The sequence below is a fragment of the Flavobacterium sp. YO12 genome (genome assembly GCF_004119495.1).
GTDB lineage: Bacteria > Bacteroidota > Bacteroidia > Flavobacteriales > Flavobacteriaceae > Flavobacterium.
This window is the reverse complement of sequence record NZ_NRQU01000011.1, coordinates 1-90,011: the sequence shown is the minus strand read 5'-3', so window position 1 is coordinate 90,011 and position 90,011 is coordinate 1. Positions and strand designations below refer to the sequence as shown.

88 protein-coding genes and 3 pseudogenes are annotated in these 90,011 nt (G+C 32.2%); 41 read left to right on the top strand and 50 right to left on the bottom strand.

The genetic code is table 11. From position 1 onward, the window contains the following. Together BOW55_RS05625 and BOW55_RS05620 are read right to left on the bottom strand one after the other, a co-directional pair. Positions 1 to 644, bottom strand: a 644-nt coding sequence (locus BOW55_RS05625; protein ID WP_164975003.1) for a hypothetical protein, incomplete at its 3' end; no start/stop codon positions are given. Between the two features lie 140 nt (positions 645 to 784). Then, positions 785 to 961, bottom strand: a complete 177-nt coding sequence (locus BOW55_RS05620; RefSeq protein WP_089053528.1) for a twin-arginine translocase TatA/TatE family subunit — start codon at positions 959 to 961, stop codon at positions 785 to 787. A gap of 209 nt (positions 962 to 1,170) precedes the next feature. On the opposite strand from BOW55_RS05620, the gene BOW55_RS05615 reads away from it, so the two are divergent. From BOW55_RS05615 to BOW55_RS05580, 8 genes are all read left to right on the top strand, one after another. After that, positions 1,171 to 1,671, top strand: a complete 501-nt coding sequence (locus BOW55_RS05615; RefSeq protein WP_129023340.1) for a peptidase — start codon at positions 1,171 to 1,173, stop codon at positions 1,669 to 1,671. Between the two features lie 12 nt (positions 1,672 to 1,683). Further along, positions 1,684 to 3,168 (top strand): GH3 auxin-responsive promoter family protein, encoded by a 1,485-nt coding sequence (locus BOW55_RS05610; protein WP_129023339.1) that lies wholly within the window; start codon positions 1,684 to 1,686, stop codon positions 3,166 to 3,168. A gap of 18 nt (positions 3,169 to 3,186) precedes the next feature. Beyond that, on the top strand, positions 3,187 to 3,540 hold the full coding sequence (locus BOW55_RS05605; RefSeq protein ID WP_129023338.1) for a DUF2185 domain-containing protein: 354 nt from the start codon (positions 3,187 to 3,189) through the stop codon (positions 3,538 to 3,540). Positions 3,541 to 3,642: 102 nt separating this feature from the next. Next, complete coding sequence (locus tag BOW55_RS05600; protein WP_129023337.1) at positions 3,643 to 5,322, top strand: hypothetical protein; 1,680 nt, start codon at positions 3,643 to 3,645, stop codon at positions 5,320 to 5,322. A gap of 9 nt (positions 5,323 to 5,331) precedes the next feature. Beyond that, entirely contained in the window at positions 5,332 to 6,318 is a 987-nt protein-coding gene (locus BOW55_RS05595; RefSeq protein ID WP_129023336.1) for a hypothetical protein, read from the top strand. A 7-nt stretch (positions 6,319 to 6,325) separates the two neighbouring features. Beyond that, a complete protein-coding gene (locus BOW55_RS05590) occupies positions 6,326 to 7,630 on the top strand; it encodes an MATE family efflux transporter (RefSeq protein ID WP_129023335.1) in 1,305 nt (434 codons plus the stop codon). A 337-nt stretch (positions 7,631 to 7,967) separates the two neighbouring features. Further along, positions 7,968 to 8,060, top strand: a complete 93-nt coding sequence (locus BOW55_RS21655) for a hypothetical protein (RefSeq protein ID WP_371414510.1) — start codon at positions 7,968 to 7,970, stop codon at positions 8,058 to 8,060. A gap of 683 nt (positions 8,061 to 8,743) precedes the next feature. Next, the gene (locus BOW55_RS05580; protein ID WP_241686486.1) at positions 8,744 to 9,982 is read left to right on the top strand and encodes an O-antigen ligase; all 1,239 of its coding nucleotides are present in this window, start codon (positions 8,744 to 8,746) and stop codon (positions 9,980 to 9,982) included. Here BOW55_RS05580 and BOW55_RS05575 read toward each other — a convergent pair. Beyond that, the gene (locus BOW55_RS05575; RefSeq protein WP_129023332.1) at positions 9,951 to 11,027 is read right to left on the bottom strand and encodes a glycosyltransferase; all 1,077 of its coding nucleotides are present in this window, start codon (positions 11,025 to 11,027) and stop codon (positions 9,951 to 9,953) included. The genes BOW55_RS05580 and BOW55_RS05575 overlap by 32 nt on opposite strands. A gap of 172 nt (positions 11,028 to 11,199) precedes the next feature. Here BOW55_RS05575 and BOW55_RS05570 point away from each other — a divergent pair, with 172 nt between their 5' ends. The 4 genes from BOW55_RS05570 to BOW55_RS05560 all read left to right on the top strand — a co-directional run bounded on the left by BOW55_RS05570 (position 11,200) and on the right by BOW55_RS05560 (position 14,383). After that, positions 11,200 to 12,183, top strand: coding sequence for a UDP-glucuronic acid decarboxylase family protein (locus BOW55_RS05570; RefSeq protein ID WP_089053537.1), 984 nt, complete (start codon positions 11,200 to 11,202; stop codon positions 12,181 to 12,183). A 63-nt stretch (positions 12,184 to 12,246) separates the two neighbouring features. Continuing rightward, complete coding sequence (locus BOW55_RS21260; RefSeq protein WP_241686485.1) at positions 12,247 to 12,966, top strand: nucleoside-diphosphate sugar epimerase/dehydratase; 720 nt, start codon at positions 12,247 to 12,249, stop codon at positions 12,964 to 12,966. Between the two features lie 128 nt (positions 12,967 to 13,094). Then, the gene (locus BOW55_RS21255) at positions 13,095 to 13,616 is read left to right on the top strand and encodes a sugar transferase (protein ID WP_241686484.1); all 522 of its coding nucleotides are present in this window, start codon (positions 13,095 to 13,097) and stop codon (positions 13,614 to 13,616) included. Continuing rightward, on the top strand, positions 13,616 to 14,383 hold the full coding sequence (locus BOW55_RS05560; protein ID WP_129023331.1) for a glycosyltransferase family 2 protein: 768 nt from the start codon (positions 13,616 to 13,618) through the stop codon (positions 14,381 to 14,383). The genes BOW55_RS21255 and BOW55_RS05560 overlap by 1 nt, the downstream gene beginning before the upstream one ends. A 264-nt stretch (positions 14,384 to 14,647) precedes the next feature. On the opposite strand, the gene BOW55_RS05555 is transcribed toward BOW55_RS05560, so the two are convergent. Further along, positions 14,648 to 15,169 carry an ORF6N domain-containing protein gene (locus BOW55_RS05555; protein ID WP_129023330.1) on the bottom strand — a complete coding sequence of 174 codons (522 nt, stop codon included), beginning with the start codon at positions 15,167 to 15,169 and terminating at the stop codon, positions 14,648 to 14,650. A 43-nt stretch (positions 15,170 to 15,212) separates the two neighbouring features. Beyond that, positions 15,213 to 16,522, bottom strand: a pseudogene (locus BOW55_RS05550) (phenylacetate--CoA ligase family protein). A 133-nt stretch (positions 16,523 to 16,655) separates the two neighbouring features. On the opposite strand from BOW55_RS05550, the gene purD reads away from it, so the two are divergent. After that, positions 16,656 to 17,930 (top strand): phosphoribosylamine--glycine ligase, encoded by a 1,275-nt coding sequence (purD, locus tag BOW55_RS05545; RefSeq protein ID WP_129023329.1) that lies wholly within the window; start codon positions 16,656 to 16,658, stop codon positions 17,928 to 17,930. Between the two features lie 41 nt (positions 17,931 to 17,971). On the opposite strand, the gene BOW55_RS05540 is transcribed toward purD, so the two are convergent. Then, positions 17,972 to 18,202, bottom strand: coding sequence for a hypothetical protein (locus BOW55_RS05540; RefSeq protein WP_031453858.1), 231 nt, complete (start codon positions 18,200 to 18,202; stop codon positions 17,972 to 17,974). 134 nt (positions 18,203 to 18,336) lie between these two features. On the opposite strand from BOW55_RS05540, the gene BOW55_RS05535 reads away from it, so the two are divergent. Further along, complete coding sequence (locus tag BOW55_RS05535; protein ID WP_129023328.1) at positions 18,337 to 19,269, top strand: DUF6427 family protein; 933 nt, start codon at positions 18,337 to 18,339, stop codon at positions 19,267 to 19,269. Here the strand turns inward: BOW55_RS05535 and upp are convergent. Beyond that, a complete protein-coding gene (gene upp / locus BOW55_RS05530) occupies positions 19,264 to 19,917 on the bottom strand; it encodes a uracil phosphoribosyltransferase (RefSeq protein ID WP_129023327.1) in 654 nt (217 codons plus the stop codon). The two genes, BOW55_RS05535 and upp, sit on opposite strands and share 6 nt — an antisense overlap. Before the next feature lie 113 nt (positions 19,918 to 20,030). Here upp and BOW55_RS05525 point away from each other — a divergent pair, with 113 nt between their 5' ends. Together BOW55_RS05525 and BOW55_RS05520 are read left to right on the top strand one after the other, a co-directional pair. Beyond that, positions 20,031 to 20,636 carry a DUF4254 domain-containing protein gene (locus tag BOW55_RS05525; protein ID WP_129023326.1) on the top strand — a complete coding sequence of 202 codons (606 nt, stop codon included), beginning with the start codon at positions 20,031 to 20,033 and terminating at the stop codon, positions 20,634 to 20,636. A 39-nt stretch (positions 20,637 to 20,675) separates the two neighbouring features. Then, positions 20,676 to 21,683, top strand: coding sequence for a glycosyltransferase family 9 protein (locus tag BOW55_RS05520; protein ID WP_129023325.1), 1,008 nt, complete (start codon positions 20,676 to 20,678; stop codon positions 21,681 to 21,683). Here BOW55_RS05520 and BOW55_RS05515 read toward each other — a convergent pair. Beyond that, on the bottom strand, positions 21,672 to 22,085 hold the full coding sequence (locus tag BOW55_RS05515; RefSeq protein ID WP_129023324.1) for a hypothetical protein: 414 nt from the start codon (positions 22,083 to 22,085) through the stop codon (positions 21,672 to 21,674). The genes BOW55_RS05520 and BOW55_RS05515 overlap by 12 nt on opposite strands. 258 nt (positions 22,086 to 22,343) lie before the next feature. Next, positions 22,344 to 23,396: a ferredoxin--NADP reductase gene (locus BOW55_RS05510; protein WP_129023323.1), complete on the bottom strand. Its 1,053-nt coding sequence runs from the start codon at positions 23,394 to 23,396 to the stop codon at positions 22,344 to 22,346. Positions 23,397 to 23,523: 127 nt separating this feature from the next. Between BOW55_RS05510 and BOW55_RS05505 the strand changes: the two genes are divergently transcribed. From BOW55_RS05505 to BOW55_RS05415, 19 genes and pseudogenes are all read left to right on the top strand, one after another. Next, positions 23,524 to 24,984, top strand: coding sequence for a DUF5687 family protein (locus BOW55_RS05505; protein WP_129023322.1), 1,461 nt, complete (start codon positions 23,524 to 23,526; stop codon positions 24,982 to 24,984). 112 nt (positions 24,985 to 25,096) lie between these two features. Continuing rightward, a complete protein-coding gene (locus BOW55_RS05500) occupies positions 25,097 to 25,792 on the top strand; it encodes an ABC transporter ATP-binding protein (RefSeq protein ID WP_129023321.1) in 696 nt (231 codons plus the stop codon). Between the two features lie 87 nt (positions 25,793 to 25,879). Continuing rightward, positions 25,880 to 28,489, top strand: a complete 2,610-nt coding sequence (locus tag BOW55_RS05495; RefSeq protein ID WP_129023320.1) for a tetratricopeptide repeat protein — start codon at positions 25,880 to 25,882, stop codon at positions 28,487 to 28,489. Positions 28,490 to 28,491: 2 nt separating this feature from the next. Next, a complete protein-coding gene (locus BOW55_RS05490; RefSeq protein ID WP_129023319.1) occupies positions 28,492 to 28,875 on the top strand; it encodes a polymer-forming cytoskeletal protein in 384 nt (127 codons plus the stop codon). Next, positions 28,868 to 29,089 (top strand): AtpZ/AtpI family protein, encoded by a 222-nt coding sequence (locus BOW55_RS05485; RefSeq protein ID WP_129023318.1) that lies wholly within the window; start codon positions 28,868 to 28,870, stop codon positions 29,087 to 29,089. The genes BOW55_RS05490 and BOW55_RS05485 overlap by 8 nt, the downstream gene beginning before the upstream one ends. After that, positions 29,089 to 29,472, top strand: coding sequence for a hypothetical protein (locus BOW55_RS05480; protein ID WP_129023317.1), 384 nt, complete (start codon positions 29,089 to 29,091; stop codon positions 29,470 to 29,472). Before BOW55_RS05485 ends, BOW55_RS05480 begins: the two co-directional genes overlap by 1 nt. Before the next feature lie 133 nt (positions 29,473 to 29,605). Continuing rightward, positions 29,606 to 30,781: a F0F1 ATP synthase subunit A gene (atpB, locus tag BOW55_RS05475; protein WP_129023316.1), complete on the top strand. Its 1,176-nt coding sequence runs from the start codon at positions 29,606 to 29,608 to the stop codon at positions 30,779 to 30,781. Between the two features lie 40 nt (positions 30,782 to 30,821). Continuing rightward, on the top strand, positions 30,822 to 31,022 hold the full coding sequence (gene atpE, locus BOW55_RS05470; RefSeq protein WP_111422948.1) for an ATP synthase F0 subunit C: 201 nt from the start codon (positions 30,822 to 30,824) through the stop codon (positions 31,020 to 31,022). A gap of 83 nt (positions 31,023 to 31,105) precedes the next feature. Continuing rightward, positions 31,106 to 31,597, top strand: a complete 492-nt coding sequence (locus BOW55_RS05465; RefSeq protein ID WP_089053556.1) for a F0F1 ATP synthase subunit B — start codon at positions 31,106 to 31,108, stop codon at positions 31,595 to 31,597. Positions 31,598 to 31,601: 4 nt separating this feature from the next. Further along, positions 31,602 to 32,135, top strand: a complete 534-nt coding sequence (gene atpH, locus BOW55_RS05460) for an ATP synthase F1 subunit delta (protein ID WP_089053557.1) — start codon at positions 31,602 to 31,604, stop codon at positions 32,133 to 32,135. A gap of 38 nt (positions 32,136 to 32,173) precedes the next feature. Further along, positions 32,174 to 33,751 carry a F0F1 ATP synthase subunit alpha gene (gene atpA / locus BOW55_RS05455; RefSeq protein ID WP_129023315.1) on the top strand — a complete coding sequence of 526 codons (1,578 nt, stop codon included), beginning with the start codon at positions 32,174 to 32,176 and terminating at the stop codon, positions 33,749 to 33,751. 90 nt (positions 33,752 to 33,841) lie between these two features. Beyond that, entirely contained in the window at positions 33,842 to 34,702 is an 861-nt protein-coding gene (gene atpG / locus BOW55_RS05450) for an ATP synthase F1 subunit gamma (protein ID WP_129023314.1), read from the top strand. Positions 34,703 to 35,094: 392 nt separating this feature from the next. Further along, positions 35,095 to 35,541 carry a GNAT family N-acetyltransferase gene (locus BOW55_RS05445; protein ID WP_129023313.1) on the top strand — a complete coding sequence of 149 codons (447 nt, stop codon included), beginning with the start codon at positions 35,095 to 35,097 and terminating at the stop codon, positions 35,539 to 35,541. 91 nt (positions 35,542 to 35,632) lie between these two features. After that, positions 35,633 to 37,090: a lipopolysaccharide biosynthesis protein gene (locus tag BOW55_RS05440; RefSeq protein ID WP_129023312.1), complete on the top strand. Its 1,458-nt coding sequence runs from the start codon at positions 35,633 to 35,635 to the stop codon at positions 37,088 to 37,090. A gap of 31 nt (positions 37,091 to 37,121) precedes the next feature. Further along, complete coding sequence (gene dut, locus BOW55_RS05435; protein WP_129023311.1) at positions 37,122 to 37,556, top strand: dUTP diphosphatase; 435 nt, start codon at positions 37,122 to 37,124, stop codon at positions 37,554 to 37,556. Between the two features lie 161 nt (positions 37,557 to 37,717). Further along, the gene (locus BOW55_RS05430; protein WP_129023310.1) at positions 37,718 to 38,734 is read left to right on the top strand and encodes a sugar phosphate nucleotidyltransferase; all 1,017 of its coding nucleotides are present in this window, start codon (positions 37,718 to 37,720) and stop codon (positions 38,732 to 38,734) included. 51 nt (positions 38,735 to 38,785) lie between these two features. After that, on the top strand, positions 38,786 to 40,132 hold the full coding sequence (locus BOW55_RS05425; protein ID WP_129023309.1) for a lipopolysaccharide assembly protein LapB: 1,347 nt from the start codon (positions 38,786 to 38,788) through the stop codon (positions 40,130 to 40,132). A gap of 13 nt (positions 40,133 to 40,145) precedes the next feature. Beyond that, positions 40,146 to 40,925, top strand: coding sequence for a DUF4292 domain-containing protein (locus BOW55_RS05420; RefSeq protein WP_089053562.1), 780 nt, complete (start codon positions 40,146 to 40,148; stop codon positions 40,923 to 40,925). Between the two features lie 23 nt (positions 40,926 to 40,948). After that, positions 40,949 to 42,228 (top strand): annotated as a pseudogene (locus BOW55_RS05415) (murein hydrolase activator EnvC). A 185-nt stretch (positions 42,229 to 42,413) separates the two neighbouring features. Here BOW55_RS05415 and BOW55_RS05410 read toward each other — a convergent pair. Further along, positions 42,414 to 42,803: a CBS domain-containing protein gene (locus BOW55_RS05410; RefSeq protein ID WP_129023308.1), complete on the bottom strand. Its 390-nt coding sequence runs from the start codon at positions 42,801 to 42,803 to the stop codon at positions 42,414 to 42,416. 260 nt (positions 42,804 to 43,063) lie between these two features. Here BOW55_RS05410 and rbfA point away from each other — a divergent pair, with 260 nt between their 5' ends. The 4 genes and pseudogenes from rbfA (at position 43,064) to BOW55_RS21650 (ending at position 46,928) form a co-directional block, all read left to right on the top strand. Then, positions 43,064 to 43,456 (top strand): 30S ribosome-binding factor RbfA, encoded by a 393-nt coding sequence (gene rbfA, locus BOW55_RS05405; RefSeq protein WP_089053565.1) that lies wholly within the window; start codon positions 43,064 to 43,066, stop codon positions 43,454 to 43,456. Between the two features lies 1 nt (position 43,457). Continuing rightward, positions 43,458 to 44,657: an ABC transporter permease gene (locus BOW55_RS05400; protein ID WP_129023307.1), complete on the top strand. Its 1,200-nt coding sequence runs from the start codon at positions 43,458 to 43,460 to the stop codon at positions 44,655 to 44,657. A 172-nt stretch (positions 44,658 to 44,829) separates the two neighbouring features. Continuing rightward, positions 44,830 to 46,257 carry an MATE family efflux transporter gene (locus tag BOW55_RS05395; protein WP_089053567.1) on the top strand — a complete coding sequence of 476 codons (1,428 nt, stop codon included), beginning with the start codon at positions 44,830 to 44,832 and terminating at the stop codon, positions 46,255 to 46,257. Positions 46,258 to 46,320: 63 nt separating this feature from the next. Beyond that, a pseudogene (locus tag BOW55_RS21650) lies at positions 46,321 to 46,928 on the top strand (N-acetylmuramoyl-L-alanine amidase). A gap of 98 nt (positions 46,929 to 47,026) precedes the next feature. Here the strand turns inward: BOW55_RS21650 and dusB are convergent. The 35 genes from dusB to hutH form a co-directional block, all read right to left on the bottom strand. After that, positions 47,027 to 48,019, bottom strand: coding sequence for a tRNA dihydrouridine synthase DusB (dusB, locus tag BOW55_RS05385; protein WP_089058965.1), 993 nt, complete (start codon positions 48,017 to 48,019; stop codon positions 47,027 to 47,029). Between the two features lie 145 nt (positions 48,020 to 48,164). Continuing rightward, positions 48,165 to 49,460, bottom strand: a complete 1,296-nt coding sequence (locus BOW55_RS05380; RefSeq protein WP_129023306.1) for a phenylacetate--CoA ligase family protein — start codon at positions 49,458 to 49,460, stop codon at positions 48,165 to 48,167. Next, positions 49,457 to 51,124 carry a C45 family peptidase gene (locus BOW55_RS05375; protein WP_129023305.1) on the bottom strand — a complete coding sequence of 556 codons (1,668 nt, stop codon included), beginning with the start codon at positions 51,122 to 51,124 and terminating at the stop codon, positions 49,457 to 49,459. Before BOW55_RS05375 ends, BOW55_RS05380 begins: the two co-directional genes overlap by 4 nt. 6 nt (positions 51,125 to 51,130) lie before the next feature. Continuing rightward, the gene (locus BOW55_RS05370) at positions 51,131 to 52,648 is read right to left on the bottom strand and encodes an NAD(P)/FAD-dependent oxidoreductase (protein WP_129023304.1); all 1,518 of its coding nucleotides are present in this window, start codon (positions 52,646 to 52,648) and stop codon (positions 51,131 to 51,133) included. A gap of 1 nt (position 52,649) precedes the next feature. Continuing rightward, the gene (locus tag BOW55_RS05365; RefSeq protein WP_129023303.1) at positions 52,650 to 56,327 is read right to left on the bottom strand and encodes a 1-acyl-sn-glycerol-3-phosphate acyltransferase; all 3,678 of its coding nucleotides are present in this window, start codon (positions 56,325 to 56,327) and stop codon (positions 52,650 to 52,652) included. A gap of 166 nt (positions 56,328 to 56,493) precedes the next feature. Continuing rightward, positions 56,494 to 57,681, bottom strand: a complete 1,188-nt coding sequence (locus BOW55_RS05360) for a DUF2062 domain-containing protein (protein ID WP_129023302.1) — start codon at positions 57,679 to 57,681, stop codon at positions 56,494 to 56,496. A gap of 18 nt (positions 57,682 to 57,699) precedes the next feature. Further along, positions 57,700 to 58,185 (bottom strand): hypothetical protein, encoded by a 486-nt coding sequence (locus tag BOW55_RS05355; RefSeq protein WP_129023301.1) that lies wholly within the window; start codon positions 58,183 to 58,185, stop codon positions 57,700 to 57,702. A 2-nt stretch (positions 58,186 to 58,187) separates the two neighbouring features. After that, on the bottom strand, positions 58,188 to 58,559 hold the full coding sequence (locus BOW55_RS05350) for a 3-hydroxyacyl-ACP dehydratase (RefSeq protein WP_089053576.1): 372 nt from the start codon (positions 58,557 to 58,559) through the stop codon (positions 58,188 to 58,190). Between the two features lie 11 nt (positions 58,560 to 58,570). Then, entirely contained in the window at positions 58,571 to 59,188 is a 618-nt protein-coding gene (locus BOW55_RS05345; protein ID WP_129023300.1) for an outer membrane beta-barrel protein, read from the bottom strand. Continuing rightward, a complete protein-coding gene (locus BOW55_RS05340) occupies positions 59,189 to 59,788 on the bottom strand; it encodes a porin family protein (RefSeq protein ID WP_129023299.1) in 600 nt (199 codons plus the stop codon). 37 nt (positions 59,789 to 59,825) lie between these two features. Further along, positions 59,826 to 60,461 carry a hypothetical protein gene (locus BOW55_RS05335; protein WP_129023298.1) on the bottom strand — a complete coding sequence of 212 codons (636 nt, stop codon included), beginning with the start codon at positions 60,459 to 60,461 and terminating at the stop codon, positions 59,826 to 59,828. After that, positions 60,427 to 61,053, bottom strand: a complete 627-nt coding sequence (locus BOW55_RS05330; RefSeq protein ID WP_129023297.1) for an outer membrane lipoprotein carrier protein LolA — start codon at positions 61,051 to 61,053, stop codon at positions 60,427 to 60,429. The genes BOW55_RS05335 and BOW55_RS05330 overlap by 35 nt, the downstream gene beginning before the upstream one ends. A gap of 110 nt (positions 61,054 to 61,163) precedes the next feature. Beyond that, a complete protein-coding gene (locus BOW55_RS05325) occupies positions 61,164 to 61,712 on the bottom strand; it encodes a polysaccharide deacetylase family protein (RefSeq protein WP_241686487.1) in 549 nt (182 codons plus the stop codon). A gap of 232 nt (positions 61,713 to 61,944) precedes the next feature. Then, positions 61,945 to 63,006 (bottom strand): beta-ketoacyl synthase N-terminal-like domain-containing protein, encoded by a 1,062-nt coding sequence (locus BOW55_RS05320; protein WP_129023296.1) that lies wholly within the window; start codon positions 63,004 to 63,006, stop codon positions 61,945 to 61,947. 1 nt (position 63,007) lies between these two features. Next, entirely contained in the window at positions 63,008 to 64,204 is a 1,197-nt protein-coding gene (locus BOW55_RS05315; protein WP_129023295.1) for a beta-ketoacyl-[acyl-carrier-protein] synthase family protein, read from the bottom strand. A gap of 129 nt (positions 64,205 to 64,333) precedes the next feature. Then, positions 64,334 to 64,591, bottom strand: a complete 258-nt coding sequence (locus BOW55_RS05310) for a phosphopantetheine-binding protein (RefSeq protein WP_068841663.1) — start codon at positions 64,589 to 64,591, stop codon at positions 64,334 to 64,336. 2 nt (positions 64,592 to 64,593) lie between these two features. Beyond that, positions 64,594 to 65,211, bottom strand: coding sequence for a 3-oxoacyl-ACP synthase (locus tag BOW55_RS05305; protein ID WP_129023294.1), 618 nt, complete (start codon positions 65,209 to 65,211; stop codon positions 64,594 to 64,596). Positions 65,212 to 65,255: 44 nt separating this feature from the next. Beyond that, positions 65,256 to 66,071 (bottom strand): hypothetical protein, encoded by an 816-nt coding sequence (locus BOW55_RS21040; RefSeq protein WP_206733590.1) that lies wholly within the window; start codon positions 66,069 to 66,071, stop codon positions 65,256 to 65,258. Between the two features lie 15 nt (positions 66,072 to 66,086). Next, positions 66,087 to 67,226, bottom strand: coding sequence for a beta-ketoacyl synthase (locus BOW55_RS05295; protein WP_129023293.1), 1,140 nt, complete (start codon positions 67,224 to 67,226; stop codon positions 66,087 to 66,089). Positions 67,227 to 67,334: 108 nt separating this feature from the next. Next, the gene (locus BOW55_RS05290) at positions 67,335 to 67,739 is read right to left on the bottom strand and encodes a hypothetical protein (RefSeq protein WP_129023292.1); all 405 of its coding nucleotides are present in this window, start codon (positions 67,737 to 67,739) and stop codon (positions 67,335 to 67,337) included. Between the two features lie 96 nt (positions 67,740 to 67,835). Then, positions 67,836 to 68,285 carry a thioesterase family protein gene (locus BOW55_RS05285; protein ID WP_129023291.1) on the bottom strand — a complete coding sequence of 150 codons (450 nt, stop codon included), beginning with the start codon at positions 68,283 to 68,285 and terminating at the stop codon, positions 67,836 to 67,838. Next, entirely contained in the window at positions 68,260 to 69,540 is a 1,281-nt protein-coding gene (locus tag BOW55_RS05280; RefSeq protein WP_164975002.1) for an ABC transporter permease, read from the bottom strand. The genes BOW55_RS05285 and BOW55_RS05280 overlap by 26 nt, the downstream gene beginning before the upstream one ends. Further along, the gene (locus tag BOW55_RS05275; protein ID WP_089058885.1) at positions 69,530 to 70,282 is read right to left on the bottom strand and encodes an ABC transporter ATP-binding protein; all 753 of its coding nucleotides are present in this window, start codon (positions 70,280 to 70,282) and stop codon (positions 69,530 to 69,532) included. Before BOW55_RS05275 ends, BOW55_RS05280 begins: the two co-directional genes overlap by 11 nt. 6 nt (positions 70,283 to 70,288) lie before the next feature. Beyond that, on the bottom strand, positions 70,289 to 71,287 hold the full coding sequence (locus BOW55_RS05270; RefSeq protein WP_129023290.1) for a BtrH N-terminal domain-containing protein: 999 nt from the start codon (positions 71,285 to 71,287) through the stop codon (positions 70,289 to 70,291). Beyond that, positions 71,287 to 71,691, bottom strand: coding sequence for a hypothetical protein (locus tag BOW55_RS05265; protein ID WP_129023289.1), 405 nt, complete (start codon positions 71,689 to 71,691; stop codon positions 71,287 to 71,289). Before BOW55_RS05265 ends, BOW55_RS05270 begins: the two co-directional genes overlap by 1 nt. A 24-nt stretch (positions 71,692 to 71,715) precedes the next feature. After that, positions 71,716 to 72,180 (bottom strand): ABC transporter permease, encoded by a 465-nt coding sequence (locus tag BOW55_RS05260; protein ID WP_241686482.1) that lies wholly within the window; start codon positions 72,178 to 72,180, stop codon positions 71,716 to 71,718. 8 nt (positions 72,181 to 72,188) lie between these two features. Continuing rightward, a complete protein-coding gene (locus tag BOW55_RS05255) occupies positions 72,189 to 72,620 on the bottom strand; it encodes a hypothetical protein (protein WP_129023288.1) in 432 nt (143 codons plus the stop codon). Further along, entirely contained in the window at positions 72,620 to 73,753 is a 1,134-nt protein-coding gene (locus BOW55_RS05250; protein ID WP_129023287.1) for a beta-ketoacyl-ACP synthase III, read from the bottom strand. The genes BOW55_RS05255 and BOW55_RS05250 overlap by 1 nt, the downstream gene beginning before the upstream one ends. A 16-nt stretch (positions 73,754 to 73,769) precedes the next feature. Next, a complete protein-coding gene (locus BOW55_RS05245; RefSeq protein ID WP_129023286.1) occupies positions 73,770 to 74,672 on the bottom strand; it encodes a dialkylrecorsinol condensing enzyme DarA in 903 nt (300 codons plus the stop codon). 306 nt (positions 74,673 to 74,978) lie between these two features. Next, on the bottom strand, positions 74,979 to 75,857 hold the full coding sequence (locus BOW55_RS05240) for a lipid A biosynthesis acyltransferase (RefSeq protein WP_129023285.1): 879 nt from the start codon (positions 75,855 to 75,857) through the stop codon (positions 74,979 to 74,981). Beyond that, on the bottom strand, positions 75,857 to 76,111 hold the full coding sequence (locus BOW55_RS05235; RefSeq protein ID WP_089058892.1) for an acyl carrier protein: 255 nt from the start codon (positions 76,109 to 76,111) through the stop codon (positions 75,857 to 75,859). Before BOW55_RS05235 ends, BOW55_RS05240 begins: the two co-directional genes overlap by 1 nt. Then, positions 76,104 to 77,339 carry a beta-ketoacyl synthase gene (locus BOW55_RS05230; protein ID WP_129023284.1) on the bottom strand — a complete coding sequence of 412 codons (1,236 nt, stop codon included), beginning with the start codon at positions 77,337 to 77,339 and terminating at the stop codon, positions 76,104 to 76,106. Before BOW55_RS05230 ends, BOW55_RS05235 begins: the two co-directional genes overlap by 8 nt. 192 nt (positions 77,340 to 77,531) lie before the next feature. Next, positions 77,532 to 78,263 (bottom strand): 3-oxoacyl-ACP reductase FabG, encoded by a 732-nt coding sequence (gene fabG / locus BOW55_RS05225; RefSeq protein WP_129023283.1) that lies wholly within the window; start codon positions 78,261 to 78,263, stop codon positions 77,532 to 77,534. A 9-nt stretch (positions 78,264 to 78,272) separates the two neighbouring features. Continuing rightward, on the bottom strand, positions 78,273 to 79,502 hold the full coding sequence (locus BOW55_RS05220) for a WG repeat-containing protein (protein ID WP_129023282.1): 1,230 nt from the start codon (positions 79,500 to 79,502) through the stop codon (positions 78,273 to 78,275). 37 nt (positions 79,503 to 79,539) lie between these two features. Beyond that, the gene (gene hutH, locus BOW55_RS05215) at positions 79,540 to 81,060 is read right to left on the bottom strand and encodes a histidine ammonia-lyase (RefSeq protein WP_129023281.1); all 1,521 of its coding nucleotides are present in this window, start codon (positions 81,058 to 81,060) and stop codon (positions 79,540 to 79,542) included. A 101-nt stretch (positions 81,061 to 81,161) separates the two neighbouring features. On the opposite strand from hutH, the gene BOW55_RS05210 reads away from it, so the two are divergent. After that, the gene (locus BOW55_RS05210; protein WP_129023280.1) at positions 81,162 to 82,412 is read left to right on the top strand and encodes an NAD(P)/FAD-dependent oxidoreductase; all 1,251 of its coding nucleotides are present in this window, start codon (positions 81,162 to 81,164) and stop codon (positions 82,410 to 82,412) included. A 90-nt stretch (positions 82,413 to 82,502) separates the two neighbouring features. Here the strand turns inward: BOW55_RS05210 and BOW55_RS05205 are convergent, their stop codons facing one another. From BOW55_RS05205 to BOW55_RS05190, 4 genes are all read right to left on the bottom strand, one after another. After that, complete coding sequence (locus BOW55_RS05205) at positions 82,503 to 84,188, bottom strand: sodium/sugar symporter (protein ID WP_129023279.1); 1,686 nt, start codon at positions 84,186 to 84,188, stop codon at positions 82,503 to 82,505. Positions 84,189 to 84,435: 247 nt separating this feature from the next. After that, positions 84,436 to 85,479, bottom strand: coding sequence for a UDP-glucose--hexose-1-phosphate uridylyltransferase (locus BOW55_RS05200; protein ID WP_129023278.1), 1,044 nt, complete (start codon positions 85,477 to 85,479; stop codon positions 84,436 to 84,438). A gap of 16 nt (positions 85,480 to 85,495) precedes the next feature. Beyond that, a complete protein-coding gene (galK, locus tag BOW55_RS05195) occupies positions 85,496 to 86,656 on the bottom strand; it encodes a galactokinase (RefSeq protein WP_129023277.1) in 1,161 nt (386 codons plus the stop codon). A 24-nt stretch (positions 86,657 to 86,680) separates the two neighbouring features. Further along, on the bottom strand, positions 86,681 to 87,727 hold the full coding sequence (locus BOW55_RS05190; RefSeq protein ID WP_241686481.1) for an aldose epimerase family protein: 1,047 nt from the start codon (positions 87,725 to 87,727) through the stop codon (positions 86,681 to 86,683). Between the two features lie 111 nt (positions 87,728 to 87,838). On the opposite strand from BOW55_RS05190, the gene BOW55_RS05185 reads away from it, so the two are divergent. After that, positions 87,839 to 88,837: a substrate-binding domain-containing protein gene (locus BOW55_RS05185; RefSeq protein ID WP_129023275.1), complete on the top strand. Its 999-nt coding sequence runs from the start codon at positions 87,839 to 87,841 to the stop codon at positions 88,835 to 88,837. Positions 88,838 to 89,133: 296 nt separating this feature from the next. Here BOW55_RS05185 and BOW55_RS05180 read toward each other — a convergent pair whose 3' ends face one another. Continuing rightward, on the bottom strand, positions 89,134 to 89,823 hold the full coding sequence (locus BOW55_RS05180; protein ID WP_129023274.1) for an NUDIX domain-containing protein: 690 nt from the start codon (positions 89,821 to 89,823) through the stop codon (positions 89,134 to 89,136). Between the last annotated feature and the right edge of the window lie 188 nt (positions 89,824 to 90,011).

The window sequence follows — 90,011 nt, the reverse complement described above, 5'->3', positions numbered from 1 at the left end:
CAAATCTTCGGCGAAGTCTTTTTTAAGCCTTTATTTGTAAAATCCTTAATAAATCCAAATTTTATTTTATTTAAAATTTCCACTAATTTTTCGTAAGCAGAAGTATTTTTTAGAAAATGGTTAGAATTTTCTTTATCTTCCCAAAAAAGACCTGAATTTAATTTTTTTGCATTAAAAAAAAGTTTTAAAGGTTTTAGCTTTTCTTCTACGTCAAAAGGACTTTCTTTAATTAAGCAATTCTGATTAGAAATTTGATTATCAATTACTTTAACCGATTCTTTTGTGTCAAATAATTGTATGGAACCTTTGTTTATTACAACTATTAATGCGACTTGATTGCTACTATATACATTTCTATGAATCTCAGCAATTTTCTTTTTATCATAAGTTCCGTTTGAATTATCATAAAAATATACCTGAGGAACGCAAAAACGGTTGTCATCGTAATACTTAAAGTACACAGCATCCGATTCAAGGATTTCTGCAAATTCCAATGCTATGTAATGTTTTGGATGGAGATTTGAAGGAGGATTTTTTGTAAAAACAATTTCAGGAAAATCATTATCAATAGATGAATCAGAACTAAAAAAATCTAGTTCTTTTAATACATCAACTAAAAAGCCATTTTCTTGAACCTTTCCCATAATACAAAAATAAATTTTTGAAATGAGAAAATCTATAATTAGTTGTTATAATTCTTAACAAAATCCCAATTAGAACAATAAACAAAAAAATCCCAAGCTACAATTTGTAACTTGGGATTTTTTAATAAGGTTGTAAATGCTTATTTAGTTTCTTCCTCTTCTTTTTTAGGCGCTGTTTGATCATCTTTAGCAGCGTTTTTAAATTCTTTAATTCCGCTTCCTAAACCTTTCATTAATTCTGGAATTTTTTTACCTCCAAAAAGTAATATCACAATACCTACTATAACAAGGATTTCTGTAAGACCTAATCTTCCCATGATTGTATAATTAATGCCGAAGCAAATTGATTTTCAAATTCTACCGCAAAGGTATATAGAATATACGAACAACAAGGGTTTTTGGTTTAAAATATTTATTACTTACTGCGTTAAATATTTTATAAAATATTAAAATTGCTGTGTTTGCTCATTTTTGTCAGACAGCAGCAATATGATTAATTACTATATTTGCTTGTATAATTAACCAAATGACTAAGAAAAAATTCAATTTTAGAAAAAATTTGTTCATCAAAAACCGCTTGGTAATCTTGAATGAAGAAACTTTTGAAGAAATTTTTTCATTTAAACTCAACTTAATGAACGTTTTTGTAACGTTTACTTTAGGCGGTATATTTTTAATATTAGTAACCACTTTTATTATTGCTTTTACACCTTTACGCGAATTTATTCCGGGATATTCTTCATCACAATTAAAAAGAAATGCAACAGAACTTGCTATAAAATCAGATTCATTAGAGAGAGCTTTAAGGAAAAATGAAGCTTACATAAAAGGGATTCAAAAGGTGTTGAAAGGAGAATTAGAATATGCAAAATTCAATAAAGATTCTATATTAGCAGATGTTGATGAACCTTCGGACGTAAATATGAAAACAACCGAAGAAGAAATTAAGCTTAGAGAAGAAGTTGCAAAACTGGAGAAGGAGTCTGTTAATTCTAAAGCTGTTAAAAATAAAAAAGAAAAGAAGTAATACTATTAAAAAATGTCTATTAAATCAGTAGCAGCAAAATTATTTGCCAGCAAAATATATCATAAGACACAGGCTTGGGCCAATAAACCGATAGAAACTCAAAATGAAATATTTAAGAGTTTAATCAGTGATGCAAAAGAAACTGTGTTTGGAAAAGACCATCATTTTAAAAAGATAAAAACAGTTGATGATTTTCAAAAGAATGTTCCTGTTCGAGATTACGAAGATTTAAAATTGTATATCGATAGAGTAAAAGAGGGGGAAGAGAATATTCTTTGGAAAGGAAAACCAATTTATTTTGCAAAAACCTCTGGAACAACCTCAGGTGCAAAATACATTCCGCTTACAAAAGAGTCAATGCCATCTCATATAAAAGCCTCTCGAAATGCGATTTTGCATTATATCTATGAAACGGGAAATGCCGATTTTGTTGATGGAAAAATGATTTTCCTGCAGGGAAGTCCAATTTTGGTTGAAAAATACGGAATCAAATTTGGAAGATTATCAGGAATTGGAGCGCACTTTGTACCAAAATATCTGCAGAAAAACCGAATGCCCTCTTGGGAAACCAATTGTATTGAAGATTGGGATACTAAGGTAAATGCAATTGTAGACGAAACAATCAATCAAGATATGACCATAATTTCGGGAATTCCGTCTTGGGTACAAATGTATTTTGAGCGTTTAGAAGAAAAAAGCGGTGGTAAGAAAATAGGAGAGTTATTCAAAAATTTCAATTTATTTATTTACGGCGGAGTTAATTATGAGCCTTATCGTGCTAAGTTCGAAAACATGATTGGCCGCAAAGTAGACAGTATCGAATTGTTTCCAGCTTCTGAAGGATTCTTTGCTTATCAAGATTCTCAAAAACAAAAAGGAATGCTTTTGCTTTTGAATTCGGGAATTTTCTACGAATTTATTAAAGCCGATGAATTTTTTACCGAAAATCCAAAAAGTTATACAATTGGCGAAGTAGAAATGGGGATTAATTATGCCTTAATAGTTTCTACAAATGCCGGACTTTGGCGCTATAATATTGGCGATACCGTTCAGTTTACCTCTTTGTTTCCGCATCGAGTTATTGTTTCAGGACGTATCAAACATTATATTTCTGCTTTTGGAGAACACGTTATTGCCAATGAAGTCGAAAATGCGATGAAAGAAGCAACAGCAGGAACAAATATTGTAATAAACGAATTTACCGTAGCACCTCAAATTACGCCATCAAATGGATTACCGTATCATGAATGGTTTATCGAATTTGAAAATGAACCAGACAATATGGAAACTTTTGCGGAAGCAATTGACGATTCAATGCGAAAACAAAACATTTACTATGATGATTTAATTACTGGAAATGTGTTGCAAAAAGTAGTTATTACCAAAGTTTCGAAAAATGGATTTCAGGAATACATGAAATCGCAGGGGAAATTGGGCGGACAAAATAAAATTCCGAGACTGTCTAATGATAGAAAGATTGCGGATAATTTGAAGTAAGTAAATAATAGTTGTTCTATGAAAAAAAGATTAAATTTAGTAATTCTAATTTCATTTTTTGGATTTGGCAATGCTATTGGACAAATAAAAAAGCATTTTAAGGATGCGCCAAACACTACTGTTTTTACGACCACATTTGTTCTTAAAGAAAAGAAAACTATTACTTATGTTACACATGATGCTGAAGATGGTGCCTGGCAATTTTTTAGTAATGATAAGTTTGAGAGTTTTGAGAAAGTTGCGCAAATTGTTAGTTTGGAACAAATCATAAAAATTGATAAAACTTTATTAGAATTGGCTGATTTGCCTTTAGGATACATAGCTACAAGGAAAAGTCTGAAAGATAAATGGAAAATTGAAAAAGCCGAATAATAATAAGATATTAACTTTAATGGTATTTATAATTACTAATTTCGTTTAATTGAAATACCAAAATAATCTTCTTAATTGAAGATTATTTAAAATAAAAACAGCATGAAAGAAACTAAACATATATCAAGATCAAGAGCTCAGGAATCATCTGCAGCTATAGAAAAAATGTACATTACAATGCGTCACTTATTCAACCGTGGTTTTTATAAACCAATGGGAGTTTCGGGTGATAGTTTAAGAGAATCATTATTAGCTTTACGCCCAGAAATTTATGGGAATATTGCCGAAGAAAAAGTAGAATTAAACGGACTTTTGTACGTTATAGAACGTTTACCAATAGGAATCGAACAATGCAGATTCATCAATTTAACTTCAGATGAAGGTTATTCTAAATCGCATTTTCAGCCCATTGTTCCTCCAAAAAGAAGAAGAAACTGTTATAGAATCGACGAGGAACAAATGAATGTTGAAATCACGCGTGGACGTTCTGATATTTATGATATTCTAACGCATTTGACTTTTATTTTTATCGAATCGCATAAAATTAAAAATAGAGTTTTATTAGACGACGGCGGAGAGGTTTCTCGTGATTGGCTTAAATTAGAACAAGCTGTAATGCAGACTAAAAAGCTGGCGCAGATTGAAAAAGAAAAAGCGATTTCGCACGTTGCAAACATTTTAGGAAGAACTTTTGAAGAGGTTTTAGATATTTATGACGCTTTTGGTTCTGAAAATGCACCTGATCGTTTCTTGCACGTTATTTACTGGTTAGGAAAATTAGCAATCGAAGAAATTGTTGAAAACAATAAACGAACTATTACTTTCAGCCCTGTTTTACGCGAACGTTTAGGACACCATATTCACGGAGAAATTTGGGCAACAAATATCAAAGAAGTTCTAAAAGCAAATGATCTTTTAAAAAGACCAATTCACGTAATTAGTGCAAATATGCACAGTGTAATGAATTCTATTTTTGCGACGCCTTTGTTGAAAACAAAATTTAAAGGAAAAACAGATTTCTTTATTTATGAAGAATTAAGCAACTCAGGCTCAAAAGAAATTAGAGGTCATGTTGAAGAATTGGCTTTGAAAAACGGAATGATTTCACTTCCTGATACTTCGGGAACTAATATTGACGTTCAAATTTTTGATACGGCAAAAATAGACTGGTCAAAAACAGCGTTTTCTGAAGCGAAAATCGACGACGAAAAGCCGGTAATTATTGTAATGGATTATGCTTTTGGCGAGCAGGCTTATGAAACTATCGACGAACTTTTAAAACCATTTAAAAAAGAAACATTACTAAATGTAAAATCAGTTTCTATAATGGGTAAAGCCGGAATTCTTGAAGGCGGAAAAGGCGATATTATGATTCCTACAGCACATATAAATGAAGGAACGGCTGATAATTATTTCTTCGAAAATGAACTAACAGGTGCCATGTTTGAAGGAAACGATATTGCTGTTTTTGAAGGTGCAATGGTTACTGTTTTAGGAACATCTTTGCAAAACAGAGATTTATTGAAATTTTTCCACGAATCGACTTGGGGTGTAATTGGTCTTGAAATGGAAGGATCTTATTACCAAAAAGCGATACAATCTGCTTCAAAAATTAGAAAAAGTGTTCCGCACGATATAAAAGTTCGTTATGCTTATTATGCTTCAGATAATCCATTAGAAACGGGAAGTACTTTGGCTTCTGGCGGACTTGGAACAACAGGGGTAAAACCAACTTATTTAATTACTATTAAAATTTTAGAACAAATTTTCAACGTAAAATAAAAAACGTAAATGAGTACAAAAGCACCCCAAAACAACTCAGATCAGGAAATTGATATTTTTGATTTATCGAAAACAATCAGGAATTTTTTTGATAGAATAAGTGCTTCTATATTTAAATCAATTCAGTTTTTTGTTCGAAACTGGATAATTGTATTGATTTTGGTTGTTCTTGGATTTGGTTTGGGGTGGTTTTTGGATTCAAATAAAAAAACGTTTCAAAATCAGGTTATAGTAACACCTAATTTTGGCAGCGTTGATTACTTATATTCCAAAATAGACTTAATCGAGTCTAAAATTGTTTCTGGAGATACTGTTTTCTTAAAAAAGGTTGTTGGAATTTCGAATCCAAAAGCACTTAAAAAAATTGAAATTAAACCAATCGCCGACGTTTATAAATTTATTGAAGACAAAGAGCAAAACTTTGAACTCATAAAACTAATGGCTGAGGTTGGTGAAGTAAAAAAAGTTTTAGAAGATAATATAACGAGCAAAAATTACACTTTTCATACTATTTCGTTTGTATCAAATAAAGAAACAGATGACAAAGAGATAGTCGCACCATTGATGCAGTATTTAAACAGCTCAGAATATTTTAATGCACTTCAAAAAATAGGATATAAAAATCTAGAGCAGCAAATTGCTAAAAATGATACTATCATCGCTCAAATTGACGATGTTTTAAATGGTTTTTCGAGCACGGTTAAAAATGGACCAAAAAACGATAAATTGGTTTATTACAATGAGAATACACAGCTTAATGATCTAATTAAAACGAAGCAAACTTTAATAGTTGATCAAGGAAGAAACAGATTAAAGTTGGTGAACTACGATAAAGCAATAAAAGAAATTAATACTACATTAAATATAAATATTGTAAAGCTTACAAATGGCAATTTTAAAATTCTGCTTCCCGCAGTCTTTATCCTTCTTTTTATTTTTATTCACTTGTTCAAGAAGTTTTACAACAGTCAGCTTTTAAAATCTCAAATTAAATAACGATGCATTGAAAACGAACAAAATCTTTCAAAGAATTTCGCAAAATGCATTTTTAAAACAAAGTCTTAGTACTTTGTTTTTGAGGATTTTTGGAGTTGTTTTACTTTTTGGATTCACCATATTTCTAACCAAATTTTACAGTCCTAAATTAGTTGGGCAGTATGATTTTGCACGTTCTTTCCTTTTAGCCATCGGAAGCATATGTTTATTAGGTTTCGATCAATCAATTTTATATTTCAAAGGAAGATTGACGGGCACGGGAGGACTTGAACAATTGAAAAAAATATACTTTAAAATGGTTGCAATGCTGTTGGCAACTTCAATTGCAGCAATTGTTATTGTTGCCTTAATTAGTAAGGAACTAATAAACAATTACTTTTCCGATAATGAGGTATATTCTATTTTATTAAAAGGCACTGTAACGTTGTTTTTTTATGGAATTTCGACTTTAAATACAGAGATTTTTAGAGCCTTAGATAAATTGTATACGGCTGAATTGTTTAGAAATATTGTCAAATACGTTCCTTTAATTGCAGGCTCGATACTTTTATTTTATTGGAATAAAGAAACCTATTTGGTAGATGTTTTTTTGATTGGATTTGTTTTACTTTCAATCATTAGCTCAGTGTATGTTTATATTTATTTTAGAGAACTTACAGTCACAGAAAGTAACGATACTTTTTCGCATAAAGAAGTATTCTTAAAATCGTACCCAATTGCTATAAGCGGAATGGCAATGTTTCTTTTAATGAGTTTTGATATTATGTTTTTAAAGAAGTATCGAAATGACGAAACAGTAGCTTTTTATTCCTTTGGGTTTAAAGTAATGACCATCGTTTCGGTAATAATTTTAACGATTAACATTACTGTTTCAGCAAAAATTGCAGAGTTTTTTGCGAAAGATAATAAAGCAGAGCTAAAAAGAATTTTACGAAATAGTGTTCGTTTAATCTTCGGAATCACATTTCCGGTAATAGTTATAATCAGCCTGTGTTCTGAGCATGTATTGTCTTTTTTTGGGCATCAATATGTTGTTGCAAAAGAAGCTTTCTTAATTTTAATAATTGGTCAAGGAGTCTGCTCTGCGTTTGGGTCTGCGCCAGTTTATTTAAATATGACGGGAAGACAGCATATTTTTCAGATTGTTTTAATTGCGGCAGTAGTTATCAACTTTCTTTTAAACCGATTTTTAATTCCGGAGTATGGAATGGTTGGTGGAGCGATTGCATTTGTTTCAAGCTCTATTTTCTGGAATAGTGTTGTAGCTATAATTATTTATCGAAAAGATAAAATAGTGATTTTTTTACATTAAGAAATGACAATTTTTATATGAAAATACAAAAAAGCAAAGCAGCATTTTTACTCATCGCTACAGCCAATCTTGTAGTTGCAGTGGTTGCTTTTTTTATTTTGCCTCCTAAGTTTTTTTATGATGCAGCAATTATTGCATACGATAAAGGAAATGAAATAGGATATATTGGGAGTTATCCAGTTTCGATTTTGTTGTATAAAATTTCTGGACTGCGTTACTTACCCTTTCCAATCATTGCTTTAATCCAGTTTCCTGTTTTAATGTATGTTTTGTATAAAATAGGTATTCCAGATCGTTTTGAAAAACTCAATGTCAAGAACATTCTGGTTTATATGGCATTTTTAATGATTGCCATTTTTGTTTCAATGCCGTCAAAAGAGTTTATAACCTTTTTGTATCTCTCTCCAATCGTTTTTATGTGCTTAAATGAGCAAATTTCGTTGAAAAGAACAATTATATACACAGTACTTTTATTGTTGGTTTTCGGCGTATTTTTCCGTCCCTATTATCTTTTAATTCCAGTTATTGGCGGCGGGATGTATTTAGTAAGCTTAGTGAGTTTTAAAAGTAAAACGATAACAACACTGTTTTATGGATTGTTAATAGCCGTTTTTTTATCTTTTAGTCATGGTGTTTTAAAAGGGAAATACCTTTCAGAAATAAGCCGAGAAGTAGTAAACAATGAACGTATAGGTTCTGCCGATGCCAATTCTATTATTATTTCTCCCATTAAAACAGATACGTGGTATGGAGAAGCTGTTGGGATATTTTACGGATTTTTTACAGTCAATATTCCAATAAACGGTTTAAAACACCTATTATCACCACAAATAATTATATTTATAATCTGGCAGTTATTACTGTTTTACATTTTATTAGTTCGATTTGCAAAATGTTTGGCAGATAGAAAAACATATTCAAAAGAACTTTTAATACTGCTTATTATCTTTTCTTTTTTTATTGTACAAGGAGTTTTCGAGCCCGATTTAGGTACCGCTGTACGACATAAAATGGGTGTTTTTCCACTAATTTACTTTGCATTATACTATGAATCTTTCAGAAAAAAACTTCAATAAAATATTTCATGTTTTTTTATGTCTGATTGCAATTGCAATGATATTCAGAAAACCATGTTCACTGCTTATTATTCTATTTAGTGTTTTTAGTCTGATTTATGTAAAAAAACTAAAATTCAGCAAAACCGCTTTGATTTTGGTTGTTTGTATAGCTTCACCACTTTTGTTAGAATTATTGTTTTTCTGGAATAATGATTCTTTATCCAAAGGTTTAAAAGCGGTTGAAAAGAGTACCTCGCTGCTATTATTTCCAATTTTTATAATTGGTCATTATCAGCGTGTAAGATTTTTAAAATTAGCCGAGACTTATAGTATTGCAACAACAATGATGATGCTGTTTTTTTTAACTAGATTTTATGTGGTTTATCCTGACTTGGTCAATAAATATTTAAGCAGAATCGATCTTTGGGAAATGGGTTATAAATTTGCAGACAGCATAGGTATTCATGCGCCGGCTTTAAATATGCATTTGGCTTTTGTTTCTATTTGTGCATTCTATTTTGTATTTTACAGTTTTCAGAATAAAGAAAAAAGTACTTTTAAAACACTTCGAATCATTGTTTTTTTACTCTCGTTTTTCTTTGTCCTTTTAGTAAATACCAGAATGGCGCTGCTTAACGCTTTGATCGGTTTTTTGGTTGTTTTCATTTTCGAAATAAAATCAAGATTCAGCATAAAAAAAATGATCCTAACAGCAATAGCTGTTTTACTTGTATTAGGCAGTATTTTGTTCGTTTTCATACAGAAAAACCCTTATATGAAAGAGAAATACTCTAATGTAACTTTTGCTTATATGGATAAAGTAGGGAAATTAGATGAAATTGATCATCCAGAAATTTATGCTTTCAATTCATTAGCAACAAGACTTTCAATTTGGAAATCAGCTTGGGAATTATCCGTTAAAAAACTTCCTTTTGGAGTAGGAGCTTCAGATGGAAAACCTGAATTAAATAAATACTTTAAAGCAACCAATCAGCAGTTTTTAGCTAAATATGAATTTCCAACCCACAACCAGTTTTTAGATTTTTTACTGAAATTTGGAATACTTGGCCCCTTAGTCGTAGCATTTTATATTTTTGGTATTGGATATTTAGGATTTGATTTGAAAAACGCGATAGTAATTTCATTTTTCTTCCTGTTTTTTACTTCAAATTTAACTGATGATTTTTTGCTTAGATTTGATGGTATCGCCTTTAGCGGATTTTGGTTTTCGGTTTTTTCAAGTTATTGGCTGCAGCAAAAAACTATTCTTGGTATAGATCAAAAAGCTGTTTAAAGTTTTTATTTTTATCAAAAAGGTCACAACATCTAATTAATGCATTTTCTCCAAAAACAGTTCTTGTTTCTGAATCTTTTAAAACGTTAAAAAAGCTTTTTAATTCATTGATTTCACTAAAAAGAAATCCAGTTTCATTAGGAACAACAATGTCTTTATTGCCAATAATATGGGTTGCAATTACAGGTTTTTGTAACGCCATTGCTTCAAGAACTGCAATAGGCAGACCCTCCCAAAGAGAAGTCTGCAGATAAACATCAATAGAATTTAATGTTTTAAAAACTGTATTTTTATCTAAAATCCAGCCCGTGATTTGAATATTTGGTGCTGTAATCAAATGGTTTAGTTCTCCGTCACCAATCCAGATAAAATTAAAATCAGGAAATTGTAAAGCAATCTCATTAAACAATTTAGGATTTCTAGCCGCAGTTATTCTGCCCAATATACCAATGGTTAGTTTTGTGTTTTGATGAGGTAAAAAGTATTTACGAATTTCATTTATAGCAACACCGTTTCTAATAAGTTTTGAAGGACCAATATTTTTAGCAATTTCAAATTCAGTATCACCGCAGGCAACAATTGTTCCTCCAAATAGGTACTGAAAGTTTTTTTCTATAACAGAATAAAACCTTTTTGTACGATTTGAAATGTCAGTTCTTAAAAAAGCATAGCCATGTGGAGAATAAAAAAGTTTTGTTTTTTTGAATAAGAAAAAAGAAGAAAGTCGTCCTAAAACCCCCGCTTTTGAGGAATGAAGATGAATAATATCAGGATTAATTTTTTTAAGTTCTTGAGTAAGTTTGACTATAGATTTTAAGTCTTTCGCAAGAGAAATTTCCCGAACCATATCGAGGTGTACTAAGTTAATACCTTTAGAGAACTCAGCGTTAACTTTTTGAGTACTTACACCATTTCTATTACTGCTGTAAATAATAGTAGTTTCAATGTTTTCGCTTATTTTTTCATCACCAAAGTAAGCTGACAAATCTTTAAAATAAGTATAAACGCCGCCTTCTAGTGCCTCAACAATATGTACAACTTTCAAAACATTTAGAATTTAGAATCGTAAAAATAGAATAAACCTATTTAATATTGGTGTAAAAAAGCCAAATCTCTTTTTTAGTAAAAATTTCAGCAAATTTAAAAGGCCGGATATTTTATTACATTTGTGCATATTTGCAGCCATTATCAAAAACAAAAGGTTCAATAAAATCATTATGAAAAGAATACTTATTACCGGAGCAGCGGGTTTTTTAGGATCACATTTGTGCGATCGATTTATCAAAGAAGGCTATTTTGTTATAGGAATGGATAATTTGATTACTGGAGATCTTAAAAACATTGAGCATTTATTCAAATTAGAACATTTTGAATTTTACCATCACGACATTACAAAATTTGTTCATATACCAGGCGATTTAGATTATATTTTACATTTTGCATCGCCGGCAAGTCCAATAGATTATTTAAAAATTCCAATCCAGACCTTAAAAGTGGGTTCTTTAGGGACACATAATTTATTAGGATTGGCGAGAGTTAAAAAAGCTAGAATATTAATCGCTTCAACATCTGAAGTATACGGAGATCCATTAGTACATCCGCAAACAGAAGAATATTATGGAAACGTAAATACAATTGGACCAAGAGGTGTTTATGACGAAGCCAAACGTTTTCAGGAATCAATAACAATGGCATATCATACTTTTCACGGTGTTGAAACCAGAATTGTACGTATTTTTAATACTTATGGTCCAAGAATGCGATTGAATGACGGGCGTGTAATTCCTGCTTTTATTGGTCAGGCTTTGCGTGGAGAAGATTTAACGATTTTTGGAGATGGTATGCAGACTCGTTCATTTTGTTATGTGGATGATCAAGTAGAAGGTATTTTTAGATTGCTGCATTCTGATTATGTATATCCCGTAAACATTGGAAATCCAGATGAGATAACAATAAAAGATTTTGCAGAAGAAATTATAAAACTTACCGGAACAAATCAAAAAGTAGTTTATCATCCATTGCCTATAAACGATCCATTGCAGCGTCAGCCAGATACTACCAAAGCTAAAGAATTATTGGGTTGGGAAGCAAAAGTGAGCCGTTCTGAAGGAATGAAAATTACGTATGATTATTTTAGATCACTTTCTAAAGAAGAACTTTCTAAAGAAGAACACAAGGATTTCTCAGGTTATATACGATAATGGTAAACGGAATTATTTTCGAATGCAGTAAATTTTGATAAAAAAAGGATACAGGAATTATTTATGATGGCATTTCACACAGGAAGATATTCAAAATATATTAGGCCAATAAGTATTTTAATCGACCTGACAATGATCTCTGTACTCAGTTTTTTCATTTTTTTTAATGAACTGAGCCCATCAAATATTTGGATTTTAATATTTTATCAAATTATCGCTTGGGGAATAGTTGCTTTTTTTGTTAAATTTTATGATGTATATCGCTTTACAACTCCAGTTGCTATTACATCAAAAATAATCAAACAAGGAATTTTATTTCTCTTGACTGTTATTGCATTTTTTCCATTTTCTAGACAAGCGATTTTTAACGAATCAAAGATTTTTTTGTTTATAATTCTGGTTTTGGTAGTGGTTACCGTTTTTAAATTTGCTTGGTTTTTTTATTTAAAAGAGTATAGAATAATAACTGGCAACAATTATAGGAATGCTGTTATTATTGGATTTACGCCAGAGGCCATTAGTCTTAAAAATCTTTTTGAAACCAGAAAGGACTATGGATATAGATTTTTGGGATATTTTTCAGATATAAATGCAGATCAGAGTATTACTGGAAAATTAGATGCATTAAAGCCATTTGTGATCGAAAATGAAGTCGATGAAATTTACTGTTCTTTAAACGAAGTATCAAATAACAGTTTGAAAGATCTAATTGATTTTGCAGATGAAAATAATAAAACGATAAAGTTTATTCCTGATACAAAGGATGTTTTTTCAAAAATTTAAAGATAGATTACTATGATTTTTTCCAGTACTGTCATTAAAACAAACGATACTTAATGAGCCTGCAGTAAAATTCATGAAGCGTCTGTTTGATGTTTTATTTTCTCTCATAGTAATCGTTTTTTATTGTCATGGCTGATTCCATTATTGGCTATTTTAATCAAATTAGAATCAAAAGGACCTGTTTTTTCAAGCAAGGCAGACCAGGAATAGATGAGAACGAATTTGTATGTTACAAATTACGTTCTATGCACATTAATAAAACAACTGAAAAAGAAGCTTCAAAAGACGATCCTCGTGTAACAAGAATGGGGCGTTTTATGAGAAAAACAAGCATAGACGAATTGCCGCAATTTATAAATGTTCTATTCGGCGATATGTCCGTAGTTGGACCCAGACCTCATTTATGGTCTCAGAATAAAGAATACAGCAGCAAAGTAAAAAAATACATGATTCGCCATTGTGTAAAGCCCGGAATTACTGGTTTAGCACAAGTAAGTGGTTTTAGAGGCGAAATAACGATAGAAAGAGATATGATAAATCGAATAAAGTTTGATGTTTTTTATATTGAAAACTGGTCTTTAATTTTAGATTTAAAAATAATCCTTCAAACTGTTATTAATATTTTTAAAGGCGATCAAAAGGCATATTAATGAATGATTTAGTTTCTATTTTAATGCCAACGTTTAATGCTGAAAAATTCATTAAAGCCGCTATCGAATCAGTTCAAAAGCAAACTTACGAGAACTGGGAAATGATTTTGGTTGATGATGCCTCTACAGATGAAACCGTAAAAATAATTGATGATTTTGCCCAAAAAGACAGCCGAATCAAATTATTCCAACTAGAAACAAATTCAGGAAACGGTTTTGCAAGAAACAAAGCCTTAGAAAAAGCTTCAGGAAAATATATTGCATTTTTAGATGCCGATGATTTATGGCTTTCAACTAAATTAGAAAAGCAAATCCAGTTTTTAAAAGCAAATAATCTACCATTTACATTTAGCTTTTACGATTGTATTGATGACAACGGAAACAATTTAAACAGAAGAGTTCAAACTCCAATACCATTGACATATAAACAACTGTTTTTTTGCAATTACGTTGGAAATTTAACCGCTATTTACGACGCAGATTTTTTTGGAAAAATCAAATTAGAATCTTCTCAAAAAAGACAGGATTGGAGATTGTGGCTTACTATTTTAAAACAAATAAAAACAGCAGAAGCTATTCCAGAATCTTTAGCGTTTTATAGAATTAGAAAGGATTCTATTTCTTCATCGAAATTCAAATTGATCAAACATAACTTTGGTGTTTACAGGGAATTTCATGGGTATAATTTCGTTTTTTCTGTTTTGTTGATGATGAGGTTTTTATTTACTCAATTGATAATCAAACCACAATATATAAGGAAGATTTAAAATTCAACTTGAAGCCGCAAATTGCGACTTCAAGTTTCAAGGTCACAAATTGTGACCTTGAAGAATTTCGCTTAGAATTGGAGGTCGCAATTTGCGACCTCCAATTTTTCCATCTTATTCAAAATATAGCCAATGGTTTCAACCGTGGGAAACGTATTGGAGAAAGATATTGTGTCCAATGGTTGAAACCATTGGCTATATTTTTCGAAAGGTAAAATTGATTTTCGCTAACTCTTTAAGGTCACAATTTGTGACCTTAAAGAATTATTTTTTATATCCAATCTTCACTCTTTCAGATTCATTTTCTTTCTTTTCAGTCAATTCATCTAAATAAGAAAAAACCAATTCAATATTTTTATCATGATTTTCTAACTTCTTCTGGATTTGTAGAATATCAACCTTAATTTCTGTTGTATCCAAAAGCATTTGTCTCACTTTTGTGAAAATCCTCATAATTTGAATATTGGTTTGGATGGCTTTGTCACTTTTTAAAATACTTGAGAGCATTAGAATACCATGTTCAGTAAAAGCAAAAGGAGAGATTCTCGTTCCTCCCCAACTTGAGGTCACAATTTGTGACCTCAAGTTATTAAATTCATTTTGCGATAACTGAAACATAAAATCTTCTGGAAATCTTGAAATATTTCGTTTAACAGATTGTTTTAGAACTTTTGTTTCTACTCCATATAGTGAAGCTAAATGGCTATCCAGCATCACTTTTTGACCACGGATAAAATATATTTTATTAGAAATTGTTTCTTCAGAAAGTAAAGAATGATCTTCCATAAGTTTTTAATTAAAAAAAACAAATGTAAGGTTTTATTTATACTTATAAATAGGATTTAAATTGTTTTAGTTTCCCGCGATTAGTTCTTTCTAAAACAGTTTTTCTTGTAAAAGTGAAGTTTAAATTGGGTTCTAAATATGAATCAATGGCTTCTTGTATTTTTTGAATTTGTTCTGAAATCAATTCTTTTTCAGCAACATAATCAATTTCAAAAGTATCTAATTGCGTTTGTTTAATGATAAATTCTTTTACGTTTCCATCGTCTTCAATAATGCTTTTGGTTATGTAATAAAAGGTCAAACCGGGCGATTTTTTTCCGCTTGAAAGAATTGCAATATCATTTGTTCTGCCAATAAGTTTTTTAAGAATTGGTTTTTGTGGTGTGCTTTTTTCGTCTAAAATTCCAATGTCGCCAATTTCATATCTGATAAAAGGATTGGCTTTATTGAATAAAGAAGTGATCACAATTTTTCCTTCTTCCCCGTAAGGGAGAACTTTATTGTTTTGGTCTAAAATTTCTACAAAAAGTGTTTCGGCATTAATTTGCCATTCGTTTTGAGGATTTTCAAAAGCAATTAAATCCAGTTCAGAAGCGCCATATTCATTGATAATCGGAATTCCGAATTGTTTTTCTAAAAGGATTTTATCTGTCTCAAAAAGCATTTCTGAAGTAACAAAACAAGCTTTTAATGTTGGACAAATCTCTTTTAAAGTAATATTTTTTTGTTCTAGAAATTTAGCAAACAGAACAATTGAACTTGTATAGCCGTTGATGTAATCGAACTTTTTCGATTTGAATTTTTTTAAAAATTTAGTCAAAACATCATCTGATAAATCAAATACTGGGAATCGAACCCGGCGACTCAAAAAATCTTTGAAACGTTCTTTTTGATAGCCAATAAAATCCATCGGAATTCCATAAAAACGTGCTTGATACGAATGATTAAAATCAATGCTAAACCATCCAAAACGCATAATATTTGATGCCCAAGTTAAAGCGTGTGAATATTTATCTTTGGCAAAAATTAAAGGAGTTCCGCTTGATCCTGATGTTTTGTTGAGGTAAATGTTTTTTTTAGAATAGCCTTTTGAAAGTCTTTCTTGCAGCGGCTTTTGAAGATTCTGTTTATTTAAAATCGGTAAATCTTCCCAATTTTTAAAAGTTTTATCTCCAACTAATGCCGCATAAAAAGAGTTGTTTTTTAAGTGAAAATCAACAATTTCTTTCTTTTTTTTTCAAGAAATGAAGCAAATTCTTCTTCAGAAAAACAAACAATTTTGTCCAATTCGGCTTTGGCTTTCTTTATCGGAAAACCATTTAACTGAAGAGAAAGATCAAAAAGGCGAATCATTTTTCTTATAATTTTAGTCAAAAGTAATATTTAGCAATTATGAACAGTGAAGAATCAATAAGTTTTTAAGATTTAATTATTTTTTACGTGCAAAAGCAATTATTTTTGCACCACAACTAAATACAACTATACCATGACAATTTTATTATTGGGATCAGGCGGAAGAGAGCATGCTTTTGCGTGGAAAATGATTCAGAGTCCGCTTTGCGAAAAACTTTTTGTTGCACCAGGAAATGCAGGAACAGCTGCAATTGCTACAAATGTTGCAATGTCTCCAACCGATTTTGATGCTATTAAAACATTTGTACTTCAAGAAAAAGTAAGTATGGTTGTTGTAGGTCCAGAAGATCCTTTAGTAAAAGGAATTTATGATTATTTTAAAAACGACGAAAGTTTAAAACATATTCCAGTAATTGGACCATCAAAATTAGGAGCACAGTTAGAAGGAAGTAAAGAATTTGCAAAAGAATTCTTGATGAAACATAACATTCCAACTGCGGCTTACGATAGTTTTACTGCCGAAACGGTTGAAAATGGATGTGCATTCTTAGAAACTTTACAACCTCCGTACGTTTTAAAAGCAGACGGTTTAGCAGCAGGAAAAGGAGTTTTGATTATTCAAGATCTTGAAGAGGCTAAAACGGAATTAAGAAATATGCTTGTTCATTCAAAATTTGGAGCAGCAAGTTCGAAAGTTGTTATTGAAGAATTTTTGGACGGAATTGAATTAAGCTGTTTTGTTTTGACTGACGGTAAAAGCTATAAAATTCTTCCAACGGCAAAAGATTACAAACGAATTGGTGAAGGCGATACAGGACTAAATACAGGCGGAATGGGAGCAGTTTCTCCAGTTCCTTATGTTGATGCTGTTTTGATGGAAAAAATTGAAACTCGTATCGTAAAACCAACTATTGAAGGTTTCCAAAAAGACGGAATCGAATACAAAGGTTTTGTGTTCATTGGTTTAATCAATGTAAAAAACGAGCCAATCGTTATTGAATACAACGTAAGAATGGGAGATCCTGAAACTGAAGTTGTGGTTCCGAGATTAAAATCTGATTTAGTTGAATTATTCCTTTCGGTTGCGAATCAAAAATTAGACGATTTTACTTTAGAGGTTGATCCAAGAAGTGCTACGACAATTATGGTGGTTTCTGGAGGATATCCTGAAGATTTTGAAAAAGGGAAAGTAATTACTGGTTTAGAAAATATTACAGATTCTATAGTTTTTCACGCGGGAACAAAATTAGATAACGAAAATGTCGTTACTAATGGAGGACGTGTTTTGACTGTAACATCATATGGAGATGATTTCCAGCAGGCCATAAAAAAATCTTACCAAAACATAGATAAACTAAGCTTTGATAAGATGTATTTTAGAAAAGATATTGGCTTCGATTTAATTTAAAAATAAATTAACCAGCCCTTTTTAATTAAAGGGTTTGGTTTTTATTTTAAAAATGAATGAGCTGTTGTATCTTGGTTTTCTGTTCCAGCATCATCAAAAATGCGTAATTGTTTAATCCAATAAACGATTGCACATGAACAGATGATCATGAAAATCCAGTTAATAGTGTTTGCACCAAACCATGTAATTAATTCCAAACGACGTAAAAAGTCAAGAGGAGCAAACAAAATGTTAACGAATAAGTATTGAATTCCTTCGAAAAAAGCTGTCATAATTTATAAAATTATATGTTATTATTGTTTTTAACGCATTGAATTAAAATTCAAAAAAGAATCTTTTTCAACTTGTTGGTTTTTCCTTTTAAACAAGTATTATATTTACAGTCACAAAAGTATAAAATATCCTTATGATAACAAGTGTTTTTAAAAAATCTACGCCATTAAATTATTCATTGGTTGTAATTTTGATACTGGTTTTCTTTTTTATGTTTCAAATTCGAGAAACGTCTTGGATAAATTCATATTTTACGATATTCCAAAAATTGAGTTTATTGTGCTTTATTTTGGCTTCTTTTTTCATGATTAATTTCATTGTTAAAAAGAATGGACTCAGTAAAGACAATGGGTACGCGATATTTTTCTACTTATTATTTATATTGTTTTTCCCTACTATATTTAATAATCCAGATGTAATTTATGCTAATTTTTTCATCTTATTAGCACTTCGAAGATTGATTTCGCTTCAATCTCTTAAAGCATCAAAAGAAAAAATATTCGATGCTTCTTTTTGGATTTTTGTAGCTTCTTTATTTCAATTTTGGTGTGTCTTATTCCTAATTTTGGTTTTTATATCGATAGTTTTTCACGTTTCGAGAGATTATAGAAACTGGGTTTTACCTTTTATTGCACTTTTGGCAGTAGCGTTAGTGTTTACAATGATCTCCTTAATGTTCAATAATATTGATGCGGTAGATTTTTTTCAAAAACGTGCAGTAATCGATTTTAGAATAGATTATTTCAAGAACAATTATGAAAATGGAGCACTTTCAATATATGTTGCGGTTGCTTTATTCTTTGTTATTTCAATGATTACAACATTGTCAAACAGACCTCAGATTGTTCATGCCTCTTACAAAAAAGTAGTAGCATGTTTCTTTATTGCTGCTCTCGTTTTTATTGTATCGCCAGACAAAAGCAATGATTTATTGCTGTTTAGCATCGCACCGCTTACTATTATGGCAGCAAGTCATATAGAGTATGTACAGCAAAAGCTTAATAACGAAATTGTATTTTATGTACTGATTTTGTGTAGTTTATTTACCTTTTTCTCGCAATTATAATTTACTTCCAAAAGCAAGATCACCAGCATCACCAAGTCCTGGAATAATATAGTTTTTCTCATTTAGCTTTTCGTCTAATGAAGCAACCCATAAATGACAATTTTCTGGAAGCTTTTTTTCTAGGTAAGCAATTCCTTCTGGAGCCGCGATAACTACGACAATGTGAATTTCTTCTGGAGTTGCATTTTCAACCAGTTTTTCATGAACAGCAACTACTGACTGACCAGTTGCCAGCATTGGATCAAGCAGCAAAACGGTTTTATTATTGATATTTGAAACCGCTTGGTATTCAACTCTAATTTCAAATTCGTGATCATTATTAGGATGATATCTACAGGCAGAAACAAAACTGTTTTCGGCATTATCAAAATAATTTAAAAAGCCTGTATGCAGTGGTAATCCAGCTCTTAAAATCGAACATAAAACCAAATCAGCAGCTATTTCTGTTGTGTTTTTTATGCCAAGCGGTGTTTGAATTTCTACATTTTTATAAGTTAGAATTTTACTTAATTCGTACGCCATAATTTCGCCTATTCGTTCTATATTTCGTCGAAAACGCATACTGTCATTTTGAACATTTATATTTCGGATTTGACTTAAAAAATGATTTAAAATGCTGTTATTTTCAGATATATAATGAATTTTCATAGTTAAATTTTAAAATTATAAATTTGGTAAAAATACGAGAACAAAAAATTACTCGTTATTATTCGCACCATAAAAGTATAAAAAGTATCTTTGTAACTCTAACAAATAAAGACATGTTTTCAAAATTAGCATATTCTGTTTTCGAACAAAGCATCAAGGATTATCATCAGTTTGATAATGTAGATCAGCCTATAAACAATCCATATCCAAAGGATAAATTCGAACATTTATTATATCTAAAAAACTGGATTGACACTGTTCAATGGCATTTTGAAGATATTATTCGTGATCCGCAAATTGATCCAGTGGCGGCACTTACTTTAAAAAGAAGAATTGATGCATCTAATCAGGAACGTACTGATATGGTAGAATATATCGATAGTTACTTTTTACAAAAATACAGCAATGTAAAAGTAAAAGACGGTGCAAAAATAAACTCTGAAAGTCCAGCATGGGCATTTGACAGATTATCGATTTTGGCATTAAAAATTTATCATATGCATGAAGAAGCTACTCGCGCAGAAGCTACACAAGAACATAGAGATAAATGTCAGGAAAAATTAAATGTTCTATTAGAGCAAAGATCAGATTTGTCAACTGCAATTGATGATTTATTGACTGACATCGAAAATGGAGATAAATTCATGAAAGTATACAAACAAATGAAAATGTATAACGACGATGAATTGAATCCTGTTTTATACCAAAATAAAAAATAATTGGCAAAATTGTCCAATAAAATTAAGCATATAGCCGTCATGAGACTATCCGCAATGGGAGATGTCGCCATGACGGTTCCTGTTTTACGCGCTTTTGTAAAACAATATCCAGAGGTAAAATTGACCGTTATTTCGCGTCCTTTTTTTAAACCTTTTTTTGACGGAATTCCTAATTTAAACTTTTTTGCTTTTGATGAAAAAGAAAGACATAAAGGTTTTCTGGGACTTGTACGTTTATTTAAAGATGTAAGTAAATTGAAAGTCGATGCTTTTGCAGATCTTCATAACGTTTTAAGATCTAAGGTTGTAGGCTCGCTTTTCGCTTTAAGCGGAAAAAAAAGAGCAACAGTTGATAAAGGCCGTGAAGGAAAAAAAGAATTGACTAGAGCCGAAAATAAGATCTTTGCACCGTTACCAACAATGTTTGAAAGACACACAAAAGTGTTTGAAGAACTTGGTTTTTCTTTAGATTTATCTAATCCTCAATTTCCAGAAAAGGCAATTTTAAGCGAAGACATTTTAGAAATTATCGGGAACGAGAATCAAAAATTAATTGGTATCGCACCTTTTGCACAATACGATTCTAAGGTTTATCCGTTAGATTTAATGAAAGAAGTTGTGGCAAAATTAGCCGAGAATTCATCCTATAAAATTTTGCTTTTCGGAGGAGGAAAAAAAGAAATCGATATTTTAGATTCAATAGCGCAACCTTTTGAAAATGTAATTAATATGGCTGGAAAAATTAAATTTCAGCAAGAATTACAGTTAATCAGCAATCTTGATGTAATGCTTTCGATGGATTCTGGAAATGCACATATTGCCGCTATGCTGGGCGTAAAAGTAATAACACTTTGGGGAGCAACTCATCCTTATGCAGGATTTTTGCCTTTTAATCAAAGTCTTGAAAATGCTCTAACTGCTGATAGAAATCAATACCCGCAACTGCCAACTTCGGTTTATGGAAATAAAACAGTTGAAGGTTATCAAGATGCGATGAGAAGTATTTCTCCTAATGAAATTGTTGAAAAAATACAGTTAAGCGTATAATCCATTCAAATCATGAAGAAAATATCCAATTGTTTTCTTTTTGTTTCTATTGGCTACAATTACAACAAAATGATTTTCTTTTTCTGTAGACAGTAAAATGTGTTCAAAGTTCTCGGTTGAATTTCTATAGACTTTATGTACCAATTGAGACTCTTTGATTTTATGCGAAAGTACTTTAGCCGTTTTTAATTTACTAACGTAAGGCCAGATGTTAAAAATATTTTGGTCAGAGACTTTAATTTCAGTCATTTTCCCAATCATTGTTGAGTTGTACTTTTCTGAGGTAAGTAATTTAGGCCCTTTTTTATTTCGTTGTTTTTTGATTATAAAGTAAATACAAAAAAGAGCTGTTACTACAAAAATTGCGATAAATGATAAACGAAGGAAGTGATGTATTGTCATGATATTTAATGTTTAAATGCGTTGACAAATTTGATTTAGGACTGTAAATCTAACATAAGAGCATCAGATTATGAGTGCTTTGATTTTACCCCTAATTTAATAAAAAATCATCAATATTTTAGTAAAAAATTGGTTTTATTGTAATTCCAGCTGTGTTAATTTTTTCTATCACTATTGTAAATAGTAAAAAACAAAAAAATCCAAATCCCAATTGTAAAGTTGGAATTTGGATTTTTATATTTTAGAATTTAATGTAGACTATACGTCGTCGTAATCAACATAAATAGTTTCAGATGTTGGATGTGCCTGACAAGTTAAAATTAAACCTTCTGCAATTTCACTATCTGTTAAAATAGAATTTTTTGTCATTTCAGCAGAACCCGCAGTTACACGTCCCAAACAGCTGCTGCAAATACCGCCTTGACAAGAATAAGGAGCATCAACACCTTGTTTTAAAGCCGCATCAAGAATAGTTTGTTTTTGAGACATCTCAAAAGTAACTTCTTCATCATCAACTAAAACAGTAATTTTTGTATGTCCTTCTAATGAAGTTTTGATTTCATTTTCTTTTGTAGAAGCAGTAAAAAGCTCAAACTTAATAGCAGATTCTTTTACGTTTTTCTCTTTTAAAACAGTAGAAACCGTATTGATCATTTCTTCAGGTCCACACAAGAAAAATTTATCAAATTCTAATTCTTTGTGTTTATTGTTTAAAACAAAATTCACTGCCGATTTATCTATTCGGCCGAATAATGCATTTTCAACTTTTGCCTGGCTGTAAACATAATGCACAAAAAAGCGACCTACGTATTGCAATTGTAAATCATGTAATTCCTGATGAAAAATAGTTTCTTCAGGAGTTTTGTTTCCGTAAACTAATACAAATGAGCTTTTTGGTTCGCTTTTTAAAACTGATTTTAAAATAGATAAAACAGGTGTTATACCGCTTCCTGCCGCAAAAGCCACATAGTTTTTTTGTCTTTCAGCATCAGGTTCAAAGGTAAATTTACCCTCTGGATGACCAACTTCAAGAACATCTCCTGCTTTAAGCTTTGTATTTGCAAATTGTGAGAATAAACCATTTTTAACCGCTTTTACTGCAATTCGTAATTCACCGCTTTCTGGTGCAGAACAAATAGAATAAGCACGACGAATTTCTTGATTATCAAGTGTTAACTTTAAATTTATGTATTGTCCAGCTATAAATTTATAATCTGGTTTAAGTTCTTCAGGAACATTAAAAAGAACAGAAACAGCGTCGGCAGTTTCGCGTTTTACCTCTTTAATTATTAATTTTAAGAATGAAGGCATGATTAATTTTTTTTGCAAAAGTAGCAAAGACTAAGTAATTGACACTTACTAAAATATTTTTTTTAACTTTTTTTGTAACGTTTTCCTACATTTGATCTCTTACTACCAAAATCAAAACCAATTAACAATGATTAAAAAGTTTATTTACCTTGAATGGAAAGCCTTTGCCAGATCTGCATCATTTGGCAAAAATTTGGCAATGAAGATTTTACTGGGGTTTTTAATGATATATTTTTCATTAATTTTTATAGGAGCGGGTGTTGGAGTATTTTATGCTCTTAAAAAAATGAATCTCGATCCGTTGCAAACCGTCAATAAATTTTTAATTTATTATTTTTTGTTCGATTTAGTTGTTCGATTATTAGTACAGTCTATTCCAGTTTTAAATATTAAACCTTTGCTGGTTTTACCTTTTAAAAAATCAGTTATTGTTCATTTCTCTCTAGGCAAAACAATGCTGTCATTTTTCAATTGGGTTCATGCTCTGTTTTTTATTCCGTTTTCGGTAGTACTGATTTTAAATGGATATGATCTAATCGAAATTATTTTTTGGCATTTAGCCATACTATCTTTAGTATACATCAATAATTTTCTAAATATTATTTTAAGCAACATCGATAAATTGTTTGTTGTTTTTATTGGAATAATTTTAGTTTTGGCAGGTGCTCAGTATTATAAATTATTTGATATTACGACGTTTACAACACCTGTTTTTCAAGGATTTTATGATATTGACGGACTCTTTTTAATCCCGGTATGGGTATTAGCAGGTTTATATCTTTTTACTTTTAAATATTTCAAGAAGAATTTATATCTAGATGCTGGACTTTCAGTAAAACAAGATATTGCTACAACTGAGAATCTTTCGTGGTTGAATCAATTTGGAACAGTTGGAACGTTTCTAAAGAATGATATTAAACTTATTAAAAGAAACAAAAGATCAAAAACAACCATTTTTTTGAGTGTTGTTTTCTTGTTTTACGGCCTGCTCTTTTTTGGAAACTCAAGTCAGCCGCAAGTAATGCAAATTTTTGGCGGAATATTTGTTTCGGGCGGATTTTTATTTGTTTTTGGTCAGTTTGTACCAAGTTGGGATAGTTCGTATTACCAATTAATGATGACACAAAATATTCCGTATCGCGGATATATTACTTCAAAATGGTGGCTGATTGTTATTGCTACTTTTGTTTCAACCGTTTTGGCTTCATTTTATCTTTTTTACGGATGGGAAGTTTATTTAACCATTGTTGTTGGTGCCATTTATAATATTGGTGTAAACTCACATTTAGTGCTTTTAGGAGGAGCATTTACAAAAACACCTATTGATTTAAGTAGTGCTGGCGGGGCTTTTGGAGATAAAAAAGCATTTAATGTAAGTGCTATGCTGCTTTCGCTGCCAAAAGTATTTTTGCCATTACTGCTGTATTGGCTTGGGCTTCATTTTGCTGATAAAACGGTTGCATTAGCTTTGGTTGCCACGGCAGGAGTTTTAGGTTTAGTTTTTAAAGAGAAAGTATTTTCAGTAATTGAAAAGAGATACAAAATAGAAAAGTATAGTACGATAAGTGCTTACAAACAAAAGAATTAACGTAATTAGAAAATGTGCCAATTTGATAATTCGGTAATTTTTATCTCATTGACAATCAAAGAAAAAATAGATTTTTTAATCTAAAATCAACAATTTAAAATCTAAAATTAAAATGATACAAGCAAATCAACTTTCAAAAAAATACAACGGAACTACAGTTTTAAATATTAATAATCTTGAAATCCCAAAAGGACAAAGTTTTGGATTAGTAGGGAACAACGGAGCGGGTAAAACAACTTTTTTTAGTCTGCTTTTAGATTTGGTTCAGCCGTCAACAGGATCTATAAAAAATAATGATATTCAAGTAAATACAAGCGAAAATTGGAAATCATTTACAGGCTCATTTCTCGATGAAAGCTTTTTAATTGGATATTTAACTCCAGAGGAATATTTTTATTTTATTGGCGATTTACGTCGTCAGAATAAAGCTGATGTTGATGCTTTGTTAGCAGAACATGAGGAATTTTTTAACGGAGAAATATTAAATAATAAAAAGTACCTGCGTGATTTATCTAAAGGAAATCAAAAAAAGGTAGGTATTATAGCGACTTTAATTGGTAATCCTGAAGTTGTTATTTTAGATGAGCCTTTTGCAAATTTAGATCCAACTACAGTAAGCCGATTAAAGAAAATTATCAGAGAACTGGCAGATAATCCAAATGTAACTGTTTTGGTTTCAAGTCATGATTTGCAGCATACAGTAGAGGTTTGCGATCGTATTGTGGCGCTTAACAAAGGCGAAATTGTAAAGGATATTCAAACATCAAAAGAAACCCTTCAAGAGCTTGAATCGTTTTTTGCTGTATAAGTTTCTATATTTCAAAAAGAAGCGTATTTTTACAAGTCTTTATACTAAAAATGCTTTTTGGTAGTTTATGCTTTAAAATCAGTTCTATTGAAAAAGAATACTCTTAAATATAGTTTTTTTCTTGTTTTTTTATTCCTTTTGATAGCTTGTTCTACCAAAAATAACAGCTTTGTATCGAGGAATTCACATGCTTTAAGTACAAAATATAACATTTTGTATAATGGTGGAATAGGCCTCGACAAAGGTTTACAATCGATATACGCAAATAATCAGGATAATTTTTGGAAAATACTTCCAATAGAAAAAATGCAGTTTGATGAAAACTTTTCTGATGAAGAAAAAGCCAAAAATCCTGATTTTGAATTAGCAGAAACAAAAGCTACAAAAGCAATTCAGAAGCATTCAATGAATATTGGAGGCCGAGAAAGAAACTCTCAAATAGATGAAGCCTATTTAATGCTTGGAAAAGCCAGATATTACGATCAGCGTTTTATACCGGCTTTAGAAGCATTCAATTATATTTTATACAAATATCCAAACAGCAGTAATATCTATACCGCAAAAATCTGGCGCGAAAAAACCAATATGCGTTTGGGTAATGATGCAATTGTTATAAAAAATATCAATCTGTTATTAAAAAATACAGATTTAAATAAACAGACTTTTTCAGATGCTAATGCGCTTTTGGCGGAAGCATTTTTAAATTTAGAACAAAGAGACAGCGCAGTAACAAAGCTTAAAATTGCTGAGAAATTTACCAAAATAAATGAAGATCGTGCCAGATATCGTTTTATTTTAGGACAGATGTATCAAGAGGCTGGCAAAAAAGATAGTGCTATTTATTTTTACGATGGTGTAATTGATATGAATCGTAAAGCCGATCGAAAATATATGATGCATGCTTATGCAAAAAAAGCACAGATGTACGATTACGCAAGCGGTAACGACACTATTTTCTTAAAAACCTACAATAAACTAGTTGCAGATCGTGAAAACAGACCTTATTATGATGTTTTGTTTTATGAAATGGCGGTTTATTATGATAAAAAGAAAGATACTGAAAATGCGCTGAAATTTTATAATAAATCATTAGGCAGAAAATCGAAAGATCCATATTTAATGGCATCGGCATATCGAAACATTGGAAATATGTATTTTAAAAATACAGATTATTCAATGGCTGCTAAATATTATGACAGTACATTAACGAAGTTAAATCCAAAAAGCAGAGAGTTTGCTTTTATTGAAAAAAACAGAAAAAACCTTGACAACGTTATTAAGTACGAAGCAATTGCTAAAACTAATGACAGTATAATTAAGGTATACAAACTGCCAGGCGCCGAGAGAACAATTTACTTTGAAAATTATATTGCTGAATTAAAAAAGAAAGATGAAGCAAAACGAATTTTAGAAGAAAGAGAGAAAGAGAAGCTGGCAAATATTGATCGAAATACAAATGCATCAAATGCGCCAACAGCAATTAATCCTAATTCATTAGGGAAACCTGTTGATTTTGACGGCGGATTAAAACCTCAAGCAGGAAATGATGTCGCAAGTACTTTTTATTTCTATAATCCAACCACAGTTGCCTATGGAAAATTGCAGTTTAAGAAATTGTGGGGTAATAGAACAATGGGAGGAAATTGGAGATTGGCAGCCATAAAATCTGCAAATAATGCCGCAATGAATGACACGATAAATAATCTGGAAAATGCAAATGCATTAAAAGATACTGTTGTTGTCGAAAAATATACTTCTGCTTTTTATGAAAATAAGCTTCCTAAATCACAAGCGGCTATTGATAGTATTAGTAAAGACCGCAATTTTGCGTACTACCAATTAGGACTTATATATAAAGAAAAGTTTAATGAATATACTTTAGCAAGTGATAAGCTGGAACAATTATTAAAAAATAATCCAGAAGAAAAATTGGTATTGCCGGCAATGTATAATTTGTATAAAATTTATCAAATTACTGATCCTGCAAAGGCACAAGCGATAAAAGCAAACATTATAGCAACATATCCGAACTCGCGATATGCTCAAATTTTAAATAATGTAAAAACAGACGACCTTTCGTCACCAGATAAAGAATATCAAAAATGGTTTAAACTCTATCAAGAAGAGCAGTTTAATGTTGTTTTAGATAATATTGATAATTTAATTAATCAGTATTCAGGAGATGAAATAGTTTCTAAATATGAATTGCTTAAAGCAAATACATTAGGAAAGGTTAACGGATTGGAAGCTTATAAAAAAGGTTTAGAAACAGTTGCAGATAATTATCCAAATAGTGAAGAAGGTAAAAATGCAAGAGAGATTCTAGAAAAACAAGTTCCAGTTTTAGAGCGTCTTAACTTTACAACAGAAGACAATAAAAATTGGAAAATAATCTATCCAATTGCAAGTAATGACAGTAAAACAGCAAAGCATATAGAAGATGTGATTAAAAGCTTTTTAGCTGTCGAAAATTATCAGCGTCTGACAACTTCAGTAGATAAATACAATAAGACTGAAAGTTTTGTTGTTATTCATGGAGTAAAATCTGAGGCTTATGCTAAAGATGTGGCGGGCGTTTTGAGAGATGATAAAAGATTTAAAATCGCTCAACCTGCAGTAATTATATCGAGCGATAATTACAAAGTGGTTCAAATCAAGAAAAATCTCGATGTTTATTTGACCCCAAAAACCCCATAATAATGTTTGATAAAGTAAAAAAAAACGGAACAGAACTTCTAGGAAAAACAAATAGAATTGTTGAAGGAACCTCTATAATAGGAGATATTGTTTCAAAAGCTGATTTTAGGCTTGACGGCGAATTGATTGGAAATTTTACATCCGAAGGAAAATTAGTCATTGGAGCAAGCGGTGTTGTAAAAGGAGAGATCATTTGTAACAACGCAGATATTGAAGGCGAATTTCGTGGAAAAATTAAAGTTCTTGAAATCCTTAATATTAAAGAATCTGCACAAATTCACGGCGAAGTTGCCGTTGGAAAACTTTCTATAGAACCTGGAGCTGAATTTACAGCAACTTGTACCATGATAACTAACAATAAGGAAGTAACTCTAAAAAATGGATAAGGATCCGAATAATAAACAAAATAACAAATGGATTGCACTTATAAATATCCCCTTTCAAATGGGGATAATTATTTTTTTATTTAGTTACTTTGGCATCTGGTTAGACGAAAAGTATTCTAACGGAGGATCGCTTTGGACAATTGTTCTTTCTTTATTCTCTGTTTTTTTAGCACTTTATAATGTCATCAGACAAGTTAAAAATTTAAACAAGTAATGAATAGAACTGTAGATTTCCTAAAGTATTTTATCCCTTTTTCAATTGTGTTGTTTGCTGCTCAGTATTTTATAATGCAGTCTTTATCTGAGAAGTATAATTTTTTCTATGCGGCATGGAGTATTTATTTGTTCAATATTTTGGCCACTTTTTTAGTATATCTTTTACTTATTTATATCAATAAAAATTTCTCCACTTATACCGGTTTTACGTTTCTTGGCGCTAGTTTTTTTAGAATGATGGCGGCTGTTGTTTTCCTAATTCCGTTTATAAAGTCAGGCGTTGCAAATCCTATAGTAGATGTAAGCGCGTTTTTTATCCCTTATTTTTTGTTTTTACTTTTTGAGACAGTCTTTACAATTAGGCTTATAAACAAGGGTTAATAGTCTCATTATTAAATATATCGCATTTTGAAACGGAAATTTTAAAAATTATATCGATATATTTTCAGTTTTAAATTAAAAATGTACCTTTGCAAAAAATTTTTGAAACCTAAAATTAGATACAGTTTTAATAATGATAATTTCCAATAAACCAGTTCAGTACTTATTAGTTACCTTATTAGCACTTACTTCGTCGATAAATTTCGCATCAACGCCTGTTGACAGTGTTTCAGCTGCACACGAAAATGTCGAATTAGCAGAAGGAAGTCATGCAGAGACAAACGGCCACGGAGAAACTGTTGCTCATAAAGTTGAAGAAGAGTTTAACGCTAGTGAATTAATCAATGCGCATACTGGAGATGCTCACGATTTTCATATTGCTGACTGGGATGGTCATCCAATCTCTTTTAGCCTTCCAGTTATTTTATGGACTGCAAATGGTTTAGAGATTTTTTCATCTGCAAAATTTCACCACGACAATTCAGGAGAACATGTAGTTGATATCAATGGTCAAAAATTTGTTCGTTATAAGGAAATAATTTTTTACGCTGACAAATTTGAAGGATTGTCACAAGATGTAAAAGATAACGGAGCTTTTGCTTTTGATGCAAGACCTTTAGATTTCTCTATTACAAAAAATGTTTTCTCAATGTTAATGTCGGCAATTATTTTGTTTGTTATGTTTTTTGCGGTTGCAAGATCATACAAGAAAAACGACAAAGCACCAAAAGGATTGGCTGGATTTTTAGAGCCGCTTGTTACTTTTGTTAGAGACGAAATTGCTATTCCTAATATAGGAACAAAAAAGTATGCTAAATACATGCCGTATCTTTTAACTATCTTTTTCTTTATCTGGATTAATAACCTTATCGGTTTAATTCCATTCTTCCCATTCAGTTCAAACTTAACAGGAAATATTTACTTTACATTTGTAATGGCATTTATCACTTTTGTAGTTACAACTTTAAGCGGAAACAAAAATTATTGGGGACATATTTTTAATACACCAGGAGTTCCTGTGTGGTTAGCTCCAATTATGATTCCTGTAGAAATCATCGGAATGCTTACTAAGCCATTCGCGTTAATGATTCGTTTGTTTGCAAACATTACTGCAGGGCATATTATTATCTTGAGTTTAGTTTCTTTAATCTTCATATTTAAATCAGTTGCAATTGGACCAGTTTCTGGAGCATTTGTACTATTCATGAGTGTATTAGAGATGTTAGTTGCTGCATTACAAGCATATGTATTTACATTGCTTTCAGCATTATTTATTGGTCAGGCTGTTGAAGAGCACGATCACCATTAATCAGAGTTTTTTTAATTATTAACTATATAAATTTATTATTATGATATTAGCTGGAATCGGAGCTGGATTAGCTGTAATTGGTGCAGGTATTGGTATTGGAAAAATTGGTGGTTCTGCAATGGACGCTATTGCTCGTCAGCCAGAAGCTGCTGGAAAAATCCAGACTGCTATGATTATTGCTGCTGCACTTATTGAAGGGGTTGCTCTTTTCGCAGTAGTTGTTGCGTTAATCGCAAAATAATTAAAACTTAAAACTTCCTGCAGCGGTTGGCTTCAGGAAGTTTTTTTAAAAAAACGACAAACAATTTTTAAACATATAATGTTATGCAATTAACTTCACCGGAAAGTTTAATTTTTTGGACAACAATTATCTTTATTGTTTTCTTTATTCTTTTAGCAAAATTTGCTTGGAAACCAATTTTAGGAGCTGTAAAAAGCCGTGAGGAATCTATCAACAATGCGTTAGCTTCAGCAGAAGCTGCTCGCAGAGAAATGGAAAACTTAACTGCAGATAATGAGCGTATTTTAAAAGAAGCTCGTGCAGAACGTGATGCTATGTTGAAAGAAGCACGTGAAATGAGAGAGCAAATTATTGCTGATTCTAAAAACGATGCACAAGAGCAAGGTCAAAAATTAATTGAGCAAGCTAAAGCGGCTATCGAAAGTGAAAAAAATGCTGCAATGGCAGAATTGAAATCACAAGTTTCAAGTCTATCTTTAAGCATCGCTGAAAAATTATTGAAAGAAGAATTATCTAACAAAGAATCTCAAACTAAATTAGTAGAGAAAATGTTGGGTGACGTAAAGTTAAACTAAGATTATGGCAAGTACAAGAGCAGCAATTCGTTATGCAAAAGCAATTCTAGACTTAGCAAACTCTAAAGGTGTTGCCGAAGCTGTAAATAACGATATGAAATCAATTGCATCAGCGATTGAAAATAATTCAGAATTAAGCGCATTTATTCAAAACCAAACTACAAAAGTTGAAGTTAAAGAAAGTGCTCTTTTAGAGGTTTTTGCAAATGTAAATGGCGTAACTAAAGGTTTATTTCATTTATTATTCGAAAACAAAAGATTTGAAATTCTAGATGCAATTGCAGTAGAATACAATAAATTATTTGACGAAAGCAACGGAGTTGAAACTGCAAAAGTTACAACTGCAATTCCAATGGATGCTGCATTAGAAGCTAAAGTTTTAGCTAAAATTGCAACTTTGTCAGATAAGAAAATTACAATTGAAAATATAGTAGATCCTTCAATTATTGGTGGATTTATTTTAAGAATAGGTGATAATCAATACAATGCATCTGTTGCAAACAGATTGCAAGTATTAAAAAGAGAGTTAAGTAATTAGTTTTATTACACATAAAAGTGTCTAAATTATAAATTAAGATGGCGGAAATCAAACCTGCTGAAATTTCAGCAATATTAAGAAAGCAAGTAGAAGGTTTTGAATCTGGTGCTACGCTGGAGGAAGTAGGAACAGTACTTCAAGTTGGAGATGGTATTGCTCGTGTTTACGGGCTGTCTAATGTTCAATATGGTGAGTTAGTAGAATTTGATAACGGTATGGAAGGTATCGTATTGAATCTTGAAGAAGACAATGTTGGTGTGGTACTTTTAGGACCATCAACAGGAATTAAAGAAGGATCTACTGCAAAAAGAACTCAACGTATTGCTTCTCTTAAAGTAGGTGAGCAAATGGTAGGACGTGTAGTGAACACTCTTGGTTTTCCAATTGACGGAAAAGGACCAATTGGCGGAACATTATATGAAATGCCTTTAGAAAGAAAAGCACCTGGTGTTGTATTTCGTCAGCCAGTAACTGAGCCATTACAAACTGGAGTAAAAGCAGTAGATGCTATGATCCCAGTAGGTCGTGGACAACGTGAGCTTGTAATTGGTGACCGTCAAACAGGTAAATCAACTGTTTGTATCGATACAATCTTAAATCAAAAAGAATTTTACGATGCAGGAAAACCTGTATTCTGTATATATGTTGCAATTGGGCAAAAAGCTTCAACTGTAGCAGGAATCGCAAAAATGTTAGAAGAAAAAGGCGCAATGGCTTATACAGTTATCGTTGCAGCTAATGCTTCTGATCCAGCTCCAATGCAAGTTTATGCTCCTTTCGCAGGTGCTGCAATTGGTGAGTATTTTAGAGATTCAGGTCGTCCAGCACTTATCGTGTATGATGATTTATCTAAGCAAGCTGTTGCTTACCGTGAGGTTTCTCTTTTATTAAGAAGACCACCGGGACGTGAGGCTTACCCTGGAGACGTTTTCTACTTACACTCTCGTTTATTAGAGCGTGCTTGTAAAGTAATCGCTGATGATGGTATTGCTAAAAGCATGAATGATTTACCAGATTCTATCAAGTCTATCGTAAAAGGTGGTGGTTCATTAACTGCATTGCCAATTATCGAAACTCAAGCTGGTGACGTTTCTGCATATATTCCAACAAACGTAATTTCGATTACAGATGGTCAGATTTTCCTTGATGGAGATTTGTTCAACTCTGGAGTTCGTCCTGCAATTAACGTAGGTATCTCTGTATCTCGTGTTGGAGGTAATGCTCAGATTAAATCAATGAAAAAAGTTTCTGGAACTTTAAAATTAGATCAAGCTCAATTCCGTGAATTAGAAGCTTTCGCTAAATTTGGTTCTGACTTAGATTCAGTTACATTAAACGTAATTGAAAAAGGAAAAAGAAACGTTGAAATCTTGAAACAAGGTCTTAACGATCCTTATACAGTAGAAAATCAAGTAGCTATTATTTACGCTGGTTCTAAAAACTTATTAAGAAACGTTCCTGTAAATAAAGTAAAAGAATTTGAAGCAGATTTCTTAGCTTACTTAAACAGTAAACATAAAGATACGCTTAACGCGTTGAAAGCTGGAAAATTAGATGACAACATTACTGATGTTATCGAAAAAGCAGCAAAAGAAATTTCAGCAAAATATAACTAATTAGATAATTGGTAAATTAGATAATTAGAGAATGTTTTCACATTAATCTAATTATCTAATTTTCAAATTGTCACATTTTCTAATTAATAGATGGCAAATTTAAAGGAAATCCGTAATAGAATTACTTCCGTTTCATCGACGATGCAGATTACATCGGCAATGAAAATGGTTTCTGCTGCAAAGCTTAAGAAGGCACAAGATGCAATCACTGCAATGCGTCCTTATGCCGAGAAGTTAACGGAGTTACTGCAAAATCTTTCGGCTACACTTGAAGGTGAAGTTGGAGGAGATTACACAACACAACGTGAAGTAAAAAAAGTATTGCTTGTAGCTATAACTTCAAATAGAGGTTTATGTGGTGCATTCAATTCAAATATTATTAAAGAAGTTAAAAATCGTACTGATTTTTACGCTGGAAAACAAGTTGATGTTTTTGCTATTGGTAAAAAAGGAAACGATGTTTTAAGCAAAACTCATAAAGTTCACGGTCATCATAACGCAATTTTTGATCATTTAACTTTTGAAAATGTTGCTGGAATTGCTGATAATTTGACTGAAAAATTCGTTTCTGGAGAATATGACAGAATCGAGTTAATCTACAATCAGTTTAAAAATGCTGCGACTCAAATCGTTCAAACAGAACAATTTTTGCCTTTAGCACCTTTAAAATCTGATGTATCAGTTTCTGCTGGAGATTATATTTTCGAACCTTCAAAAGAAGAAATTGTTTTGACTTTGATTCCTAAGTCTTTAAAAACACAATTATATAAAGGTATTCGCGATTCATTTGCTTCAGAACACGGAGCGCGTATGACAGCTATGCACAAAGCAACTGACAACGCAACAGAATTAAGAAACCAGTTAAAATTAACGTACAACAAAGCACGTCAAGCTGCGATTACAAACGAAATCTTAGAGATCGTTGGTGGAGCAGAAGCTTTGAACGGATAATTTAATAATGAAATACTAAAAGAGCCGACAATTACTTGTCGGCTCTTTTTTTGTATAATAGTTTTGTATTTTCTAGTTAACTTATAAAATGGTGATTCTCAATTTACCCTAAAAATTGAGAACCATTACCATTTTATAAAATTATTGAACAGATTTATCACCTCTGTCTGCTTTGTCTTTTATGGGAACAAACTAGCTTTATTAGTCCCAATGCTTTGCTTTTTTAGGGTTGCGTTGTAGCTTTTCTCATTCCCTGTACAACAAAGTTATCAAGAAGACTCCTAGAAAAATTACAAAATTTTTTCTCTTTATTATAGATTTAACATGTTTGCTTTTTATCTTATTATACAGAGAGCAAAAAAATAAGTATTTTTGAAGTCTATTTTTATATTATGAATTTACAAATACGTGAGCTTACTTCGATAGAAGAGATGTTGGACCAAATCGACACAATGAGATTTTTATACCCAATGATTACGGTAGAAAAGTATAAATCGTTTCTCCTTGAAATGGTGCCTCATAATTATATTCAAATTGGTGTTTTTCAAGATGAAACTTGTGTAGGACTTACGGGCTGTTGGTCAGCCACTAAATTATGGACAGGGAAATATCTTGAGATTGACAATTTTGTTGTAAATCCAGAATACCGCTCTAAAGGAATTGGTAAATTATTAACTGATTTTATTGAACAAAAGGCAAAAGCATTAGGTTGCAGTAGTATAGTTCTGGATGCTTTTACGGGAAATTTTGGCGCTCATCGTTTTTATTATAATCAAGGATACAATCCAAAAGGGTTTCATTTTGTAAAAATCTTAGACGAGAATAAAATAACTAAATAAAATAATAGTTAAGCTTTTATTGAACCTTCAAAAGCATTATTAAACCAAAGAATTGGTTATTTTTGTTTCACGAACTTTATTACAAACTATTTTGGGATTATATAAAAATCTATTCAAACAAACTGCGATTTATGGACTGGCAACGGTTTTACCCCGAATGCTTAGTTTTTTACTGGTCAGATTATATACAGGTATTTTGCCAACAGCTGAATATGGTGAGGTTTCGATTGTTTTGTCTTGGATGGTTTTCTTTAACGTAGTACTTTCCTACGGAATGGAAACGGCTTTTTTTAGATTTTACAGCGCAGAAGAAGACAAGAAAAATGTAATTGCGACATCTACAATATCAATATTTTGGTCGTCAATAATCTTTTTATTTGCTGCTTTAATATTTAGAAATACCTTGGCAGCTTGGGCAGAAGTTGATGTACAGTATATAACATATTCTGTTTGGATTTTAGTTTTAGATGCTTTGGTTTTAGTACCATTTTCTAAGTTAAGAGCCAATCAGCGTCCAATGATGTATGCGGCTATTAAAATAGGTAATGTTATCATTAACTTATTGCTGAATATTTTCTTTTTGATTTATTTACCTAAACTGGCGGCTTCAAATCCTAATTCAGTTTGGGATAACTTATATGTAGAAAATTTCCAGATTGCTTATATTTTCATTGCCAATCTGCTGGCAAGTTTAGCCACGTTTGTAGTGCTATCACCAAATTATATGTCGCTTGGTCGAAAATTTGATCCTGTACTTTGGAAAAAAATGATGAAATACGGTCTTCCAATTTTGGTTGCAGGTTTAGCATTTGCCGTTAACGAGCATTTTGATAAAATTTTGTTAGGCTATTTATTACCTGAGAATTTAGCAAAATCTGAAGTTGGAGCATATTCTGCCTGTTATAAATTAGGCTTGTTTATGGTTTTGTTTGCAACAGCTTTTAGATTAGGAATTGAACCGTTCTTTTTTAGCCACGCAAAAAATGCCAATGCCCCTCAAACATATGCAGTTATTACAAAATACTTTGTGATTTTGGGCTCATTGATTTTATTGGGCGTAATTGTTTTTGCCGATGTCTTAAAGTATCTTTTGTTAGATAATAAGTCCTATTGGGAAGCAATGAAAGTGGTACCCTTAATTATTTTGGCAAACTTCTTTTTAGGAATCTACAACAATTTATCAGTTTGGTATAAACTTACAGATAAAACAAAAATTGGAGCCTACATTTCGATAGTTGGTGCAATCGTAACATTAGTTTTAAACTACTTTTTAATTCCAAAATACAGTTATTACGGATCAGCAATTGCTACTATTTCAGCATACGGAAGCATGATGTTAATTTCCTATGTTTTAGGAAATAAATATTACCCGATACCATATGATATGAATAAGATATCTGCTTATTTAGGAATTTCGATTGTGTTCTCGGCAATTTCTTTCTATGGCTTTAGAGAAAATTATTTCGTTGGCATCCCGTTGCTTTTAGGCTTTATGTACTTTGTTTATCATAATGAAAAAGAGACTATTAAAGGAATCATGAAAAAGTAGAAATTACTTTTTTAATTATTTAAAATATAAAATGAAAATACAAATTATCAATAAATCACAGCACGATTTACCTAACTATGAAACTATTGCTTCTGCAGGAATGGATTTGCGTGCTAATTTAACTGAATCAATTACGCTAAAACCTTTAGAAAGAACAATTGTAAAAACAGGACTTTTTATCGAATTACCAATTGGCTGCGAAGCACAGGTAAGACCAAGAAGCGGACTGGCTGCTAAAAAAGGAATTACAGTTTTAAATTCTCCAGGTACGGTTGATGCAGATTATAGAGGAGAAATAGGGGTAATTTTAGTAAATTTATCAAATGAAGAATTTGTAATCGAAAACGGAGAACGAATTGCACAATTAATTATTGCGAAACACGAAAGAGCTGAATGGATCGAAGTCGAAGAACTTTCTGAAACTTCAAGAGGTGAAGGCGGTTTTGGCAGTACAGGAGTAAAATAGTTTTTAGTTTTACATTATAGAATCTAGAAGCACATTAATTTCTAGCACTTTTAAAGTGAAATGAAAAATCTTAGTAAAGAATATTCACGGGCTTTATCATAAAAAAAATTAAACCAAATCAATGAAGATTTAAATCTTCACGAAACAAATAAAAACAAAAAATGAAAATAATAGTTCCAATGGCTGGCCGCGGATCGAGACTTAGGCCACATACTTTAACCGTTCCAAAACCATTAATTCCAGTTGCAGGAAAATCAATCGTGCATCGTTTGGTCGAGGATATTGCCAAAATTTTAAAAGAGCCTATCGAAGAAGTCGCTTTTATATTAGGAGATCCTGCTTTTTTTGGAGATGATCTTGTAGCAAGTTTAGAAGATTTGGCAAAAGGGTTAGGAGCAAAAGCATCTATTTATCGACAAGATTTGCCTTTGGGAACAGGTCACGCTATTATGTGTGCAAAAGAATCTCTTTCTGGTCCTGCAGTTATCGCTTATGCGGATACTTTAATTAGAGCTGATTTTGAATTAGATCCTGAGGCAGATGCTGTAATTTGGGTAAAACAAGTAGAACAGCCAGAAGCTTTTGGTGTAGTAAAATTAAACGCAAATAATGAAATTATAGAATTGGTTGAAAAACCAAAAGAGTTTGTAAGCGATTTAGCAGTTATTGGAATTTACTATTTCAAAGAAGTTAGTGATTTGAAAAAGGAATTACAAGGCGTTTTAGATAATAACATTCAAAACGGCGGAGAATATCAAATCAATGACGGTATCAAAGCAATGATGGCCAACGGAAAAGTTTTTAAAACAGGAAGCGTTGACGAATGGATGGATTGCGGAAACAAAGATGTAACCGTTGAAACAAATACCAGAATGCTGGGATTTTTACATAATGATGGTGAACATTTAGTTGACTATGATGTAAAACTAGAAAATTCAACCATTATTCCACCTTGTTATATTGGTGAAAATGTAGTGCTTAAAAACACGACGGTTGGTCCGAACGTTTCAATTGGCAAAGGATGTCACATAACGGATAGTGCAATTAAGAACAGTTTAGTACAGACTTATTCTCAAATAAAAAATGCAAATTTAGACAATGCAATGATTGGAAATCATGTAAGTTATGATGGTAAATTTACCAGCATCAGCATTGGAGATTATTCTGTTTTAGAATAAAAATAAATTTCAAAAGGTTCTTTTTGGTTTAAAAATGAAAATATAAAAAGAATGAAAAAAGGCGTTTTAATAATTTTATTTATCGTTTTGCTTGGCAATTCAAATGTGGTTTTGGCTCAAACTGAACCAGAAGATATTGCTATGGCAACAGATGATTATCAAGATGCTTTTTATGAATCTTTAAAACAAAAAGGAATTGAAAATTATGATAAAGCAATAGCATCATTAGACAAATGTATCAAACTAAAACCCAATGATGCTGTTGCCTATTTTGAATTAGGGAAAAATTATCTGGCTCTCAAAGATTATAAAAATGCACAGGATGCATTTGAAAAAGCCACACAATTAAACCCAAAAAATAAATGGTATTGGTTAGGAATTTACGATGTAAGTTATGAAACCAAAAATTATCCGCTGGCAATCGAAACGATTCAGAAAATTATGGTTTTTGATGAAGAGTACAAAGACGATTTAATATCGTTGTATATGATCACAAACCAATTTGATAAAGCTTTGACTGCTATTAATGAAATGAACGATAAGTTTGGGAAATCTGAAGATCGTGAAAGATACAAAATACAGATTTTATCGCAGGGAAAATATCAGGATGCTGCTATTACCAATTTAATAGATCAGATTAAGAAAAATCCAAAAGAAGAATCCAATTACGTTAATTTGATTTTTTTATATTCAAAAGCAGAGGAAACAGATAAGGCATTAGATATAGCAAAACAATTATCAAAAGAAATTCCAGATTCAGAATGGGCGCAGGTAAGCTTATTCAAAGTATATCTAGATGCCAATCAGGCAGATAAAGCGATAAAAGCGATGAATATAGTTTTGTCAAGTTCAAAAATTGACTCAAAAATTAAACATCGTACCTTAAATGAATTTTTGATTTATGTTACTAAAAATCCTCAGTATGCACCTGATTTAGAAAAGGCAATTGCATATTTTGATAACGATAAAGAAATTGATGTAGCAAAAGAAATTGGCAAATTTTATCATGGAAAAGGACAATTTGAAAACGCAATTAAGTATTACGAGAAAGATCTAAGAACAAACTCAGAGACAGATCGTGAAACTAATTTGCTTTTACTTGATGCTTATACACAGGCAAAACAATTTGAGCCAATGACAAAAAGGGCGATGAATATGATAGAAGTTTATCCGAGTCAGCCTCAATTTTACTATTATGCAGGACTAGGAAATAATCAGCTGAAACAATTTAAAAACGCAAAAACCGTTTTAGAAATGGGACTTGATTATGTTGTTGATGATAAAAAGCTCGAAGCAAATTTTAATATTCAACTTGGTGAGGCTTACAATGGATTGGGAGATGCTAAGAAAAAAGAGGAATACTTTTTGAAAGCAAATGAGTTATTAAAACAAAAATAATAAGGAGAATAAAATGAAAAAATATATTGTATTAGTATTGATGTCCGTTTTTGTGATTTCATGTAAATCAAAACAGGCAGCAGTACAAAACAACACTGTAGTCGAAACGATTACAAAAAAAGATAAAAAAGCAATAGAGAAGCATTACGAAAACAAACTAGATTTTTCGACTCTCTATATAAAAGCCGCTGCGAAGTATGTAGATGATAAACAAAGTCAAAACGTAACTGCCGAAATAAAAATTGAAAAAGACAAACAGATTTTAGTAAGCGTTCGGTTTTTAGGAATTACAATGGCGAAAGCCTTGATTACCCCAACCGCAGTAAGTTATTACGAAAAAATAAACAGTACTTATTATGAAGGTGATTTTAGCAGTTTGAGTAAATGGCTTGGAACTGAATTAGATTATAACAAAGTACAGAATTTGTTAATTGGAGAAGCTTTTGATGATTTAAGAAAAGGCGAGTATACACAGACAATTGTAGAAAATCTTTTTCGCTTAGAAGATGAAAAGGATGAAAATATAAAAAAGGCATTCTATTTAGATCCTGAAAAATATTTGCTGCAGAAAGAAGAAATCACACAAGCATCTGAAAACAGAAAGTTAGAAATTAATTATTCTGACAGTAAAACGTTTGCCCAAGGAACAATTCCAACAACACTTACAATTAATGCTGTGCAGCCAAAAGGAACAACCAATATTAATTTAAATTATAACAATATTTCGTTTAACGAGGAACTTTCTTTTCCGTATAGCGTACCAAGCGGTTATAAAAAAGTTTTAATTAAGTAAATTTGCAAAAAGAAAAAAGAAACATGCCAAAATTTCTCCTCAGCCTAATTTTTATTTGTGCCACAACTTTTATGTGGGCGCAAGATTCACAGCAAGAAAAACTTGAACAGCGTAAAGCGCAGATTCAGCAAGAAATTAGAGATAATGAAAAAATGCTGCAATCAGTAAAGAAAAAGAAAAATCGGCTGTAAATGTGTTTTTAATTCAGGCGAATAAAATCAAGTTAAAAGAGAAATTAATCAATACTACCGCAAAGCAGGAAAAACTGTTAAGTAATGATATGTATATTAATCAAGTTAAGGTTAATAAATTAAAAAAGGAGCTGGAAGTTTTAAAAGCAGATTATGCTAAGATGATTTTAAAATCGTACAAAAGCCGTTCTGAGCAAAGTAGAGCAATGTTTATTTTGTCTTCAGAAAGTTTTTTACAAGCTTATAAAAGAGCACAATATTTAAAACAATATACTAATTTTAGAAAAAATCAAGGTTTAGAAATCGAGTCTAAAACTGCACAATTAGTTGATTTTAATGCAAGGTTAGACGGGCAGAGACAGGTTAAGAAAAAAATTATTGCTGAGAACGAAAAGGAAAAACAAAGTTTAGAAGTTGAGAAAAAAGAACAGCAAAAATTAGTTAACTCAATTAAAAAAGATAAGAATAAAATTATTGCTGATACAAGAGCGAAACAGCAAGAATCGAGAAGAATCGACGCTAAAATTAAAGAACTTATTCGTGAACAAATTAGATTAGCGAATCAAAGAGCCGAGGAAGAGAGACGTAGAAGAATCGCAGAAGGTAAAGCCAGCGAAGCAGAGAAAGCAGAGGCAGCAGCACCTAAAAGTTATTCATCAGATAGAATTGCATTAACGCCGGAAGGTAAAATTTTGGCTGCCGATTTTAAAGCAAACAGAGGAAAATTACCTTGGCCGGTAGAGAAAGGATTTATATCTCTTGGTTACGGAGATCAACCGCATCCATTGTATCCATCATTGACTGTTCATAATTCAGGAGTAGAGATCACTACTGAACAAGGAGCAAGCGCACGTGCGGTGTTTGAAGGAGTGGTATCCAAAGTGATTGCCTTATCTCCTGTAAACAGAGCCGTTTTTATTCAGCATGGAGATTTCTTTACCGTATATCAAAATTTAAGTTCCGTGTCTGTTGAACAAGGTGATAAAGTAAAAGTGAAGCAAGTTATTGGAAAAGTTAGAACTAGTGGAGACACAGGAAAAACAATTATTAAATTCCTGATTCTTCAAAATACATCAAATAATAATCCAGAAGGATGGCTGCAAAATAGATAGTTTAGCAGTACTATAAAATGAGCTGATTGAATATTAGCTAAAAGAAAACCTTTTCACTGATTAATACTAGTGAAAAGGTTTTTTATTTGCTTACATTATCAGGGTTTTCAATTAAAACAGTATTTAAACCAGATTGTATAGATGAATTTTGAATAAGAAATTCGGTTTTTACAGTTTTGAATCACTTAATCATATTGTTCTAAAAAATATTTAATAACATCAGTCGTAGTTACAATTCCTTTCAGTTCTCCATTGTCTACAACAGGCAGAGCATGAAAATCTTCTTTTGCAAAAACTTCCGCTAGATCTTTAATAATGGTATCAGAAGGAAGAGTTTTTGGTTTTGAAGTCATAACTTGAGAAATGCTGAGCATATCCAAGATCGCTTCATCTACACCTTCTTGTCCATCAAACAAAGCACCAAAAGTCAATCGATTAACATCTGTTCGGCTTATAATACCAACTACCACTTTGCCATTAACAACAGGAATATGTCTGATCGAATTCGATTTTAGTTTTTCTACTACTTTTCTTAAATCGTCATTTTGATTTACAGTCACTACGCTTTTAGTCATAATGTGACTAATTGGTTCTCTTTTTTCATAATAGATAAGTGTTAAATTTATATCAAATATGTAAAATAATTCTGATAATATTTGTGATATTTATCAGCTTTTAAATCAAAACAAATGATTACCTATAATAGTTAAAATTTGAGGATATTGTGAAAATGAATACTAGAAGTGACCGTTTTTTGAGAAATAGATTTGTAAATTCATTCTTAAGTTAATTCGAAATTGCATCGATTGAAATTAAAAATAGTATTTTTTGCACTATGGAAACAAATAGACAGAAAAAAATAGGCAGTGTAATCCAGAAAGATCTGGTTGATATTTTGCAAGGTGAAGTGAGAAAAAATGGAATTAGCAACTTAGTAATTTCAGTATCCAAAGTTAGTGTTACTTCAGATTTATCTGTGGCGACAGTATATTTAAGTATTTTTCCACAAGAAAAAGCCAAAGAAACTTTAGAAGGAATAAAATCAAATACTACCCTAATCAAGCATGATTTATCACAACGCGTTCGTTTGCAATTACGCCGTGTGCCAAATCTAGTTTTCTTTATTGATGACTCTTTAGACTATATTGAAAAAATAGACAATGCTTTGGCAAACAGAGAAAATCCAATTGAAAACCGTGATCTACTAGAAAAAAGAAGAAAATCATAAATTGAATTTCCCCCTTTACATAGCCAAACGATATATTTTCAGCCGAAGTAAAAATAACGCTATCAATATTATCAATCGTATTGCCAGCATGGGAATTGTTGTTGGCACAATGGCTTTGTTTGTGGTATTGTCCGTTTTTAGCGGATTAAAAGTTTTTAGTCTTTCGTTTACAAACGAAATAGATCCCGACTTGAAAATGACAAGTACTTTAGGAAAATCATTTTTTATTTCTAAAGAACAAGAAAATCAACTCAAAAAAATTGAAGGAGTTGCCTCTTATACCAAAATTATCGAAGAACGTGTTTTGTTCTTATTCAAAGATAAACAGCATGTTACCTATTTAAAAGGTGTAGACAGTGTTTATCCTGTAGTAAACGATATCAAGAAAAAATTATTTAATGGGCAATGGATTAGAAGAGATTCTTATCAGGTAGTAATTGGATATAGAATGGCACAGGATTTCTCGATGGGAATTCTTGATTTTGAAAATCCGTTGCAGATATTTGCACCAAAACCAGGAAAAGGAGCAATCGAAAATCCAAATGAAGCCTTTACAAAAACAGATGTATTGCCTGTTGGAGTTTACTCAATCAGCGAAGATTTAGATTCGAAATATGTATTTGCAGATTTAGGTCTTACTCAGGAATTATTGATGTATAAACCCAATCAGATTTCAGGAATTGAGTTTAAACTGAAACCAAATGCAGATGAAAATGCCATTACAAATCAATTAAAAAAGATCTTCGATAATAAAGTCACCTTAAAAAACAGAGCACAGCTTAATGAGTCTTTATACAGAATGCTCAATACGGAGAATATCGTAGTTTATTTGATTTTTACTCTCGTAATTGTGGTAGCACTTTTTAATTTAGTCGGCGCTTTAATTATGATGATTTTAGAGAAAAAAGGAAATCTAAAAACCCTATTTAATCTTGGAACAGAAATCAACAGTCTTCGAAAAATATTTTTACTTCAGGGAACGCTGCTAAGTATTTTTGGCGGATTATTGGGTCTCGCTTTAGGTATTATTCTAGTAGTGCTGCAGCAAAAATATGAGCTTATTATGCTTACCGCAACTTTGGCATATCCAGTAGTATTTACAGTAGAAAATGTGCTTATTGTTTTAGGTACAATTGTTTCTCTTGGTTTTGTCGCTTCATTAATTGCCAGCAGCCGCGTAAGCAAAAAGTTGTTGGATTAATATATTTCTCTAAAAAATATTACTTACATTTATTGCTTTAAAAATCTACAGCATATGATTGTTTCTGCCTAATCCTAATTTTATTTTTTTAGAATAATTAGGATACTTACGTTTTACTTTCTTAGTTCAGGTTATTACATCTGGACAATTTTTATCATTTATCCTAAATATCATGACAGAAACAGTTATAAAGAAAAGTTTATTTTCTAAAATATTCACCACCCTAAAACAAGCCTTGCAAGGTGACGAATCCTTTGATTATACCTCTGGAAGTATTAAGAAAGCCGTAATTCTATTAGCCATACCAATGGTTTTAGAAATGATGATGGAATCGGTTTTTGCTTTAGTCGATTTGTATTTCGTTGGTCACTTAGAACACAGCAGTTTTGCAATTCAAACAGTGGGATTAACAGAGTCTGTTTTAACAATTATATATTCTCTAGACATCGGATTAAGTATGGCAGCAACCGCAGTTGTAGCAAGACGTATTGGAGAAAAAGATCCTGTTGCTGCAGCAAAAGCCGGAATGCAGGCTATAATTATTGCATTTGTACTAAGTGTTTTTATGAGCATTTTTGGAATCATCTATGCCAAAGATATTCTTTTATTCATGGGAGCTTCTGTTGAAGCCGCTGAACATGGGTTTAGATACACTCAAATTATGATTGGCTCTAGTTTATGTATTACATTTTTATTCTTGATAAACGGAATTTTTCGCGGTGCTGGTAATGCGGCAATCGCAATGAAAAGCCTTTGGATTGCTAATATTTGTAATATTATTTTATGCCCAATTTTAATTAATGGTTTCGGGTCAATTCCTGCTTTTGGATTAGTTGGTGCGGCGATTGCCACGACTTTAGGAAGAAGCATTGGGGTTTTGTATCAAATTTATCATTTGTTCTATGGAAATGGAGTTTTAAAAATTAAAATCTCTTATTTAATTCCAGATTTCAAGCAGATAAAAGCTTTAGTCAAAATTGCTGCTCCAGGAGTTTTGCAATTTGTAATCGCTTCATGCAGTTGGATTTTCTTGGCACAATTAGTAGCTACAACAGGAGGCGATCATGGTTCTGCAGGTTATCAAACGGCATTGCGAATTATGATGTTTTTTATTCTGCCTGCTTGGGGGTTAAGTAATGCAGCGGCAACTTTGGTCGGACAGAATTTAGGAGCCAAACAAATTGAACGCGCCGAAAAATCAGTTTTTACAACTGCAAAATACAATTTGGTTTTTATGGCTTCTATTACAATTATAACATTAGTTTTTGGACAGTATATTATTTCATTTTTTACCAATGACGAAATAGTAAAAACGGTTGCAGTCGAAGCTTTACAGATCATGTGTATTGGTTTTGTCTTTTATGGAATTGGAATGGTTTTAATAAATACCTTTAATGGAGCAGGAGATACGTGGACACCAACAGGAATTAATTTCTTCGGATTTTGGCTGTTTCAAATACCATTAGCCTATATACTTGCCAAACATTTTAATATGGGACCAACAGGAGTTTTCATCGCAATTCCAGTTGCTGAAACTGCAATAACATTAGCCGGAATCTTTTTCTATAAAAGAGGAAAGTGGAAAAGAGTTCAGGTTTAAAATTTATTTGTATACTTTTTCTTAAAAAAAGACGTTAAAAATTTAGTAACCAAAAACTATATTATGAAAAAGCGAATTAAATTTTCAACACTTTTAGGAATTTTAGGATTAGCAGTTATTTTTTCATTTAAACCACTAGAAGAGAAAAAAACAATTGTAATTGATGCCGGTCATGGCGGAAAAGATCTTGGTGCCGACATGTATGGATTTCAAGAGAAATTAATTACGGAAACAATTGCAAAAAAATTAAAACGTTAAATAAGGATAGTAACCTTGAAATTGTTTTACTTCGAGATAGTGATCGTGAGATGGAATTGAGCGAAAGAGTTTCGATTATCAATAATTTAAAACCAGACTTAGTTGTTTCTCTTCATGTTAGTAAAAGTATGAATATGAGTGTAAACGGAGTAGATGTCTATGTTCCATCAAATGAGACGTTTCATGAAAAATCAAAAGAAAGTGCAGTTATTGTAATTGATAAAATGACTGAAGCTGGAAATCTCAAAAAAAGAAGAGTTTCTGAAGCACCTTTTTATATACTAAAAAATGCTAGCTGTCCTGTAATGACATTACAAATCGGATTTTTATCGAATGAAAAAGATCGCGATTATATTACTAGTGAAAAAGGACAGACAGAAATTGCCCTAAACATTTTAGAAGCTGTAAAGTAAAAATGACTATACATTCAAAAAAAATACCTTCAATATTGAAGGTATTTTTTATATATCAGATCTTTATCAGAGGTGAAAACTTTGGCAAAGATTATATTTTAAACAAACTCATATCCTGCATAAACCTGCTCAATTTCCTTCATAATTGCGAATAAATCTTCAGGTGCATCAGTGGTAACTAGTTTTTGTTTGAATTCTTTAAAAGAATGAATTCCTTTGAAGTAGTTCGTATAATGACGGCGCATTTCTACAATTCCTAAACGTTCGCCTTTCCAATCCATAGACCATTGTAAATGATTTCGAGCGGCTTCAACACGATCAATAACCGTTGGAGCAGGTAAATGCTCGCCCGTTTTAAAATAATGTTTAATTTCATTAAAAATCCACGGATAACCAATTGCAGCACGGCCAATCATGATACCATCAATTCCGTATTCGTTTTTATATTTTAAAGCCTTTTCAGGATTATCGATATCACCGTTTCCAAAAATAGGCATCGTAATTCTTGGGTTGTTTTTTACACGCGCAATATGCGACCAATCAGAGTGGCCTTTGTACATTTGAGCACGAGTTCTGGCGTGAATCGTTAAAGCTTGAACACCTATATCCTGAAGCCTTTCTGCAACTTCATCAATATTAATCGAGTTTTCATCCCAGCCCAAACGCGTTTTTACCGTTACAGGTAAATCAGTACTTCTAATAACCGCTTTTGTCAAACGAACCATCAAATCAACATCTTTCAAAACGCCCGCTCCAGCACCTTTACAAACTACTTTTTTTACAGGACAGCCAAAATTAATATCGACTAAATCAGGTTTTACCGTAGAAACAATTTTAGACGAAAGTGCCATTGCTTCCTCATCACCACCAAAAATCTGAATTCCAACAGGACGTTCGTAATCAAAAATATCCAACTTCATTCTACTTTTGATCGCATCACGAATCAATCCTTCTGATGAAATAAATTCCGAGTACATCATGTCAGCGCCGTGCGTTTTGCATAATCTGCGAAACGGCGGATCACTCACATCTTCCATTGGAGCAAGCAGTAAAGGAAATTCGGGTAATTCTATGTTGCCAATCTTGACCATCTTCATAATTTTTTGCAAAATTACAACATTTAGTTTAATTAAAAAGAGTCTAAGTTTCTAAGATGCTAAGGTTCTGAGTTTTTTATCCTTATTTAATATTAAAAAAGAAAAACTTAGAACCTTAGAATCTCAGTATCTTAGCAACTTAGAACGAAGTTCTATAATCAAAAAAACGAATTGGTTTACGGCTCATTGGGTTAAAAACCAAAGGGTTTAAAGTTTCTTTTGAGGCGAATTCTATTTTTGGAGTTACTCTTAATTTGGCTCTAAAATGATCTTTTATTTCCTGTAAAAATTCTGGAGTTTGATTTTTTACAGCAATCTTTATCACGATTTCATCTGTGCCTAAATCGTTTGTCGAAATTTCAATAATATGATTCTCGATATTATCAAAACCACTTAAAACATCGTTCATTGCCGGCGGATAAAGTGTTGTGCCTTTGTATTTGATCATCTGTTTTTTTCGTCCTAAAACTGGACCAACACGCAAAGTGTGTCGCCCGCAGGCGCAAGGTTCATTATGAAGCTGTACAATATCGCCCGTTTTAAAACGCAATAAAGGCATCGCTTCAATACCTAAAGTAGTAAAAGTGAGTTCACCCGTTTCGCCATTTTTTACTGGCAGATTATTTTCGTCCAAAACTTCAACAATGATTAATTCTGGATGATGATGACCGCCTTTTCCGTGTTCACATTCTGTAAAAGCCGTACTCATTTCAGTAGAAGCATAAGTCGAAAACAACTTAATATTCCATTTATCCGTGATTTTTTTAGACAAAGTATTCATCGAAAAATCTTGATCTCTCAGCGATTCTCCAATACAAATAGCGCCTTTTACACTCGAATTATTATAATCGATTCCGTGAATTTCGGCATATTCAATTAACTTCAATAAAAACGAAGGAACGGTAATTAAATAACTCGGATTGTATTTTAAAATCGAATCCCATTGCATTTCAGGAATTCCGGCACCAACACGAATAACGCCTACTTTTAGTTTTCGTAGTCCCAGAAAATAAGCCAAACCAGCCATAAATTTTCTATCGATTGTAGTCATCAACTGTACAACATCGCCTTCAGCAATTCCTGCGCAGGCAAAAGAAATAGCTTCATTATAAGCCAATCGATCTAAATCAGAATCGGTTAAACCAAAAGTTACAGGATCTCCTAAAGTACCAGAAGTAGAGGCGTAGTCGATAATTTTGTTTTGCGGTACACATACAAAATCATCATTGTATTGTTGTAAATCTTCTTTTGTAGTAACAGGCAAAAATTGTAAATCTTCGAGCGTTTTAATTTTTGAAATATCAATATTCTGTCCAGCAAAAAGTCTTTTGTAAAAAGGAGAATTTTGACTGATGTATTCTAAAAGTTCGGTAAGTTTTTTTTCTTGAAAAATTTTAATTTCTTCTAAAGAATCTTTTTCTATTGCTGGAATCATTGTAGTTTTCTTTTGATCTTTTTTAAATATTTTTCAATTTTTTCTTTTTCGGGTGCAGTGGTGATTTCTTTCGTCAAAGCTTTTTCAAAATTAAGCTTTGCCTGATTAAAATCTTTTATTTGGTAAAAGTACAATCCTGGCTTATAATATACAACCCAATAATCAGGGTTTAAGGATTGGTAATTTTGAATAAATGCAACCGAAATACTTTCTTTTTTTTCAAGCAGAGCATCTATTTTATGATCTTCAATTCTAAATTTTTTATAATTCTCGTAAGCTGTAGTTTCTAGAAAAGGATCTTTGGCAATATTTAAATTTTCTAGTTGAAACGAAACCAAAGTATCTGTTTTTCGATTACTAAAAACAGTATCTAAATTGTAGCAGACAAATTCGCCTAATTGATACGGATTTGCAGACACCCAGACTAATTTTTCTTTAGGTTTAAAAATAATTCCGTGATGTGCCATAAGCTGATTTAGTGCTTTTTCAGATCCATAACCAAGCGGAATATCTTTTAAACCGTTTTTATTTCGAAGAATTTCAGAAGCAATTTCAGGATTTACTTTTGGATTTTCAGATAAAAGTTCCTGCATTCTTTCAAATCGATATTCAGAATGGCTGTTAGCGATTTGAGCTTGATTTCTTTTATCATATTTAAAAGCATCACCTTGAAAATGATTCGAACAAATTAATTCATTACTGTTTGAAACGTCGTAAACATCCATTTTTTTGGGAGAAACTTCGATTAAAACTGCTTTATTATCATTTGCACTTCCTACCATTATAGATTCAGAAACAAATACTTTTCTTTTTTTGGCAATCGCAACGGCTTCGTCTATTGTTGCGGCGTGCTGTAAAATTTCTCGAGTAAGAATCGAAATTGGTGTTTTGGCAATTAATGGAATTTTCGATTTTGATGCATTAATTGTAATTGTTAAACCTTCTTGGTTCATTCCAGAAACCGCACCAATCATTCCCGGCCAAGTAATCATCATAAATTTATGACCTTCTTTCGGATTTATGAATGCCACGATTTTATTTTCGGCGAAAGCATCGTTTACATAAAAATCAAAATTTCGTCCAAGAATTAAACTCCCGTCTTCCGATTTTTCATTCCAAGCAGCAAAAGAAGAACAGCCGACTAAAGCTAAATCTTGAAGAGCATGGCCAATATCGTGTGCAGCGTGTAAATATAAGCCGCGTTGATATTTGGATGCAATATTGTCGAACTCATGTGAAGTATATTCTGAAACGCCAAAAATTTCCGTTTGATATTCCTCAGGAACATTCAAAAATAATTTTCGATTGTACCATTTTAAAAAATGACGAAGCATTTTCTGTTCAAAATTGGACGGAATTAAATCGGTTATTTTAGAGAAAAAAATCTGTTGTTGTTTTTTTAAAAGTGAATCTGTCAAGGCGCCGGTGTTTAAACCAATTTCAAGCGGATCGCCTTCAGCATACAATTCCCAAAGACCTTGTCTGTTTTTTAAAAGAGAATTTTTTCCTGAGGTAAAAACAGAATCAGAGATTTTTTTGACAACTGGTTTTTGTGCATTATATCCCGAAATTTCGGGTTGATGGTGCATTGATTTTGATGTTCCGCAAGAAACAAGCGACAGTAGAAAACCGATAAATAAAAAAAATGAGATTCTGTTTTTCATGATTCTTTATTCAGATTCTTTGTTAATTTTGGTAACCAAATATTCTTTACCAATAATTTCAGAGCAGGTAGAAACGGCACCAATTGTTACACCCAATACTCCGTGCATGTTTATACTTTGACCCGTAAGATACAAATTATCCAATTTGGTTTTTGCAGGGATTAATGTTTTCATAGGATTATTAGAATCTTTAACATATCCGTACATATTTCCATTGTAACCGCCAATATAATCGCGATATGAAAGCGGTGTAGAAGAATGAATCGATTTGATACAATCTTTAATTCCTGGAAACTTCAGTTCAATTTCATCTAAAAATTTAGCCGTTTTTCTCGCTTTAAATTCCTCATAACTTTCCCCTCGATCACTTTTTTCCGCAGTTGTGTTAAAAGTATCAATCCAAGGAATCATATCTTCATATTTCATGTACGTAATAAACGTCATTCCGTCAGCCCAGATTTCATCTTTTTTTGAAGCATTCATCGAAGCCATAAAACCTTTTGGCCACGAATCATCATCATAATCATGCGCAGTCCAGACCTCACTGCTTTTTTTGAAATGATAAAAATTATGATTGATATATTTAAAAGTTTCAGGTTTAAAAACCAAATACAAACTAAAAGCCGAAATGACACCTTCAAGACTTTGAACTCTATTAACAAACGCTTTTCTAAAGTTTTCTTCGCCAGCCATTTTCAAAGTTGTTTTAGGTTCAATATTTGAAATAAACATGGAGCCAAAAACTTTTGTTCCGTCTTTTAATTCGACAAATTCGACTTTATTGTTTTCGACATGAAATCGAGTCACTTCTTTGTATTTGTAAAATTCGCCGCCGTATTTTTTAAGCTGTTTTAAAAGTTGTTTTGTAATTTGGCTTCCGCCGTTAATGCATCGCCACGAACTTTGAATGTATGAATTTACCGAAAGGGCATGAACGTAAAAAGGTGATTTATCTGGAATTCCGGCATATAAAAAATTAGAGCCGGCAAGAACCGCTTTTAATTTTTCATTCTGCGTGCATTCGTCAATCGTTTCTTTTGCGTTTAGCGCAAGAATTTCGTTTTCATATTTTCCTTCCCAATTTAAATTGTAAAGCGGAAAAGCGTCGCAGATCGACTTTAGTTTTTCGCAGTATTTATCAATATTGGCTTTTTCTTCAGGAAAAAAGGCAGTCAGCTGTTTGGTGAAATTATCGTATCCCTGCGCATGTGGATATTCGTTTGGATCATCTTCAAAAGAAATCATATCGTAACAATTATCATCTAATTTTTTCAAATTTAGATGCTTCATAATACCGATATAATTAAAATATTTATAGAGATTTTCGCCTTTATCTAAGCCTCCGATATAATGAATTCCCGTATCAAAAATAGTTTTATCACGAACAAAAGTCTGCAGATTTCCACCGTATTGATTGTTCTTTTCAAGCACACAAACGCTGTAGCCTTCTTTAGCCAAAATTATAGACGAAACTAATCCGCCTAAACCGCTGCCAACAATTACTACATCGTAATGCTCCTTCATTCTATTTTTTCTTTACTACGGTTATATCATTTTCTTCAGCAGTAATTTCAAAACCAGCTGCAATCAATTTAGTTTTTAAATCTTGGCAGTTAATTAAAATTATTGTTGTGCTTAAAATGATTTTTTCAAAAGCAGCAACATAGCTTTCATCAGAAATTAAAAGAATTTCATGTTGATTTTCAAATGCTGATTCTAATGGATCTGAATAAAATATTTTTCTTTTTTTAAGGAAATAATTCGTTTTTGCAACAGCCAATTTTTCTTCATCATTTATAAATGAAAACACCTTATGCTGTGGTTCCTGCAAAGTCAATAAAACATCCAGCTGCCCATAATCATTTGCAAGATGGAGTATTTTAGCTTTAGAATCAATGTATTTATTTAAGTTGTAATAGGTTTCTAAATTTTGACTTAGATCTTTTTTTACACTATTGCCTATTTCAAGTTCTTTATAATCATAGCTGTTAATGAGCATTGATTTGAAATAAGCAGGACCTTCGAGCTGTTGGCGAATTTTGCGATATTCAGCCTTAAAGAAAGAACTGATTTGTTTTGTACGCTCGGCATAATTATTTCCAAAAGAATTATTTTCGGGAGTAATTCGCTCTAAAATTGAAAGGGTAAGCGTACTGCGATGAATTACAAAATCGCCTTTTGGAATCGCTTCTGAGGCACCATGAATCACAACAGGAATAATGTCTAAGTTAAATTCTTGGGCAAGAAAGAAAGCGCCTTTATGAAATCTTTTTACAACATTGTTTTCAGAACGAGTTCCTTCTGGAAATACCATTAAGGAATAACCTTCTTCAACTTTTTTTCTTAAATGTTCTACACCGCCTTCAAGACCTTCAGAAACGGGATAAAAACCTGCTTTTCTAACTGTTCCGCCAAATATGGGAGAGTTGTAAACCCAGTCGCTTACCAGAAAAATAATTTTTGGACTCAGCATTCCCATTGCAAGAATATCTATAAACGAAGAATGATTTGCAATTATAACAGCTGGCTTATCAAAAGTTTCATTAAAATTATTGATGACTTTTTTGTGGATAAATGGGTTTGAATACAATACAGATTTCATGAATTTTGAAATCACATATCTAAAAGCTTTCATTTTTGTTTTTTTGCTCAGCGGTAAAATCGGCATTATCGTAAAACTGAAAATAGACATTAAAATGCCACCCATACCATAATAGAAAAACGAAATTACACCATGAATAAAAGTGCGTAATTGAAAAGGAGGATTTCCGTTTTTGGGTCTATTTGACAAAAATAATTTGAACAGTATAGGATAAAAAATAAATGTAATAATTAAAGCTGCAAAAACTCCAATTAAAGAAACGGAAGAAATAGATCGTAATGCTGGATGTTTTGCAAAAATCATCGCACCAATTCCTAAAATAGTGGTAATTACCGCCAGAATAATTGAAGTTCTGTAAATGGCAATTTCATTTTTTCCTGACGAATATTCTTTTTGTAAAGCGCTTGTCATGAAAATACTAAAATCAACACCATGACCAAAAATTAAGGTGCAGACAATCATGCTGAAAATATTCATTTGAATACCAAAAATGCCCATAATTCCAGCCGTAACAATTCCAGTTAAAGCAATTGGAATACAGCTGATAATCACTAATTCGACTCTTCGGAAGAAGAAAAATAAAATAAAAATTACGGCAACAAAAGAATAATTTACAAGCGAATTAAAATCAGTTTTTAAAGTACTGAAAAAGGTTTCATTCATTTGCTGACGATCAATCGCAATGATGTTGTCTTTGGCAGAAGTTGATTTTACAAAAACATCACGTTGTTTTGGGGTAACTTTTACTAAAGTTGAAATCGTATAAAAACCATTTTTTTCGGTTACAAATTCTTTCAGCTGCAATGCTTGAACTTTTAAATAATCTGAAATAGAAATTGGTTTAAAATCAAAGCCTAAACGATCAAAAAAGATCGAGTAGGTTGTTGGTTTAAAGCCAAGTTTTGAACCTTCGGAAATCAATTGTGACTTCAAATTTTCTTTTTTCTCAGCGTTCCAAAATGAATTCCATTTTTCAATTTTCTCTTTTTGCGCTTCTTGCGAAAGCACAATACCGCCAATTGAACTAAAATTTAATATTTTGTCTTGTTCTTTTGCTGTAGATAAATCTCCAAAAAGCTTGTTGTTGTTCTGCAATACTTCCTCCATACTTTTTCCGTACGAGGCAACATAAATGGTTTTGGAAGTTAAACTTGTGCTTTCTTCCAATTGTTTTTCGGCCGCTTTAATGTCTTTTGGAACAAAATTTAACTGCGATAAATCGTTATTGAAGCCAACATTATTATAAGTAAAACAACAAACGATTGTAATTATAACACACAGACCAATCAGGATTTTATTATTATGAAAGGAGAAATGCGCGAGTTTATCAATCGCATTTTTTTTATGTTCAAAATTGTCTTGTTTTGGATTATACAAATGCGGAATAATCAAAAGAGAGAAAATTCCAGTTGCCATAACGATAACAGCGGCAAAAATTCCGAGATCATTTAAGGCATCCGATTTTACAAAAAGCAAACATAAAAAGGCAACGGCAGTTGTTGAACTGCTCATAATAACAGGCATCGTAATGTCTTTGTACAAGGTTTTTATATCGCTGTTGTGTTTGTAATGTGTAAGAATGTGAAGCGAATAATCGATCGTAATTCCCAACAAGATCGATCCAATTCCTAGAGAAATCGCTGAAATTTGTTCTTTTACAAAATATAAAAAGGCAACGGCAAATAAAGCTCCAAAAACGGTTGGAAGAAAAATAATAAGCGGAATTAATATTTTTCTGTAAAATAATATCAGAATCAACATTAAGGTAAACATCGCAATTGATGTTGTTAAAACAATATCGCTTTTAATTTGTTTTGCATTGGCAGCCGCAATTAAAGCCGAACCAAAATAACTCACAGAAGTTTTTCCTTTAAACTGCTGATTTAAGTTTTCTTGAATTGATTTAAGTTTTTCGGCAAAAATGGAGTTTTTTTCCGTTTCGCTTGATGAAATATCTGAGGTTATAAAAAGAAGTAATTTCTTTTTATCCTTTGTCATTACAAAACCATTATCGAGTGTAAAATCGTCGCCAATATTTAATTGCTGTAATTTTTTTAAAGCGATGAAAGAAATTCCAAGCGGGTCCTGCAGAATAAAATCTTTGGTAATAAATCCAGATGGAGAAATGATTGATTTGTAATTTCCTTGTGCAGTTGCCGCAATGCTGTCTTTTTGCAGTTTGTTTTGAATGGCAGTATAATCGTTGTCATCTAGAAAAAGAGGCAGATTATTGTAAACAAAATCAATAGTTTCTTGAATATTTTCTTCGTCTATTTTTCCTTGAATTCCAGTAATGTATGGTTTGCAGGATTTAGAAACGCTGTCTGAAAAAACAGCAGCCATTTCTTTTAAATCGTCTTGAGAACCGTTTTTTTCAAGTTCAAAAATAACGGTTGTTTTATCAGCAAAATTTAATTGTTTTAAAACTTTTGCGGTCGCATCGGCTTTGTCGTTTGCTGGAATAAGCTTGCTGATGTCCTCTTCAAACTTAATTTGTGAAGCAAAAAAGCCAAATACTAAAAGCATCAAAACGGCCAAAAGAACCGATAAAGATTTTCGTCGGTTTACAAATAAATGAATGGCGTAGAAGTATTGATGCATAGTTATTTATTATTGTTTTTTTGCCACAGATTACATGGATTAAAATGATTTTTTTCGCCACAAATTTCACGAATTAACACAAATCAATTCGTGGAAATTTGTGAAATTCGTGGCAAACTGACACAGATACTAAAATCATTTTAATCCATGTAATCTGTGGCAAACCTTACTTAATATTCGTTTTGTTCTTAGAACTAAAAGCGCTTAAAAGCAGATAACTTATAAAGCCAGCTGATAGCGCCGAAACGGATGCTAAAATAAGACTTCCTACGATATATTGTGTAGCATTTTTTTGAATATCATCAAACGTAATAGAACTATCTAAAACCAAAGCATCATCTCCCGCTACAAAAAAGCTTCCCATTTTTAAGGAACCATATATGACAAACGGAATGAAAGGCGGGAAACTTACATTTGAAGCTAGATAGGCAATGACTTTGTTGAGCCTGAATAATGCTGCAAAAGTAAAAAGCAACACGGTTTGAAAACCCCAAAATGGCGAGATACCAATAAAAACTCCTAAAGCAATTGAGGCTGATTTTATGAAATTAGAATCGTTGCTTTCTAAAATATCTTCAAGAAAGAATTTTTTAAAACCTTTTTTTTTTGCTCTCCTAAAAAAATCTCTCGGTTTAATGTACAAAAGAGCGTTGATTACCAAAACGGTATTTAAAATACTGATTCGGGTAAAATCTCTAAATGGACGAAAATGCGAAACGCGTTCTGCAGGATCATACAAAACTTGAATAGGAATATTTTTAACTACAATTCCTTTCCAAGCGGAGCGAACAATTACTTCAATTTCAAACTCAAATTTATTGGTGTAAAATTGCTTCGGAATTAATTTTAACGGATACAATCTAAAACCTGATTGTGTATCTTCAAGTACAATTCCAGTTTCAAACTTAAACCAGAAATTCGAAAATTTATTTCCAAAACTGCTTTTCTTCGGCACATTTTCCTGAGTCATGTTTCGGCTTCCAATTAAAAGCGAATTGGGTTCTTTTTGAATTGCTTCGATAAAAACAGGAATATCAGAAGCAAAATGCTGTCCGTCTGAATCAATCGTAATGGCATATTCAAAATTTTGTTCGATTGCTTTTCTAAAACCATTACGCAGCGCTCTGCCTTTTCCTAGATTTTTAGGATGATGAATTTGAGTTAGATGATGATATTGTTTTAGAATTTCGTTTGTTTCGTCAGTCGAACCATCATTAACAATAATGACATTTGAAGTGAAATCTAAAATAGAATCCAGCACTTTTTTCAATGTTTTTTGATTATTGTAAGTGGGTACAATAACACAAAAAGAAGTTGAACTGAGCAGGTCTTGCTGAGATAATATAGGTTTCATTGGGAGTTGTTCTTGAGCTTATTTTACAAACTGCTTCTCCTTGTCAGAGAAACTTTTAGATTGTAAAACAAAGTCTTTTAGATATAGTTTTAAAGCAGTATTTTGCTCTGCATAATGAGCGGTAATAAAAGCTTTATCTTCTTTAATGTTTTTTTTGTAGCCGGTAATTCCAGGAACATCTTCCTGAATACTTAAGCGAATCATTCTGATTTCGATATTATTTGGATCACTTTTTATCGTCGCTTCCAACAATTTGGCACCTTCCTTGAAACGATCCATTTTGTCTCTTAGTTTTTTCTCGAATTTTGAATCTAATAAAATAGATGCCGCTTTGTAAGCCACCAAAATTTTATCATCGTCATTAGAAACTCCAGAAAGTTTCTGTGTAAATTCTTTCGCATTAGTTTCTGATTTTGTAACATCAGAATACATTTTTCGGATAGAAGCCAGATCAGGAGTTCCAACAAAATTGATCCAAAGAAGTAATGATATAAGTAATTTCATAATTATAATTTTTTATACGCATTGCTTAATTTCAGGGCAACGGTATCATTAAAATAAGTGGTGTTTTTCACCTTTACCAAATCATCTTCTGTGACTGTTATATCAAGTTCTAAGCGTAACTCAGGATTTGTCTCAGGATTTATTAATGCCATGAATTTTACATTTGTCAAGGTTTGAATCATCAACGAACTTTTGGTAATAGACTCTGTAAGTTCTTTAATAATTTGAATCATGCAAACGCCTGGCATTATTGGGTTTCCAGGAAAATGACCTTTAAAAACCTCATGATTGGCATTAACTAATATACGAATATTATATTTAGCATCGCCCGTTTTCTCTTCTGAAAGTACTTTATAGAAGTCTTTTAAAACCATAATTTTATTTTTTATTTCACCTCAAAAGAGTACGAAACACCTATTTGAAAATTTACATTAGTATTATAATCACCAAAAAGATAGTGACTATTTGAATTGTTATAATAGTAATCGCTGTCTAAAACGTCTAAAAGTCCTTTTTTAAATCGGAATTCAAAAGCAAGACCTGATGGCATTTTGTAAGCAAGACCTGTTACAAACGAAAGGTCATTATAAGTTTTTCTAAAAGCTAAATTGTCATTTAAAAGAACATCTAAAGCTGGCCCAAACTGTATTTGAAAACCTTGTCCAAATGTAAATTTGTTAATCATAGCGATAGACAAATAACTCATTTGTAAATCCTGATAAACGATTCTTTCTGTTTGTGTATTGGGATCAATAAAATTTCGTGCAACATTATTAGATCCTTGTCTGATGTAATTTATTTCGGGCTGCAGCGCATAACGCTTTGTTAGATTTATTTCTCCAAAACCGCCAATATAAAAATCAGGTCTGTAATCTGCATGCATTTCTGAAATCGTCGAAAGACTCAAACCTGCTCGTAAACCGGGTTTAAAAGTTGCTTGAGCTTGTATGTTTACAACTGCGAAAAAAAGAAATAGGGCAGCCGCTAGTTTACTTTTATACATTTATTTTACTTTAAAAGTGTAACTAATACCAATTTGAAAAACTTGATTTAAGATAACATCATTATAGTAATAATCGTTATTATCGTAATCAATTCCGTCGTAACCATAAATATCAATTAATCCTTGTTTAATTCTGGCTTCAAATGTTAATCCATTTGGTAATGTATAGCCAACACCGCCAACAATGGCAAGGTCAAAACCTTCGGGATTGCTGTTGATATAATTATCAGAAACTTTTAAATCTAAAGACGGACCGCCCAAAATGTGGAAGCCTTTACCGCCAATGTTAAATTTTGCAACCGCACCAAGTGTTAAATAATTTAGTTCATACTTTTCAGAATAATAACGACCATTTTCAAAGTATCTTCCTTCATCACCTTGTCTAGAATACGTTATTTCAGGCTGTAACGAAAAATATTTATTAAATTTAATGTTCACTAATCCACCAACATAAAAATCTGTTTTAGATTGATTATCATCAATATTGGTTAATGTTGACACATTTAAACCACCTCGTAGCCCCGGACTAACTTTTACTTGCGCTTGAGATAATTGAATTCCGATGCATAAAACGAATGCAATTAAGGTTATTTTTTTCATCATTAGATTAGTTTAGTTTTAGGATTAGTTTAAATTTTTATTCTGATTTAAAATAATTAAGCTCAATTTTCAATTTAATATTCTGATGAATTATCTGAATCTTTTCGGCAAAAATATTGTTTTCTGAATTGAAATACAGCGTAAATTTTTCTTTTGTTTTAGAGGCGTGAACTATCTTTTCTAGTTTTTGATCTTTTTTAGAAACAAAAATGTAATTGTCTCGTTTTCCATCTGCCGATTTATAGATATTATCAGATTCATTTTCAAATTGCTCTTGAATCAAATATTGTTTTTTCAAAAGCAGACGAAAATCTTCTTTCAAAGTATTGATTAATATTTTTCGATCTAATTCAGAAACAATAGAATTGACTTTAAAATCAGTTTCAGAAATTTCGAAATCCATTAATTTATTTCCGAATTCCGTTGTAAAAACAATTCGATGTGTTGTATCGTTTATTTTTTTGGCAATAAAAATTCCTGATAACTCATTTCCGTAAACGCTTATGTTGGTTTTATAAACATAATCTGTTTTTGAATCTGAAAAATACGGAACTTCATAAGACGTTTTGTCTAGTTTTTTTGGTGCATAGTTTTTTGTGACTGAGCCGCACGAAACTAAAACAATTGCCAGAAAGCAATTAATTAGTAAAAACTGAATCGTCGATTTTTGCATTGATTACTTTATTTTTAAGTACAATTCTAGTATAATCTTCAGATGATTCTAATAATTTTACCTGAACAACAGTTGCTTCTTCTTTGTCAAAAGTGAGCTCGATTTGTTTGATGTATTTTTTCAGCGCAGCATCTTTCGGAACAAATTTTGCTAGATTCTGACCTTTCAATTTAAAGTACGAAATCGTAAATTCTTTGTCATCAAACATATTACCGCTTACACTTCCCACAATTAATTTATTAATTCGTGCAAAGATTTTGCTGTTGCCAATATCAACTGCACTTTTCTTTCCTTCGTCATTAATCAGGATTTTTCCGTTTTTGAAAGTAATGCTGTAGTTGTATGGTTTTTTATACTGCCATTGAAGCAAAGCCGGCTCTTTAAAAACCATTTTTCCCGAAGTTTCAATGTCTTTTGACAAAAAATCTAAATGCTTGTATTGAACAAAATCGGTACTTAAAGTTTTGATTTTTTTGGCTACGACATTTACATCTTCTTTAAATTGTGTAATTTCTGCAGCAGACATTTTTTGCTCTTGAGCAAACAAACCGCCTGAAATAAAAAGAATTAGTAGAGCTATTTTAGTTTTCATATTTTTTAAGATTGTGCTTAATAATTTTGCCACGAATTGCACCAATTTTCACGAATTTTTAATTTAATAAAATCCGTTTAAATCCGCGTCTTCGCGATAGCGAATCTGTTTCATCCGCGTTCAATTTCATAAGCTTTAAGATTCAGTAATTCTTCAATCGAAACTACTTCATAATTATTCTGCTGTAAAAATTGCAAAAACTGTTCCAGTACCAAAACAGAATGTTCTGCTGTATCATGCAAAAGTACAATTCCGCCGGGAGATATATGCTTAATGAGTCGATTGAAAATTAATTCCTGATTTTGGGTTCCACCGTCAAGTGAACGAATATTCCAGCCAATTGTTTTATGTCCAGTTACTTTTAAAGCTCTTCTTATCGAAGGTGTTGTAACTCCATAAGGCGGACGAAAGAAGTTGATCTTTTTGGAAGTGAATTTTTCTAAAAGCGCGTCTGTTTTTTGAAGTTCTTCGGTTATTGTTGAAGCATTATAAAAATCAAAAAACTTAGAATGTGAATAAGAATGATTTCCAACTAAATGTCCTTCATCAATCACTTTTTGGAGAATTTGGGGATGTGCTTCAATGTTTTTTCCAATACAGAAAAAGGTCGCTTTGGCATTGTATTTTTTTAAAAGTTCTAAAACTTGTAAAGTGTAAATACTTGGACCGTCGTCAAAAGTAAGCGCGATTTTTTTTCTGTTTCTAACGGATTACTGCAAAATGCTTTTACATGATAATTGGAAGAAATGCGTGCAGAACCAAAAGCATTTATTCCGATCCATAGTAAAGCAATTATAAGAAACCATAATTCATTAATTGCTAGACTTATTTTCAGAAGAAACAATAAAAGCAATAAAAAGATAAAAAACAGCGATATGTTTTTGTGCGTTATCATTTTGACAGCAGCGTAAAACTATGGTTTTTTCCGTTTAATTGATTATATAATAAAATCGTTTTGTAATCTGATTTTTCGACAGTATTTACTTTTACGATTTCAGGAATTTCTTGAGTTTTCAAAATTTTAGTCGCCATCCAAAAAGCAAAAGCCGAAGCAGTATCATATTCGCCGCTCAAATGTTTGTAATATAAAATGGGAGTTTGAGCAAATGCATTTTCAGCAAGATTTCTATAATAATTCTCAAAATCTGCATTTCCGTCAAAACCTAAAACAAGAGCATCAATATCTGAAATTTCTAAATGATTTGATTTTAAGAACGAAACAATTGCTGTTTCAACTTCATTTTCTTCCAAAGTATTTACAATAGAAACATCTAGAAGTTCGGCATAAGTGTTTTCTTTTCTTTCATTTTCCAAAACAAAAAAGCTGGCTCCTTCGCCATAAACGGCACCGCTGGTTGCAGCATTTAAAACATCATAAGGAGCAGAATTATCTGCTTTAATACGTCCGTTTAATTTGAAAAGTGAAGTAGTATATTCTCCGTTTTCATCAACACCGCCTACTAAAATCGAATTGGCTTCGTCCTCTTCAATTTGCATTTTGGCATCCAAAAGTGCCGATTCAAAAGAAACCGCACCATTTACATACGTAAAATTATAACCTTTACATTGCTGTAAAAGCGCAATCTGTGCACCAACAGTATTATGAGTAGATTGAATAAAGGAAGTTGGCGTTAAAAACTCTTCTTTATTATCTAAAATACTTTTTAGGAATTTTTCAGAATCTTCGATGCAGCCCAAACCAGTTCCAGTTATGATTGCGTCAACATTTTCAATATTAGCATCTTTCATTGCTAAAGCCGAAGCTACGATTCCGTTTTTTACACCTTTTGCCATTCTGCGGCTTGCAGCTGGCGAAATATATTCTTTGTATGCCGGCGAAACAATTGCCAGTACATTTTCATCATGATTTACAACAGCTTCTTCTAAAAAAACAGTATCAAATGTTTTTTGAGTCGAAATACAGCCTACTCCATTTATATATGTTTTTTTCATTTTAGCTTTTTGAAAATATAAGGGTTGAACAATTTCCTCCAAACCCAAAAGAGTTAGATAAAACGTGTTCGATGTTTTTATTTTTTAAAGTAGTCTGCGGCGTCAAATCGAATTCCTCCATTTGAGTTTCAAAATTCAAATTTGGATAAACGACATTATTCTGAATCGCCAAAACACTGTAAACAGCTTCAATTGCCGCTGCAGCTGCTAAAGTGTGACCTGTAAATGGTTTTGTTGAACTAAAATCGGGAACATTTTCCTCTTTATAAATTCGGCGCAAAGCTCTTCCTTCAGATAAATCGTTATTTGGAGTAGCAGTTCCGTGAACGTTGATATAATCTATTTCAGAGGGTTTTAAACCCGAAACTTCAAATGCTTTTTTCATTGCCAAAAAAGCACCGTCTCCGTTTTCTGAAGAAGCGGTTTGGTGAAAAGCATCATTTGCATTTCCGTAACCCGAAACTCTTGCCAGTACTTTTTTGTTTTGCTTTTCAACAATTTCGTCCGATTCTAAAACCAAAAAAGCAGCAGCTTCTCCAAGATTTAGCCCTTTCCTGTTATTGTCGAAAGGTTTGTTGTAATCGTCAGATAAAATCATTAAAGTTTTAAATCCGTTGATAGTGAATTTTGCCAAAGCATCGGCACCTCCCACAATTACACGATCTAATTTTCCAGTTTTAATCAATCTTGCACCAAGCATAATTGAATTGGCTGCAGAGGAACAAGCGGTACTTATAGTTGTAACCATTCCTTTTAAGCCCAGTTCTTCAGCAATTTTTTCAGCAACATCACCGCCGTCGTGACAGGTAATATATTTAACCAATTCAGGTTTTTCGAAATAATCGTAATAATGTGTCTCCGTCATGTCCATTCCGCCTACACTAGTAGCCGAAATAAGTCCAGTTCTAAATTCATTTATAGAGGTGATTCCAGCATTTTCAACAGCTTGTTTTGCCGCCAAAGTACCAATCATAGCAGTTCTCGAAAAATTATTATCGCTGTTTAATCCCAGTTCGTTGATAAGCTCATCGTTGTTTTTTTTGATTTCACCTACTTTAATAACATCTGCATGAACTGTAGAAATATTTGAGATACGAGAAATCCCGATTTTATTTTCGATTAACGAATGATAATTTTCCTCAACCGAATTTCCGATCGAAGAGATAATTCCCATTCCTGTTATTGCAACACCTTTCATTTTAGACTGACTTAGATTTTTAGACTTGCTTAGATTATTAGAATTTAGACTTGCTTAGATTTTTGGATTTCTAGATAGAGACAGTTTTTTGTCTAAGAAGTCTAAAAATCTAAGTCAGTCTAAGAAGTCTTATTTAGTTCTGTTAGCGCTGATATAAGCCGCCATAGTTTCGATAGACTGGAAAATTGTTTTTCCCTCTTTCGGATCTACTAATTTAATTCCGTAATCTTTATCTAAAATCACGATCAATTCAAGTGCATCAATTGAGTCCAAACCTAAACCATCTCCAAACAAAGGATCGTTATCAGCAATATCTTCTACTGCGATATCTTCAAGGTTTAGAGTAGTAATAATTTTGTTTTTCAATTCTTCTTTTAATGCTTCCATGATTATTTATTGTATAATGTATTGATAGTTTCGTTTGTATATTTTTCGCTTTCTTCTTTGCTTATAGTACAGAGAAAAGCTTTGTAATTGTCGTTAAAATATTCTACCCAGCCGCATAAAACTACATCTGCCTTATTCGTATTCAAAAGAATATCCGAATAATTCGATATGAATTCTGTGTTAAAGGCATCAAATATAAAGAAAGAATTCTCACTTTTCAGCTGATGACGAATACTTATTTCGCCCAGACAAATATTTGGCAGTGTATAAACAAAAACCGCAGGACTCGGATAATAGTTTTCCTTGTCTGAAATAGATTCTTGATATTTTACATCCGTATCTAAACTCGACGATTTATTGGCCAAAACCAATGCGATATTATTTTCCTGCTCTGTTGAGGTTATCGGACTCAAAAGCAATTCTGATCCTAAAAAAGCCAGTTTACTCAAAGCATCCATTTTGTAAAACTTTGGATATTGCATTTCAAAATTACGATACGCTTGTTTGGAGAAATCAGCAAAATCTGTTGGTTCAGTTTTAAATACAGAAGTTCCGTTCAAAACAATTTCGTTGTTTTGGATTGTGATATAGGATTGTATGTAGGTTTTATTTTGAGTCATTTGACTTTGTGATTCATTTTTAGAAAAACCAATTTAAAGTTTATCTATTTTTTAAAAGATTTAATAAAATTATGAAAAGAGTCTAAGTTTTTGAATGTATTTAATTTTTCAAAATCTTGATCTTTTAGTGGGCGTAATTTAAATGTTTTAACAGCACTTTCTGTAGATCCTCCGATATAAATATCTGTCATGCTTTTTGATAGACCAATGTATTTTAAGTGAGGATAAAAACTTTTAGAATTTTTAATTATTATTTTAGCAAGATTGAGAGAGACATTTCCTCCAAGCCAAATTGATTCATTATCTGAAAAATCATTATCAAAGTCTTCTTCAAATTCTGGACTATGGTAAATTTCGAATGCTACACCAATTTTCCCCATATATTTTATAAACTGATTTACATTTTCAAAATTGGTAACCTTAAAATCACGACCAATTGTTTCACGTAAAAATTTTTCATTTTCTTCTGGAGCTAAAATGGAATTTTCCAATTTAATTAGTTGCGTATTTATGAAATTTACCTTTTCAGTTAATTGTAAAAATTGAATGTTTTTTGCATCATCTCTAGAAACTTTTACTTCTACGTTTTGCTGTCTTGAAAAATCATATTTGTTAATCTTAATATAATTTGTTTCATCTTGATAATCAGAGGGTGCATATAAAACCTTATTGTTAAAATTTAAGGTTAAAAAGAAAAGAACAACAAGTGCCGTTGGAAAAGAAATAAGAAAATAGATAAATAATTCTTGATTATTTTCATGGATAAATGGTAAAACTAATGTTCCGCTTACTTCAGCAATTCCTGCAAAAATGGCAATAATTGTTAACGGGTTTTTTATAAGACCAACCTTTTCTGTCATTTTTATATGTTTTAATTACTTCACTTTCTCAAAAACCACAGCCGTATTACAACCTCCAAATCCAGAAGCCGTTTTCAAAAAATATTCAATTTTAGCCTCTTTATTTTTCTCAATAACATTTACACTTTCGCTAACTCCAATTTCGTCAAAACCTTTTGATTCAAATAGCCTATTTTTATTTACCGATTCTATAGCAATTACCGTTTCCAATAATCCCGAAGCGCCTAATGTATGACCATAAAATCCTTTTAAACTATTAATAGGAACATTTTGCAACCCTAAACGATTTAAAGCAATCGCTTCCATTTCGTCATTAAACGGAGTTGCGGTTCCATGAGCTGAAATATAATCTAATTTCTGGGCTTCAATTTGAGCTTCTTTCAAAGCATTTTGAATACTTCTGAACAAACCTTCGCCTGTTCTTGACGGTCCCGAAATATGATTGGCATCGTTTATCGAACTGTCTCCGATTACTTTTATTTTAGCTTTTTTGGCTTCCGCCGAAACTAAAACAGCAACCGTTGCTTCGCCTAAACTTACTCCAGTTCTGTTTTTTGAATACGGTTTACAAGGCAGATCACTCATCGCTTGAAACGCATTAAAACCAGATAAAACAAATTCTGAAACTTCGTCTCCTGCTACAATAAAAATATTGTCATAAAGTTCAGACTGAATCATTCTTTTGGCAACTGAAACTGCCAAAATTCCAGAAACACAAGCATTTGAAACCACAATTGGCTGTGTCGTAAATCCGAAGAAATCAGAAACATTTTTGGCTAAAACATCTAAATGTGCATTATTGAAACTGTCACTAGTATTGTCTTTTAAAGCCGTAACATTTCCTTTTGTAGTTGAAAGTATAAAGGCAGTTTTTGAATTGAATTCAATTCCTGAGTTTTTGATAATTGGCTCTAAAGCCAAAATCATCATTTTCTCTAAACGAGAATATTTGGTTTCAGTGCTGATTTTTGCGAAAGCACTGTTTATTTTTTCATCAGAAATAATTGAAGCATAAAACGGATTTGGCATTAAAGAAATATCATTGTGAAGCTGAATTCCAGAATCGCCGCGAAGAATGGCGATGATATTAGATTCAACATCAAAGCCTAAAGGTGTGATACAATTTGTTTGTGTGATGTATATTTCTCTTGACATTTTAAATTTCAATTTCTCCTGCAAGGTTTTTAAAACCTTGTAGGTGTATGATTTTAGACTTTTAATTAATTCTATGCAGATTTTAAGCTATTAGTTGATAACAATTGTCTATAATAAGTCAAGTGGTACAATATAACTAGCTGCATAGAGAAGATTTTTCTTTCCTTTTTTTAAATTTTCGAATGCGTTTTTATACCAATTAGAATCAAAAGGATTATTACCATAATCTTCTACAACAATTACATCATAAAATTCTTCATCAAACCAGGGTTCGATACCACTAATTCCAAGATTTAAACTCTCAACTCTATCTAATACTATTTTAAAATCTTCTTCCAAAAAATACTTTATAGATTCAGAATCGAATCCTGAATTTTTGTTTTCAAGATCAAAGAAAACATTCTGATTTAAATAATCAAACTTCTTTTCATATTCCATATCAGCTTTATTTTTTTCAAACTTCTCAATATCGGACTTCGCTTTATTACCATGTTTTCTAGAATAAAAACGCATCTATTAATACTGCTAGTACAAATAAGATTTGTTGTGTCATCTTTATTCGATATTATGGATACCTACAAGGTTTTGGAAACCTTGCAGGAAACGCGTCTACTTTAACAACCCAACTTTCCTTTTCCATTCTTCATAAAAAGGAGGATTTGTCAGCATTAAATTACCTGCTGCATCCAAAAAAACCTGAACGGTTTCGCCAGTGCAAGCTATTTCACCTTTAGCATCAATAATTTTAAAACGGTAAATCATTTTGGCGGCAGGTGTATCAACAACCGTTGTTTCAATTGTTACGACATCGCCGTAGCGTAAAGACAATTTATGCTCACATTTTGATTTTACAATTGGCGTTGTATAACCCGTTTTTGCAATATCTAAATAAGTTAGTCCGTGTTCGCGACCAAACGCTTCGCGTCCATCTTCAAAATACGTGATATAATTGCCGTGCCAAACAATTCCAAGTGGATCAGTTTCGTTAAAACGAATTCTGATTTCGTGAGAAACGGTTAAATCTGTGGCTTCGTTAAACTGTTCTTTTCTTTTTGTCATAAAATAAGGCAATGGATGTTGTGATAATAAAGAACAAAAATAACAAACTTATTTTTGGAATGATTTCCAGGAATGAAACGCTGCGCAATAAAACATCATAAAAAGCTTCTAATCCCCAGTTCATGGGTGATGATTTGGCAATAATCTGCATGATTTTTGGCATAGCAAAAACTGGAACCCAAACTCCGCCAATTGCAGCGAGAATAATAACGCTTGTTGCGCCAAAGGGAGCCGATTGTTCTTGTGTACTGGCAACGGTTCCTAATAAAATTCCGAATCCAATGGCGGCGAAACCTGAAAATAAGGCAACGACACTCATTAATGCTAAATGCCCTTCGATGTTTAAAGAAGGCAATCCGATGGATGGAAATAAAAATACGGCAACAGCAACCATCATATAAAACTGAATCATACAGATGATCGAGTAGGTAATGGTTTTTCCGATTATTACAACCAAATTGGAAACGGGATTGGTTCTTAATCGAACGAAAGTTCCCTGCGATTTTTCTTTTACAATATTAATGGATAACGGAATTACAATAAAAAATATGGCGAAAAGTGTCCACGCTGGAACATTATGCTGTACAGAATTTGGACGAACTTCTTTGTTGTTTATTCTCGGAATTATTTCTTTGAAAGAAATGAAACTTTTTTGCTCAAAGTCGGCATTTCCTCCTAATTGATTCTGAAAAGTGGTATAAATAGATTTGGTTTCGATTTGCGAAATCATTTTATCGATCGAATTCATGACCGCATTTTTAAAACTCATTTGAACCGCTGGATCAAAATACAGTTTTACTTCTTTTTCTTTTATTATTCGCTGCGGTTCACTCGCTGCAGTACTATCAGTCATACCTAAACTGCTGACAATTTTCTCGACATTTTGATCTACTTTGGCTTGTAAGTCAGAGCTTAAATCTTGTGGAATTACAATAGCCAGTTGAAATTTTCCTTTGTAAACATTTTCTCGTGCAATATCTTCGGTAATCGCTTTATTATCGATTTGTGTAACAACGCTGAATAAATCGCTTTTTTCTAAATTGTTAAAAACGGTTTTTGATACAGAACCTTTATCATTATCGACTAATAAAATGGGAATTTTAGAATCGCTGACTTTTTTAAAAGTACTGTCCTGAATTAATGTAACGGTAATGACCAAAACCAATGGCATTATAAATAGAATAATCAACCCGCCTAAATCTCGTTTAAGGAGTAAAAATTCTTTTACAACTGACATCCAAATTTTATATATCATCTCTCAAGTCTTTACCGGTTAATGAAATAAAAACGTCTTCGAGATTTCGAGCATCTTTTGTCGATTCAATTAAAATTGAAGGTGTGTTTTGCGCATAAATTTGACCTTGGTCTAAAATAGCAATGTTGCTGCAGAAATCTTCGGCTTCAGCCAAATGATGTGAAGTATAAATAATCGTTGTTCCGTTTTGGTTCAACACTTTTAGATATTCTATAATGGCATTTTTAGAATGAACATCAACCCCAACGGTTGGTTCGTCTAGAAATAAAACTTTTGGTTTATGCAGAATTCCGGCAATTAAATTGACACGGCGTTTCATTCCGCCAGAGAAAGTTTCAACTCGTTTATCGGCAAATTTTAATAAACCCAAAAGATCTAAAGTTTCAATTACTTTATCTTTTAAATCAGAGCCTTTTAAACCGTACATACTTCCAAAGTAATGAAGATTTTCTCTTGCGGTAAGAGTAGGATATAAGGCATATTCCTGAGGAACAACGCCTATGATTTTTTTAATTTTTGAAGAATGATTGGCATAGTTTAAACCATCAATTGTAAAATGTCCCGAAGTTGGTTTTACCAATCCGCAGAGCATTGAAATTAAGGTTGTTTTTCCGGCACCGTTTGGACCTAGTAAACCAAAAATTTCACCTTCATTTATAGCCAGCGAAACATTGTTCAAAGAATACTGGTCGGCATCTTTGTACTTTTTCGAAAGGGATTCTATTTTAATTATAGATTGCAAAATATCTTAGCTGATGGCTTTTTTTAATTTTTTGAAAAAGATTTCTTCTCTATTGGCAATGTCTAGAAGTTCATCGGCAATAGTATTGTAAGCGTCTTCTTTGGCACTTCTGTTTTTATAAATTCGTGAGGCTTCAACGGCAAAATCTCGCCATGAATCACCAATTTTTGTCATTTCTTTAGAAAGTTCTTTAAGTTCTTCATTGTTTAAAATAACAGAAGCTTCTTGTAAAAATGCGGCATAAATAAAACGGAAACCTCCGCCGCCGGTTCCAATTTCTTCCTGCATACGAACCATTTGTGCCAAATAGTGATTGGCTTTTTTGGTACCGTGTTTTACAGGCCATTTTCTAATTTGCTTAGATACAAATTTGATTCCGCGAACGCCCACAATTGGCATTGGCGCAAGCATATCTCTGCAAGTGTTTTTTATTCCTTTAATGATGGCGCTTTTTAAATCGACTTCACTTGGAATTTGAATTGGATAATACATTTGTCCGCGTGGTGCGAAAGCTCCTTTTGCAAAACGTACTTTGTCTAATTCGTCGTGCGTTAAAGTGGTTACAGTTTCCATAACAGGATCGCTGATCAAATAGTCTTTATCGGTTTTTCCGTAAACAACTAAATTATGTGCATTGAAATGAAAACGGTATTCGTCAGGGAAATAACTTAAATTATAAACGCCAACTTGTAATCCGGTTGGAATATTATTTTTTAAATTTTCATCAAGCGCTTTGTTTGCGTTTACTGTTGATGAAAATTTTTGTCTTTTTATTTTAAGATTTAAGCGGGTCGCTACTTTATTAAAAATTTGTCCCGGTAAAGTTCTATAGCTGATTGCTGGTGCGTAATTGACTTTTATAAAGGGTAAATACACAAAGAAAAGTCCTGAACCGATACCAAAAACCATTGGTTCGCTTATGTTGAGTCCGTTGTTTTTTAACAGATTCGATGCTACTCCATTTTCACAGTGAGCAGATTGGTGATGTGTAAAAGTGACTTGCATTAATCTGTTTTAAAGTTTTTTAATTCGGATACTGAAATGCTAAAAGCATCAGCATATTTTTTCAAAATAGAATCGCTTAATTTGGCAAAAACAGCAGGTTTAAAATGTCTTTTTACGCGCCATTTCCACATTCCTACGTAGCTTGACAAAATCGTAAGATCCATTTTATTAAGTTCCATATAATAAGAAATCGGACTTACTTCGCCAGTTTTAACTTGTTGTTTTGCTTCGGCAATACGTTCGTTTATTTCTTCGATAGAATTTGATAATGCAATTGTTTTGGGTTCCCAGCCTGTACTTAAGGTGGTGGTATAATTGCCGTTTTCATCAGTCGCGTATAAAAGCTCTTTAACATTGTTTTTGGTTAAGTTACTTTTATCTTGTGGTACATTTTCTTTTTCCATGACATTTATCGTTTCTATTGGGATTTATTCTGGAACCGAAATTGTTTTTTGAATGAATAAATTAATTTCGCATTCTAAGAGCAGTTGTTCGCCGAGTAAACTTTTGCAGCTCATTGTGCATAAAGTATAATCGTCGCCGGCAAATTTCGAAATTAAATTTGCTCTGGTAATTATAGTGCTGCCTGCTTTTGGCAGTAAATGAATTTTTGCATTTTTTAAAGCGCTGATAAATCCAATTACATTTACGTTTTCATTTTCTGTTCCGTCCTCTTCAAAAAAATATTTTTTCCCTACAATTGCAGAGCAGGTTTGTGCTGTGTTTTCGATTAAACCAGCTTCGGTAAAAATAGTATTGGCAACAAAAATATTGTCTTCTTTTATCAAAAAAGTGGTTTCTACAAAGTTGGCATCTATATCCAAAATCAAATCTACCATAAGCATTGGTGCTCGGTGCGGCAGATAATTTTGTATGTCAACTCCAGTATTCAATTTTTATATTATTTGGCTAAAACGGTTTTCATTTGTCCGTTTGCAATTTCTTCATTATTTAATTTGGTAACAATATTCACTAAAGTGATACCGGCAAATTCTTGTAAAATGGTAACTTCAGATTGAATAGAATCGTTAATTTCTGGCAGTTTTTTAATTGCAATTTCTTTAATAGAACCAATATATCCAGTCGGCGCAGTTTCGTTTCTTAAAAAAAACTGATAACCAGTATGCAAGGCAACAGATTGTGCCATGTGTTCAATTAAACCTGCTTCTAGAAAAATATTGTTTTCGGTAAAAATGTTATCGTTCTGAATTGTTAAACCCGAAATCAAAGAAGTTTCGGTATAAGAATACATTGCATCAACCATTACAAAAGGAAACTTTTGAGGCAATAAATTTTCGACCGTTTCTTTTTCTAAAAGTGCTGTTGTTTCCATTAGCAAACTGTTAAATAAGCGTAGGCAAAAGAGAATCTTCCGCTTTCTGGAACTGATAAAAGAATTTTGTCTCCTTTTTTCAAGTTTCCTGAATTCATTAATTCTTCTAAAGCTAAATATATGGAGGCCGAACCTACATTACCCACTCTAGAAAGATTCATAAACCATTTATCATCATTCATTCCGATGCCTCTTTCATTTAATCCTTTTTTTAATCCTTCAACAAAAAAGTTAGAAGAAACGTGAGGAATAAAATAAGTAATATCGTCAGATTTAATATTGTTTTTATCCATGGCATCTTTCATGCTTTCTGCGCCTTTAGAAAGAATAAATTCGTCCAGTAGTTTTACATCTTGTTTGATGGCAAAAACAGATTCGTTCAACCATTGTTCTGGTGCGTAATCGCTCCATGATTTGATTTCGCCGTTTTCTAGTTTATCACCTCCTGCATACATGCATGTTTCTAGTTCGTAAGCATACGAAAAAGCTTCCATCCATTCTATTTTTAGAGAAATCGGACCTCTTGGTTTATTTTCTAATAAAAAAGCGCCGGCACCGTCAGACAGCATCCATCTTAAAAAGTCTTTTTTGAAAGCAATAATGGGCTGCTCTTCCAGACTTTTTAAATTTTCGGCTTCGTGATTGTATTTTTGAGCATTCAGCCAGGTCGAAACTTTTTCTGATCCTGTACAGATTGCATTTTTTGAATTTCCAGATTTTATAGAAAGAAAACCAAATTTTAATGAATTCATTCCAGCACAGCAAACTCCTGTTGAAGAGTTTAGTTCTACCGATTTGTTTTTTAAGAGACCATGAACCATCGCAGCGTGCGAAGGCAGGAATATATCAGGAGTTGAGGTTCCGCACGAAAGTACTTCTAGATCCTGAGATGTAAAGTTTTCGTCGAACAACGGTAAAATAGCATTTCGTGTTAATTCGGCATTACTGTGTGTACTTTTTCCTGTTTTATCAACAGCGTAATAACGGCTTGTAATTTTGTTGTTGCGCAAAATAATACGTCTTGCTTTTGAGGCAGTATCGTTGATAAGGCCTAAATAGGCTTCCATTTCATCATTCGAAACAGCGTCGTTTGGCAAATATTTTGCAGCTTTGGTGATATATACTTCAAACATAATCTAATTTAGTATGCTAAACTCCTTGATAATATTGAGTTTCTCTTTTTATGGTTTTTAACTTAAATGGGTAGGAAATAAGGTGCAATATATACACTATTGGCGAGATTAACCAAATCGCAAGGAATAAATAAACATTAAATACTTTTAGAAGCAGTTTTCGGTTTTTTTGATTTTTATAAATGAGGTTTGACCATTTATTAAAAATTTTATTGGCGGTTTTGTCTACGGTCACTAAATAGGGACTGATTTTTACGGCGCCATTTGCGACTAATTTTGGTTGTAGATCATTCAAACTGTTCGTTTTTAGATCTGTAAGTATTATTTCTCCAAATTTTGGAGATTCCTGAATGTCTTTTTCTGAAACTCCTGGAAGCGGAAAAATACCTAAGTATTTTTTCTTAACGCCAGAGAACATCCATTCTACGATTGTAATAACGCTGATTAGGTTTCCAACACGATCTACTAGAGCAACGTTTCCTACTAATTGTGCATTGGCTTCTTTAAGCAGGGTTTTGATTTTTTCCTGCGCCATTATCCACATATTTCGTGAACCGCTGATGGTGATTACGGGTGTATTGTTTAGAATTTTTTTTGCTTCGCCGCTTTTCAAAAAAGAGTTAATAGGAATGGAAGGCGATAAATACCAAACTTGATAGTTGAAAAGCACCAAGTCGAATTTCGTATTTAAAATATCTTCTGGAACTGGTTTTAGAGCGGTTGGAATCTGTAAAAATGATTCTGGAAAGGCATCAAAGAATGAATCCTTATTCCAAGGAAAAGGAAAAGGTTTTTCTAATTGTATTTGGTAAAAAGTTACATCTATTTCCTCTGAATCTAAAAATGGTTTTGCAATGTTTTGTGCAATGCTTTCTAATTGTCCGGATTGAGTATAATAAATAACGAGAACTTTTTTCATTTGGGTTGATTGGCTATGGTTGCGAACAAAAATAGGCAAATTTATTTAAACGAATTTTCTTGTTTAATGTTTCGTTTTATAAGTTTTTTTGGATGTGGATTTATGGTGGGTTTTTAATCTAGCAGAACACTTTAAAGCACAGTTTGTCATTTCGACGAAGGGAGAAATCTTCGTAAGTAGCTCCGTTCTTATAAGCCAATCTTTTTAGAGCTTCTCGTGGAGATTTGCTTCGCCTGTTCACTTTCGCTCGAGTCTCCTTCGTCGAAATGACAAAAATGAGAAAAAACCTGCGTTATTTTTTACCAATTATGGTAAATCATTCCAAAAATCGAAATAATTAAACCATTGAAGCGGATATTTTTTTAAGATATTTTCTACGCTGGTTACATACTCTTTCAAGAGTGCTTTTTCGTCACGATGTTTAACTGTGGCTTCTCTTGCGTATAAATGATAATGCAGATTTGGTTCTTTCATAACATAAACAAATACAACGGGAACTTTTAGTCTTGAAGCGATTAAAAATGGTCCTGCCGGAAAGCTGGCTTCTTTGCCTAAAATGTTTTCTGAAAGTGATTTTGTTCCTTCAAAGTAGCGATCTCCGGTAAAGCAGACTAATTCATTATTGGCTAAAGCGGCATTAATCTCAAAAATATGAGACAAATCGTCTTTGATGATGATGAATTTTACGGTTGGTTTTTGAGTAACGCTGGCTAAATAATTTTTAATAGCAGAATGCTCTAAGTCTGTTGTGACTAAATTAATTTGAAAATTAAGATCGATGTCGCCTAGAAAATGTTCTGCGATTTCAAAATTTCCAACATGAGCGCTAATTAAAACACCGCCTTTTTTTTCGGCTAAAAGTTTTTTCAGCGTTTCGATTCCGTCAAACTCATAGGTGAATTTGTTTCGCATTCCAGCCGAAATGGAAATTTTATCAATAATGGTCTGTCCAAAAGTATAGTAACTTTTGAAAACCATTTTTTTTGATTGGAAATAGGAATAGTTGAGTCTTTCTTTAAAGTAATAAAAAATAGCTCGATTGCTTTTTTTTAAAAACAGAAAGTAATAAGAGGCAACAAAATAAAGCAGGACATAAGCAGACTTTATACCCGCTTTTTGTATTAAAAAAACGAATATTCTATAGCCTAAAACAGTTCCTTTTGATTTGCCATCCCATTGACTCATTAAGCTGTTTTGGCTTTTAATTTGGTTTCAATAAGGTCGTAGAAACTTTGAAAATCAGAAATTCCAACAAAATCTGCCTCCACTAGTTTTACACCAAAGTTAGATTCTATCGAAACTACTAAATCAACATAATCCAGACTGTCTAACCCAAGTGTATCTTTTAAATTAGCATTTGGTTCAATGTCGTCATTGTCAACTTCAAATTCATCAACTAAAAAACCATTAATTCTTGCTATAATCTCTTCTTTATTCATTGTTTAATTTAAACTTTTTAACCACCAACGCAGAGTTGGTTCCTCCGAAACCGAAAGAATTGGACAAAAATATGTCAAATTTTTTGTTTAACGTAGTTTTAACTAAATTTAATTTAGAAGCATCTTCATCAGGGTTGTCTAAATTGATGTTTGGTGCAATAAAATCGTGCTGCATCATTATGATAGAATAAATGACTTCACTTGCTCCAGCCATCCAGCATTCGTGACCTGTCATTGATTTTGTAGAACTTACGTATGGGTTTTTCTCGCCAAAAACTTCAAAGATAGCTTTAGCTTCATTTGCATCTCCAACGGGAGTTGAAGTTGCGTGCGCATTGATATACTCAATATCTGATGCTTTTAGTTTTGCGTCGTCAAGAGCTCTTTGCATTGCTGTGGCAGGTCCTTCGACATTTGGAGTTGAAATATGTCCGCCGTTTGATGAAAAACCGTAACCCGAAACTTCGGCAATAATGTTTGCGCCGCGTGCAATCGCAGATTCGTAACTTTCTAGAATTAAAGTTGCACCGCCGCCGCTTGGAATTAATCCGTCGCGATCTTTGTCGAAAGGTCTAGAAGCTTTTTCGGGATCATTTTCTCTATTCGAAAAAACGCCTAATCCATCAAAACTGCTCATGGCATATTTATTAATTTCTTGTGCGCCGCCGGTAATAATAATATCTTGAAAACCGCTTTTTATTAAAAAATAAGCAAGCCCGATAGAATGTGAACCGCTCGCACAAGCTGCACTAACAGTTAAATTAATGCCTCGCAGTTTAAAAATCGTTGAAAGATTCATTGTAACAGTAGAATTCATCGATTTAAAAATAGCTCCAGAACCAATTAAAGCGGTATCTTTTTTCTCACGTACAATATCTGTAGCATCAATAACAGCTTTAGAAACGCTGTCATTTCCGTACATAATTCCAACCTCGCGATTCTCAAAAAAAGCATCGTCAATATTAGCATTTTTCAATGCTTCGATAGTCGCCATATAAGCATATTCGGTTTCTTCACCAATGCTCATACGTTGTCTGCGTGTCAATAAATTTTTTAAATCAGCTTTCGGAACCATTCCTGTTAAGGCTGATTGAAAACCAAACTCTTTTCGGTCAGAATCAAATTGAATACCTGATTTTCCGTTATATAATGATTCCTTCACTTCATCTAAAGAAGTTCCGATACAAGAATAAATTCCCATTCCAGTAATTACAACTCTCTTATTCATCGTCTTTCAAAGTAATTTTATATCCGTTACGTGTAATTTTGTTTTTAACACATAGTAACATAGCTTTTGTAAACTCAAAATAGGCGTTTCACTTATTTGAAATACACATAGCAATCTATGTTAAAGAAATGCATTTCTTTTTTGCATTCTTTTCACATAAAATTCTATGTTTCTATGTGTTTAAAATATTTTTTAAGAATATATCCCTCCGTTTATATTGATAATTTCACCGGTAATATAACTTGATTTTTTTGAAATCAAAAAGCTTACCAAATCTGCTACTTCTTCGGCTTCGCCAAAACGATTTACAGGAATTAGTTTTAATAATTCTTTCTCGTCCAGTTCGCTCGTCATGTCAGTTCTAATGAATCCCGGGGCAACAGCATTTACGGTAATGTTACGTTTTGCTACTTCTTGTGCCAATGCTTTTGTGGCAGCAACAATTGCGCCTTTTGCTGCGGAATAATTGGTTTGTCCTGCTGTTCCTTTTACACCAGAAACCGAAACCATATTTACGATTCGGCCATATTTATTACGCAGCATTTTTTGAATGAAAAACTGCGTTACATTAAAAAATCCGTTTAAACTTGTGTTTACAACACCGTTCCAGTCTTCGGGAGTCATCCACATAAAAAGACCATCTTTTGTAATTCCGGCGTTATTTACAATAGCTTCTACAATAGCTTCAGGATTAGTTTCCTGCCATTTTGTTAAAACATCTTGTACTTGTTCAAAATTAGCAACATCAAAACCTAAGATTTCTCCTGTTGCTCCTAATTTTTGTATTTCCTGAAGTGTTGCTTCAGCAGCAGTTTTGTTTGAATGGTAATTGATCAGAATATGATAATTAGATTCAACAGCTAATTTTTTACAAATAGCACTTCCAATTCCTCTAGAACCGCCTGTTACTAATACACATTTCATAAGTGAAATTTATTTCTTTTTCTTAGCTGCTGGTTTCGGTGTCGATTTAGCAGCAGGTTTTGTTGTTTTTGTTTCTTGTTTTGGAGCTTCAGCGGGAGCTGCAACTGGTTGAGGTTTTTCTGCAGATTTTGAAAATAGTTCAGCATTTTCAAACCATTGATTACTTAATACTGTTCCGTCTGGTTTAAGAAAACCCCATTTTCCTTCATTTTTTACTCTTGCAACACCATCTATAAAGCCTTTATCTTGCTGGGTAAACATGGCAATAATTGCATTTGCAGTAATGCCATATTGGGTTGGAATAATCAGTTTTCCAGATTCATTAATAAATCCCCAATTGCTTTCTTTAACTGGAGCTAAACCATTTGCACTAAAAACTTCGGCATCGTTATAAGTTGGTTCAATTACAAATTCTGCTTTTGGATTAATGTATCCCCATTTTTTTCCAACTAAAACGGGTGCTAAATTTTTAGAAAAAGCTTTTCCTTTATCATATATCGGTAAAATGGTCCAGTTTCCTTTTAAGTCAATGTATCCAATTTTTCCATTCTTTTTAGCAAACGTCAAATCTTGTGTTTCAAAATCCCAAATTTTTTCGGCTCCATCAACTGGAATAAATTTACCAGCGCTTACAAGTCCAAAAGTTTTGTCTTTTCTAGCCCAAGTTGTGTTTTTAAAATAGTTTCCAATTTCGGCGTAAGCCGGCTCAACTACTTCTTTTCCTTCAGCATTTATAATTCCCCAGTTTTTATTCAGTTCCACTCTTGCAAAACCATTTTCAAAAGGTTTGATCTGATCGTATTTTGGTTCTAAAACAATTGCCATTTTATTGTTGATCAGTCCAACTTTATTATTTTGTCTGAAAAAAGCAACACCATTATTAAAATCGAATAATTTATCTGATGCAGGATTTTTTTGAATTTCACCTTTTTTATCAATATAAACCCATTGCTTATCTTTTTGCACTATAGCAATTCCGTCGTTAAAATCTTTAGCATCTTTAAAATCAGCCGGAATTACCCATTCTCCTTTTGCATCAATAAAACCCCATTTTCCGCCATTTTCTACTGCGGCCAAACCTTCAGAGAAACTTTTAGCAGATTTGTACTGCGGTTCAATTTTAAAAGATCCATCTTTAGAGATATATCCAATTTTTGAATTCTTTTTAACTAATGCCAATTCTTGACTATTAACAACTTGAATAAATACGAGCAACAAAAAAATAAATGGTTTTTTCATGATTTTAAGATTCAATATTAATACTGTAAAACAAGTTTTAATTGTTGATCAAATGATCTTTTACTTTTTGAACGAAAGGATACATCACCTGATCTTCTTTAAAAGTAGGAATTATGTTTCGAATTTCATCGTACCATTTTTTAGAAACCGATGAAATTTTATCTTTTTGTTCTAAATAATCAATTGCCTGAACAATGGTAATCATTTCGATAGCCAGAACTTCAAAAGCATTTTCGATTACTTTTGAGGTAATAACAGCCGAGTTGGTTCCCATACTTACAATATCTTGATTGTCGTTGTTGTTCGGGATACTGTGAACGTACATTGGGTTTGATAACATTTGGCTTTCTGCGGTTGTTGAAGTTGCAGTAAACTGAACACCCTGCATTCCGAAATTAAATCCTAATGTTCCTAAATTTACAAATGGAGGCAGCAGTTCGTTGATTTTTGAATTTAATAAATAATTCAATTGACGTTCTGCCAGCATCGTTAATTTTGTAATAACAATTTTCAATTTGTCCATTTCAAGCGAAATATAATCTCCGTGGAAATTTCCTCCGTGGTAAACGTGTTTGTTTTTTACGTCGATAATTGGGTTATCGTTTGCCGAGTTAAATTCGTCTTCTAAAATTGAAGCAACGTTATTAATGGTTTCTAAAACCGGTCCAAGAATTTGAGGAACGCATCTTAATGAATAGTATTCCTGTACTTTTTCCTTGAAGATTTCTTCGGTATTTTCACCAGAATACAAATGGTCTTCTCTTTTACGAATTAAAGTACTGTCTGAAAGATTTTGACGTATTTTCGCCGCCACTTCCTGTTGTCCTTTATGACGTTTGGTTTGGTTTAATTCTTCTGAGAAATGATCATCATAAGCTTGAACTAATTCGTTGATAGCACATGAAGATTTTAATGACCAGTCTAATAATTTTTTAGCGTGATATACATTTACAACACCAATTCCGGTCATAACCGAAGTTCCGTTGATTAGTGCTAAACCTTCTCTAATTTCTACTTGAATTGGTTTTAAGCCTTCAATTTCAAAAACTTCTGGAGTTGGTCTTCTTTCGCCTTTGTAAAAAACTTCGCCTTCACCAATTAAAACTAAAGCTAAGTGAGATAACTGTACTAAGTCACCGCTGGCACCAACACCGCCGTGTTCGAAGATTAATGGCGTAATATCTCTATTTATAAGTTCAGACATTAGGTTGATTACTGACGGATGAACGCCTGAGTTTCCTAATGAAAGTGTATTTAATCGTGCTAGAATTGCTGCTTTTGCACAAATTGGACTTAAAGGTTTTCCGGTTCCAGATGAGTGGCTTCGGATTAAATTATATTGAAGCTGAATTTGATCAGATTCTTTAATTCTATATTGCGCCATTGGACCAAAGCCAGTATTTACGCCGTAAATTACTTTGTTTCCAGAAAATTCTTTTAGGAAATTAAAGCTTTCATTTACTCGGTTTAGAACGACATCGCTGATTGCAACTTTATTATTTCCAAATATAATAGATTCGAATTCTGCTAAACTTAAATATTCATTAATTGTATTCATTAAATCGGTTTTGATTGTGCTAATTTAATTTTATTAATCAAAATAAATGTAGTTATTTTGATGATGGCAAATGTAAGGTAATAATTGATAATATTTTTATTATGACAAAGGAGTTTGTAGATGTTTTAGTGATAGGCGCCGGACCCTCTGGATGCGTATCGGCATCGTATCTTCATAAAAACAATGTTAAGGTAAAAGTTGTTGAAAAACAAAGGTTTCCGAGACTTGTTGTTGGCGAAAGCTTAATTCCTAGAGTAATGGATCATTTTGCTGAGGCAGAATTGCTTGACGCTCTTAATGCAATGAATTTTGAAAAGAAGCTGGGAGCTCGTTTTATAAGAGGTGAAGAAATTTGTGTTTTTGATTTCAGTAAGAAATTTGGAGAAGGCTGGGATTGGACCTGGCAGGTTCCACGTGCTGATTTTGATAATACAATGGCTCAGGAAGTCGTGCGAAAAGGTGTTGATCTGGAATTTGAAACAGAGGTTTTGGAAGTTTCTTTTGAAGGGAAAAATTCTAAAACTATTGTAAAAGATAAGGATGGGAATTTAAAAGAAATTCACGCGAAGTTTATTATCGATTCAAGCGGTTATGGACGTGTTTTACCAAGACTTTTAGATTTGGATACGCCTTCAAAATTAGATCCGCATTCCTCAATATTTACACACGTAAAAGATATTAATAGAGAAGAAGGAGAAGAAGGAACTCAAATTTCATTTGATATACTAGAAACCCAAGTATGGTTATGGGTAATTCCGTTTTCTAACGGAAACACGAGTTTAGGAGTTGTTGGCCCGACTGATTTTATCAATTCTCTTTCTGAGAATAAAGATAATGCCGAGGCTTTGAAAAATGCTATTCAGCTATCAGACTTTTATATTAAAAGATTTCAGGGAACTGAGTTTTTGTTTGAGCCTGTAAAATTGGAGAATTATTCTAGAGCTGTAAAAAGAATGTACGGCGATGGTTTTGCTTTAACGGGAAACAGTTCAGAATTTTTAGATCCTGTTTTCTCGTCAGGTGTAGCTTTTGCAACTGAATCTGGAATGCTGGCTGCAAAATTATATTTGAAAGAAGCGCAAGGAACTCCTGTTGATTGGGAAGTTGAGTTTACCCAATATATGAAACGTGGAATTGCAGTTTTCACAACATATGTACAAGAATGGTACACCGGAAATCTGCAGACTTTATTTTTCCATCAGCCGGAAAATCCTGAAGTAAAAGAAAAAATATGCGCTGTTTTGGCTGGTTATGTTTGGAATGAAGAAAATTCGTTTGTCAAGAAACACGATCATGTAATTGCAAATATGGCGTATTTACTAAATATGCAAAAAGAACAAAGCTCGGAATAATCTGGTTTTTTCTATTGTTGCACTGTAATAAAAAAGAGGATTCTAAATTTAGAATCCTCTTTTTTATTAAATAGTATTTGTAAAATTTTGTTACCAGAACTTCACATATAATGCTACAATAATCAATAAAGTAATTACGATTAACACAGTAGTTTGTGGTTTAACTTTAAACATTTCAGAATCAATTTCAAATGCTTTAGGGTTTACTTTAGGTCCAGCAAAACTGATTGCAATCATTGCCAGCATTGTAAAGAAGAATGATAATCCCATACAAATATGGAACGGAATTTCGAATGCGCCTTTTCCATTAGAATAAGCGGTATATAATAAGGTTTCATTTCCGAAAAGCATTGGAGCATATTCATTGAATAAAACAGACAATACAAATCCTAAAATTACACCCACAATTGCTGCAGTTCCAGTTGTTCTTTTCCAGAACATTCCAAGGAAGAACATCGCAAAAACTCCAGGGCTAATAAAGCCAGTATATTTTTGAATATAAGTAAATCCGCCAACACCGCCAATTCCTAATATGTCATTCCATGTAAATAATACGGCTAAAAGCATAGCAGCAAAAACAGCATATCTTCCGATATTTACTTGGTGTCTGTCACTCGCATTTTTTTGAATGTATTTTTTATGAACGTCTAAAGTATAGATTGTCGAAATACTATTTACTTTACCAGCTAATGATGCTACGATAGCAGCAGTTAATGCAGCAACAGATAATCCTTTTAAACCTGTTGGAAGGAAAGTTAACATTGCCGAGTAAGCTCCGTCTTTTCCGCCAATCAATTGTGGTAAGCCACCATTTTGATATAAAACGTAAGCAGCAATTCCAGGTAACATAACGATTAAAGGCATTAATAACTTTAAGAATCCTGCAAACAAAATACCATTACGTGCAGTTTGTAAATCGGCACCTAAAGCTCTTTGAGTAATATATTGGTTACATCCCCAATAGTTAAGGTTGATAATCCAGATACCTGCTAAATAAGACATTAAACCAGGGAAAGTTAAATATTTATCAATTTCAAGTTGAGATGAAGAAGCAGTAGGTCTTTCAATTATCATTTTGAAATGTTCAGGTGCTTTTTCCATTAATAGATTGAAACCTGCAAGAGCATCTTTTCCAAAACCAAAATGATCAGATACTACAGTCAAAGCAATATAAGTTGTAACTAAACCTCCAATGATTAAAACCGCTACCTGAATTACATCGGTATAAGCCACAACTTTCATTCCTCCTAAAGAGATAATTAATGCAAAAACAGCTAAGCCTATCATAATGGCATGAAGATATTCTCCGCCAGCAAGACCATTAATGGCAACTGCTCCTAAATATAAAATAGAAGTAAGGTTTACAAATACATATAAAAACAACCAGAAAACTGCCATGATTAAAGCCGTCGATTCATTGTAACGTGTTTTTAAGAACTGAGGCATCGTGTAAATCTTATTCTTAAGATATACAGGAATAAACCAAACTGCAACAATAATCAAAGCAATAGCAGCAATCCATTCATAAGCAGCAACTGCAATTCCTAAGAAGAAACCTTCACCGCTCATTCCGATAAATTGTTCAGCCGAAATGTTTGATGCAATTAATGAAGCTCCAATTGCCCACCAAGTAAGTGTTCCTTCGGCAAGGAAATAAGCCTTGGCATCGTGTTCGTTTTTTTCGCGTTTGCGATAAATCGTATATCCATAGATAGATACTACGAGAAAATAGATAATAAATACTGCATAATCTGCAATAGTGAGGTTCTGGTTCATTGATAATGGTATATTAGATAATTAGTATAGCGATTGTTTTTTGTGGTTTTGTATGGTTTAATTTGTTTAAAAAATGAAAAATGTGTTTTTATTCTGTTATTTTTTTACAAAAAAAAGAACGGAAGCCAAATTTAAAATAAAAAGTTATATATCTGCTGTTGTAAATGTATTATTTACATTTATAAATAAATTATTATGTTAAATTTTCGATCCAATACTTATTTTGTAAGAAAAATTCAGCCAATTTTTATTTATAATGAACGTCTGATTGTTGTCTTAAAATTTCAGCACTTTTTTCTGGTGTAATATCTCTTTGCGATTCTCCCATCATTTCATAGCCGACCATGAATTTTTTTACAGTTGCTGAGCGAAGCAGCGGTGGATAAAAATGCATGTGAAAATGCCATTCTGGATGATCAAAATTATCTGTTGGCGCTTGATGAATTCCTGAAGAATAAGGAAATGATGTGCTGAATAAATTATCGTATTTAATGGTAAGCTGCTTTAAAATTTTGGCATAAGCGGTAACTTCTTCGGCATTAAAATCGGTGATTTTGCTAATTGGATTTTTGCTCACAATCATAGTTTCATAAGGCCAGATTGCCCAAAACGGAACTAATGCAACAAAATGGTCGTTTTCGATTACAATTCGACTGCCAACTCTCAATTCAGCCTTCACATAATCTTCAAGCAGTGTTCTTTGATTTTTGTCGTAATACGCTTTTAAGCTTTTGTGCGTTTTTTCAACCTGAGTAGGCAATGATGACTGCGCCCAGATCTGCCCATGCGGATGCGGGTTGCTGCATCCCATAACGCTTCCTTTATTTTCAAAAATCTGAACATGGTTAATGTATTTAATACTTCCTAGATCAGCATATTCTTTTTGCCAAGTTTTAATAATGTTTTCAATATCGGCAACTTCCATTTCAGGAAGCGTCAAGTCGTGTCTTGGTGAAAAACAAACCACTCTCGAAATTCCTTGTTCAGGTTCTGCCTTAAAAAAGGTATGTTTAATATCTTCTTCAAAAATGATCTCATCTTGTTTTAAAGCAGCAAAATCATTGTCGAATACAAAACTGTTTTTGTATGCAGGATTACTTACGCCGTTTGCACGAACATTTCCCGGACACAAATAACAAGTTGGGTCATGTTTAGGAAGTTTCTCAGTCGAAATGGTTTCGTTTTGACCCTGCCAAGGACGTTTCGCACGATGAGGTGAAACTAAAACCCATTCATTGAGTAAAGGATTAAAACGTCTGTGAGGATCTTCGTTAATGTCAAAGTTTTTCATTTTTTCGGTGTGGTATTTAAAGTAATGTTGTTCCGTTTGAGATTTTTACGTCGTAAAATTTTAATTCAATCCCAAATGTATTTAAATAAAGATTTGAAAACTTACTTTTTACCTCATTTTCATGACCTTTTTTAATTAAATTAATGGTGCACCCGCCAAAACCGCCGCCCATTAAGCGAGAACCAATGATAGTATTATCTGCTTTTGCCGTATCAACAAGCATATCCAATTCGGCACAGCTTACTTCGTATTCCTGAGATAAACCATAATGTGTTTCAAAGAGCAATTGTCCTAATTCTTCTATATTTCCTTTGTCCAGCGCTTCGCAGGCTTTTATAACACGATTAATTTCTTTTACCACATAATGAACTCTTTTAAAAACAGTTTCATCCATTTTGTCTTGAATACTTAAAAGTTGTTCCTCGGTACAATTTCTAAAACTTTTTACCTCAGGAAAATGACTTTTAATTATTGATAATCCCTGCTCACATTCTATTCTGCGTGTATTGTACTCAGATGTAAAAAGAGAATGTTTAACATTACTGTCAAATAAAACCAAAGAATAATCTTTAAAATCAGCATTATGATAATGATAGCCTAATGTATTGCAGTCTAATTGAATAACTTTGTTTTCAAGACCAAGCACACTCGAAAATTGATCCATTATACCGCAGTTAATTCCCACCCAGTGTTCAGCCTTTTGTCCTAATAATGCTATATCTACTTTTTCAATTTTTAAATCGAAAAGCTGTTGAATTCCGAAAATCATTCCACATTCTAAAGCGGCAGATGATGATAATCCCGAACCAACAGGAATATTACTGCTGAAAACACAATTGAAACCTTCAAAGGAAAAGCCATTATCCTGCAATTGTTTAATAACGCCTTGAATATAATTTGTCCAGACAATATCGCTTAATTTTACTTCCTGAGTTAAATCAATTTCAAATTGCTCGTTTAAGTCGATGGCAATTATTTTTGATTTTTTAGAATTGTTTTTTTCCAAAGCAAAGCAAATTACTTTGTCAATTGCTGCAGGTAAAACATAACCATCATTATAGTCAATATGTTCGCCAATAATGTTGATTCTTCCTGGAGAAAGTACTATTTTTTCTGGTTTAGTCCCAAAAGATTTTTCGAAAAAAGCAGTAGTGTTTTGTATTAAAATGTCATTCATTATACTGTAATTAGTTTACCGTTTTTAGTTTAAAATTTCAAATTTATAAACGGTTTCTTGATTATATGTTTCACCTTTTCTTAAAACTGAATTAGGAAAATGCGCTTGGTTGGGAGCATCTGGAAAATTTTGAGTTTCAAAGCAAATCCCGCTCGTTTTATGATAAGCAGTTTCGTTTTTTCCTTTTAAAATGTCAAAACAATTACCGCCTACATATATATGTACACTTGGCTGATCCGTATAAACGTTCATTTTTAAATTGTTTTTTGAACTAAATAAAGATGCTGAGGGATTATTGGTTTTATTGACAACAAAAGAGTTGTCGATCGAAGCCGGGCATTTTTTTTCAGTTCTAAAATCAAATTCATGGTTGCTGAGATCAATAAATTTTCCAGTTGGGATATTCTCTTGATTAGTTTCCAGCATTTTTTCGGCATCAATAAAAACTTTTTGATCCAGAACACTGCCATCGTGACCATCAAGATTAAAATAACTATGATGCGTTAAATTTATAATAGTATCTTCTGTTGAAATTGCTTTATAAGTTAATTTCAGCTCATTATCTTCTGTCAACGTGTAAGTTAAGTCAACTTGTAATTCTCCAGGATAATTTTCATTAAGATCTTCACTTAAAAGACTAAATGTTATCGACGGATTTTCATTAGAAGTTTGATTGGTAACATTCCATATTTTTTTCCCAAAACCAATATTTCCGCCGTGTAAAGAGTTTCCGTTATTGTTTTTTGTTAATTGGTATGTTTTTCCATTTAAAGAAAAAAGTCCATTGTGAATTCGCCCCGCATAACGCCCAACCGTTGTTCCAAAATAAGGAGCGCTTGGTAAATTATAAGATTCTAAATAAGACTTTGGAGAGTCAAATCCCAAAACAACATCAACAATTTTACCTTCAGAAATTGGAATCTGAATGGAACTAATAGTTGCACCGTAATTTAAAACCTGAACCCTCATTCCGTTTCTATTCGATAACTCGAAAGAACGAATTTTTTCAATATCTGATTCGAAATCAGAAAAATCGGCATTAGAAGTTGCGTTACTATGTGATTTGTTCATTGTTTTCATTAAAATTTTAGAAAAATGAAAGTCAAAAATAAAAACATTCTTTATTTTTGCATACCGGTACCTACCAGTTTTTGTATAAATTTTAAAAGACCTTTATTTTATATGAACATAATTTCGATTCAAAACAACATTGGTCTGCCAAAATATAAGCAGATTATTCTTTCAATAGAAAAAGCAATTGAAGACGAAAAACTGGTTAAAGGAGACAGATTGCCCTCTGTAAATAAAGTTTGTCTGGCATTTTCATTATCCCGAGATACCGTTTTGTTAGGATACGAAGAACTCAAAAAAAGAGGTATTATTTATGCTATTCCCGGAAAAGGATACTACGTTAAGAGTGTAGAAATCACGATTAAGCAGAAGATTTTTTTGTTATTTGATGAATTGAATATTTTCAAAGAAGATATTTATAACTCCTTTTTAAACAATATTGGGAAAAATGTTCAGGTCGATATTTACTTTCATCATTTTAATAATGTTGTTTTTCAGAAACTGATTAATGACAGTGTTGGGAATTATACGAAATACATTTTAATGCCAACAAATTTAAAAGATATAGTTGACTCTATAAAAACCCTACCAGTGGGTGATGTTATTATACTGGATCAGACAAACGCTGACTTAAAATCGTATCCTGCAATTTATCAGAATCATCAAAAGGATATTTTTGAAGGATTAGAGAAGGGAAAAGAACGTTTGGCTAAATATCAGAAATTGATTTTGATTTTTCCAGGTTTCCGAGAGCCAATAGGAATGAAAATGGGTTTTGAAGATTTTTGTGCGGCACATAATTTTGAATCTGAAATTATTGCCGAATTTACAAATAGAAAGATAAATGCAGGAGATTTGTACATTATACCAAATGATCGTGATTTGGTTCGGGTAATAGAAAGCGCGAGAGATCAAAATTTAAAACTCGGAACAGATTTTGGAATTATTTCTTATAATGAAACTCCTTTAAAAAAAGTGGTAGCCAGCGGAATTACTACAATTTCTACTCATTTTGAAGCGATGGGAAAAATTTTGGCAGAAATGGTTTTAAAGGGAAAAAAGGAACAAATCGAAAACAAGTCCTCCTTAATAATGCGAAATTCTTTGTAGTAATTTAGTAAAGAATTTAACATGCAGTTATTCATACTATAGTTAAATCGTTGTTTGATTAAAAACTCTCTTATTTATTAATAAAAAAAATAAAGATGATATTTTTTGTTTTTGAAGAATTATTTTGCTTACATTTGCAAATGTAAATTTTACACTTATTAATGTTTTAGCAGTTAGTGTTCATAATAACAGCTAAATACAAAGGTTAAAAGATAATAATTTTGTTTATTTTTTTTAATAGTAGTTTTATTGAAGAAAAAACCCTGAAAATTGTGGAATTTCAGGGTTTTGTTTTTTTATAAATTCAGTACGAAATCATTTAGTAACTTCTCTTCGTATTTTTCTTTATTAAAAGTGTACAAATACGATCCTTTTCTGGACGACTGCATGTCTTTTTCTTCAAGTTTATTTAAAATCTCAAGAGAGTTTATTTTACTAATGAAATTTCTTTTGTCTAACTCCTTACTTAAGATAGCTTCATATAATTCTAAAAGCTGACGCATGGTGAATTTTTCCGGCAGTAATTCAAATCCAATTGGTTTTATCGAAGTTTTATATCGCAGTCTTTTTATTGCATTTTGAACCATTTCATTATGGTCAAAAATTAAATTTGGCGCATCATTTATAGGGAACCATTCAGCATGATAATTTTTAATAAGTTCAGCATTGTGGTTTTCGATATTAATCAAGGCAAAATAGGAGACAGAAATGGTTCTTTCGACAGGATCACGATCAATTTCGCTGTAAGCATACAGCTGTTCCATATAAATATCGTTTAAACCAGTATACGTATTTAATATTCTAATAGCTGCATTATCTAAAATTTCATCACGCTTTAAAAATCCTCCAATCAAGGACCATTTTCCTTTTTCAGGTTCAAAATCTCTTTTGATTAAAAGTATTTTTAGACCTTCACTGTCGAATCCAAAAATAATACAATCTACCGCTAGTAAAACCTTATCAGCAGAGCTATAACTGTTTAGCATATATAATAATTTATTGGTAAAGATATAAACTTCCTAAATTGTTTCATAACTTATTAATGTAACATTTACACTTATGTGAAAATAGTAATAAAATTATGAAGAGGCAATACTTTATTTCGGCATCTGTAAATAGAATATAATTTTTCTATTTATTATTCTTTTTATTACCAAAATCAGGATCAAAGGTA

Excerpts from the sequence above, each read along its gene's own strand:
- BOW55_RS05620 (WP_089053528.1), bottom strand. The coding sequence starts at position 961 with ATGGGAAGATTAGGTCTTACAGAAATCCTTGTTATAGTAGGTATTGTG.
- BOW55_RS05615 (WP_129023340.1), top strand. The coding sequence starts at position 1,171 with ATGACTAAGAAAAAATTCAATTTTAGAAAAAATTTGTTCATCAAAAAC.
- BOW55_RS05610 (WP_129023339.1), top strand. The coding sequence starts at position 1,684 with ATGTCTATTAAATCAGTAGCAGCAAAATTATTTGCCAGCAAAATATAT.
- BOW55_RS05605 (WP_129023338.1), top strand. The coding sequence starts at position 3,187 with ATGAAAAAAAGATTAAATTTAGTAATTCTAATTTCATTTTTTGGATTT.
- BOW55_RS05600 (WP_129023337.1), top strand. The coding sequence starts at position 3,643 with ATGAAAGAAACTAAACATATATCAAGATCAAGAGCTCAGGAATCATCT.
- BOW55_RS05595 (WP_129023336.1), top strand. The coding sequence starts at position 5,332 with ATGAGTACAAAAGCACCCCAAAACAACTCAGATCAGGAAATTGATATT.
- BOW55_RS05580 (WP_241686486.1), top strand. The coding sequence starts at position 8,744 with ATGATATTCAGAAAACCATGTTCACTGCTTATTATTCTATTTAGTGTT.
- BOW55_RS05570 (WP_089053537.1), top strand. The coding sequence starts at position 11,200 with ATGAAAAGAATACTTATTACCGGAGCAGCGGGTTTTTTAGGATCACAT.
- BOW55_RS21260 (WP_241686485.1), top strand. The coding sequence starts at position 12,247 with ATGATGGCATTTCACACAGGAAGATATTCAAAATATATTAGGCCAATA.
- BOW55_RS21255 (WP_241686484.1), top strand. The coding sequence starts at position 13,095 with ATGGCTGATTCCATTATTGGCTATTTTAATCAAATTAGAATCAAAAGG.
- BOW55_RS05560 (WP_129023331.1), top strand. The coding sequence starts at position 13,616 with ATGAATGATTTAGTTTCTATTTTAATGCCAACGTTTAATGCTGAAAAA.
- BOW55_RS05555 (WP_129023330.1), bottom strand. The coding sequence starts at position 15,169 with ATGGAAGATCATTCTTTACTTTCTGAAGAAACAATTTCTAATAAAATA.
- purD (WP_129023329.1), top strand. The coding sequence starts at position 16,656 with ATGACAATTTTATTATTGGGATCAGGCGGAAGAGAGCATGCTTTTGCG.
- BOW55_RS05540 (WP_031453858.1), bottom strand. The coding sequence starts at position 18,202 with ATGACAGCTTTTTTCGAAGGAATTCAATACTTATTCGTTAACATTTTG.
- BOW55_RS05535 (WP_129023328.1), top strand. The coding sequence starts at position 18,337 with ATGATAACAAGTGTTTTTAAAAAATCTACGCCATTAAATTATTCATTG.
- upp (WP_129023327.1), bottom strand. The coding sequence starts at position 19,917 with ATGAAAATTCATTATATATCTGAAAATAACAGCATTTTAAATCATTTT.
- BOW55_RS05525 (WP_129023326.1), top strand. The coding sequence starts at position 20,031 with ATGTTTTCAAAATTAGCATATTCTGTTTTCGAACAAAGCATCAAGGAT.
- BOW55_RS05520 (WP_129023325.1), top strand. The coding sequence starts at position 20,676 with ATGAGACTATCCGCAATGGGAGATGTCGCCATGACGGTTCCTGTTTTA.
- BOW55_RS05515 (WP_129023324.1), bottom strand. The coding sequence starts at position 22,085 with ATGACAATACATCACTTCCTTCGTTTATCATTTATCGCAATTTTTGTA.
- BOW55_RS05510 (WP_129023323.1), bottom strand. The coding sequence starts at position 23,396 with ATGCCTTCATTCTTAAAATTAATAATTAAAGAGGTAAAACGCGAAACT.
- BOW55_RS05505 (WP_129023322.1), top strand. The coding sequence starts at position 23,524 with ATGATTAAAAAGTTTATTTACCTTGAATGGAAAGCCTTTGCCAGATCT.
- BOW55_RS05500 (WP_129023321.1), top strand. The coding sequence starts at position 25,097 with ATGATACAAGCAAATCAACTTTCAAAAAAATACAACGGAACTACAGTT.
- BOW55_RS05490 (WP_129023319.1), top strand. The coding sequence starts at position 28,492 with ATGTTTGATAAAGTAAAAAAAAACGGAACAGAACTTCTAGGAAAAACA.
- BOW55_RS05485 (WP_129023318.1), top strand. The coding sequence starts at position 28,868 with ATGGATAAGGATCCGAATAATAAACAAAATAACAAATGGATTGCACTT.
- BOW55_RS05480 (WP_129023317.1), top strand. The coding sequence starts at position 29,089 with ATGAATAGAACTGTAGATTTCCTAAAGTATTTTATCCCTTTTTCAATT.
- atpB (WP_129023316.1), top strand. The coding sequence starts at position 29,606 with ATGATAATTTCCAATAAACCAGTTCAGTACTTATTAGTTACCTTATTA.
- atpE (WP_111422948.1), top strand. The coding sequence starts at position 30,822 with ATGATATTAGCTGGAATCGGAGCTGGATTAGCTGTAATTGGTGCAGGT.
- BOW55_RS05465 (WP_089053556.1), top strand. The coding sequence starts at position 31,106 with ATGCAATTAACTTCACCGGAAAGTTTAATTTTTTGGACAACAATTATC.
- atpH (WP_089053557.1), top strand. The coding sequence starts at position 31,602 with ATGGCAAGTACAAGAGCAGCAATTCGTTATGCAAAAGCAATTCTAGAC.
- atpA (WP_129023315.1), top strand. The coding sequence starts at position 32,174 with ATGGCGGAAATCAAACCTGCTGAAATTTCAGCAATATTAAGAAAGCAA.
- atpG (WP_129023314.1), top strand. The coding sequence starts at position 33,842 with ATGGCAAATTTAAAGGAAATCCGTAATAGAATTACTTCCGTTTCATCG.
- BOW55_RS05445 (WP_129023313.1), top strand. The coding sequence starts at position 35,095 with ATGAATTTACAAATACGTGAGCTTACTTCGATAGAAGAGATGTTGGAC.
- dut (WP_129023311.1), top strand. The coding sequence starts at position 37,122 with ATGAAAATACAAATTATCAATAAATCACAGCACGATTTACCTAACTAT.
- BOW55_RS05430 (WP_129023310.1), top strand. The coding sequence starts at position 37,718 with ATGAAAATAATAGTTCCAATGGCTGGCCGCGGATCGAGACTTAGGCCA.
- BOW55_RS05425 (WP_129023309.1), top strand. The coding sequence starts at position 38,786 with ATGAAAAAAGGCGTTTTAATAATTTTATTTATCGTTTTGCTTGGCAAT.
- BOW55_RS05420 (WP_089053562.1), top strand. The coding sequence starts at position 40,146 with ATGAAAAAATATATTGTATTAGTATTGATGTCCGTTTTTGTGATTTCA.
- BOW55_RS05410 (WP_129023308.1), bottom strand. The coding sequence starts at position 42,803 with ATGACTAAAAGCGTAGTGACTGTAAATCAAAATGACGATTTAAGAAAA.
- rbfA (WP_089053565.1), top strand. The coding sequence starts at position 43,064 with ATGGAAACAAATAGACAGAAAAAAATAGGCAGTGTAATCCAGAAAGAT.
- BOW55_RS05395 (WP_089053567.1), top strand. The coding sequence starts at position 44,830 with ATGACAGAAACAGTTATAAAGAAAAGTTTATTTTCTAAAATATTCACC.
- dusB (WP_089058965.1), bottom strand. The coding sequence starts at position 48,019 with ATGGTCAAGATTGGCAACATAGAATTACCCGAATTTCCTTTACTGCTT.
- BOW55_RS05380 (WP_129023306.1), bottom strand. The coding sequence starts at position 49,460 with ATGATTCCAGCAATAGAAAAAGATTCTTTAGAAGAAATTAAAATTTTT.
- BOW55_RS05375 (WP_129023305.1), bottom strand. The coding sequence starts at position 51,124 with ATGAAAAACAGAATCTCATTTTTTTTATTTATCGGTTTTCTACTGTCG.
- BOW55_RS05370 (WP_129023304.1), bottom strand. The coding sequence starts at position 52,648 with ATGAAGGAGCATTACGATGTAGTAATTGTTGGCAGCGGTTTAGGCGGA.
- BOW55_RS05365 (WP_129023303.1), bottom strand. The coding sequence starts at position 56,327 with ATGCATCAATACTTCTACGCCATTCATTTATTTGTAAACCGACGAAAA.
- BOW55_RS05360 (WP_129023302.1), bottom strand. The coding sequence starts at position 57,681 with ATGAAACCTATATTATCTCAGCAAGACCTGCTCAGTTCAACTTCTTTT.
- BOW55_RS05355 (WP_129023301.1), bottom strand. The coding sequence starts at position 58,185 with ATGAAATTACTTATATCATTACTTCTTTGGATCAATTTTGTTGGAACT.
- BOW55_RS05350 (WP_089053576.1), bottom strand. The coding sequence starts at position 58,559 with ATGGTTTTAAAAGACTTCTATAAAGTACTTTCAGAAGAGAAAACGGGC.
- BOW55_RS05345 (WP_129023300.1), bottom strand. The coding sequence starts at position 59,188 with ATGTATAAAAGTAAACTAGCGGCTGCCCTATTTCTTTTTTTCGCAGTT.
- BOW55_RS05340 (WP_129023299.1), bottom strand. The coding sequence starts at position 59,788 with ATGAAAAAAATAACCTTAATTGCATTCGTTTTATGCATCGGAATTCAA.
- BOW55_RS05335 (WP_129023298.1), bottom strand. The coding sequence starts at position 60,461 with ATGCAAAAATCGACGATTCAGTTTTTACTAATTAATTGCTTTCTGGCA.
- BOW55_RS05330 (WP_129023297.1), bottom strand. The coding sequence starts at position 61,053 with ATGAAAACTAAAATAGCTCTACTAATTCTTTTTATTTCAGGCGGTTTG.
- BOW55_RS05320 (WP_129023296.1), bottom strand. The coding sequence starts at position 63,006 with ATGAAAAAAACATATATAAATGGAGTAGGCTGTATTTCGACTCAAAAA.
- BOW55_RS05315 (WP_129023295.1), bottom strand. The coding sequence starts at position 64,204 with ATGAAAGGTGTTGCAATAACAGGAATGGGAATTATCTCTTCGATCGGA.
- BOW55_RS05310 (WP_068841663.1), bottom strand. The coding sequence starts at position 64,591 with ATGGAAGCATTAAAAGAAGAATTGAAAAACAAAATTATTACTACTCTA.
- BOW55_RS05305 (WP_129023294.1), bottom strand. The coding sequence starts at position 65,211 with ATGACTCAAAATAAAACCTACATACAATCCTATATCACAATCCAAAAC.
- BOW55_RS21040 (WP_206733590.1), bottom strand. The coding sequence starts at position 66,071 with ATGACAGAAAAGGTTGGTCTTATAAAAAACCCGTTAACAATTATTGCC.
- BOW55_RS05295 (WP_129023293.1), bottom strand. The coding sequence starts at position 67,226 with ATGTCAAGAGAAATATACATCACACAAACAAATTGTATCACACCTTTA.
- BOW55_RS05290 (WP_129023292.1), bottom strand. The coding sequence starts at position 67,739 with ATGCGTTTTTATTCTAGAAAACATGGTAATAAAGCGAAGTCCGATATT.
- BOW55_RS05285 (WP_129023291.1), bottom strand. The coding sequence starts at position 68,285 with ATGACAAAAAGAAAAGAACAGTTTAACGAAGCCACAGATTTAACCGTT.
- BOW55_RS05280 (WP_164975002.1), bottom strand. The coding sequence starts at position 69,540 with ATGATATATAAAATTTGGATGTCAGTTGTAAAAGAATTTTTACTCCTT.
- BOW55_RS05270 (WP_129023290.1), bottom strand. The coding sequence starts at position 71,287 with ATGCAAGTCACTTTTACACATCACCAATCTGCTCACTGTGAAAATGGA.
- BOW55_RS05265 (WP_129023289.1), bottom strand. The coding sequence starts at position 71,691 with ATGGAAAAAGAAAATGTACCACAAGATAAAAGTAACTTAACCAAAAAC.
- BOW55_RS05255 (WP_129023288.1), bottom strand. The coding sequence starts at position 72,620 with ATGGAAACAACAGCACTTTTAGAAAAAGAAACGGTCGAAAATTTATTG.
- BOW55_RS05250 (WP_129023287.1), bottom strand. The coding sequence starts at position 73,753 with ATGTTTGAAGTATATATCACCAAAGCTGCAAAATATTTGCCAAACGAC.
- BOW55_RS05245 (WP_129023286.1), bottom strand. The coding sequence starts at position 74,672 with ATGAAAAAAGTTCTCGTTATTTATTATACTCAATCCGGACAATTAGAA.
- BOW55_RS05240 (WP_129023285.1), bottom strand. The coding sequence starts at position 75,857 with ATGAGTCAATGGGATGGCAAATCAAAAGGAACTGTTTTAGGCTATAGA.
- BOW55_RS05235 (WP_089058892.1), bottom strand. The coding sequence starts at position 76,111 with ATGAATAAAGAAGAGATTATAGCAAGAATTAATGGTTTTTTAGTTGAT.
- BOW55_RS05230 (WP_129023284.1), bottom strand. The coding sequence starts at position 77,339 with ATGAATAAGAGAGTTGTAATTACTGGAATGGGAATTTATTCTTGTATC.
- fabG (WP_129023283.1), bottom strand. The coding sequence starts at position 78,263 with ATGAAATGTGTATTAGTAACAGGCGGTTCTAGAGGAATTGGAAGTGCT.
- BOW55_RS05220 (WP_129023282.1), bottom strand. The coding sequence starts at position 79,502 with ATGAAAAAACCATTTATTTTTTTGTTGCTCGTATTTATTCAAGTTGTT.
- hutH (WP_129023281.1), bottom strand. The coding sequence starts at position 81,060 with ATGAATACAATTAATGAATATTTAAGTTTAGCAGAATTCGAATCTATT.
- BOW55_RS05210 (WP_129023280.1), top strand. The coding sequence starts at position 81,162 with ATGACAAAGGAGTTTGTAGATGTTTTAGTGATAGGCGCCGGACCCTCT.
- BOW55_RS05205 (WP_129023279.1), bottom strand. The coding sequence starts at position 84,188 with ATGAACCAGAACCTCACTATTGCAGATTATGCAGTATTTATTATCTAT.
- BOW55_RS05200 (WP_129023278.1), bottom strand. The coding sequence starts at position 85,479 with ATGAAAAACTTTGACATTAACGAAGATCCTCACAGACGTTTTAATCCT.
- galK (WP_129023277.1), bottom strand. The coding sequence starts at position 86,656 with ATGAATGACATTTTAATACAAAACACTACTGCTTTTTTCGAAAAATCT.
- BOW55_RS05190 (WP_241686481.1), bottom strand. The coding sequence starts at position 87,727 with ATGAACAAATCACATAGTAACGCAACTTCTAATGCCGATTTTTCTGAT.
- BOW55_RS05185 (WP_129023275.1), top strand. The coding sequence starts at position 87,839 with ATGAACATAATTTCGATTCAAAACAACATTGGTCTGCCAAAATATAAG.
- BOW55_RS05180 (WP_129023274.1), bottom strand. The coding sequence starts at position 89,823 with ATGCTAAACAGTTATAGCTCTGCTGATAAGGTTTTACTAGCGGTAGAT.